At 55.5% G+C, this 89,128-nt stretch carries 88 protein-coding genes and 2 tRNA genes (1 of these 90 running past the window's edge); 45 read left to right on the top strand and 45 right to left on the bottom strand.

Features of this window, described 5'->3' with window-relative positions; translation table 11 throughout:
- Positions 1–168: 168 nt before the first annotated feature.
- A complete protein-coding gene (locus IM290_RS03180; protein ID WP_017693937.1) occupies positions 169–972 on the bottom strand; it encodes a DeoR family transcriptional regulator in 804 nt (267 codons plus the stop codon).
- 239 nt (positions 973–1,211) lie between these two features.
- Here IM290_RS03180 and kbaZ point away from each other — a divergent pair, with 239 nt between their 5' ends.
- From kbaZ to IM290_RS03125, 11 genes are all read left to right on the top strand, one after another.
- A complete protein-coding gene (kbaZ, locus tag IM290_RS03175) occupies positions 1,212–2,519 on the top strand; it encodes a tagatose-bisphosphate aldolase subunit KbaZ (protein ID WP_193041859.1) in 1,308 nt (435 codons plus the stop codon).
- Positions 2,520–2,538: 19 nt separating this feature from the next.
- The gene (gene agaV / locus IM290_RS03170; protein ID WP_003861728.1) at positions 2,539–3,012 is read left to right on the top strand and encodes a PTS N-acetylgalactosamine transporter subunit IIB; all 474 of its coding nucleotides are present in this window, start codon (positions 2,539–2,541) and stop codon (positions 3,010–3,012) included.
- Between the two features lie 10 nt (positions 3,013–3,022).
- On the top strand, positions 3,023–3,802 hold the full coding sequence (gene agaW, locus IM290_RS03165; RefSeq protein WP_003861730.1) for a PTS N-acetylgalactosamine transporter subunit IIC: 780 nt from the start codon (positions 3,023–3,025) through the stop codon (positions 3,800–3,802).
- The gene (gene agaE / locus IM290_RS03160) at positions 3,792–4,670 is read left to right on the top strand and encodes a PTS N-acetylgalactosamine transporter subunit IID (protein ID WP_017693933.1); all 879 of its coding nucleotides are present in this window, start codon (positions 3,792–3,794) and stop codon (positions 4,668–4,670) included. Before agaW ends, agaE begins: the two co-directional genes overlap by 11 nt.
- A gap of 17 nt (positions 4,671–4,687) precedes the next feature.
- On the top strand, positions 4,688–5,122 hold the full coding sequence (agaF, locus tag IM290_RS03155; RefSeq protein ID WP_032104425.1) for a PTS galactosamine/N-acetylgalactosamine transporter subunit IIA: 435 nt from the start codon (positions 4,688–4,690) through the stop codon (positions 5,120–5,122).
- Positions 5,119–6,252 (top strand): N-acetylglucosamine-6-phosphate deacetylase, encoded by a 1,134-nt coding sequence (gene nagA / locus IM290_RS03150; RefSeq protein WP_017382442.1) that lies wholly within the window; start codon positions 5,119–5,121, stop codon positions 6,250–6,252. The genes agaF and nagA overlap by 4 nt, the downstream gene beginning before the upstream one ends.
- A gap of 246 nt (positions 6,253–6,498) precedes the next feature.
- Entirely contained in the window at positions 6,499–7,644 is a 1,146-nt protein-coding gene (locus IM290_RS03145) for an SIS domain-containing protein (RefSeq protein WP_032104421.1), read from the top strand.
- A gap of 12 nt (positions 7,645–7,656) precedes the next feature.
- Entirely contained in the window at positions 7,657–8,529 is an 873-nt protein-coding gene (kbaY, locus tag IM290_RS03140) for a tagatose-bisphosphate aldolase subunit KbaY (protein ID WP_032669107.1), read from the top strand.
- Between the two features lie 117 nt (positions 8,530–8,646).
- Complete coding sequence (gene malX, locus IM290_RS03135) at positions 8,647–10,218, top strand: maltose/glucose-specific PTS transporter subunit IIBC (protein ID WP_017382443.1); 1,572 nt, start codon at positions 8,647–8,649, stop codon at positions 10,216–10,218.
- Positions 10,219–10,230: 12 nt separating this feature from the next.
- Entirely contained in the window at positions 10,231–11,403 is a 1,173-nt protein-coding gene (locus IM290_RS03130) for a MalY/PatB family protein (protein WP_193041858.1), read from the top strand.
- A 16-nt stretch (positions 11,404–11,419) separates the two neighbouring features.
- On the top strand, positions 11,420–13,309 hold the full coding sequence (locus IM290_RS03125) for an enterotoxin (protein WP_193041857.1): 1,890 nt from the start codon (positions 11,420–11,422) through the stop codon (positions 13,307–13,309).
- Between the two features lie 20 nt (positions 13,310–13,329).
- On the opposite strand, the gene IM290_RS03120 is transcribed toward IM290_RS03125, so the two are convergent.
- Both IM290_RS03120 and rsmI read right to left on the bottom strand, forming a co-directional pair.
- The gene (locus IM290_RS03120; protein WP_193041856.1) at positions 13,330–14,310 is read right to left on the bottom strand and encodes a Fic family protein; all 981 of its coding nucleotides are present in this window, start codon (positions 14,308–14,310) and stop codon (positions 13,330–13,332) included.
- Between the two features lie 5 nt (positions 14,311–14,315).
- On the bottom strand, positions 14,316–15,179 hold the full coding sequence (rsmI, locus tag IM290_RS03115; protein ID WP_193041855.1) for a 16S rRNA (cytidine(1402)-2'-O)-methyltransferase: 864 nt from the start codon (positions 15,177–15,179) through the stop codon (positions 14,316–14,318).
- A gap of 61 nt (positions 15,180–15,240) precedes the next feature.
- Here rsmI and IM290_RS03110 point away from each other — a divergent pair, with 61 nt between their 5' ends.
- The 4 genes from IM290_RS03110 to dolP are packed head-to-tail and all read left to right on the top strand — an operon-like array spanning position 15,241 to position 18,929.
- The gene (locus tag IM290_RS03110; protein WP_063135406.1) at positions 15,241–17,379 is read left to right on the top strand and encodes a penicillin-binding protein activator; all 2,139 of its coding nucleotides are present in this window, start codon (positions 15,241–15,243) and stop codon (positions 17,377–17,379) included.
- Entirely contained in the window at positions 17,337–17,732 is a 396-nt protein-coding gene (locus tag IM290_RS03105; protein WP_017382447.1) for a YraN family protein, read from the top strand. Before IM290_RS03110 ends, IM290_RS03105 begins: the two co-directional genes overlap by 43 nt.
- A 21-nt stretch (positions 17,733–17,753) precedes the next feature.
- Positions 17,754–18,344 carry a DnaA initiator-associating protein DiaA gene (gene diaA / locus IM290_RS03100; RefSeq protein ID WP_003861754.1) on the top strand — a complete coding sequence of 197 codons (591 nt, stop codon included), beginning with the start codon at positions 17,754–17,756 and terminating at the stop codon, positions 18,342–18,344.
- Between the two features lie 9 nt (positions 18,345–18,353).
- Positions 18,354–18,929, top strand: a complete 576-nt coding sequence (gene dolP, locus IM290_RS03095) for a division/outer membrane stress-associated lipid-binding lipoprotein (protein WP_006812102.1) — start codon at positions 18,354–18,356, stop codon at positions 18,927–18,929.
- A 49-nt stretch (positions 18,930–18,978) separates the two neighbouring features.
- Here dolP and IM290_RS03090 read toward each other — a convergent pair whose 3' ends face one another.
- Positions 18,979–20,016, bottom strand: coding sequence for a permease (locus IM290_RS03090; protein ID WP_017693924.1), 1,038 nt, complete (start codon positions 20,014–20,016; stop codon positions 18,979–18,981).
- 40 nt (positions 20,017–20,056) lie between these two features.
- Positions 20,057–20,701, bottom strand: coding sequence for an NAD(P)H-binding protein (locus tag IM290_RS03085; RefSeq protein WP_193041854.1), 645 nt, complete (start codon positions 20,699–20,701; stop codon positions 20,057–20,059).
- A 128-nt stretch (positions 20,702–20,829) separates the two neighbouring features.
- Here IM290_RS03085 and IM290_RS03080 point away from each other — a divergent pair, with 128 nt between their 5' ends.
- Positions 20,830–21,348, top strand: a complete 519-nt coding sequence (locus tag IM290_RS03080; RefSeq protein WP_015571965.1) for a type 1 glutamine amidotransferase domain-containing protein — start codon at positions 20,830–20,832, stop codon at positions 21,346–21,348.
- Here the strand turns inward: IM290_RS03080 and IM290_RS03075 are convergent.
- A complete protein-coding gene (locus IM290_RS03075; RefSeq protein WP_015571966.1) occupies positions 21,328–21,762 on the bottom strand; it encodes a YhbP family protein in 435 nt (144 codons plus the stop codon). The genes IM290_RS03080 and IM290_RS03075 overlap by 21 nt on opposite strands.
- A 14-nt stretch (positions 21,763–21,776) precedes the next feature.
- On the opposite strand from IM290_RS03075, the gene IM290_RS03070 reads away from it, so the two are divergent.
- On the top strand, positions 21,777–22,106 hold the full coding sequence (locus IM290_RS03070; protein ID WP_003861768.1) for a GIY-YIG nuclease family protein: 330 nt from the start codon (positions 21,777–21,779) through the stop codon (positions 22,104–22,106).
- Here IM290_RS03070 and IM290_RS03065 read toward each other — a convergent pair.
- Positions 22,093–22,596 (bottom strand): GNAT family N-acetyltransferase, encoded by a 504-nt coding sequence (locus IM290_RS03065; RefSeq protein WP_015571968.1) that lies wholly within the window; start codon positions 22,594–22,596, stop codon positions 22,093–22,095. The two genes, IM290_RS03070 and IM290_RS03065, sit on opposite strands and share 14 nt — an antisense overlap.
- Entirely contained in the window at positions 22,590–23,114 is a 525-nt protein-coding gene (locus IM290_RS03060; RefSeq protein WP_063405147.1) for an SCP2 domain-containing protein, read from the bottom strand. Before IM290_RS03060 ends, IM290_RS03065 begins: the two co-directional genes overlap by 7 nt.
- 221 nt (positions 23,115–23,335) lie before the next feature.
- Here IM290_RS03060 and IM290_RS03055 point away from each other — a divergent pair, with 221 nt between their 5' ends.
- The 3 genes from IM290_RS03055 (at position 23,336) to IM290_RS03045 (ending at position 26,303) form a co-directional block, all read left to right on the top strand.
- Complete coding sequence (locus IM290_RS03055; protein WP_193041853.1) at positions 23,336–24,331, top strand: peptidase U32 family protein; 996 nt, start codon at positions 23,336–23,338, stop codon at positions 24,329–24,331.
- A gap of 7 nt (positions 24,332–24,338) precedes the next feature.
- Positions 24,339–25,217: a U32 family peptidase gene (locus IM290_RS03050; RefSeq protein WP_023295495.1), complete on the top strand. Its 879-nt coding sequence runs from the start codon at positions 24,339–24,341 to the stop codon at positions 25,215–25,217.
- 78 nt (positions 25,218–25,295) lie between these two features.
- The gene (locus IM290_RS03045; RefSeq protein ID WP_006812112.1) at positions 25,296–26,303 is read left to right on the top strand and encodes an LLM class flavin-dependent oxidoreductase; all 1,008 of its coding nucleotides are present in this window, start codon (positions 25,296–25,298) and stop codon (positions 26,301–26,303) included.
- 88 nt (positions 26,304–26,391) lie between these two features.
- Here the strand turns inward: IM290_RS03045 and mtr are convergent, their stop codons facing one another.
- The 12 genes from mtr to IM290_RS02985 form a co-directional block, all read right to left on the bottom strand.
- A complete protein-coding gene (gene mtr / locus IM290_RS03040) occupies positions 26,392–27,636 on the bottom strand; it encodes a tryptophan permease (protein WP_006812114.1) in 1,245 nt (414 codons plus the stop codon).
- A gap of 141 nt (positions 27,637–27,777) precedes the next feature.
- The gene (locus IM290_RS03035) at positions 27,778–29,673 is read right to left on the bottom strand and encodes a DEAD/DEAH family ATP-dependent RNA helicase (RefSeq protein WP_193041852.1); all 1,896 of its coding nucleotides are present in this window, start codon (positions 29,671–29,673) and stop codon (positions 27,778–27,780) included.
- Positions 29,666–29,746, bottom strand: a complete 81-nt coding sequence (gene yrbN, locus IM290_RS03030; RefSeq protein ID WP_097397692.1) for a protein YrbN — start codon at positions 29,744–29,746, stop codon at positions 29,666–29,668. Before yrbN ends, IM290_RS03035 begins: the two co-directional genes overlap by 8 nt.
- A gap of 107 nt (positions 29,747–29,853) precedes the next feature.
- Entirely contained in the window at positions 29,854–30,738 is an 885-nt protein-coding gene (nlpI, locus tag IM290_RS03025; protein ID WP_017693920.1) for a lipoprotein NlpI, read from the bottom strand.
- Positions 30,739–30,847: 109 nt separating this feature from the next.
- Positions 30,848–32,986: a polyribonucleotide nucleotidyltransferase gene (pnp, locus tag IM290_RS03020; protein WP_017693919.1), complete on the bottom strand. Its 2,139-nt coding sequence runs from the start codon at positions 32,984–32,986 to the stop codon at positions 30,848–30,850.
- Between the two features lie 242 nt (positions 32,987–33,228).
- Positions 33,229–33,498, bottom strand: a complete 270-nt coding sequence (gene rpsO, locus IM290_RS03015; RefSeq protein WP_003861789.1) for a 30S ribosomal protein S15 — start codon at positions 33,496–33,498, stop codon at positions 33,229–33,231.
- 154 nt (positions 33,499–33,652) lie between these two features.
- Entirely contained in the window at positions 33,653–34,603 is a 951-nt protein-coding gene (gene truB / locus IM290_RS03010) for a tRNA pseudouridine(55) synthase TruB (RefSeq protein WP_193041851.1), read from the bottom strand.
- Positions 34,603–35,007, bottom strand: a complete 405-nt coding sequence (rbfA, locus tag IM290_RS03005; RefSeq protein ID WP_003861793.1) for a 30S ribosome-binding factor RbfA — start codon at positions 35,005–35,007, stop codon at positions 34,603–34,605. The genes truB and rbfA overlap by 1 nt, the downstream gene beginning before the upstream one ends.
- Before the next feature lie 106 nt (positions 35,008–35,113).
- Complete coding sequence (gene infB / locus IM290_RS03000) at positions 35,114–37,801, bottom strand: translation initiation factor IF-2 (protein WP_006812117.1); 2,688 nt, start codon at positions 37,799–37,801, stop codon at positions 35,114–35,116.
- A gap of 24 nt (positions 37,802–37,825) precedes the next feature.
- Positions 37,826–39,328, bottom strand: coding sequence for a transcription termination factor NusA (nusA, locus tag IM290_RS02995; RefSeq protein WP_003861798.1), 1,503 nt, complete (start codon positions 39,326–39,328; stop codon positions 37,826–37,828).
- 28 nt (positions 39,329–39,356) lie between these two features.
- Complete coding sequence (gene rimP / locus IM290_RS02990) at positions 39,357–39,809, bottom strand: ribosome maturation factor RimP (RefSeq protein ID WP_014833432.1); 453 nt, start codon at positions 39,807–39,809, stop codon at positions 39,357–39,359.
- A 207-nt stretch (positions 39,810–40,016) separates the two neighbouring features.
- Positions 40,017–40,093 (bottom strand) — tRNA-Met (locus IM290_RS02985).
- A 286-nt stretch (positions 40,094–40,379) separates the two neighbouring features.
- Here IM290_RS02985 and argG point away from each other — a divergent pair.
- Positions 40,380–41,726, top strand: coding sequence for an argininosuccinate synthase (argG, locus tag IM290_RS02980; protein ID WP_015571974.1), 1,347 nt, complete (start codon positions 40,380–40,382; stop codon positions 41,724–41,726).
- A gap of 187 nt (positions 41,727–41,913) precedes the next feature.
- Here the strand turns inward: argG and IM290_RS02975 are convergent.
- From IM290_RS02975 to rlmE, 6 genes are all read right to left on the bottom strand, one after another.
- Positions 41,914–42,000: transfer RNA gene (locus IM290_RS02975), tRNA-Leu, on the bottom strand.
- A 9-nt stretch (positions 42,001–42,009) separates the two neighbouring features.
- Positions 42,010–42,342: a preprotein translocase subunit SecG gene (gene secG, locus IM290_RS02970; protein WP_003861803.1), complete on the bottom strand. Its 333-nt coding sequence runs from the start codon at positions 42,340–42,342 to the stop codon at positions 42,010–42,012.
- Positions 42,343–42,564: 222 nt separating this feature from the next.
- Positions 42,565–43,902: a phosphoglucosamine mutase gene (glmM, locus tag IM290_RS02965; protein ID WP_017693917.1), complete on the bottom strand. Its 1,338-nt coding sequence runs from the start codon at positions 43,900–43,902 to the stop codon at positions 42,565–42,567.
- Positions 43,895–44,743 (bottom strand): dihydropteroate synthase, encoded by an 849-nt coding sequence (gene folP / locus IM290_RS02960; protein WP_003861807.1) that lies wholly within the window; start codon positions 44,741–44,743, stop codon positions 43,895–43,897. Before folP ends, glmM begins: the two co-directional genes overlap by 8 nt.
- 98 nt (positions 44,744–44,841) lie before the next feature.
- The gene (gene ftsH, locus IM290_RS02955) at positions 44,842–46,776 is read right to left on the bottom strand and encodes an ATP-dependent zinc metalloprotease FtsH (RefSeq protein ID WP_003861810.1); all 1,935 of its coding nucleotides are present in this window, start codon (positions 46,774–46,776) and stop codon (positions 44,842–44,844) included.
- A 102-nt stretch (positions 46,777–46,878) separates the two neighbouring features.
- Positions 46,879–47,505 (bottom strand): 23S rRNA (uridine(2552)-2'-O)-methyltransferase RlmE, encoded by a 627-nt coding sequence (gene rlmE / locus IM290_RS02950; RefSeq protein ID WP_003861812.1) that lies wholly within the window; start codon positions 47,503–47,505, stop codon positions 46,879–46,881.
- A 127-nt stretch (positions 47,506–47,632) separates the two neighbouring features.
- On the opposite strand from rlmE, the gene yhbY reads away from it, so the two are divergent.
- A complete protein-coding gene (gene yhbY / locus IM290_RS02945) occupies positions 47,633–47,926 on the top strand; it encodes a ribosome assembly RNA-binding protein YhbY (RefSeq protein ID WP_003861814.1) in 294 nt (97 codons plus the stop codon).
- 151 nt (positions 47,927–48,077) lie between these two features.
- On the opposite strand, the gene greA is transcribed toward yhbY, so the two are convergent.
- Positions 48,078–48,554 (bottom strand): transcription elongation factor GreA, encoded by a 477-nt coding sequence (gene greA / locus IM290_RS02940; RefSeq protein ID WP_006812122.1) that lies wholly within the window; start codon positions 48,552–48,554, stop codon positions 48,078–48,080.
- Between the two features lie 228 nt (positions 48,555–48,782).
- Between greA and dacB the strand changes: the two genes are divergently transcribed.
- Genes dacB through pmrB form a run of 3 tightly spaced genes read left to right on the top strand, consistent with a single transcriptional unit; the run spans position 48,783 to position 51,921 of the window.
- Positions 48,783–50,216, top strand: coding sequence for a serine-type D-Ala-D-Ala carboxypeptidase (gene dacB, locus IM290_RS02935; protein ID WP_003861817.1), 1,434 nt, complete (start codon positions 48,783–48,785; stop codon positions 50,214–50,216).
- Between the two features lie 2 nt (positions 50,217–50,218).
- The gene (gene pmrA, locus IM290_RS02930; protein WP_015571977.1) at positions 50,219–50,881 is read left to right on the top strand and encodes a two-component system response regulator PmrA; all 663 of its coding nucleotides are present in this window, start codon (positions 50,219–50,221) and stop codon (positions 50,879–50,881) included.
- Complete coding sequence (pmrB, locus tag IM290_RS02925; RefSeq protein WP_193041850.1) at positions 50,878–51,921, top strand: two-component system sensor histidine kinase PmrB; 1,044 nt, start codon at positions 50,878–50,880, stop codon at positions 51,919–51,921. Before pmrA ends, pmrB begins: the two co-directional genes overlap by 4 nt.
- 33 nt (positions 51,922–51,954) lie before the next feature.
- Here pmrB and cgtA read toward each other — a convergent pair whose 3' ends face one another.
- The 4 genes from cgtA to rplU all read right to left on the bottom strand — a co-directional run bounded on the left by cgtA (position 51,955) and on the right by rplU (position 54,795).
- Positions 51,955–53,130, bottom strand: coding sequence for an Obg family GTPase CgtA (gene cgtA / locus IM290_RS02920; protein WP_006812124.1), 1,176 nt, complete (start codon positions 53,128–53,130; stop codon positions 51,955–51,957).
- Positions 53,131–53,145: 15 nt separating this feature from the next.
- A complete protein-coding gene (locus IM290_RS02915) occupies positions 53,146–54,111 on the bottom strand; it encodes a DMT family transporter (protein ID WP_015571979.1) in 966 nt (321 codons plus the stop codon).
- 95 nt (positions 54,112–54,206) lie between these two features.
- Positions 54,207–54,464 (bottom strand): 50S ribosomal protein L27, encoded by a 258-nt coding sequence (rpmA, locus tag IM290_RS02910; protein ID WP_003861831.1) that lies wholly within the window; start codon positions 54,462–54,464, stop codon positions 54,207–54,209.
- Between the two features lie 19 nt (positions 54,465–54,483).
- On the bottom strand, positions 54,484–54,795 hold the full coding sequence (gene rplU / locus IM290_RS02905) for a 50S ribosomal protein L21 (protein ID WP_003025032.1): 312 nt from the start codon (positions 54,793–54,795) through the stop codon (positions 54,484–54,486).
- Positions 54,796–55,052: 257 nt separating this feature from the next.
- Between rplU and ispB the strand changes: the two genes are divergently transcribed.
- Together ispB and sfsB are read left to right on the top strand one after the other, a co-directional pair.
- The gene (gene ispB / locus IM290_RS02900; RefSeq protein WP_006812126.1) at positions 55,053–56,024 is read left to right on the top strand and encodes an octaprenyl diphosphate synthase; all 972 of its coding nucleotides are present in this window, start codon (positions 55,053–55,055) and stop codon (positions 56,022–56,024) included.
- 229 nt (positions 56,025–56,253) lie between these two features.
- Positions 56,254–56,541, top strand: coding sequence for a DNA-binding transcriptional regulator SfsB (sfsB, locus tag IM290_RS02895; protein WP_047732362.1), 288 nt, complete (start codon positions 56,254–56,256; stop codon positions 56,539–56,541).
- 63 nt (positions 56,542–56,604) lie between these two features.
- Here the strand turns inward: sfsB and murA are convergent, their stop codons facing one another.
- The 7 genes from murA to mlaF all read right to left on the bottom strand — a co-directional run bounded on the left by murA (position 56,605) and on the right by mlaF (position 61,398).
- Positions 56,605–57,864, bottom strand: coding sequence for a UDP-N-acetylglucosamine 1-carboxyvinyltransferase (gene murA / locus IM290_RS02890; protein WP_193041849.1), 1,260 nt, complete (start codon positions 57,862–57,864; stop codon positions 56,605–56,607).
- Between the two features lie 50 nt (positions 57,865–57,914).
- Complete coding sequence (gene ibaG, locus IM290_RS02885; protein ID WP_003861840.1) at positions 57,915–58,169, bottom strand: BolA family iron metabolism protein IbaG; 255 nt, start codon at positions 58,167–58,169, stop codon at positions 57,915–57,917.
- A gap of 126 nt (positions 58,170–58,295) precedes the next feature.
- Positions 58,296–58,589 carry a lipid asymmetry maintenance protein MlaB gene (mlaB, locus tag IM290_RS02880; protein WP_003861843.1) on the bottom strand — a complete coding sequence of 98 codons (294 nt, stop codon included), beginning with the start codon at positions 58,587–58,589 and terminating at the stop codon, positions 58,296–58,298.
- Positions 58,589–59,224: a phospholipid-binding protein MlaC gene (gene mlaC, locus IM290_RS02875; RefSeq protein ID WP_006812130.1), complete on the bottom strand. Its 636-nt coding sequence runs from the start codon at positions 59,222–59,224 to the stop codon at positions 58,589–58,591. Before mlaC ends, mlaB begins: the two co-directional genes overlap by 1 nt.
- Positions 59,225–59,242: 18 nt before the next feature.
- A complete protein-coding gene (gene mlaD, locus IM290_RS02870) occupies positions 59,243–59,791 on the bottom strand; it encodes an outer membrane lipid asymmetry maintenance protein MlaD (RefSeq protein ID WP_006812131.1) in 549 nt (182 codons plus the stop codon).
- Between the two features lie 4 nt (positions 59,792–59,795).
- Complete coding sequence (gene mlaE / locus IM290_RS02865; RefSeq protein ID WP_003861848.1) at positions 59,796–60,578, bottom strand: lipid asymmetry maintenance ABC transporter permease subunit MlaE; 783 nt, start codon at positions 60,576–60,578, stop codon at positions 59,796–59,798.
- 7 nt (positions 60,579–60,585) lie between these two features.
- On the bottom strand, positions 60,586–61,398 hold the full coding sequence (gene mlaF, locus IM290_RS02860) for a phospholipid ABC transporter ATP-binding protein MlaF (RefSeq protein WP_193041848.1): 813 nt from the start codon (positions 61,396–61,398) through the stop codon (positions 60,586–60,588).
- A gap of 227 nt (positions 61,399–61,625) precedes the next feature.
- Between mlaF and IM290_RS02855 the strand changes: the two genes are divergently transcribed.
- From IM290_RS02855 to npr, 11 genes are all read left to right on the top strand, one after another.
- Positions 61,626–62,603: a calcium/sodium antiporter gene (locus IM290_RS02855; protein ID WP_003861852.1), complete on the top strand. Its 978-nt coding sequence runs from the start codon at positions 61,626–61,628 to the stop codon at positions 62,601–62,603.
- Between the two features lie 13 nt (positions 62,604–62,616).
- The gene (gene kdsD, locus IM290_RS02850; protein WP_003861853.1) at positions 62,617–63,603 is read left to right on the top strand and encodes an arabinose-5-phosphate isomerase KdsD; all 987 of its coding nucleotides are present in this window, start codon (positions 62,617–62,619) and stop codon (positions 63,601–63,603) included.
- Between the two features lie 14 nt (positions 63,604–63,617).
- The gene (kdsC, locus tag IM290_RS02845) at positions 63,618–64,184 is read left to right on the top strand and encodes a 3-deoxy-manno-octulosonate-8-phosphatase KdsC (RefSeq protein ID WP_193041847.1); all 567 of its coding nucleotides are present in this window, start codon (positions 63,618–63,620) and stop codon (positions 64,182–64,184) included.
- Positions 64,181–64,756, top strand: a complete 576-nt coding sequence (gene lptC, locus IM290_RS02840; protein WP_015571983.1) for an LPS export ABC transporter periplasmic protein LptC — start codon at positions 64,181–64,183, stop codon at positions 64,754–64,756. The genes kdsC and lptC overlap by 4 nt, the downstream gene beginning before the upstream one ends.
- Positions 64,725–65,279 (top strand): lipopolysaccharide ABC transporter substrate-binding protein LptA, encoded by a 555-nt coding sequence (gene lptA, locus IM290_RS02835; RefSeq protein ID WP_006812136.1) that lies wholly within the window; start codon positions 64,725–64,727, stop codon positions 65,277–65,279. The genes lptC and lptA overlap by 32 nt, the downstream gene beginning before the upstream one ends.
- Positions 65,280–65,285: 6 nt before the next feature.
- Positions 65,286–66,011, top strand: coding sequence for an LPS export ABC transporter ATP-binding protein (lptB, locus tag IM290_RS02830; RefSeq protein ID WP_023304493.1), 726 nt, complete (start codon positions 65,286–65,288; stop codon positions 66,009–66,011).
- 47 nt (positions 66,012–66,058) lie between these two features.
- On the top strand, positions 66,059–67,492 hold the full coding sequence (gene rpoN / locus IM290_RS02825) for an RNA polymerase factor sigma-54 (RefSeq protein ID WP_193041846.1): 1,434 nt from the start codon (positions 66,059–66,061) through the stop codon (positions 67,490–67,492).
- Between the two features lie 22 nt (positions 67,493–67,514).
- Positions 67,515–67,802 carry a ribosome hibernation promoting factor gene (hpf, locus tag IM290_RS02820; protein ID WP_003861866.1) on the top strand — a complete coding sequence of 96 codons (288 nt, stop codon included), beginning with the start codon at positions 67,515–67,517 and terminating at the stop codon, positions 67,800–67,802.
- A gap of 82 nt (positions 67,803–67,884) precedes the next feature.
- Positions 67,885–68,376, top strand: coding sequence for a PTS IIA-like nitrogen regulatory protein PtsN (ptsN, locus tag IM290_RS02815; RefSeq protein WP_003861869.1), 492 nt, complete (start codon positions 67,885–67,887; stop codon positions 68,374–68,376).
- 45 nt (positions 68,377–68,421) lie between these two features.
- Entirely contained in the window at positions 68,422–69,276 is an 855-nt protein-coding gene (gene rapZ / locus IM290_RS02810; RefSeq protein WP_003861870.1) for an RNase adapter RapZ, read from the top strand.
- Positions 69,273–69,545, top strand: coding sequence for a PTS phosphocarrier protein NPr (npr, locus tag IM290_RS02805; RefSeq protein WP_003861872.1), 273 nt, complete (start codon positions 69,273–69,275; stop codon positions 69,543–69,545). Before rapZ ends, npr begins: the two co-directional genes overlap by 4 nt.
- A 39-nt stretch (positions 69,546–69,584) precedes the next feature.
- Here the strand turns inward: npr and mtgA are convergent, their stop codons facing one another.
- The 5 genes from mtgA to lptF form a co-directional block, all read right to left on the bottom strand.
- Positions 69,585–70,310, bottom strand: coding sequence for a monofunctional biosynthetic peptidoglycan transglycosylase (gene mtgA / locus IM290_RS02800; RefSeq protein ID WP_193041845.1), 726 nt, complete (start codon positions 70,308–70,310; stop codon positions 69,585–69,587).
- Positions 70,307–70,960, bottom strand: coding sequence for an isoprenoid biosynthesis glyoxalase ElbB (gene elbB, locus IM290_RS02795; protein WP_032672055.1), 654 nt, complete (start codon positions 70,958–70,960; stop codon positions 70,307–70,309). The genes mtgA and elbB overlap by 4 nt, the downstream gene beginning before the upstream one ends.
- A 232-nt stretch (positions 70,961–71,192) precedes the next feature.
- Positions 71,193–73,526, bottom strand: a complete 2,334-nt coding sequence (gene arcB, locus IM290_RS02790) for an aerobic respiration two-component sensor histidine kinase ArcB (RefSeq protein WP_017382727.1) — start codon at positions 73,524–73,526, stop codon at positions 71,193–71,195.
- A 137-nt stretch (positions 73,527–73,663) separates the two neighbouring features.
- Positions 73,664–74,746, bottom strand: a complete 1,083-nt coding sequence (gene lptG, locus IM290_RS02785; protein ID WP_001147540.1) for an LPS export ABC transporter permease LptG — start codon at positions 74,744–74,746, stop codon at positions 73,664–73,666.
- Positions 74,746–75,846 (bottom strand): LPS export ABC transporter permease LptF, encoded by a 1,101-nt coding sequence (lptF, locus tag IM290_RS02780; protein ID WP_003861881.1) that lies wholly within the window; start codon positions 75,844–75,846, stop codon positions 74,746–74,748. Before lptF ends, lptG begins: the two co-directional genes overlap by 1 nt.
- A 265-nt stretch (positions 75,847–76,111) precedes the next feature.
- Here lptF and pepA point away from each other — a divergent pair, with 265 nt between their 5' ends.
- The 5 genes from pepA to IM290_RS02755 all read left to right on the top strand — a co-directional run bounded on the left by pepA (position 76,112) and on the right by IM290_RS02755 (position 82,769).
- Positions 76,112–77,623: a leucyl aminopeptidase gene (gene pepA, locus IM290_RS02775; protein WP_003861882.1), complete on the top strand. Its 1,512-nt coding sequence runs from the start codon at positions 76,112–76,114 to the stop codon at positions 77,621–77,623.
- A gap of 117 nt (positions 77,624–77,740) precedes the next feature.
- On the top strand, positions 77,741–78,184 hold the full coding sequence (gene holC / locus IM290_RS02770; RefSeq protein ID WP_003861884.1) for a DNA polymerase III subunit chi: 444 nt from the start codon (positions 77,741–77,743) through the stop codon (positions 78,182–78,184).
- The gene (locus tag IM290_RS02765) at positions 78,184–81,039 is read left to right on the top strand and encodes a valine--tRNA ligase (protein WP_193041844.1); all 2,856 of its coding nucleotides are present in this window, start codon (positions 78,184–78,186) and stop codon (positions 81,037–81,039) included. The genes holC and IM290_RS02765 overlap by 1 nt, the downstream gene beginning before the upstream one ends.
- A 123-nt stretch (positions 81,040–81,162) precedes the next feature.
- Positions 81,163–81,666: a GNAT family N-acetyltransferase gene (locus IM290_RS02760; protein WP_193041843.1), complete on the top strand. Its 504-nt coding sequence runs from the start codon at positions 81,163–81,165 to the stop codon at positions 81,664–81,666.
- Between the two features lie 83 nt (positions 81,667–81,749).
- Positions 81,750–82,769, top strand: coding sequence for an NAD(P)-dependent alcohol dehydrogenase (locus tag IM290_RS02755; RefSeq protein ID WP_017382725.1), 1,020 nt, complete (start codon positions 81,750–81,752; stop codon positions 82,767–82,769).
- A 92-nt stretch (positions 82,770–82,861) separates the two neighbouring features.
- Here the strand turns inward: IM290_RS02755 and IM290_RS02750 are convergent, their stop codons facing one another.
- Positions 82,862–84,508 carry a dihydroxyacetone kinase subunit DhaK gene (locus IM290_RS02750; protein ID WP_193041842.1) on the bottom strand — a complete coding sequence of 549 codons (1,647 nt, stop codon included), beginning with the start codon at positions 84,506–84,508 and terminating at the stop codon, positions 82,862–82,864.
- 137 nt (positions 84,509–84,645) lie between these two features.
- Between IM290_RS02750 and IM290_RS02745 the strand changes: the two genes are divergently transcribed.
- Positions 84,646–86,148: a helicase HerA-like C-terminal domain-containing protein gene (locus IM290_RS02745; RefSeq protein ID WP_193041841.1), complete on the top strand. Its 1,503-nt coding sequence runs from the start codon at positions 84,646–84,648 to the stop codon at positions 86,146–86,148.
- On the opposite strand, the gene IM290_RS02740 is transcribed toward IM290_RS02745, so the two are convergent.
- The gene (locus IM290_RS02740) at positions 86,128–87,069 is read right to left on the bottom strand and encodes a TIGR01212 family radical SAM protein (RefSeq protein ID WP_123249619.1); all 942 of its coding nucleotides are present in this window, start codon (positions 87,067–87,069) and stop codon (positions 86,128–86,130) included. The genes IM290_RS02745 and IM290_RS02740 overlap by 21 nt on opposite strands.
- A 687-nt stretch (positions 87,070–87,756) precedes the next feature.
- Between IM290_RS02740 and gltB the strand changes: the two genes are divergently transcribed.
- On the top strand, positions 87,757–89,128 hold the 5' portion of the coding sequence (gene gltB / locus IM290_RS02735) for a glutamate synthase large subunit (protein ID WP_193041840.1). The gene runs 3,089 nt beyond the window's last position; only the first 1,372 of its 4,461 coding nucleotides appear in the window; the start codon lies at positions 87,757–87,759; its stop codon lies off the right edge, out of view.

Genomic DNA, 89,128 nt, shown 5'->3' with positions numbered 1-89,128 from the left:
CCTGCGCCTCGCCCCGGCCTCCAGGAAACGCCTCAGCGATTTACAGCCGGACCGAGGCATCGCTGAAAGCCCTCAGTTATTCTGAGGCAACGTTATCGCTTTTGCTTTCAAATTACTGGGGAACCCTCTCCCTATGGGGAGAGGGTTAGGGTGAGGGGAAAAGCCTCTTTAGACCAGCACCACATCGATCCCGCTTTTGCGTAATCCTTCAAGGCTTTCCGCCGGAATGCCTTCATCAACGATAATCATGTCGATCCGCTGAGTATCAATGATTTTATGCAGGCTTGAACGATTAAACTTGCTGGAGTCAGTGACAACGATAATACGCTCCGCCACCTCGCACATTTTGCGGTTCAGACGGGCTTCATCCTCGTTGTGCGTACTTACCCCCCGGTCGAGATCGATGGCATCGACGCCCAGGAACAGCAGGTCAAAATGGTAATTCTGTAAGGACTGCTCCGCCTGGTCGCCGTAGAAGGACTGCGACTGACGGCGCAAGTGCCCGCCGGTCATCAGCAGCTCCACGCCCTCCGCTTCCAGCAGCGCGTTTGCCACGTTCATCCCGTTGGTCATGGCAATGACATCGGTGTGCTGGCGCAGCATGCGGGCAATTTCAAAGGTTGTGGTGCCGGAGTCCAGAATAATGCGGTGACCCGGCTTCACCAGTTCAGCCGCCGCCTGCGCGATGCTGCGCTTCACTGCCGTATTAAGGGAACTTTTGTCCTCAACGGACGGCTCCACGCCGGGGGCATTGCCTTCGCAAATCAGCGCGCCGCCGTAAGCGCGAACGGCAATCCCCTGCTTTTCCAGAAAGGCCAGATCGTTACGGATCGTCACCGTCGACACGCCGAATAAAAGAGAAAGATCGTTAACCTGCACGCTTCCCTGCGCCCGCAACCGCTGAATGATCTGCTCTCGCCTTTCACTGGTGCCGGTGATGCGCTTCTCTGCGGATGAATCGGTGCTGCTCATACGAGCTCCTTAGTAAATACACTTTCGTTTCATTTCGTTTTGCTTATTAACGCCTTTCTTTTGAGGGAATGCAAGCCCTGTATGGTGTGCGGACGCAAGCTTAATCGCCGCTGAAACCTTTCATTATGTTTCTTTTGTGAAACAGATCGGAAAACTATTATCTTTCGTTTTATTTTTACCTCACCATAATGCAGTATCAAATGAAACAAAACGAAAGATGAATACCAACACCATCCGAAATGGAGAGGAAAGTGAAACATCTGACAGAAATGGTGGAACAACATAAACGGGGGAATACAAACGGGATTTATGCCGTCTGTTCCGCACATCCACTGGTACTTGAAGCTGCACTACGTTACGCCCATTCACAACAGACGCCCCTGCTGATAGAAGCCACCTCAAACCAGGTGGATCAGTTTGGCGGTTATACCGGTATGACGCCCGCCGATTTTTATGGGTTTGTCTGCAAGCTGGCGGGATCTCTTGGTTTCCCCACCTTGCAGCTGATCCTTGGCGGCGATCATTTAGGTCCAAACCGCTGGCAAAACCTGCCGGCTTCGCAGGCGATGGCGAACGCCGACGATCTGATCAGAAGCTACGTGGCGGCCGGATTTAAAAAAATTCACCTCGATTGCAGCATGTCCTGCGAAGACGACCCGGTTCCGTTAACCGATGCAATCGTTGCCGGGCGTGCCGCTCGGCTGGCTAAAATTGCCGAAACCACCTGTCTCGAGCAATTTGGCGTAGCCGATCTGGTCTACGTTATCGGCACGGAAGTTCCGGTTCCCGGTGGGGCACACGAGACGCTGACCGAGCTTGAGGTCACCACGCCAGAGGCGGCACGCGCCACGCTTGAGGCACACCGCCACGCATTCGAGAAGGAAGGGTTAAGCGACATCTGGCCGCGCATTATTGGCCTGGTGGTTCAGCCTGGCGTTGAGTTCGACCATGCGCAGGTTTGTGACTATCAACCGCATAAAGCCGTCGCGCTGAGCGAGATGGTTGAAGCCTACGACACGCTTGTATTTGAAGCACACTCTACCGATTACCAGACGCCGCAGGCGCTGCGCCAGTTGGTGAAAGATCACTTCGCCATTCTGAAAGTCGGCCCTGCGCTAACCTTCGCGCTGCGCGAAGCGCTGTTCTCACTGTCAGCAATTGAAGAAGAGCTGCTGCCGGCAAAAGCCTGCTCAGGGCTGCGTCACGTCCTGGAAAACGTGATGCTCGATCGCCCGGAATACTGGCAAAGCCACTATCACGGCGACGGCAATGCCCGTCGCCTGGCGCGCGGTTACAGCTATTCCGACCGCGTGCGCTATTACTGGCCAGACAGCCAGATTGACGACGCCTTTGAGCGGCTGGTACGCAACCTGGCGGATGAACCGATCCCGCTGCCGCTGATCAGCCAGTATCTGCCGTTGCAGTACAGCAAAGTTCGCGATGGCGCTCTCAGGTCCACACCACGGGAACTCATCCTCGACCACATTCAGGACATACTCCAGCAGTACCATGCCGCCTGCGAAGGCGTAACGACTCAACACGCATAATTAAAAAGAGGAAAACGCTATGCCAAACATTGTCTTATGCCGCATTGATGAACGCCTGATCCACGGTCAGGTGGGCGTACAGTGGGTGGGGTTTGCGGGGGCGAACCTGGTGCTGGTGGCAAATGACGAGGTTGCAGACGATCCGGTTCAGCAAAACCTGATGGAGATGGTGCTTGCGGAAGGCATCGCCGTGCGTTTCTGGTCCCTGCAAAAAGTGATCGACAACATTCATCGCGCCGCCGACCGGCAGAAAATTCTGCTGGTCTGTAAAACACCGGCTGATTTTTTAACGCTGGTCGAGGGCGGCGTGCCCATCACCCGTATTAACGTCGGAAATATGCATTACGCCAGTGGCAAACAGCAAATTGCCAAAACGGTATCTGTAGACGCGAACGATATCGCCGCGTTTAACGGCCTGAAGGCGGCCGGAGTGGAATGCTTCGTTCAGGGCGTTCCAACAGAGACTGCTTTGGATCTCTTTAAACTGCTCTGAGGGATTCACAATGGAAATCAGTCTGTTGCAGGCTTTCGCGCTGGGGCTTCTCGCCTTTATAGCGGGCCTGGATATGTTTAACGGCTTAACACACATGCACCGTCCGGTGGTGCTCGGGCCACTGGTTGGCCTGATTCTGGGCGATTTGCACACCGGAATTCTGACCGGCGGTACGTTAGAACTGGTCTGGATGGGACTCGCGCCGCTGGCGGGCGCGCAGCCGCCAAACGTGATTATCGGCACCATCGTTGGCACCACATTTGCCATTACTACAGGCGTGAAGCCGGATGTCGCCGTTGGGGTCGCCGTGCCGTTTGCCGTGGCGGTTCAGATGGGGATCACCTTCCTCTTCTCGGTGATGTCCGGCGTGATGTCCCGTTGCGATCGCATGGCGGCTAACGCAGACACCCGTGGTATTGAACGGGTCAACTATCTGGCACTGCTGGCGCTCGGCGTCTTCTACTTCCTGTGTGCATTTCTGCCCATCTACTTCGGGGCTGAACATGCGAAAACCGCCATTGACGTGCTGCCGGAACGTCTGATCGACGGTCTCGGCGTCGCGGGCGGCATCATGCCAGCGATCGGCTTCGCCGTGCTGCTGAAGATCATGATGAAAAACGTTTACATCCCTTACTTCATTATCGGCTTTGTCGCCGCGGCCTGGCTGAAACTCCCGGTGCTGGCGATTGCCGCGGCTGCGCTGGCGATGGCGCTGATCGACCTGCTGCGCAAATCGCCTGAACCCACGGCGCCTGCGGCCCAGAAAGAGGAATTTGAAGATGGCATCTAATCACACCACCCTGCCGGGCGTGTCTGAAAGTGAAGAGACACTGCTGACCGGCGTGAATGAAAACGTCTACGAAGACCAGAGTATTGGCGCTGAGCTAACGAAAAAGGATATTAACCGTGTCGCCTGGCGTTCCATGCTGCTACAGGCCTCGTTTAACTACGAGCGTATGCAGGCCTCCGGCTGGCTGTATGGGCTACTGCCCGCGCTAAAAAAGATCCACACCAATAAGCGGGACCTGGCGCGCGCCATGAAAGGCCATATGGGCTTCTTTAACACCCACCCGTTCCTGGTGACCTTCGTCATCGGCATTATTCTGGCAATGGAGCGTTCCAAGCAGGATGTGAACAGCATCCAGAGCACTAAAATTGCCGTCGGCGCACCGCTCGGTGGCATTGGTGACGCCATGTTCTGGCTGACCCTGCTGCCCATCTGCGGGGGGATTGGCGCCAGCCTGGCGCTACAGGGATCCATTCTTGGCGCGGTGGTCTTTATCGTGCTGTTTAACGTGGTGCATCTCGGCCTGCGTTTTGGTCTGGCGCACTATGCCTACCGAATGGGTGTCGCCGCGATCCCGCTGATCAAGGCCAACACCAAAAAGGTTGGTCATGCTGCGTCCATTGTCGGGATGACAGTGATTGGTGCGCTGGTGGCAACCTATGTGCGCCTGAATACCACACTCGAGATTAAAGCCGGGGATGCGGTCGTCAAACTGCAAACCGATGTGATCGACAAACTGATGCCCGCCTTTCTGCCGCTGGTCTACACCCTGACCATGTTCTGGCTGGTACGCCGTGGCTGGAGCCCGCTGCGCCTGATTGGTATCACCGTGGTGCTGGGCGTTGTCGGTAAATTCTGTCACTTCCTGTAAAAAGCAAAGAGGTTGCGATGTTAGGCATTATTTTGACGGGTCACGGCGGTTTTGCCAGCGGGCTGGAACAGGCGATGAAGCAAATCCTCGGCGAACAGCCGCAGTTTATCGCCATCGATTTTCCGGAAAGCTCCACCACTGCGCGGCTGACCGGGCAGCTTGAGCAGGCAGTGAATGAACTGGATGCAGAGCACGATATTGTGTTTCTCACCGATCTTCTCGGCGGTACGCCGTTTCGTGTGGCCTCTACCCTCGCAATGCAGCGCCCCGGCAGCGAAGTGATCACCGGCACCAATCTCCAGCTTTTGCTGGAGATGGTTCTGGAGCGCGACGGGTTAAGCAGTGAAGCCTTTCGTTTGCAGGCGCTGGAGTGCGGCCATCGCGGCCTGACCAGCCTGGTGGATGAACTTGCACGCTGTCGCGAGGAAGCGCCCGCCGAGGAAGGGATATGAGCCAGCTGCTGCGCGCGCGTCGTCTGCTTACCGGGCAGGGCTGGCTGGATGACCATCAGCTGCGTATGGATAGAGGCGTCATCACCGCCATCGAGCCGATTCCGGCAGGGGTTAATACCCGCGAGGCAGACCTGCTTTGCCCGGCATACATTGATATCCACGTCCACGGCGGCGCGGGTGTGGATGTGATGGATGATGCGCCCGACGTGCTGGACCGGTTAGCCATGCACAAAGCGCGTGAAGGCGTGGGGGCGTTTCTGCCTACCACCGTCACCGCTCCGCTGGAGGCGATCCATGGCGCGTTACGGCGCATTGCCCGGCGCTGTCATGCCGGTGGCCCCGGCGCGCAGATCCTGGGCAGCTATCTGGAAGGCCCGTACTTTACACCGCAGAACAAAGGGGCGCACCCGCCAGAACTGTTTCGCGAACTGGATCTCGCGGAACTTGATGAGCTGATTGCGGTTTCGCAGAACACGCTGCGGGTGGTGGCGCTTGCTCCGGAAAAAGTGGATGCCCTGAAGGCGATCCATCACCTCAAGCAAAAAGGGATACGCGTCATGCTGGGCCACAGTGCCGCTACATACGCGCAAACCCTCGCCGCATTTGATGCAGGCGCAGCCGGGCTGGTGCACTGCTACAACGGCATGACGGGGTTACACCACCGGGAGCCCGGCATGGTTGGCGCCGGGCTTACGGACCCACGCGCGTGGCTGGAGCTTATTGCCGACGGGCATCACGTTCATCCTGGAGCCATGCGGCTATGTTGTTGCTGCGCGAAGGATCGTACGGTACTGATTACCGATGCCATGCAGGCGGCGGGTATGCCTGATGGGCGCTATACGTTGTGTGGTGAAAATGTCGAGATGCAGGGCGGCGTTGTCCGCACGGCCTCAGGCGGGCTGGCGGGCAGCACGCTCGCGCTGGATGCCGCCGTGCGAAATATGGTGGAGCATACGGGGATCGCCCCAGAAAACGCAATCCATATGGCCTCGCTGCATCCTGCTCGTCTGCTCGGTATGGATCACCTGCTGGGAACGTTAGCGCCAGGCAAACGCGCCAATGTTCTTGCGCTGGATGCGGGTTTACACCTCCGGCAGATCTGGATCCAGGGTCAGGCTCTTTCCCTGTAGCCCCTTCACAGTGTGCCCTGTTGGCCTTACGGAAGACGATCGTAAGGCCTTTCTTTTCCTTTCCTTGATTTTCGCCTTTCCTTTCGCGATCACACTTTTCGTTTTATTTCTTTTTCGCCATTGAACTTTCGATTTCTTTTCTATAAATTTTATTTAACTGCTAAAGTGAACAAGTGAAACGAAACGAAAGATAGCGACACATTTGCCAGCGTCTGATGTGGAATTCACACGACTAAGGACTGAGTTATGCCACAAACCACTATCGCCACCACCGGCACCTGGACCGAAAAAGAGATCCGCCAGCAGCCAGCCAGCTGGCTTCGCTCGCTCAACAATATTGATAATCTGCGCGCGTCGATCGACAGTTTTCTGACGCCACTGTTGCGCAAGCCCGATCTGCGGATCGTTCTGACCGGCGCGGGTACGTCTGCTTTTATCGGCGACATCATTGCGCCATGGCTTGCCAGCCACACGGGGAAAAACATCACCGCGATACCTACGACCGATCTGGTCACCAACCCGATGGATTATTTCAGCCCTTCGCACCCGCTGCTGCTGGTCTCTTTCGCCCGTTCTGGCAATAGCCCGGAGAGCGTCGCCGCCGTTGAGCTGGCGAATCAGTTTGTACCGGAGTGCTACCACCTGTCGATCACCTGTAATGAAGCAGGCAGCCTGTACCAGAATGCCGTCGACAGCGATAACGCCTGCGCCCTGCTCATGCCAGCCGAAACGCACGATCGCGGGTTCGCGATGACAAGCAGTATCACCACCATGATGGCGAGCTGCCTGGCGGTATTCGCACCGGAAACGATCAACAGCAAAACGTTCCGCGACGTGTCCGATCGCTGTCAGGCGATCCTCACGTCGCTTGGCGATTTCAGTCCCGGCGTCTTTGGTAACGAACCGTGGAAACGCATTGTTTATCTGGGCAGCGGTGGATTACAGGGCGCCGCACGGGAGTCTGCGCTGAAGGTGCTGGAGCTGACCGCCGGCAAGCTGGCGGCATTCTACGATTCGCCAACAGGTTTCCGTCACGGGCCTAAGTCGCTGGTGGACAACGAAACGCTGGTCGTCGTGTTTGTCTCCAGCCATCCGTACACACGTCAGTACGATCTGGATCTGCTCGCCGAATTGCGACGCGATCGTCAGGCCATGCGCGTGGTAGCCATTGCAGCCGAAACGGATCCGGTCATTGAAGCTGGCCCGCATATCCTGCTGCCGCCTTCCCGTTCATTTAACGATATGGAGCAGGCGTTCTGCTTCCTGATGTACGCCCAGGTCTTCGCACTGACCCAGTCTCTGCACGTTGGCAATACGCCGGATACGCCATCCGCCAGCGGTACGGTTAACCGTGTGGTCCAGGGCGTCGTTATTCATCCGTGGCAGGCTTAAGAGGACAGGCTCATGAGTATTATTTCTACCAAATATCTTTTGCAGGACGCACAGGCGAAGGGCTATGCCGTTCCGGCCTTTAACATCCATAACGCCGAGACGATCCAGGCGATCCTCGAAGTCTGTAGCGAAATGCGATCGCCGGTGATCCTCGCGGGTACGCCGGGGACGTTTAAACATATTGCGCTGGAAGAGATCTACGCCTTGTGCAGCGCATATTCCCTTACTTATGACATGCCGCTGGCGCTACACCTCGATCACCACGAATCGCTGGACGACATTCGCCGCAAAGTCCATGCCGGCGTACGTAGCGCAATGATCGACGGTAGCCATTACCCCTTCGAACAAAACGTCAAGCTGGTGAAATCGGTCGTCGATTTCTGCCACCTCAACGACTGTAGCGTCGAGGCCGAACTGGGCCGACTGGGTGGGGTGGAAGATGACATGAGCGTCGACGCCGAAAGCGCGTTCCTGACCGACCCGCAGGAAGCAAAACGCTTTGTCGAACTGACAGGCGTAGACAGCCTCGCCGTTGCCATCGGTACCGCGCACGGTCTCTATACCAAACGGCCAAAAATCGACTTCCAGCGGCTGGCCGAGATCCGCGAGGTAGTGACAGTGCCGCTGGTGCTGCACGGTGCGAGTGATGTGCCGGATGAGGATGTGCGCCGCACCATTGAGCTGGGCGTCTGCAAAGTTAACGTCGCAACAGAGCTGAAAATCGCCTTCTCTGACGCAGTCAAAGCCTGGTTTGCCGAGAACCCACAGGGCAACGATCCGCGCTTCTACATGCGCGTCGGCATGGATGCCATGAAAGAGGTGGTCAGAAGCAAAATCACCGTTTGCGGCTCGGCGAACCGGCTGCTGCTTGCGGCTGAAGCCTGAACCCATCGCGCATAACGTTAGTACCTAAAAAAATAACTATAAGCCTCGCAAATATGAAGGCGCGTCCTTAAGCCGGACAGCGCCTTCCATTATCCTAAAAAACCGAGGAGTCCCTACATGACACAGGAAAAGTCGTTTAAATCGAAAGCGTGGGAGTTTTTCCAGAGCCTGGGAAAGACGTTTATGTTCCCGGTCTCACTGTTGGCCTTTATGGGGTTGTTGTTAGGTATCGGTAGTTCTGTCACCAGCCCTTCCACCATCAAAAGTTTTCCCTTTCTGGGCGGCGAGTTAACGCAGCTCACCTTTGGTTTTATCGCCATGGTCGGCGGCTTTGCTTTTACCTATCTGCCGCTGATGTTTGCCATGGCGATCCCGATGGGCCTTGCCAGACGTAATAAAGCGGTGGGCGCTTTTGCCGGATTCGTTGGCTACATGCTGATGAACATGAGCATCAACTACTACCTGACCGCCACCCACCAGCTTGCGGATGCCGCCACCATGAGACAGGTGGGACAATCCATTGTGCTTGGCATTCAAACGCTGGAGATGGGCGTGCTCGGCGGCATTGTGGTAGGGGTGATCACCTACTTCCTGCACGAACGTTTCCAGGACACGGTGCTGCACGACGCGTTTGCCTTCTTTAGCGGCATTCGTTTTGTGCCCATCATTACCGCCCTCACCCTGTCGCTGGTCGGCTTGTTTATCCCCCTGCTGTGGGAATATGTGGCAATGGGCATTGCCGGGATTGGTCATATCATCCAGAGCACCAGCGTCTTTGGGCCATTCCTGTATGGCGTGGGCGTACTGCTGCTCAAACCTTTTGGCCTGCACCACATCCTGCTGGCGATGGTGCGCTTCACCCCGGCGGGCGGCATTGAGATGGTTAACGGCCAGGAAGTGGCCGGTGCGCTGAACATTTTCTACGCCGAGCTGAAAGCTGGCCTGCCGTTTAGCCCGCACGTTACGGCATTTTTATCGCAAGGGTTTATGCCGACATTTATCTTCGGCCTGCCTGCCGTGGCTTACGCTATCTACCGCACCGCGCGCCCGGAAAACCGTCCGGTGATTAAAGGGCTGCTGCTTTCAGGCGTGCTGGTTTCAGTTGTCACGGGTATTTCAGAGCCGATTGAGTTCCTGTTCCTGTTTATTGCCCCTGTGCTTTACGCGTTTCATATCGTTATGTCTGGCCTGGCGCTGATGGTGATGGCGCTGCTCGGCGTCACCATCGGCAACACCGACGGCGGCATTCTGGATCTGCTGATCTTCGGCGTCATGCAGGGGATGTCGACCAAATGGTATCTGCTGTTCCCGGTGGGTATTGCCTGGTTTGCTATCTACTTCTTCGTCTTCCGCTGGTACATCCTCAGGCACGATATTAAAACGCCGGGCCGTGAGGTTGACGCGCAGGGTGCGCTCCAGGCGGTGGAAGCCAATACCCGGGCACGTGGAAAATCGAAATACGATCATGGGCTTATTCTTCGCGCGCTTGGCGGTAAAGAGAATATTGAGTCGCTCGACAACTGCATTACCCGCTTACGTCTGGTGGTGAAAGATATGGGGCTTATCGACCAGCAGGCGCTGAAGGCCGCGGGCGCCTTGTCAGTAGTAGTGCTTGATGCCCACAGCGTTCAGGTGATCATCGGCCCGCAGGTGCAGAGCGTCAAATCCGGCATTGAAGCCTTAATCTAACAGGGGGTTGTTGTGTTTGATTTCGATAAAATCATCGAGCGTAAAAGCGATAAATGCCGTAAATGGGATCATACGTTTGTGTGCTCGCGTTTCGGTGATGTCCCGGAGGGATTTATCCCGCTGTGGATAGCAGATATGGATTTCACCTCGCCACCCGCCGTGATTGAAGGCTTCCAGCGCATCGTGGAGCATGGCACCTTCGGTTACACCTGGTGCTTCGACGAATTCTACGATGCGGTCATCGCCTTCCAGCGCACCCGTCATCAGGTTGAGGTACGTAAGTCATGGATCACCCTGACCTACGGCACCGTTTCCACGCTGCACTATACGGTTCAGGCGTTCTGCAAACCCGGCGACTGCGTGATGATGAACACCCCGGTGTATGACCCGTTTGCGATGGCGACACAGCGACAGGGAGTGCAAGTACTTGCAAACCCGCTAAGTGTGGAAAATAACCGCTATCACCTTGATTTTAATCGGGTGGAAGAGCAGCTCCGAACACACCGCCCCACCCTGTGGTTCTTCTGCTCGCCGCATAACCCCTCCGGCAGGATCTGGCGCGCGGATGAGATACGCAAGGTATCCGATCTCTGTAAACGCTACGGCACGATTCTGGTGGTCGATGAGGTTCACGCAGAACATATTCTCGATGGCAATTTCGTGAGCTGTCTGACCTCCGGCTGCGCCGAGCTGGACAACCTGATTGTGCTGACCTCCCCCAATAAAGCCTTCAACCTTGGCGGGCTAAAAACATCCTACTCAATGATTCCAGACGATTCGCTGCGCCAGCGTTTCCGCCAGCAGCTGGAGAAGAACTCCATTACCTCGCCCAATATCTTCGGCGTGTGGGGAATTATTCTGGCTTATCAGCAAGGTCTGCCATGGCTCGACGCGCTGAATGGTTATCTGCGCGGCAATGCCCGCTACCTTGCGGATGCCATCCAGACCCATTTCCCTGCATGGAAGATGATGAACCCGGAGTCGTCGTATCTCGCCTGGATAGACGTCAGTGCGGACGATCGCAGTGCGACGGCGCTAACTCAACATTTCGCAAAACAGGCTGGCGTGGTCATTGAAGATGGCAGCCACTACGTACAAAACGGCGAAAACTACCTGCGTATTAACTTCGGCACCCAGCGCTACTGGCTGGAACAGTCCATCAACCGAATGCTGAAGCATTACTGATAAGGATCTTACCCCGATGAAAAAAATGCTCACTCTCTCGCTGCTGGCTCTCTGTTTTTCTCATGGTGCGGCAGCAGCAAACTACGCGCTCAGTAACGACAATATTGCCCTTTCGTTTGATGATGCAAACGCAACGGTAGTGGTAACGGACAGCAAAGCTAACCATCCGCTCACGCCCCAGGAGTTGTTCTTTCTGACGCTACCGGATGAAACAAAAATCCACACCGCTGATTTCAAAATCAAGCACGTCGAAAAGCAGGACAATGCGATAGTCATCGACTTTACGCATCCGGATTTTAACGTAACGGTGAAACTGAACCTGGTGAAGGGAAAATACGCCAGCATCGGCTACACCATCGCCGCCGTCGGGCAGCCCCGGGACGTAGCGAAAATTACCTTCTTCCCGACGAAGAAGCAGTCTCAGGCACCTTACGTTGACGGGGCGATTAACAGCTCGCCAATCGTGGCCGACTCGTTCTTCATCCTGCCAGACAAACCGATTGTGAATACTTACGCTTATGAAGCCACCACGAACCTCAACGTGGAGCTGAAAACGCCAATTCTGCCTGAGACACCGGTTAGTTTTACCACCTGGTTCGGCACTTTCCCGGAAACTAATCAGCTGCGCCGCAGCGTAAACCAGTTTATCGATGCCGTGCGTCCACGGCCTTATAAGCCTTACCTGCACTACAACAGCTGGATGGACATCGGCTTCTTTACCCCTTACTCCGAGCAGGATGTCATTGGGCGGATGGACGAATGGAATAAAGAATTTATTGCCGGACGCGGGGTGGCGCTGGACGCGTTCCTGCTGGACGATGGCTGGGACGATCGCACCGGACGCTGGCTGTTTGGCCCGGCATTCAGCAACGGTTTTGGCAAAGTCAGGGAAAAAGCCGACAGCCTGAATAGCTCGGTTGGGCTGTGGCTTTCTCCGTGGGGCGGATACAACAAGCCGCGCGATATTCGCGTCTCGCATGCAAAAGAGTATGGTTTCGAAACCGTAGACGGCAAGCTGGCGCTGTCGGGGCCGAACTACTTTAAAAACTTTAACGATCAGATCATCAAGCTGATCAAAAACGAGCACATTACCTCGTTCAAGCTCGACGGAATGGGTAACGCCAATTCGCATATCAAGGGCAGCCCATTTGCATCGGATTTTGACGCGTCCATTGCCCTGCTGCACAACATGCGCAGCGCAAATCCAAACCTGTTTATCAACCTGACCACCGGCACCGACGCCAGCCCGTCCTGGCTGTTCTATGCTGATTCAATCTGGCGTCAGGGCGATGATATCAACCTGTACGGCCCCGGCACGCCAGTGCAGCAGTGGATGACCTACCGCGATGCCGAAACCTGGCGATCCATCGTGCGTAAAGGTCCGCTGTTCCCGCTGAACTCACTGATGTACCACGGGATCGTCAGCGCAGAGAACGCTTACTATGGACTCGAGAAAGTGCAAACAGACAGCGATTTTGCCGATCAGGTCTGGAGCTACTTTGCAACCGGAACTCAGCTTCAGGAGCTGTACATTACGCCGTCCATGCTGAATAAGGCGAAGTGGGATACCCTGGCGCAGGCGGCGAAATGGTCGCGTGAGAATGCCAGCGTGCTGGTGGATACTCACTGGATTGGCGGGGACCCAACTTCGCTTGAGGTTTACGGCTGGGCCTCATGGAGTAAAGACAAAGCGATTTTTGGCTTACGCAACCCATCGGATAAGCCGCAACGTTACTTCCTGGATTTAACCAAAGATTTTGAGATCCCGGCAGGAGAGCGTTCGCAGTTTACCCTGAAAGCCGTGTACGGCAGTAATTCGACCGTACCAGAGGAGTATAAAAACGCTGTGGTGATTACGCTGCAACCGCTGGAAACGCTGGTGTTTGAGGCGATGCCGGGGAAATAAAAAAAAGTACAGCTGGCAGGTTAAGCCATGACCTGCCAGCTTCCCCCTTTCCTTGCCCCCAGGCGTTTTAATTTACCTTTTGTTTGCAAAGAACGGAGATAACGTTCCGCGGTGCGGGAAGTCACGCCCAATACAGAGGCCAACATCACCGCAGTCATTTGCGGTTGAACGGTAAGCAGTTCAAGGATAGTGTGTTCCTTTTCCGACAACTTTTCCGACATTTTTTCCGACATGGCGGATGTCATATTGATGCCTTCCCGCAAAGCTTCGGCCAAATTTTGCAACATAAACGCCACGAATGCCGTGCAATCACTGGCCCGATCACATTGTCCTAAAATCTGATAATAGCGCGCTTGCTGGAAGTGAATGAGTGTTTCAACGGGCAGCCATGCAAGTTCTGCACGCCACTGGCTTAAGATCAACGTTTGCCACAGCCGCCCCATGCGGCCATTTCCATCCGAAAAGGGATGAATAAATTCAAACTCGTAGTGAAATACCGAACTGGCAATCAGCGGGTGAAGATCGGTTTGCTTAAGCCAGGAAAGAAGATCGCCGATGAGGCGGTTCATCTGTGAGGCTGGCGGAGCCATGTGAACTAACTGGTTTCCACGGTACACCCCTACGTCCCCATTTCTGAGCTTTCCGGGATGATCGACCAGACCCATCATTAATAATCGGTGTGCACTGAGTAAGTCATTGAGCTTCCAGGGCTTCCATTCGGGCAATTTCTCATATGCCAGGATAGCATTGCGTACTTCCTGAATATCTTTTTCAGGTGCAAGCACGCGTTTGCCATCCATAATTGCCGTCACCTGCCCTGTCGTCAGCGAGTTGTGCTCAATGGCTAGCGATGCCTGAATGGTTCGAATACGGTTCTCTTTACGCAGGAGTGGCGAAGTTCTGCCTGAATGTGCAGCCCAATGTCCCAATAGTTCACCAATCTCAACCACCTGATTGAGGATAAAGGGTGTGATGGTGAAAGGAGGCTGATAGCGGCTCATTTGGCTTACTCCCCCTGCTGCTCCAGCGCATATTTATACAGCGCATTTTTCTTCACGCCGTGGATCTCCGCCGCCAGCGCCGCCGCTTTTTTCAGTGGGAGTTCAGTCTGTAGCAGAGCCAGCGTACGCAGCGCATCGGCAGGCAGAGCGTCTTCCTGCGCTTTGTGGCCTTCAACAATCAGCACCATTTCGCCCTTGCGGCGGTTTTCATCCTCTTTCACCCACGCCAGCAGTTCGCCAACCGGCGCACCGTGAATGGTTTCCCACGTTTTGGTCAGCTCGCGCGCCAGCACCACATAGCGGGCTTCGCCCCAGACGGTCACCATATCTTCCAGGCTTTCCAGCAGACGGTGGGTTGATTCGTAGAAGATCAACGTACGCGGTTCAGCTTCCAGATCCTTTAACACATCGCGACGGCCTTTGGATTTAGCAGGCAGGAAGCCTTCGTAGCAGAAACGATCGGACGGCAGACCCGCAGCGCTTAACGCCGCAATCGCCGCGCACGGCCCCGGCAGCGGCACAACGCGGATGCCTGCTTCCCGGCAGGTGCGTACCAGATGGTAGCCCGGATCGTTGATCAGCGGCGTTCCCGCATCGGAGACCAGCGCGATGTTCTGCCCTTCTTTAAGCTTCGCCACCAGCGTTTCGGCTTTTTGTTGCTCATTGTGATCGTGCAGGGCAAACAAACGGGCGTTGATGGCAAAGTGTTGTAGCAGTAAACCGGTATGACGGGTGTCTTCAGCCGCAATTAAATCAACAGCTTGCAATACGGTGAGCGCACGTTGGGTAATATCAGACAAATTCCCGATAGGAGTAGGTACAATATAAAGCTGGCCTTGAGAATTATCTGCCGTTTCGTGTTGTTTCATTGTTTCGTCCGTATTGCCGATTTAATATTGAGCATTGCGTAAAAAAATCACTGGATACAGTATGGTACCGTTAACGTTTCTTCGAAAAAAAGCCGCGCACAGCGTGCCCCTCCTGCTGGCAGCCCTGATCTTTACCGGCTGCGGCACCCAGGCACCTGACCAGAGCACTGCTCATATGCAGGGATCCGCTCAGGCTGATTCTGGCTTTTATCTGCAACAAATGTCGCAGAGTACAAATGATACCAGGATCAACTGGCAATTACTCGCCATTCGTGCACTGCTGAAAGAAGGGAAAACCCAGCAGGCCGCCGAGCTGTTCAGCCAGCTGCCGCAGGATCTTAACGACACTCAGCGCCATGAGCAGACGCTGCTGTCGGCAGAACTGAAGGTCGCGCAAAAAGATTACGACGGCGCGAAGAAGATCCTCGGCACCATCGATCTCAGCACGCTGGATAAAAACCAGCAGGCCCGTTTCTGGCAGGCCGGTATCACCGCTGAGCAGGGTCGCCCTTCCCTGACGCTACTCCGCGCGCTGATTGCCCAGGAGCCTCTGCTCGCGGGTGCGGACAAGCAAAAAAATATTGACGCAACCTGGCAGGCGCTCGCCTCCATGACCCAGGATCAAGCCAAGGCGCTGGTAATCAACGCCGATGAAAATGTCCTGCAAGGCTGGCTGGATCTGCAACAGATGTGGTTCAACAACCGCAGCGATCCGAACATGCTGAAAGCCGGCATTACCGACTGGCAAAAGCGTTACCCGCAAAACCCGGGAGCGAAAATGCTGCCAACGCAGCTGGTGAACGTGCAAAACTTTAAGCCCGCCTCCACCAGCAAAATTGCCCTGCTGCTGCCGTTAAACGGTCAGGCAGCGGTGTTTGGTCGCGCCATTCAGCAAGGTTTTGAAGCCGCGAAAAACGGCACCACCGCCGTCAGCGGCAGCGCGGTTCCGGCGCAGGCTGCACAGGCGGCGAATGTGAATGACGTTGTCAGCCCGTCCGCCGCCGAAACCAGCGACCTGACCACCGCGCAAACCCCTGCGCAGGGCACCATGCAGAATCCGGTTACCGCCCCAACGACGCAGCCTGCTACCCCAGCGCCTGCGGCAACACAGGCCCCGGCTGAAGCACCGGTGCCCGCGACGGCAGAACAACCTCAGCCGCAAACCGCGCAGCCGGAACAGCAGCCAGCAACCCAGCCGCAGGCTGTGGCCACCACCAGCGCTAATCCTGGTGCAGAGTTGAAAATCTACGACACCAGCGCCCAGCCGCTTGACCAGGTGCTGGCGCAGGTTCAGCAGGACGGGGCCAGCATCGTTGTCGGCCCGCTGTTGAAAAACAACGTGGAAGCGCTGATGAAGAGCAACACCACGCTGAACGTGCTGGCGCTTAACCAGCCTGAGCAGGTTCAGAACCGCGCCAATATCTGTTACTTCGCCCTCTCTCCGGAGGATGAAGCCCGCGATGCGGCCCGCCATATTCACGAGCAGGGCAAGCAGGCGCCGCTGCTGCTGATCCCACGCAGCACGCTGGGCGATCGCGTTGCCAACGCGTTTGCGCAAGAGTGGCAGACCCTTGGCGGTGGCGTGGTGTTGCAGCAGAAATTTGGCTCAGCTTCCGAACTGAGAGCGGGCGTGAACGGCGGGGCAGGTATTGCCCTCAACGGTAGCCCGGTATCCGCCAGCCTGCCGCAGCAGCAGAGCGTCACCATCGGCGGTCTGACGATCCCGGCACCACCTACCGACGCGCAAATCAGCGGCGGCGGTAAAGTGGATTCGGCGTACATCGTCGCTACGCCGGAAGAGATCGCCTTTATCAAACCGATGATCGCCATGCGTAACGGCAGCCAGAGCGGTGCAACGCTCTACGCCAGCTCACGCAGCGCACAGGGTACCGCAGGCCCGGATTTCCGTCTGGAAATGGAAGGACTGCAATACAGCGAGATCCCCATGCTGGCAGGCAGCAACCCGCAGTTGATGCAGCAGGCGCTGGGCGCGGTGCGCAATGACTATTCCCTGGCGCGTCTGTACGCGATGGGCGTCGATGCCTGGGCGCTGGCAAACCACTTCACCCAGATGCGTCAGGTACCGGGCTTCGAGCTTAACGGGAATACCGGCGATCTGACCGCCGATCAGGATTGTGTGATTAACAGGAAGTTATCATGGCTCAAATACCAGCAGGGGCAGATTGTCCCGGCCAGTTAAGCCGTAAACAGACCGGCGACGCGTGGGAGTTAAAGGCGCGTCGCTGGCTTGAAGGCAAAGGACTGCGCTTTGTCGCCGCCAACGTTCGCGGGCGCGGCGGCGAGATTGACCTGATCATGAAAGACGGTCAGACCATCGTGTTTGTTGAAGTTCGCTTCCGACAGTCGTCCCGTTTTGGCGGTGCTGCCGCCAGCGTGACGCTCGCCAAACAACAAAAATTATTACAGACTGCCCACTTGTGGCTTGCCCGCCATAATGGGAGTTTTGATACTGTGGATTGCCGTTTCGATGTGGTAGCCTTCACCGGAAATGCGATCGACTGGCTTAAAAACGCGTTTGGCGAAGACGCATAAATAAGATTTTAAAGGGATACCGTGCTCGAACGAATTAAAGTGTGCTTCACAGAAAGCATTCAAACGCAGATTGCCGCGGCGGAAGCCCTTCCGGACGCGATCTCGCGTGCAGCGATGACGCTGGTTCAGTCGCTGCTCAACGGCAACAAAATCCTCTGTTGTGGCAATGGCACGTCCGCCGCCAACGCACAGCATTTTGCTGCCAGCATGATCAATCGCTTCGAAACCGAGCGCCCGAGTTTACCTGCCATTGCACTAAACACCGATAACGTGGTCTTAACTGCGATTGCCAACGATCGTCTGCATGACGAAATCTACGCCAAGCAGGTGCGCGCCTTAGGCCATGCCGGAGACGTGCTGCTGGCGATCTCCACGCGCGGTAACAGCCGGGATATCGTTAAAGCGGTTGAAGCGGCAGTGACCCGGGATATGACGATTGTCGCCCTGACCGGTTACGACGGCGGTGAGCTGGCTGGCCTGCTGGGGCCGCAGGATGTGGAGATCCGCATTCCTTCGCACCGTAGCGCCCGCATCCAGGAGATGCATATGCTCACGGTGAACTGCTTATGCGATCTGATCGATAACACGCTTTTCCCTCACCAGGATGATTAAGGAGTTCTCATGAAGGTTTTATCGGCCCTTGCAGTCGTGATGTCTGCATTACTGCTTCAGGGATGCATCGCTGCCGCTGTAGTCGGCACCGCAGCGGTCGGCACCAAAGCAGCGACCGATCCGCGCACCGTTGGGACGCAGGTGGATGACGGTACGCTTGAGCTGCGCGTAAACAGTGCGCTGTCGAAAGACGAGCAGATCAAGAAGGAAGCACGCATCAACGTGACGGCTTATCAGGGCAAAGTGCTGCTGGCAGGCCAGGCACCAAATCCTGAACTCGCCTCGCGCGCCAAACAGATTGCGATGGGTGTGGAAGGTACGGCGGAAGTGTTTAACGAGATCCGCCAGGGCCAGCCGATTGGTCTCGGCACCGCGTCATCTGATACCTGGATCACCACCAAAGTGCGTTCCCAGCTGCTGGGTACCGACCAGGTGAAATCCTCAAACGTGAAAGTGACCACGGAGAACGGCGAAGTGTTCCTGCTGGGTCTGGTGACGGAACGTGAAGGGAAAGCGGCGGCGGATATCGCCAGCCGGGTGAGCGGCGTGAAACACGTCACCACCGCCTTTACTTACATTAAGTAATTACCACCTGACTACAGGCCCGGTAAGCGCTAGCGCCACCGGGCTTTTTTCACACAAGCGCCATACTCCCCACAATAACTCCGCTCAACGCCACCAGCCCCGCAGTCAGCCACAGCGCTTTCGCCGGGAATGACTTACGCAGCATGATAAGCGACGGCAGGCTCACCGCCGGCAGCGTGATGAGCAGCGCCAGCGCCGGTGCGGTCCCCATACCAGCCATCATCATGGTCTGAATAATCGGGATCTCCGCCGCGGTTGGGATCACAAACAGGCACCCGGCCACCGCCATCGCAATCACCCACATCAGCGTGTTGTCGATAGCGCCATCCGCATGCGGGAACAGCCAGACGCGCGCCGCCCCCAGCACCAGTACGGCCAGGATATAGACCGGAATGGTGCTCCAGAAAAGCTGCCACAGCGCTTTGCCCCAGCGAGCAAAGAAATTGCCCTGCGGCTCGCTGACGTCCAGCTCAACGGAGGCAGGCCCGGCCTCGTTGTCTTTCACCAGGTGCTGCACCAGCGTAGCGACAAGCACCACCGTCAGCAGGCCAGCCGCCAGACGGATAAACGCGAAATGCCAGCCGAGAACGAAGCCCATAAATACCAACGTTGCCGGGTTCAGCAGGGGGTTACCCATCCAGAAGGCAAGCGCGCCGCCCATCGACACGCGCTGTCGGCGCATACCCGCCGCCACCGGTGCGGCGCAGCAGGAGCACATCATGCCCGGCAGGGAGAAAATCGTCCCCAGCAGCGTGCCCTGCAAGCGCGGCTGTCCCAGGGTTTTCACCAGCCAGTTACGCGGGATAAGTACCTGAATCAGCGAGCCCAGCAATACGCCCAATACCGCCGCTTTCCAGACGGCAAGAAAATAGACCATGGCGTAATCCCACGCCGCGCGTAGCGGGCTGGAATCGGCCTGCGCGAGAATCGATTTACCGATGCTGTGGGTGTCGGCGGCGGTGAAGGCTTTACCGTAGTACGGCTGCCATTTCACATACCAGAGGCCAATGATGACCACGAGAAAGAAGAGTGCGGGCTTCCACCACTGAACAGGTGTTGCCGCCTGAGATGAAGACTGACCAGTCATACCATTCCCCGGAAGGTGTTATTTAATAAGCCGGGGAAGTTTACGCCTCGCCCTGCGCGATTTCACGCAGTTTTGCCGAAGGGATAATATTAACCCCCTCCTGCGACGGAGCCAGCGCCTCTTTTAGCATCGCCAGCGCGACATCCCGCGCCTCGATGGACTTCCAGTTACCCGGCAGAATGCGAAACAGCGGAGCGAAAATAGACTCGTTAAAACGACGTTCGTCACGGTGCCCCATCAGCATGGAAGGCCGCGCGATGGTCAGGCGCTCCCATTTCTGCGCGATTAACGCCTCTTCCATTTTGCCCTTCACCTGGTTGTAAAAAAACGGCGAGCCTGCGTTCGCGCCGTGCGCGCTGACTACCAGGAAATGTTTTGCGCCCAGCTTTTTCGCCGTCAGAGCGGTATCCACTACCAGTGTGTAATCCGCATGGACAAAAGCTCCTTTACTGCCCGCTTCCCGTCGGGTGGTGCCAAGGCAGCAAAAGGCGATATCAATGGGATCCTGCACCTGCGCCAGCGCGTCGGTGAGCTGTGGATCGTGCGGGTTATAGACGCCGGTGATATCCAACAGCGGGCGACGCGTCGGGGCGGCGATATAATTGATATGCCGATCCTGGATCAGCAGCCGCAGCAGATGTCCACCCACCAGCCCGGTTGCGCCGGTAATCAGTACCTGACTCATCTTATCCCCTTTACAGAATTGTCCGTTTGCGTTCTGGGCCTGCTCTACCACACTTAAAAGTCTGTTACCGGTAAGTATTTACCACAAACGGGAAAAAAACAGTCTGAAGCGAAAACAACGGAGGAAGCATGGGTAAAAAAATTGCAGTCTTGATTACCGACGAGTTTGAAGATTCAGAATTTACGTCGCCAGCAGAGGCATTCCGCAAGGCGGGCCACGAGGTGGTCACCATCGAGAAAGAAGCGGGTAAAACCGTGAAGGGCCATAAGGGCGAAGCCAGCGTGACCATTGACGAATCCATTGATAACGTCAGCCCGTCGGATTTCGACGCCCTGCTGTTACCGGGCGGTCATTCACCGGATTCCCTGCGCGGAGACGAGCGTTTCGTCACCTTTACCCGTGACTTCGTCGGCACCGGTAAACCGGTATTTGCCATTTGCCACGGTCCGCAGCTGCTGATCAGCGCCGAGGTGGTACGCGGGCGTAAGCTCACCGCGGTGAAGCCGATCGTTATCGATCTGAAAAACGCGGGAGCCGAGTTCTACGATCAGGAAGTGGTGAACGATAACGATCAGCTGATCACCAGCCGTACACCGGACGATCTGCCGGCGTTTAACCGTGAAGCGCTACGCCTGCTCGGCGCGTAACCAGTGCAGCTTCTTGCCAAAGCCCAGGGTGTTGTCGGTAAATTTCAGCTCATCAAGGCGGATTTCCCACACCGGGGCTTTTAGCGCCGCGGCCACCGGGAAGCGGCGCGTATAGCGTTTACGTTGCGCGTCGCTCTCCTCACCTTCCAGGCGACGAATTTCGCCTTTAAACTGGACCCCGCGGATCAGCGCAACGGTTTTAGGCTGACCGTTTACCGTGCCCGCCACTTTTGCCCGCTGGCCCGTCATCTGCGCATGCCGCGTTTTATCTTCGCTCATCACGTAAAAGGCCACGCGCTCGGGATCGTAGTAATAAAAGGCATTTGCGCACCACATCTCCTCGTCTTTACAGACGCACCAGGTCACGACATGCTGCTTTGCCAGCCAGCGGTTAATGGCGGCCAGTGTTTCCATTTTCGCTCTCTCTCATGCTATGGTGCGTTCACCTTAACATACTGAATCTGTTTACCGTGTGCTGGTTTCTCTATCTTGTCCGAACCGCTGATAACGCACTCTACACCGGGATCACTACCGATGTGGCACGGCGTTTTTTACAACATCAAACGGGGAAAGGGGCGAAGGCACTGCGGGGGAAAGGTGAACTTCAGTTAGCGTTTTCAGCCGCCGTGGGCGACCGATCCCTGGCGCTCAGGCTGGAATACCGCATCAAGCAGCTGACGAAGCGCCAGAAAGAGCGTCTCGTCAACGGGGACGGCTCTTTCGAGGCGCTACGCGAAAGCCTGCTTAAAAACGATTGAAATGATCGTGATACTCCACCAGACCGGTAACGCCGTCGAGCGCATCATCCGCCAGAGGATGCACCAGGAAAGATGTTTCCGTGCCCGGCCAGTGGCAGCGCAGATCGTATCTGGACGCTGGCTTAAAACCTAAACGTTCGTAGAACGCCGGATCGCCCAGAACGACGACCGCGGCATAGCCAAATTCATTCAGTGAATCCAGCCCTTCATAGACCAGCTGGCGCGCCAGGCCCTGGCCACGGTAGTTTTCATCCACCGCCAGCGGCGCCATGCCGACCCACTGTAACTCTTCACCCTGCACAATCACCGGGCTGAAGGCCACGTAGCCGACCACCTGCCCTTCATCGTCGGTGGCAACCAGGCCCAGCGTAATCAGGCCATCTTCGCGAAGATCGTGAACCAGTTGGGCTTCGGCGTCGCCTGCAAAAGAGCGGCGTAACAACGCATCGATACCCGGCGCATCAATCCCAATTTCGACTCGAATCAGCATGGCTCACCTACTGAAGTGTGTTTACTGTCCGGCGGGGTTTTTAGCCCGGCCTCAACGAAATCTGCCATTTGCATCAACATCATACGCAGCGCTTTCGGCATCTGCTCCAGCTCAATGGCATCCATTAAATTTTTGACGTACAGACCGAGCTCCGTGTCGCCTTCAATCACCAGACGACGCTGGAAGAAGAGCGTGTCCGGATCCTGTTTGCGCGCGGCAATCATCAGCAGATCGCTGGCATCCGCGCTAAAGCTGACATCCACCTCGGCGGTTTCACGGACGATCAGCCGATCGTTCTCAACGGAAGTAAACCAGCGCAACCCGATATCGCGCACTTCAATCTTTAACCAGCGGCCTTCCAGAAACTCCAGCTCACCGTCCTGTAGCGCCTGGCGGAACTGCCAGCTCAGTACCTGTTCCAGCACCTGGCGTTTAAGCGCGAACGGCGCCAGTTTTACCGGCACGCTCAGCATTGATGGACCAAATTGTACGAGACGTGAACGCAGTTTATCCAGCACGAGCTTTACTCCCTGATAGCTATAGTCCTGCTATTTTGCCATATCCCGACAAGAAGATAGCGGCGTAAATCAACAAACCGTTGTCCGGTATACCTCATTATTGGTGCCATCAATACGCCATTAGCTGCCTTAAATCAAAAATTGTCGCGTATGGGTTAATTAAAATCCCAGCTCGTTAACATTTTTTACGATCCCTGCGATCGACAACATCGGGATAAATTATGGAGCTGCTCTGCCCTGCCGGAAACCTTCCGGCGCTTAAGGCGGCCATCGAAAATGGGGCCGATGCGGTCTATATCGGGCTGAAAGATGATACCAACGCCCGCCATTTTGCGGGTCTTAACTTTACGGAGAAAAAGCTTCAGGAAGCCGTTAACTTCATTCACCAGCACCGGCGCAAACTGCACATCGCCATCAATACCTTTGCCCATCCTGATGGCTATGCCCGCTGGCAGCACGCCGTGGATATGGCGGCCCAGCTGGGCGCCGATGCGCTGATCCTGGCCGACCTCGCCATGCTTGAGTATGCGGCAGAACGTTATCCGCATATTGAGCGCCACGTCTCTGTTCAGGCATCGGCCACCAATGAAGAGGCCGTGCGTTTTTATCATCGACACTTTGACGTAGCCCGCGTGGTGCTGCCGCGCGTGCTTTCTATTCATCAGGTTAAGCAACTGGCGCGCGTCACGCCAGTGCCGCTGGAGGTTTTTGCCTTCGGCAGCCTGTGCATCATGGCCGAAGGCCGCTGCTATCTTTCTTCCTATCTCACCGGGGAATCGCCAAATACCGTCGGCGCCTGCTCGCCTGCCCGCTTCGTTCGCTGGCAGCAAACGCCGCAGGGACTGGAGTCACGCCTGAATGACGTGTTAATTGACCGCTATCAGGACGGTGAAAACGCGGGGTATCCGACACTGTGTAAGGGCCGCTATCTGGTGGACGGCGAGCGCTACCACGCGCTGGAGGAGCCCACAAGCCTCAACACGCTGGAATTGCTGCCGGAACTGCTGGCCGCCAATATTGCCTCGGTGAAAATCGAAGGCCGCCAGCGCAGCCCGGCCTACGTGAGCCAGGTGGCGAAGGTGTGGCGTCAGGCCATCGACCGCTGCATGGCGGACCCGCAAAACTATGCTCCACAAGCGGCCTGGATGGAGACGCTCGGCGCGATGTCTGAAGGCACCCAAACTACGCTCGGCGCGTACCACCGTAAATGGCAGTGAGATAATCATGAAATATTCATTAGGGCCGGTGCTTTACTACTGGCCAAAAGAGACGCTGGAAGATTTTTACCAGCAGGCGGCTAACAGCAGCGCCGATGTGATTTACCTCGGCGAAGCGGTGTGCAGCAAGCGCCGCGCCACCAAAGTGGGCGACTGGCTGGATATGGCGAAAAACCTGGCCGGCAGCGGCAAGCAGGTGGTGCTCTCGACGCTGGCGCTGGTGCAGGCGTCCTCTGAACTGGGCGAGCTGAAGCGCTACGTCGAAAACGGTGAGTTCCTGCTGGAGGCGAGCGACCTGGGCGTGGTAAACCTGTGTGCCGAGCGTAAGCTGCCGTTTGTCGCCGGACATGCGCTGAACTGCTATAACGCGGTGACCCTGCGCCTGTTGCTCAAACAGGGGATGACCCGCTGGTGCATGCCAGTAGAGCTCTCCCGCGACTGGCTGGCCAACCTGCTCACACAGTGCGAAGAGCTGGGCATTCGCAACAAGTTTGAAGTGGAAGTCCTGAGCTATGGGCATCTGCCGCTGGCCTACTCTGCCCGCTGCTTCACCGCACGTTCCGAAGATCGCCCGAAAGACGAGTGCGAAACCTGCTGCATTAAGTACCCGAACGGCCGCAGTATGCTGTCGCAGGAGAACCAGCAGGTGTTTGTCCTCAACGGCATTCAGACCATGAGCGGTTACGTCTATAACCTCGGCAACGAACTGGCGTCAATGCACGGGCTGGTGGATATGGTGCGTCTTTCGCCGCTTGATACCGGCGTTTTCGCGATGCTGGACGCCTTCCGCGCCAACGAAAACGGCGCCTCACCGCTGCCGTTGACGGCAAACAGCGACTGCAACGGTTACTGGAGACGTCTCGCCGGGCTGGAATTGCAGGCGTAAAAAAGGCTCACTTTGTTAACAACGGTTATCATTTTTTAATGCAGTATTAAAGATTGACCGTCGACAAAGTGAGCTGTTATGACTGACAAAACCATTCCGTTTTCGGTGCTGGATCTGGCGCCGATCCCACAAGGCTCCTCGGCCAGAGAAGCCTTCACGCACTCTCTCGATCTTGCTCAGCTTGCCGAAAAGCGCGGCTATCACCGCTACTGGCTGGCGGAGCACCACAATATGGTGGGCATCGCCAGCGCCGCCACCTCGGTGCTGATTGGCTATCTGGCGGCGAATACCACCACTCTGCACCTGGGCTCCGGCGGTGTGATGCTGCCGAACCACGCCCCGCTGGTGATTGCCGAGCAGTTCGGGACGCTGAATACCCTTTATCCGGGCCGTATTGATCTAGGGCTTGGCCGCGCGCCGGGCAGCGACCAGCCGACCATGCGCGCCCTGCGTCGCCATATGAGCGGCGATATCGATAACTTCCCGCGCGATGTGGCCGAGCTGGTGGACTGGTTTGACGCGCGGGATCCGAACCCACACGTGCGACCTGTGCCGGGGTACGGGGAAAAGATCCCGGTATGGCTGTTAGGCTCAAGCCTGTACAGCGCACAGCTCGCCGCTCAGCTGGGGCTGCCGTTCGCGTTCGCTTCCCACTTCGCACCGGATATGCTGCATCAGGCACTGCATCTTTATCGTACGCACTTCAAACCGTCTGAACGTCTGGAGAAGCCGTATGCGATGGTGTGTATCAATATCATTGCCGCCGACAGCAACCGCGACGCGGAATTCCTGTTTACCTCTATGCAGCAGGCGTTTGTGAAGCTGCGTCGCGGTGAGACGGGCCAGCTGCCGCCGCCGGTAGAGAACATGCATCAGCTGTGGTCGGCCTCCGAGCAGTATGGCGTGCAGCAGGCTCTGAGTATGTCGCTGGTGGGTGATAAGGCGAAAGTGCGTCACGGGCTGGAGGCGGTGCTGCGTGAAACGCAGGCGGATGAGATTATGGTCAACGGCCAGATTTTCGATCACCAGGCGCGTTTGCATTCGTTTGATTTGGCGATGCAGGTGAAAGAAGAGTTGGTGGGGTAGCCATTGTTTCGCCCGGTGGCGCTTCGCTTACCGGGCCTACGGGATCGCGTAGGCCGGATAAGGCGTAGCCGCCATCCGGCACAAAAACTTACTGATATACCGGCAACAGATTAAAACTCGACAGCACGTGGACCACCGCGTTGCCGATACCAAATACCAGAATCAGCGCAATCATCGGTTTTCCGCCCCAGACGCGGAATTTCGGGCTGCCGAAGCGCTTACGTGATTTGCGCGCCAGAAGCGCCGGTACAATCGCCGCCCAGATGGTGGCCGCCAGTCCCGCATAGCCGATGGCGTACAGGAAACCGTTTGGCCACAGCAGGCCGCCCACAATCGGCGGCAGGAAGGTCAACAGCGCGGTTTTGAAGCGCCCCATAGCAGAGTCATCAAAACCAAACAGATCCGCCAGGTAGTCAAACAGGCCCAGCGTCACGCCGAGGAATGAGCTCGCCACCGCAAAGTTCGAGAAGACCACCAGAAGCAGATCCAGACTGCGGCTGTTCAGCACGCCGCTCAGCGCCTGTACCAGCACATCAATGTTACCGCCCTTCTGCGCAATGCCGATAAATTCCGGACGCGGGATGTTACCCATCGTCCCCAGAAGCCAGATCACATACAGCCCCAGCGCCAGCAGCGTGCCGTAAACCAGGCATTTCACGATGGTGCGCGGATCCTTGCCGTAGTATTTCATCAGGCTCGGTACGTTGCCGTGGTAGCCGAACGACGCCAGACAGAATGGCAGCGTCATCAGCAGGTACGGCGTGTAGGAGGTGTTCACTTCCGCAACGTTAAACAGCGTGGCCGGCGTGACGTGCCCCAGCAGGCTGCCGAAGGTCAGAAAGAAGGTGATGACCTTTGCGCCCAGCACGATCGCCGTCATGCGGCTGACCGCTTTGGTGCTCATCCAGACGATAAATGCCACGCCCAGCGCGAAGCAGAGACCCGCCAGACGCGCCGGAACGTTCAGCGACATCTCTGAGAAGGTGTGATGCAGAATCGACCCGCTCGCTGAAATGTACGCGTAGGTCAGGATATAGAGTACAAACGCGATGGACAGCCCGTTCACCAGGTTCCAGCCTTTGCCCAACAGATCCCGGGTGATGGTGTCGAAGCTGGAGCCAATGCGGTAGTTCAGGTTTGCTTCAAGGATCATCAGCCCGGAATGGAGCATGCAGAACCAGGTGAAAACCAGCGCCGCCAGCGACCAGAAGAACCACGCACCGGACATGACCACAGGCAGGGAAAACATCCCGGCACCAATGATGGTTCCGCCGATGATCACCACGCCGCCAAGCAGCGAAGGTGACGTTTGGGTGGTGGTTAGTGTTGCCATGCGGCCTTATCTCCAGTGAAAAATGTGGTTCTGCTTTTAGTGTGTTGCACTGTACCAGTACAAGAGTACAAAAGGAATAAAAAAAGCCCCGATAGCAACTATCGGGGCTGTATATTTTACTTTACGTCAGAAGCGAAAGGCTTACGCGTCACCGAAACGACGACGGCTGGCGCCTTCTTCACGGCGTGGACCACGGTTTTCGCGGCGCTCACCGGAGAAACGACGGCCTTCACTACCGCGACTTTCGCTGCGACCGCCTTCACGACGCTCGCCACCGAAACCGCGACCACCGCCACGACGTTCGCCGCCACGGTCAGGACGTGGCTGTGCATCGCCCAGCAGCTGCATGTTCATCGGCTTGTTCAGGATGCGGGTGCGAGTAAAGTGTTGCAGTACTTCGCCCGGCATGCCTTTTGGCAGCTCGATGGTGGAGTGGGAACCGAACAGCTTGATGTTACCGATGTAACGGCTGCTGATGTCGCCTTCGTTAGCGATCGCGCCAACGATGTGACGAACTTCAACACCATCATCACGACCCACTTCAATGCGATACAGTTCCATTTCGCCAGCGTCACGACGCTCGCGACGTGGATGGTCTTCACCACCACGCTCTGGACGGTCACCGCGTGGACCACGGTCGTTACGGTCGCCACGACGTTCGAAACGATCGTCACGGTCACGGAACTCACGCTTAGGACGCATCGGCGCATCAGGCGGCACGATCAGGCTACGTTCGCCCTGCGCCATTTTCAGCAGTGCTGCGGCCAGGGTTTCCATGTCCAGCTCTTCGCCTTCAGCGACAGGCTGGATCTGGGACAGCAGCGCACGGTACTGATCCAGATCGCTGCTTTCCAGCTGCTGCTGTACTTTCGCGGCGAATTTTTCCAGGCGGCGTTTGCCCAGCAGTTCTGCGTTTGGCAGCTCGGCTTCTGGAATGGTCAGCTTCATGGTGCGTTCAATGTTACGCAGCAGACGACGCTCGCGGTTCTCAACGAACAGCAGCGCACGACCCGCGCGACCCGCACGACCGGTACGGCCGATACGGTGAACGTAAGACTCGGAGTCCATTGGGATATCGTAGTTTACAACCAGGCTGATACGCTCAACGTCCAGGCCACGTGCTGCCACGTCGGTTGCAATCAGGATATCCAGACGACCGTCTTTCAGACGCTCCAGAGTCTGCTCACGCAGGGCCTGGTTCATGTCGCCGTTCAGCGCTGCGCTGTTGTAGCCGCTACGCTCCAGGGCTTCAGCCACTTCCAGGGTCGCGTTTTTGGTACGAACGAAGATGATCGCCGCATCAAAATCTTCTGCTTCCAGGAAACGCACCAGCGCTTCGTTTTTGCGCATGCCGTACACAGACCAGTAGCTCTGGCTGATGTCCGGGCGAGTGGTCACGCTGGACTGAATACGCACTTCCTGCGGCTCTTTCATGAAGCGGCGGGTAATGCGACGGATCGCTTCTGGCATAGTTGCAGAGAACAGAGCGGTCTGATGACCTTCCGGGATCTGCGCCATGATGGTTTCTACGTCTTCGATGAAGCCCATACGCAGCATTTCATCGGCTTCGTCCAGTACCAGACCGCTCAGCTTAGAGAGGTCCAGGGTACCGCGCTTCAGGTGATCCAGCAGACGGCCCGGCGTACCGACAACAATCTGTGGACCCTGGCGCAGGGCGCGTAACTGCACGTCATAACGCTGGCCGCCGTACAGGGCTACCACGTTTACGCCGCGCATATGTTTAGAGAATTCCGTCATGGCTTCAGCAACCTGAACAGCCAGTTCACGGGTTGGAGCCAGGACGAGGATCTGCGGCGCGCGCAGGTCCGGATCAATGTTGTTCAGCAGCGGCAGCGAGAATGCTGCGGTTTTACCGCTACCAGTCTGGGCCATGCCCAGCACGTCACGACCAGAAAGCAGGTGTGGGATACACTCAGCCTGGATCGGAGATGGTTTTTCGTAACCCAGATCGTTAAGGGCTTCAAGGATAGGAGCCTTCAGGCCCAGATCTGCAAAAGTGGTTTCGAATTCAGCCATGTAGTACAAGTGCCTCGATATTAATGGCGGCCAGTCTACTTAGCTCATCGTGAAAATGATTAGCAATTTTCATTGAAAAGTGTGAACCGGCTCAAATTAGGTGTATTGACGAACAACAACGCCCTCACCAGTGAAGGTGATGGCAATCAAAAGATTACGGGCTGATGTTTATGTCGTCAGCTATTGCTGGTCCGATTCTGCCAGGTCGTCTTGCTCCTGGCCCAAGAGCGATAATTCCAACAATGCATAACGGTGCTCAACGAAGTTATGTACGTTGTTAGCAACCGCTAATTTGAACAGTGCCGTAGCGCTGTCCATATCCCCCAGACTTAGGTAGTACTTACCTAAATAGAAGTTGGTTTCACTGAGATGCTCAGCGAGCGAGGTGTTATCCGTTGCGTCCGCCTTGAGGCGTTCCATCAGCGTTGCTTCGCTAATGTTGCCCAGGTAGAACTCGACAATGTTCCATCCCCACTGTTCCTTGTCCGATTTATCGAAGCGCTGTTTCAGTGCTTCTTTGGCCTGCTTCTCATCGAGCTTCTGCTCAACGATGTAAAGCCACAGGCTGCGGAAAGGATCATTAGGATCGTCTTGATAAAACGCCAGCAGATCATCTTGCGCTAACTTATCACGACCGCCGTAATACAATGCGATACCGCGATTCAAGTGCGCGTAGTTGTAAGTTGGATCAAGCTCAAGTACAGAATCAAACGCTTCATAGGCAGCATCAAAATTGCCTGCCTGCGTTAAATAAATGCCTAAGTAATTGAATACTTCAGGCATATCAGGTCGAATCGCCAGCGCTTGTGAAAAATCATTTCGCGCCAGTGCCCTCAGACCGAGACTATCATACAACACTCCGCGCTCATATAAAAGCTGTGCGCGTTCGTCATCGGTTAAAGCCCGACTGGCAAGTATTTGTTCCATGCGTGCCAGAATGACTTCCTGCTGCAAAGTCGGTTGCAATGGCACTGCAAGGACTTCGCTCTTACGCCAGGCAGAGTTGCTGCATCCTGCCAGCGTTAAAGCTGTCGCAACGAAACACCAGCGCAAAAAAGGCTTCATTTCCCACTCCCGAAGACAACTATTGATGAACGTCCTGTCCCCCGGCGGCTTAACAAGGCGTCCTGCCTGATAATAAGCCCTCCGCCTGCGCGGAGGGCAAATGGCAACCTTACTCGCCTTGCTGTTCAGCAGCCGGGGCTTCCGGTGCCGCAGCAGGCTGAGACTGCTCGGTTGCTTCTTTAATGCTCAGACGGATACGGCCCTGGCGGTCAACTTCCAGAACTTTCACCGGTACTTCCTGACCCATTTGCAGGTAATCGGTCACTTTCTCAACGCGCTTGTCAGCGATCTGAGAGATGTGTACCAGACCTTCTTTACCGCCACCGATGGCAACGAATGCGCCAAAGTCAACGATACGGGTCACTTTACCATTGTAGATACGGCCCACTTCGATTTCTGCCGTGATCTCTTCGATACGACGGATAGCGTATTTCGCTTTCTCGCCGTCGGTTGCTGCGATTTTCACAGTACCGTCATCTTCGATTTCGATGGTGGTGCCCGTTTCTTCGGTCAGTGCACGGATAACAGAACCGCCCTTACCGATAACATCTTTGATCTTGTCTGGATTGATCTTGATGGTGTGGATACGTGGAGCGAACTGAGAAATGTCGCCACGCGGCGCATTAATCGCCTGTTCCATCACGCCCAGGATGTGCAGACGCGCACCTTTAGCCTGGTTCAGAGCAACCTGCATGATCTCTTTGGTGATACCTTCAATTTTGATATCCATCTGCAAGGCAGAGATACCGTCACGGGAACCCGCTACTTTGAAGTCCATATCGCCCAGGTGGTCTTCGTCGCCCAGAATGTCAGACAGAACAACGTAGTTGTCGCCCTCTTTCACCAGACCCATTGCGATACCTGCAACGGCGGCTTTAATTGGCACGCCTGCATCCATCAGCGCCAGAGAGGCACCACACACGGAAGCCATAGAAGAGGAACCGTTGGATTCGGTGATTTCAGACACCACACGTACGGTGTACGGGAATTTGTCTGCTTCTGGCATCACTGCCAGCACGCCGCGCTTCGCCAGACGACCGTGACCAATTTCACGACGCTTCGGTGAGCCAACCATACCGGTTTCGCCCACAGAGTACGGAGGGAAGTTGTAGTGGAACAGGAAGCTGTCAGTACGCTCGCCCATCAGTTCGTCGATGATCTGTGCGTCACGTGCGGTACCCAGGGTCGCGGTTACCAGCGCCTGCGTTTCACCACGGGTGAACAGCGCAGAACCGTGAGTACGTGGCAGTACGCCAGTACGCACGTCCAGACCACGGATCATGTCTTTTTCACGGCCATCGATACGCGGCTCGCCTGCCAGGACGCGGCTACGAACAACGTTTTTCTCGATGGCGTGCAGGATTTCGCCAATCTCGTTAGCGTCCAGCGTTTCGTCTTCGGCAACCAGGGTCGCGGTCACTTCAGATTTGATCACATCAACCTGAGCATAGCGCTCCTGTTTGTCGGTGATGCGGTATGCGTCGCTCAGACGAGATTCTGCCAGTGCAGCAACGCGTGCGTTCAGCGCCTCGTTCACCGCTTCTGGCTGCCAGTCCCAACGTGGTTTACCGGCTTCTTTCACCAGGTCGTTGATGTTCTGGATAACGATCTGCTGCTGCTCGTGGCCAAATACCACAGCGCCCAGCATCTGATCTTCGCTCAGCAGTTCAGCTTCGGATTCAACCATCAGAACCGCTGCTTCAGTACCGGCAACAACCAGGTCCAGCTTACTCTCTTTCAGCTCTTCCTGAGTTGGGTTCAGTACGTACTGGTCGTTGATGTAGCCAACGCGCGCGGAACCGATTGGGCCATTGAATGGAATACCAGACAGTGACAGGGCCGCAGATGCGCCGATCATAGCAACGATGTCCGGGTTAACCTGTGGGTTAACGGAAACAACGGTCGCAATAACCTGAACTTCGTTTACGAAGCCTTCCGGGAACAGCGGACGAACCGGGCGGTCAATCAGACGCGCGATCAGGGTTTCGCCTTCGCTTGGACGGCCTTCACGACGGAAGAAGCCACCTGGGATTTTACCGGCAGCGTAGGTACGCTCCTGGTAGTTAACGGTCAGTGGGAAGAAGTCCTGACCTGGTTTAGCTTTTTTCTGGCCAACTACGGTAACGAATACAGCGGTGTCATCCATGCTTACCATAACGGCAGCAGTAGCCTGACGCGCCATCATGCCGGTTTCCAGCGTGACGGTATGCTGACCATACTGGAATTTACGAACGATCGGATTCAGCAAAATTCTGTCCTTTCTTAAATGTTTGAAAGCACACCTCAGGTGTGCTGACGATTTAACCCGACCTTCTTCGCATCCTCGCGACTAATGACAACCGACACCCCCATGGGTGAAGCCTCTCATTAGCCGCGCGAACCTCTGCAATGAAGATCATTTATAGCAACAATACAATAGTTTCCATTGAATTGCTGCCGTCTGGTTGAAAAAAGGGGCCATCAGGCCCCCTTTTCTGAAACTCGCAAGAATTAGCGACGCAGGCCCAGACGCTCGATCAGCGCGGTGTAGCGTGCAACATCTTTACGCTTCAGGTAGTCGAGCAGTTTACGACGCTGAGAAACCATACGCAGCAGACCACGACGGCTGTGGTGATCTTTTTTGTGCTCTGCAAAGTGACCTTGCAGGTGGTTAATCTGTGCAGTCAGCAGTGCAACCTGAACTTCGGTAGAACCGCTGTCGTTAGTACCACGACCAAACTCAGAAACGATTTTAGCTTTAGCTTCAACGCTTAGAGACATTTTCAAACTCCAAAGTATAAAGAATGTAAGGATGCCGATCTCTAATTCAGCTATCCCATGTACGCCCCGCAGATTGTTAAACAATTTACCAGGCGTTAAGCGGCGATATTCTACTCGTCTCCCCTGCTTATCGCAAGGTGAGGCGTTATCACCGTCACGCTTCGACCGGATATTCGACGACCAGACGACGCGGCGCCACACGCCCTTCGCCATCCATTTCGCCCATACCGATGAATTTCCCTTCGTCACCTTCCGTCACGCGTACCAGGCCCTCAAGCGGCGCCCCCGATGTGCGAACCGGGTTTCCGTTCTTAAAGTAAACGGACGATGTTAAAGGAAGATTAACAACCGGGAAGTCCACTGCCGGACTGTCCATTGGCATCAGCAGCGGGTCCAGCAGATCGGCTGGCGCAACGCCCTGCGCTTGCGCCTGCTCAACCAGGGCGTGCAGATGCTCAATCGTCACCATGCGTTCGACCGGATATTTGCTGACCGCCAGACGACGCAAGTAAATCACATGCGCGCCGCAGCCCAGCTTTTCACCGAGGTCATCAATGATGGTGCGGATATAGGTCCCTTTCGAACAGTGTACTTCCAGCTCGAGTTCATCACCTTCGTGGCGAATGAACAGCAGCTCATACACGGTAATCGGACGAGCTTCACGCGGAACCTCAATGCCCTGACGCGCATATTCGTAGAGCTTTTTGCCCTGATATTTCAGCGCCGAATACATCGACGGCACCTGTAGCGTATCACCACGGAAGCTGTCCAGCGCCGCATCAAGTTCCTCTGCGCTGAAGGTCACCGGGCGCTCTTCCACCACCAGGCCATCTGCATCAGAGGTATCCGTGCGCTGGCCCAGTTTGGCAATCACGCGGTAGCGCTTATCCGAATCCAGCAGGTACTGGGAAAACTTTGTCGCTTCCCCCAGGCAGATCGGCAGCATGCCGGTTGCCAGCGGATCCAGCGCGCCAGTGTGTCCTGCACGGTTGGCGTTATAAATACGCTTCACTTTTTGCAGCACGTCGTTGCTGGATGCGCCCTGTGGTTTATCCAGCAACAGCACGCCATGCACGTCACGACCGCGACGACGAGGACGACTCATCAGTCCTCCTTGCTGTCGTCCGCCGGGTTAACACGACGCTCATCGTCATGTTTCACCACGCTGGTCACCAGGTTGGACATACGCATACCTTCAACCAGCGAGTTGTCGTAGAAGAAAGTCAGCTCTGGCACGATACGCAGGCGCATTGCTTTGCCAAGCAGAGAGCGGATGAAACCAGAGGCTTCCTGCAACGCTTTAATGCCGTTCTTCACGGCGTCTTCATCCTGGTCATTCAGGAAAGTAACAAACACTTTGGCGTACGCCAGGTCGCGGGACATTTCCACGCCCGACACGGTGGTCATCATACCCACGCGTGGATCTTTGATTTCACGTTGCAGAATGAGAGCGATCTCTTTCTGCATCTCCTGCGCGACGCGCTGTGGGCGACCAAATTCTTTCGCCATAATAAATTCTCCAGACAAAAAAGGGGCTTAAGCCCCTTTTTAAAATTACTGCCGGGTGGCGCTTCGCTTACCCGGCCTACGCTAATTAATCTTCAGTTGACGAAGATTACGCGATGGTACGCTGAATTTCGATGATCTCGAACACTTCGATCATATCGCCAACGCGAACGTCGTTGTAGTTCTTCACGCCGATACCACATTCCATGCCGTTACGGACTTCGTTAACGTCATCTTTGAAGCGGCGCAGGGATTCCAGCTCACCTTCGTAGATAACCACGTTGTCACGCAGTACGCGGATTGGGTTGTGACGCTTGATGGTCCCTTCGGTAACCATACAGCCCGCGATCGCACCGAATTTCGGTGATTTGAACACGTCACGTACTTCAGCCAGACCGATGATCTGCTGTTTCAGCTCAGGAGACAGCATGCCGCTCATCGCTGCTTTCACTTCGTCAATCAGGTTATAGATGACGGAGTAGTAACGCAGATCCAGGCTTTCAGCATCAATCACTTTACGCGCAGATGCGTCAGCACGAACGTTGAAGCCAACCAGGATCGCGTTGGACGCTGCTGCCAGGGTTGCGTCGGTTTCGGTGATACCACCTACGCCAGAACCGATGATCTTCACTTTCACTTCGTCGGTAGACAGTTTCAGCAAGGAGTCGGAGATCGCTTCCACAGAACCCTGAACGTCCGCTTTCAGAACGATGTTCACTTCGTGAACTTCGCCTTCGGTCATGTTGGCGAACATGTTCTCGAGTTTAGATTTCTGCTGACGAGCCAGCTTCACTTCACGGAATTTACCCTGACGATACAGAGCGACTTCACGCGCTTTCTTCTCGTCACGTACCACGGTGACTTCGTCACCGGCAGCCGGAACACCGGACAGGCCGAGAATTTCCACTGGAATGGACGGACCCGCTTCCAGCACTTCCTGACCCAGTTCGTTACGCATCGCACGAACGCGACCGTATTCGAAACCACACAGAACGATGTCGCCCTTGTGCAGAGTACCTTCGCGAACCAGAACGGTTGCAACCGGACCACGACCTTTATCCAGGAAGGATTCAATGACCGCGCCGCTCGCCATACCTTTACGAACCGCTTTCAGCTCCAGAACTTCAGCCTGAAGCAGGATAGCGTTCAGCAGGTCGTCGATACCGGTACCTGCTTTTGCTGATACAGGGATGAACTGCGCTTCACCGCCCCACTCTTCCGGCATAACGCCGTACTGGGACAGTTCGTTCTTCACGCGATCCATATCGGCTTCTGGCTTATCGATTTTGTTAACTGCGACAACCAGAGGCACCTGCGCCGCTTTCGCGTGCTGGATAGCTTCAATGGTCTGTGGCATCACGCCATCGTCGGCAGCAACAACCAGAACAACGATATCCGTTGCCTGAGCACCACGAGCACGCATTGAGGTAAACGCTGCGTGGCCTGGGGTATCCAGGAAGGTGATCATGCCGTTTTCGGTTTCTACGTGGTAAGCACCGATGTGCTGGGTAATACCACCCGCTTCGCCGGAGGCAACCTTAGTAGAACGAATGTAGTCAAGCAGAGAGGTTTTACCGTGGTCAACGTGACCCATGATGGTCACGACCGGTGCGCGCGGTTCAGCCGCTGCGCCCGTATCACGGTCGCTCATTACTGCTTCTTCCAGCTCGTTTTCACGACGCAGGATAACTTTGTGGCCCATCTCTTCAGCAACCAGCTGTGCGGTTTCCTGGTCGATGACCTGGTTGATGGTGGCCATTGCGCCCAGTTTCATCATCGCTTTGATGACCTGAGAGCCTTTCACCGCCATCTTGTTAGCCAGTTCGCCAACGGTGATGGTTTCGCCGATCACAACGTCACGGTTAACGGCCTGAGCAGGCTTCTGGAAGCCCTGCTGGAGAGCGGAACCTTTACGCTTGCCGCCTTTACCGCCGCGAACCGCTGCACGCGCTTCTTCACGGTCAGCTTTTGATTCAGCGTGTTTGTTACCTTTTTTCGCAGGACGCGCAGCTTTTGCACTGCGAGTACGGCCACGACCACCTTCAACTTCGCGGTCGTTGTCGTCTTCTGCCTGACGCGCATGCTGAGACGTGGTGACGTGATAATCGCTGGTATCTTCAGTTGGTTCAGCGGTATTCACACCGTTCTTCTCGTTTTCTTCTGCCATGCGACGCGCTTCTTCGGCGACGCGGCGAGCTTCTTCTTCAAGCTTGCGGCGGGCTTCTTCTTCCGCTTTACGCTTCAGCTCGGCAGCTTCATTTTCACGGCGGGCTTTTTCAGCCTGGGCAGTTTTGGTCATTTCGTCGGTCTGTTGATTGCTCACTTTGTCTTTTTCCGCAGCGTCACGCTTCGCTTTTTCACCGGCGTCGCGTTTCGCTTTTTCTGCGGCCTCACGTTCAGCTTTTAATTCTGCTTCACGTTTGGCAGTGGCTTCTGCCTCACGCTGAGCTTGTTCTTCCGCTTCACGCTGTGCCTGCTCTTCCGCGGCAAGGCGTTCTGCCTCTTGCGGATCACGTTTTACAAAGGTGCGCGTCTTGCGGACTTCAATTTGTACCGACTTGCTTTTGCCACCGGTACCAGGGATGTTCAACGTGCTACGCGTTTTACGCTGTAGCGTTAACTTGTCAGGCGTAGAGCCGTGTTCACGGTTCAGGTGCGCTAACAAGGTTTGTTTTTCTTGCGCGGTCACCGAGTCATCAGCGGACTTCGGGATCCCTGCATCAGCAAATTGCTGTACCAGGCGGTCCACGGAGGTCTGAATCTCAGCAGCCAGCGATTTTACAGTTACATCAGTCATGCTGTTCCTTCCTGCTACAGTTTATTACGCTTCGTCGCCGAACCAGCAAATATTACGTGCGGCCATGATGAGTTCGCCGGCTTTCTCGTCGGTTAAACCTTCGATATCGGCCAGGTCATCAACGCCTTGCTCAGCGAGATCTTCCAGCGTACAAACACCACGGGCAGCCAGCTTGAACGCAATCGCACGATCAAGACCTTCCAGATTCAGCAGGTCATCAGCCGGCTTCTTATCGCCAAGGCTTTCTTCCTGAGCCAGCGCCAGGGTGGTCAGTGCGTTTTTAGCGCGTTCACGCAGGGCTTCAACGGTTGGTTCATCCAGACCGTCAATTTCCAGCAGCTCTTTCATTGGCACGTAGGCCAGTTCTTCCAGCGTAGAGAAACCTTCTTCAACCAGCACAGTGGCGAAGTCTTCGTCAATGTCCAGGTATTTGGTGAAGGTATCGATCGCCGCGTGGGCTTCAGCCTGATGCTTGGCCTGAAGGTCATCAACGGTCATCACGTTGAGTTCCCAGCCGCTCAGCTGTGACGCCAGACGTACGTTCTGACCGTTACGGCCAATCGCCTGCGCCAGGTTGCCCGCTTCTACAGCGATATCCATGGTGTGTTTGTCTTCGTCAACAACGATAGACGCCACATCAGCCGGTGCCATTGCGTTGATCACGAACTGCGCCGGGTTATCGTCCCACAGAACGATATCAATGCGCTCGCCGCCCAGTTCGGTAGAAACCGCCTGAACACGTGCGCCACGCATACCGACGCAAGCACCGACCGGGTCGATACGCTTGTCGTTGGTTTTCACCGCAATTTTCGCACGGGAACCCGGATCGCGGGCCGCCGCTTTGATCTCGATAACTTCTTCGCCGATTTCCGGCACTTCGATACGGAACAGTTCAACCAGCATTTCTGGTTTAGAACGCGTCACGAACAGCTGTGCACCACGCGCTTCAGGACGTACGGCATACAGCACACCACGAATACGGTCGCCTGGGCGGAAGTTTTCACGCGGCAGCATGTCTTCACGCAGGATCACGGCTTCAGCGTTACCCGGCAGCCCTTCGGATTTGATCTCCAGAGAGATGTTGTCGCGGTTCACTTTCTTCACCACGCCGGTGATGATTTCGCCTTCCTGATCGCGGAACTGATCGACAACCAGCGCGCGCTCGGCTTCGCGAACTTTCTGCACGATAACCTGCTTCGCGGTCTGGGTGGTGATACGGTCGAAGGTAACAGATTCAATCTGATCTTCAACGTAGTCACCCACGTTCAGACTTTCGTCTTCAAAACGTGCCGCTTCCAGGGTGATCTCTTTGGTCGGTTGGGTCACTTCTTCAACGATTACCCAACGACGGAATGTATCGAAGTCACCGCTTTTACGATCGATTTCTACGCGAACATCGATCTCTTGTTCGTATTTTTTCTTGGTTGCTGTAGCCAGTGCACTTTCCAGCGCTTCGAAAATCTTCTCACGCGGCAGTGATTTCTCGTTGGAGACGGCTTCAACAACAGCCAAAATTTCTTTGTTCATCGCGGGCTTTTCACCTCAATCCAGACTGTTAAAAGTGGGGAACCAGGTTCGCCTTCTGGATATTACTCAGCGCGAACACTTCATCTTTGCCTTCGACTGTCACCGTGATCATTTCACCATCAACGGCTTTGATAATTCCCTGCCATTTACGGCGGTTCTGTACGGCCATACGCAGAACGAGAGCCACTTCTTCACCGGTAAAGCGCACGTAGTGCTCGGCCGTGAACATCGGACGATCGAGGCCAGGTGAGGAAACTTCCAGGTTGTACGCAACGGTAATCGGATCTTCAACATCAAGAACCGCACTCACCTGGTGGCTGACATCAGCACAATCATCAACATTGATGCCATCTTCACTATCAATATAGATGCGCAGTGTGGATGTACGGCCGCGAACGAATTCGATGCCGACCAGTTCGTAGCCCAGTGCTTCGACCGGCGCAGTAATCATCTCTGTTAATTTTTGCTCTAATGTGGACAAGCCCACCCCCAAGACATAAAAAAAGGGCGTAAAGCCCAGTTATTCTGTAGTCAGATAACAAAAAACCCCGATAAATCGGGGCTTTAGATAACTGAACCCTATAGCCACAACTGTGGCCTGGAGCACTCTCCGAAAGCATTTTTTCAAATCCAGCTACGAAGGCTCTAAGTCTTCACAGTATATTTGAAAAAGAACTTTATAGGAAAGTGGTTGCGGGGGCCGGATTTGAACCGACGACCTTCGGGTTATGAGCCCGACGAGCTACCAGGCTGCTCCACCCCGCGCCTGAAACGTGGCAAATTCTACGCGTTTTGGACAGAATTTGCAAATAATGCTGGGATTTGGTACCGAAGACGGGACGTAAAATCGGCGTTCAGTATATTGATAGTTGACCCCACCTGTCAACCCAACTTCAGCCAGGGCAATAAAAGGGAAATTTTTACAAAAAACGCACACGTCTCTTTCGGTCGTCGATAAAAGATGATTAAATGAATACTCACTTATTTTGCATAAACATGCATCGAGAGCGAAAGCGGTCTCTAATCAGTCAATCAAGCAGGGTTTTATTATATGACGACGATTCTCAAGCATCTCCCGGTAGGACAACGTATTGGCATCGCTTTTTCTGGCGGCCTGGATACCAGCGCTGCACTGCTGTGGATGCGCCAGAAGGGAGCGGTTCCTTATGCATATACTGCGAACCTGGGTCAGCCGGACGAGGAAGATTATGACGCGATCCCTCGTCGTGCCATGGAATATGGCGCAGAGAACGCACGTCTGATCGACTGCCGTAAGCAGCTGGTTGCCGAAGGGATTGCCGCGATCCAGTGCGGTGCTTTCCATAATACGACCGGCGGCCTGACCTATTTCAATACCACCCCGCTGGGTCGTGCCGTCACCGGCACTATGCTGGTCGCCGCCATGAAAGAAGATGGCGTGAACATCTGGGGGGACGGTAGCACCTATAAAGGCAACGATATTGAACGTTTCTATCGTTATGGCCTGCTGACCAACGCCGAGTTGCAGATCTACAAACCGTGGCTGGATACCGACTTCATCGACGAGCTGGGTGGCCGTCATGAAATGTCTGAGTTTATGATTGCCTGCGGCTTTGACTACAAGATGTCCGTTGAGAAAGCCTACTCAACCGACTCCAACATGCTGGGTGCGACGCACGAAGCGAAAGACCTGGAATTCCTGAACTCCAGCGTAAAAATTGTTAACCCGATCATGGGCGTGAAGTTCTGGGATGAGAACGTGAAGATCCCGGCGGAAGAAGTGACCGTGCGTTTCGAACGTGGTCATCCGGTTGCCCTGAACGGTAAAACCTTCTCCGACGATGTTGAACTGATGCTGGAAGCAAACCGCATCGGCGGTCGTCACGGTCTGGGTATGAGCGATCAGATCGAAAACCGTATCATTGAAGCGAAAAGCCGTGGCATTTACGAAGCGCCGGGGATGGCGCTGCTGCACATCGCTTACGAGCGTCTGCTGACCGGTATTCACAACGAAGACACCATCGAGCAGTATCACTCTCATGGCCGTCAGCTGGGCAAACTGCTGTATCAGGGTCGCTGGTTTGATCCACAGGCGCTGATGCTGCGTGACGCCCTGCAACGTTGGGTGGCAAGCGCAATCACCGGCGAAGTGACGCTGGAACTGCGTCGCGGCAATGATTACTCCATCCTCAATACCGTGTCTGACAACCTGACCTATAAAGCAGAGCGTCTGACCATGGAGAAAGGTGAGTCAGTGTTCTCTCCGGACGATCGTATTGGCCAGCTGACCATGCGTAACCTGGACATCACCGATACCCGTGAGAAGCTGTTCAACTATGTTGAGAATGGCCTGCTCTCCGCCAGTTCCGGTAATGGCCTCCCTCAGGTTGAGAACCTGGAACACAGCGATAAGAAATAATCGACAGCAAGTCATGCAAAAGGCGCCCATTGGGCGCCTTTTTTGTGGTCTTCGTAGGCCCGGTAAGCGCAGCGCCACCGGGCAAAACGGCGGGTGGCGCTGCGCTTACCCGCCCTACAAAAGATCGGATACACAGAATGTACAGACGAAAAAAAAGACGTCTTGCGACGTCTTTCTTCTGGAATATTGGTACCGAGGATGGGACTCGAACCCACAAGCCCGTTAGGGCACTACCACCTCAAGGTAGCGTGTCTACCAATTCCACCACCTCGGTACGGAATACTTACTGCGGGATATCGCTGGTTGGCTTAGCCGGTGCAGCTGGCTGAGTTTGCTCAGTTTTTGCTGGCGCGCTCAGATTTTCCCACTCGCTTCCTTTACTGGTCTTGTTGCTGTTGATATTGCCCAGCACCAGACTGATGATGAAGAACAGCGTAGCCAGAATCGCCGTCGTACGGGTCATGAAGTTCGCAGAACCACTTGAACCGAACAGCGTACCGGAAGCGCCTGCTCCGAAGGAGGCTCCCATATCAGCGCCTTTACCTTGCTGTAGCATAATCAGCGCTACGAGAGCGATGGCTACAATAAGGAAGATAACTAAAAGAGCTTCGTACATAATCAACCTGTTCCTTGCGGATTTGCCGCATACCAATGCTTCGACCAATTAGCAGGATTTTGTTTCCCACTGAAGCGGGTGTGAATACTAACCAAAGCGAATCACCTTCGCAAGGGCATTTTCGAGGCATTGTATCAACTGCGGAAAAAAACAGCAAAAAGCCATTCATTGCTTAAAACAAAGGCGGCAAACGCCGCCTTTTTAAACACTTATTCTGAAAGATTATGCAGCTTTGACTGCATCTGCAATGCGGTGCGCAAATTCGGTTACCTGCGCTTCGTCTTCGCCTTCCACCATCACGCGGATCAGCGGCTCGGTACCCGACTTACGCAGCAGGACGCGCCCACGGCTGCCAAGAGTCGCTTCCACGTCTGCCATCACCGCTTTCACGTTATCATTTTCCAGCGGGTCGCCTTTACCCGCGGTGAAACGCACATTGACCAGAATCTGCGGGAACATTTTCATGCCGCTGCACAGATCGTGCAGGCTCATATGGTTACGCGCCATCGCGGCAACAACCTGAAGTGCCGCCACAATACCGTCACCGGTGGTGGTTTTATCGAGCAGGATCACGTGGCCGGAGTTTTCCGCGCCAATACGCCAGCCTTTCTCCTGGAGTTTTTCCAGCACGTAGCGGTCACCCACTTTCGCACGAACAAACGGGATGCCCAGCTGTTTCAACGCCAGTTCCAGGCCCATATTGCTCATCAGCGTGCCCACCGCGCCACCGCGCAGTTGCCCCTGACGCAGGCCTTCACGGGCAATGATGTAGAGGATCTGATCGCCATCAACCTTATTACCTTCGTGGTCAACCATGATCACACGGTCACCATCGCCATCCAGGGCAATACCCAGATCGGCCTTTTCAGCCAGCACACGCGCCTGCAAGGCACGCACGTCTGTCGCGCCGACTTCTTCGTTGATGTTCAGACCGTCCGGCTCGCAGCCGATAGTGATCACTTTGGCACCCAGCTCGCGGAACACATTCGGCGCAATGTGGTAAGTCGCACCGTTGGCACAGTCCACCACAATTTTGAGGTGTGCCAGGCTCAGCTCATTCGGGAAAGTGCCTTTGCAGAATTCAATGTAGCGGCCTGCGGCATCGACAATACGGTTTGCTTTACCCAGCTCAGCGGAGTCAACACAGGTGATCTCTTTTTCCATTTCCGCTTCAATCGCCTCTTCCACGTCATCCGGCAGTTTGGTGCCGTCGATGGAGAAGAATTTGATACCGTTGTCATAGAACGGATTATGGGAAGCGGAAATGACGATGCCCGCTTCAGCACGGAAGGTGCGGGTCAGATAGGCAACAGCAGGGGTCGGCATTGGCCCCGTAAAGGAAGCTGAAAGCCCCGCCGCCGCCAGCCCGGCTTCCAGCGCGGACTCCAGCATATAACCCGAAATACGGGTATCTTTCCCAATAATGATCTTACGGGAGCCATGACGCGCCAGCACTTTCCCCGCTGCCCAGCCCAGCTTCAGGACAAAGTCAGGGGTAATTGGCGCATCGCCTACGCGCCCACGGATGCCATCGGTACCAAAATATTTACGATTACTCATAGCGTTTGTTTTCCTTCGCTGCCAGTGTGGCTTCCACCACACGCATGGCTTCTACTGTTTCTTTTACGTCATGGACGCGAATGATGTGTGCACCTTGCATCGCGGCAATCACCGCGCAGGCCAGACTGCCGCTCAGACGTTCGCTCGGCCCGACATTCAACAACTGACCAATCATCGATTTTCTCGACATTCCCACCAGCAGTGGCAGGCCGAACTGATGAAACTCTGATAAGCGCGCAAGCAACGCGTAATTGTGTGAGAGATTTTTACCGAAACCGAAGCCCGGGTCGAGCAGCAATTTCTCTTTTGCGATACCCGCACGTTCACAGCGTTCGATATGCTCAATAAAGAAGCGGGTGACGTCGGCAAACACATCTTCATATTTTGGCGCCTCCTGCATTGTCTTAGGCTGACCCTGCATATGCATCAGACACACCGGTAGCCCGGTTTCTGCGGCGGCTTCAATCGCGCCCGGCTCGGTCAGCGAGCGGATATCATTGATAATGTGAGCGCCCACTCTCGCCACTTCACGGATCACTTCGGGTTTGGAGGTATCAACGGAGATCCACACTTCAAAGCGCCGGGCGATAGCCTCCACCACCGGCACCACGCGCGCCAGCTCTTCTTCCACCGAAACCTCCGCCGCGCCAGGCCGCGTTGACTCCCCTCCAACGTCAATGATGGTGGCACCCGCGTTAATCATCAAATTCGCGTGTTTAACCGCGTCGATAAGCGAATTATGCGTGCCGCCGTCAGAGAAGGAATCAGGCGTGACATTCAGGATCCCCATCACATGGGGATGTGAAAGGTCGAGATGCGAGTCCTGGGCGAATAGTTTCATGGTGAAGTCCCTGGGATTAATGTGGTTAAACAGATAAGAAAAACCCCGGAGCAAGCTCCAGGGTTTGAGATACAGACAAACGCTTCAACAGCAGTGACTTACTTGTCGCCCAACTGCTCTGACATGGTGTTGCCCGGGTTTGGCGTACGCGGTTCATCGACCGGACGCGGCGCACGCGGGGTGCCATTGTTGTCAGAATTGTTAGACGCGCCTGGGTCTTCCCAGCCTGCCGGCGGACGCACTTCGCGGCGCGCCATCAGGTCGTCAATCTGCGGTGCATCGATGGTCTCATATTTCATGAGCGCATCTTTCATCGAATGCAGGATGTCCATATTGTCGTTCAGGATCTGACGGGCGCGAGCGTAGTTACGTTCAATCAGCGCTTTCACTTCCTGGTCGATGATACGTGCCGTTTCATCGGACATATGTTTCGCTTTTGCCACAGAGCGGCCCAGGAATACTTCGCCCTCTTCCTCTGCATACAGCAGCGGACCGAGTTTGTCGGAGAAGCCCCACTGAGTCACCATGTTACGCGCCAGGTTTGTCGCCACTTTAATATCGTTCGACGCACCGGTGGAAACATGTTCCGCACCGTAGATAATCTCTTCAGCCAGACGACCGCCGTACAGGGTTGAAATCTGGCTTTCCAGCTTCTGACGGCTGGCGCTGATCGCGTCGCCTTCAGGCAGGAAGAAGGTCACACCCAGCGCACGACCGCGCGGAATAATCGTCACCTTGTGTACGGGATCGTGTTCCGGCACCAGACGACCGATAATCGCGTGGCCCGCTTCGTGATATGCCGTGGACTCTTTCTGCGCTTCCGTCATCACCATGGAGCGACGTTCCGCCCCCATCATGATTTTGTCTTTCGCTTTCTCGAATTCCACCATGGACACCACGCGCTTGTTACCGCGAGCGGCAAACAGTGCTGCTTCGTTGACCAGGTTAGCCAGATCCGCACCGGAGAAGCCTGGAGTACCACGCGCAATGATTGCCGCGTCGATATCTGGCGCCAGCGGTACGCGTCGCATATGCACTTTCAGAATCTGTTCACGACCGCGAACATCCGGCAGACCGACCACAACCTGACGGTCAAAACGGCCTGGACGCAGCAGCGCAGGGTCGAGTACGTCCGGACGGTTAGTTGCCGCGATAACGATGATACCTTCGTTACCTTCGAAGCCGTCCATCTCAACCAGCATCTGGTTCAGCGTCTGCTCACGTTCATCGTGACCACCACCCAGGCCTGCGCCACGCTGGCGGCCTACGGCGTCGATTTCATCGATGAAGATGATGCACGGTGCTGCCTTCTTAGCCTGCTCGAACATGTCACGCACACGAGATGCACCGACACCCACGAACATTTCAACGAAGTCAGAACCTGAAATAGTAAAGAACGGCACCTTCGCTTCACCCGCGATGGCTTTTGCCAGCAGGGTTTTACCGGTACCCGGAGGGCCGACCATCAGGACGCCTTTCGGGATCTTACCGCCCAGTTTCTGGAAACGGCTCGGCTCGCGCAGGTATTCAACCAGTTCACCCACCTCTTCTTTTGCTTCGTCACAACCTGCTACGTCAGCAAACGTGGTCTTGATCTGGTCTTCCGTCAGCATACGCGCCTTGCTCTTACCGAACGACATGGCACCTTTGCCACCACCGCCCTGCATCTGGCGCATAAAGAAGATCCAGACGCCGATAAGAAGCAGCATCGGGAACCAGGAAATGAAGATAGAAGCCAGCAGGCTTGGTTCTTCCGGCGGCTCGCCTACCACTTTGACGTTTTTGGTCAGAAGGTTATCAAGCAGCTTAGGATCGTTCACCGGGATGTAAGTCGTGTAACGGTTACTATCTTTCTTGGTAACGTTGATCTCACGTCCGTTGATACGCGCTTCGCGAACCTGGTCCTGATTGACCTCTTGCAGGAAGGTAGAATAATCCACCTTGCGGCCATTCGACTCGCTGGGCCCAAAGCTCTGGAATACTGACATCAGCACAACGGCAATGACCAGCCAGAGTATTAGGTTTTTCGCCATGTCACTCAAGGGATTAACCTCATATTACAACTGTGTTAAAAACAGCGTCAGGATACTCTATATCCAGTTTCATTCAAACTTTCGCCTGAAATCTACCGGTTATCATTTTCGCCCGGTCGCTACAATATACACTTCACGGGAACGGGCCCGGGAAGAGTCCGGCTTACGAACTTTGACCTTCGCAAACAGGGAGCGAATTTCCTTAAGATACTCCTCGAAACCTTCGCCCTGAAACACCTTCACAACAAAACTACCACCAGGCGCTAGTACATCACGACACATTTCTAACGCTAGTTCCACCAGATACATGGCGCGGGGGATATCCACCGCCGGTGTTCCACACATATTTGGCGCCATATCCGACATGACAACCTGGACCTTACTGTCACCTACACGATCAAGTAGTGCTTTAAGCACTAATTCATCACGAAAGTCGCCCTGAAGGAAGTCGACACCGACGATGGGATCCATTGGTAAAAGATCGCATGCGATGATTCGGCCCGTTCCGCCGATCTGCGTAACCGCATACTGGGACCATCCGCCAGGTGCCGCACCGAGGTCGACCACCGTCATTCCCGGTTTAAAAAGTTTGTCACTTTGCTGTATTTCATCAAGTTTAAACCAGGCGCGGGAACGCAACCCCTTTTTCTGCGCCTGTTGAACATATTTATCGCTAAAGTGTTCCTGAAGCCAGCGGCTGGAGCTGGCAGAACGCTTCTTACCTGTCATTTAACATTTCCGTCCTGGTTCATCGTTGCTTGCCTGTGACGTAAATTTCTACGCAGCTATTTGGCGATATTAGGGAGATGGCGGTAGAATGAACCGTTTTCAATCCCAACGTAAGCAAAAATATACGATGAATCTGAGTACTAAACAAAAACAGCACCTTAAAGGTCTGGCACATCCGCTCAAGCCTGTAGTGATGCTTGGCAACAATGGTTTGACCGAAGGGGTGCTTGCCGAGATTGAACAAGCGCTGGAACACCACGAGCTGATCAAGGTGAAAATCGCCTCTGAAGACAGAGACACTAAAAACCTGATCGTGGAAGCCATCGTGCGCGAAACCGGCGCCTGTAATGTACAGGTCATCGGTAAAACGCTGGTGCTCTATCGCCCATCAAAAGAGCGCAAAATCTCGCTGCCACGTTAAGGATATCCTGAATCGAACACATTTTCTGTGTGAAACGAGGGATTTCTTTCAGCAGGCGAGCAAAATGCCATGCTCCTTGAGTTGATAAAAGGCCGCTATGCGGCCTTTTTCTTTTCTTTACAATGTATCAACATCTTAGTAGAGAAGCGAATTACAGGTATTCAACCTTAATAATTTCGTATTCCACTTCACCACCAGGGGTGCGGATGGTGACCACATCGTCCTGCTCTTTGCCAATCAGGCCACGAGCAATCGGCGAGTTCACCGAAATCAGGTTCTGTTTGAAGTCCGCTTCATCATCACCCACGATGCGATAGGTCTGCTCTTCGTCGTTGTCCAGATTCAGGACGCTGACGGTAGAGCCGAAGATCACACGGCCATTATTTGGCATTTTGGTGATATCGATAACCTGCGCGTTAGACAGTTTCGCCTCGATATCTTTAATGCGCCCCTCACAGAAACCCTGCTGCTCACGCGCCGCGTGGTATTCAGCATTCTCTTTCAGGTCGCCATGCTCACGCGCTTCCGCGATAGCGGCGATGATTTCAGGGCGACGCACGGATTTGAGAAAATCCAGCTCTTCGCGCAGTTTTTCGGCACCACGTAAGGTCATCGGAATAGCTTGCATTTGTTATACCTCTTAAACATTCCTGTTGGGAGCAGTGTTCCCTGCTCCAGCCCACCTGAACAGGCCAGAAGCAAAAAGAAAACCGACCCGGGAGCAACGCCCCAGGTCAGCAGCAATTTTTCAATTTGATACGCATTTTACCGCGAAGTTCACTATGGGTCATCGTTTACTTTACAGTGCCATGCACCGTAGTATGACGGTTTGTTTTCGGGTTGTTAGCGCGAGATTATGCGATTTTCCAGTTTTATCATCGGATTGACTACCAGTATAACGTTCACCGTTCAGGCCGCGAATGTTGATGAGTACATTAATCAACTGCCCGCCGGCGCGAACCTTGCCCTGATGGTGCAGAAGGTTGGCGCGCAGGCTCCCGAGATTGACTATCACAGTCAACAGATGGCGCTGCCTGCCAGTACCCAGAAGGTGATCACTGCCCTCGCCGCCCTGCTCCAGCTCGGGCCTGACTTCCGTTTTACTACCACCCTTGAAACCAGAGGTAACGTTGAGGGTGGCGAACTGAAAGGCGATCTTATCGCCCGTTTTGGTGGCGATCCCACCTTTAAGCGCCAGGATGTCCGCAATATGGTGGCGGTACTGAAAAAATCCGGCGTAACAAAAATTGATGGCAACGTGCTGATCGACACCTCCATTTTCGCCAGCCACGATAAAGCGCCTGGCTGGCCGTGGAACGACATGACGCAGTGCTTTAGCGCCCCGCCAGCCGCCGCCATCGTTGACCGTAACTGCTTCTCCGTATCGCTTTACAGCGCGCCAAAACCAAATGACTTAGCTTTTATCCGCGTGGCCTCATACTACCCGGTCACGATGTTCAGCCAGGTGCGGACGCTGGCGAAAGGCTCCCCGGAGGCGCAGTATTGCGAGCTGGACGTGGTACCGGGCGATCTCAATCGCTATACGCTCACCGGCTGCCTGACCCAGCGGGCCGATCCCCTCCCGCTGGCCTTCGCCATTCAGGATGGCGCGGGCTATGCCGGTGCCATTTTTAAAGATGAACTGAAGCAGGCGGGCATAACCTACACCGGAACGCTGCTGCGCCAGACGCAGGTGAATGAGCCAGGCACGGTGATCGCCAGCAAACAGTCCGCGCCACTGCATGATTTGCTTAAGATTATGCTGAAAAAGTCGGATAACATGATTGCCGACACGGTGTTCCGCATGATTGGGCACGCGCGCTTTGGTGTGCCGGGCACCTGGCGGGCCGGTTCTGATGCCGTACGTCAGATCCTGCGCCAGCAGGCGGGTATCGATCTGGGCAATACGATCGCCGTTGATGGTTCCGGTTTATCGCGTCATAACCTGATCTCGCCGGCCACCATGATGCAGGTGTTGCAGTACATTGCTCAGCATGACGCTGAGCTAAACTTTATTACGATGCTGCCGCTTGCCGGACACGACGGCTCTCTTCAGTACCGCGCGGGCCTTCACGCTGCGGGCGTGGATGGCAAAGTGTCAGCCAAAACGGGTTCCCTGCAAGGCGTTTACAACCTTGCCGGTTTTATCACGACCGCCAGCGGACAACGCATGGCATTTGTGCAGTATCTTTCCGGCTATGCCGTCGAACCGGCTGACCAGCGCAATCGCCGTATTCCACTGGTGCGTTTCGAAAGCAGGCTCTATAAGGACATCTACCAGAATAACTAGCGATGAAGCTACTGATAGTTGAAGACGATCTGTTATTGCAGGAAGGGTTAGCGCTGGCGCTGGGGAATGAAGGCTACGCCCTGGATTGTGCCACCACGGCCGCTGAAGCAGATGCCCTGATCCAGAGCGGTGAATACAGCCTGGTGATCCTGGATTTAGGGCTGCCGGATAAAGACGGCGCGACGCTGCTCTGCCAGTGGCGTCGTCGCGGGGTGGAGAATCCCGTATTGATTCTCACCGCCCGCGATGCCATTGAAGACAGAATTAACGGGCTGGATTCTGGCGCTGACGATTATCTGGTAAAACCCTTCGCCCTTGCCGAGTTACAGGCTCGCGTACGGGCGTTGATCCGCCGCTATCAGGGCCACAGCGACAACCTGCTGACGGACGGAGATATCACCCTCAATCTGCAAACTCAGCAGGTACTGCGCCAGTCTCAGCCTGTGGAAGTGACGCCAAAAGAGTTCGCTCTGCTGACGCGCCTGATCATGCGCAGCGGGCAGACCGTGCACCGTGAAACGCTGCAACAGGACATCTACTCCTGGCAGGACGATCCAGGATCAAACACGCTTGAAGTTCACATTCATAATCTGCGCCGCAAGCTCGGTAAAGATCGCATCAAAACCGTACGCGGCGTGGGTTACCGTCTGGAGAGCCAGAAATGAACAGTATGCGCCGGCGATTAATGGTGTTGCTGGCGGTTATTCTGCTATTTTTTCAACTCATTAGCGTTGTCTGGCTGTGGCATGAGAGCCGCGAGCAGATCGGTTTTCTGGTGAACGAAACGTTGTCCGCTAAAGCACGCAACAACCATGTCGAAAAAGAGATCCGCGAAGCCATTGCCTCCCTGCTGGTCCCTTCTCTGGTGATGGTCGGTTTTACCCTGCTCTTCTCATTCTGGGCAGTCACCTGGATCACCCGACCACTCAACAAACTTCGCGCCAGCCTTGCGAACCGTTCGGCGGATAATCTGACTCCCCTGCCGATGTATTCCGATATGGAAGAGATAGGCGCTGTGACCACATCGCTCAATCAACTCCTCGCCCGGCTGGACCACACTATTCAACAGGAACGCCTGTTTACCGCCGATGCGGCACACGAGTTACGTACGCCGCTTGCGGGGATCAGGCTCCATCTGGAACTGATGGCTCAGTCCGGTTCCCCGCAGGCCACGCCACTGATAAGCCGTATCGATCAGTTGATGCACACGGTGGAACAGCTGCTGATGCTGGCGCGTGCCGGGCAGGCAATGGCCAGCGGCCATTACGATACCGTGAACTGGACAGAGACGATCATTGCTCCGCTCAGCCTGGAGCATGAAGCCAAAGAGCATACGGTAATATGGCCGGCCCACAGCGCGATGACGGTACAGGGGGACGCCGTCCTGTTACGTCTGATGCTAAGGAACCTTCTGGAGAATGCCGCCCGCTACAGCCCGGCAGGCACAACCATTGAAGTGGCATTAACAGCGACGGAGGGCGGTACCCGGGTGAGCGTAATCGATCAGGGGCCGGGTATTGATGAGGCGCACCGCCAGTCGATCACCGAACCTTTCCGACGTCTCGACCAGCGCTACGGCGGCAGCGGCCTTGGGCTGAGCATCGTACAGCGTATCGTACAGCTCCATCATGGCCATTTAACGCTGGAGAACGGCGCTGAGGGCGGCCTCATCGCCAGCTGTTGGTTACCGGCGAAAATAGGATAAAAAAAAGCCCCGTTAAGGGGCTTTATACAGGGGTTAGTGCTTGTAGATGAACTCGACGCCTTCTTCGTCGTCTTCATCCCAGTCATCGTCCCAGTCTTCATCATCTTCTTCCGCTTCCAGCTCTTCGAGCTGCTGGCGGTGGTAGTCATCCCACATGAATTCGACTTTTTCAGGCTGTTTCGCCTCTTCTGCCTGAACAACCGGATTCTCGATGATAAAGGTCATCACATCCCAGCAGAGATCTTTCACGCCAACCTGGCTGGCGGCAGAGATCAGATAGTACTTATCTTCCCAACCCATCGCGTCGGCAATCGCTTTAGCTTTCGCTTCAGCTTCCGCTTTGTCCATCAGGTCGATCTTGTTGAATACCAGCCAGCGCGGTTTTTGCGCCAGTTTTTCACTGTATTTCTCCAGCTCGCCGATAATAATACGGGCGTTTTCAACCGGATCGGAACCGTCGATTGGATCGATGTCGATGAGGTGCAACAGTACGCGACAACGCTCAAGGTGCTTCAGGAAGCGAATACCCAGACCGGCGCCTTCTGCTGCCCCTTCAATCAGACCCGGGATGTCAGCGACCACAAAGCTCTTCTCGTTATCCATACGGACAACGCCCAGGCTCGGCACCAGCGTCGTAAACGGATAATCCGCTACTTTGGGTTTCGCCGCAGAGACCGCACGGATAAACGTCGATTTACCGGCGTTTGGCATACCCAGCATCCCCACATCCGCCAGCAGCATCAGTTCCAGTTGCAGGTCGCGCTTATCACCCGGGGTACCCATGGTTTTCTGACGCGGGGTACGGTTAACGGAAGATTTGAAACGGCTGTTACCCAGACCATGCCAGCCGCCTTTCGCCACCATCAGGCGCTGACCGTGTTTGGTCATATCACCCATGGTTTCGCCCGTGCCCTGATCGATGACACGCGTACCCACCGGCACTTTGATCGTCACGTCTTTACCGCGTTTACCGGTACAGTCGCGGCTCTGGCCGTTCTGGCCACGCTCGGCGCGGAAAGATTTTTCGAAACGGTAGTCGATCAGCGTGTTGAGGTTTTCATCCGCCTCCAGCCACACGTCGCCACCGTCCCCACCGTCACCGCCGTCAGGACCGCCACGAGGAATATATTTTTCACGGCGGAAGCTTACACAACCGTTACCGCCATCACCTGCCACGACCAGAATCGTCGCTTCATCAACAAACTTCATTTTACTCTCCGTAACTCATTCGCCTGAGCGGGGGACTATTACAACCGCTTCATTTTTGCGCCAACGCCCCCAGAGACGATGACCAATGGCGGAATACATCGCGCCCGCAACCACGACAAACGCACCGAGATAACCCAACAGGTTGAGCATCGGCTTGACGAAGACATCGGGCCAGGCCATTGATAACAAATCTGAAAATAACAGCGTAAACAGCGGGGTAAGCGTGATTAAGGCGCTCACCTGTGCTGCCTGCCAGCGCGCCATGGCTTCAGCCAGCGCGCCATAACCGACCAGCGTATTCAGCCCACAAAAAATGAGGCACGCCAGTTGCCAGTCGCTGAGCTGGGTAATTACACCCGGCTTCGCTAACGGCAATAATGCCAGTGTACACAAAGTGTACAGCAAAAAGAGGATCTGCTGTGAGGCAAGACGGCGCAATAACACCTTTTGCGCGACGCCATAACTCACCCAGACCGTTGCTGCACCCACCCCAAAAATGACACCCCAGGTGTAATCCGTCAGGCGGGTAAAAATCTCGATCAGGCTGGTGTTAAAGAACATCACCAGCCCGCAAAGCAGCATGCTTGCCCCGATGATCTGCGTACCGCGCATCTTCTCCTTGAGGATGAATACGCTGGCGACCATCATGCCGACCGGTGAAAGCTGACCAATCACCTGCGACGCTGTAGGGCTAAGATATTGCAGGGAAGAGCTGAACAGAATGAAGTTACCGAACAGACCGCCCGTCGCGATAGCCAGTAACACCAGCCAACGCGGTTTTCGGAAGATGCGCAGCGGTGGCAGCTTACCTTTGACGGCCAGAATGGCGCCCAGGCCTATGCTTGCCATCAGGAAGCGATAAAACACCACCGTCGGTGGCTCCATGACTTCCAGTACCTGCTTCATTGCAATTGGCAGCGCACCCCAGCACATTGCGGTAGTGAGCGCCAAAAGAATACCCATGCCGGCCTGCTGCTTCATGCCCGTTTTCCCTACAGAAAATTTTCCGGGTTTCCAATGTAAAAAGCCCCGCAACACGTTGCGGGGCTTTAATCCGTTACCGGACCGAGAAAACCTTACTCAGCAACGATGCTGATGTATTTACGGTTGTTCGGGCCTTTAACTTCAAATTTCACTTTACCGTCTGCTTTAGCAAACAGAGTGTGGTCACGACCGCAACCTACGTTGGTACCCGCGTGGAACTTGGTGCCACGCTGACGAACGATGATGCTACCCGCCAGAACGGATTCGCCACCGAAACGCTTAACGCCCAGGCGTTTAGCTTCTGAATCGCGACCGTTACGTGTGGAGCCGCCAGCCTTTTTATGTGCCATTTAAATCTCTCCTCAGGTCTTAGGCGCTGATGCCAGTAATTTTCACATCAGTGAACCACTGACGGTGGCCCTGCTGCTTACGATAGTGTTTACGACGACGAAACTTAACGATTTTAACTTTCTCGCCACGACCGTGAGCAACAACTTCAGCTTTGATAACGCCGCCATCAACGAAAGGAACGCCGATTTTGACTTCTTCACCGTTTGCGATCATCAGAACTTCAGCGAACTCAACAGATTCGCCAGTTGCGATGTCCAGCTTTTCCAGGCGAACGGTCTGACCTTCGCTTACTCGGTGTTGTTTACCACCACTTTGGAAAACCGCGTACATATAAACTCCGCTTCCGCGCACATCCTCGTATGATTCAGAGTGCGCTATAAATATTCACAATAGGGCGCGAATATTACGCAAAACGCGAGCCTTTGACAAGTGCTACCATCAATACATGAAGAAAAAAAACACAACACGTACGGTAACGTTTATCTGAGCCGTTTTTTCAGTACAATCAGCAATACTATTTATAAACCGAAACCCTTTGTGTACCCATCTCGTGTGGGATAAACAGGATAAAAAGCCCGGCTTTTGCGATGAATTTAGAAAAAATCAATGAGTTAACCGCGCAAGATATGGCGGGTGTGAATGCAGCAATCCTGGAGCAACTCAACTCTGACGTTCAGCTGATCAATCAGTTGGGCTATTACATCGTCAGCGGCGGCGGTAAACGTATTCGTCCGATGATTGCCATTCTGGCCGCACGCGCGGTTGGCTATCAGGGAAATGCCCACGTCACGATCGCGGCGCTGATCGAATTTATCCACACCGCCACCCTGCTTCACGACGATGTTGTGGATGAATCAGACATGCGTCGTGGAAAAGCCACCGCCAACGCCGCGTTTGGTAATGCGGCAAGCGTTCTGGTAGGCGATTTTATCTATACCCGCGCCTTCCAGATGATGACCAGCCTTGGCTCGCTGAAGGTGCTGGAAGTGATGTCAGAAGCCGTGAACGTTATCGCTGAAGGTGAAGTCCTACAGCTGATGAACGTCAACGACCCGGACATCACCGAAGAAAACTATATGCGGGTGATTTACAGCAAGACCGCACGTCTGTTCGAAGCCGCCGCGCAATGCTCCGGCATTCTGGCAGGCTGTAGCGAAGCTCAGGAAAAGGGCCTTCAGGACTATGGCCGTTACCTCGGCACCGCGTTCCAGCTGATTGATGATTTGCTGGACTACAGCGCGGATGGCGAAACGCTCGGTAAAAACGTCGGCGATGACCTGAACGAAGGCAAGCCAACGCTGCCGCTGCTCCACGCGATGCGCAATGGCACACCAGAGCAGGCGAAAATGATCCGGGAGGCTATCGAGCAGGGAAATGGACGCCATCTTCTGGAACCGGTACTGGAAACAATGGCTATCTGCGGCTCCCTGGAATGGACGCGTCAGCGCGCTGAAGAAGAAGCGGACAAAGCCATCGCCGCCATTCAGGTCATTCCCGACAGCCCATGGCGTGATGCGCTAATCGGCCTCGCGCACATCGCCGTCCAGCGCGACCGTTAATCCCCTCCTCATCTCCCTGCGCTCTCGCAGGGAGATTCCAGTACGCACCAATAAATTACATTTCCGCGTAAGCCCATCGGGTTACAGGCCGCATGTATAAAGCCGTGCCTTATTCTGAATATTGCTTCTCGTAACATGAACTTTTTAGAACGCATGTTCGAAGTGAGTATAGTAATGCTGTCTTTTCACACGAAACGACGTGGACGATAACGAACACAAGGACAGCATTATGGATACAAAATTCATCGACTGGCATTCTGCTGACATTATTGCGGCACTGCGTAAAAAAGGAACATCGCTGGCTGCCGAATCACGTCGTCATGGGCTGAGCTCGTCGACGCTGGCAAACGCACTGACCCGCCCATGGCCGAAGGGGGAACTGATTATCGCGACGGCGCTGGATACGCATCCGTGGGTGATATGGCCGTCACGCTACCACGATCCCATTACCCATGAATTTATCGACAGAACGCGCATGATGCGCCAGAGCAAAACGAAGAAAGGGCATCAGGACTGATGCACCAGGATTGACAGGAACAGCAATCCCCCGGCCTGTTATGGCAGGGGGGTGCCGGAACGATTACTCGCCCTTCACACGCTCGATATTTGCACCCAGCGCGCGCAGTTTGTCCTCAATACGCTCGTAACCACGATCGATGTGGTAGATACGATCGACAACGGTAGTCCCTTCCGCAATACAACCTGCCAGTACGAGGCTCGCAGACGCGCGCAGATCGGTCGCCATCACCTGCGCACCGGACAGTTTTTCAACGCCGTGGCAAATTACCGTGTTGCTTTCAATCTCAGCATGCGCACCCATACGGATCAGTTCCGGTACGTGCATGAAACGGTTTTCGAAGATAGTTTCCGTGATGAAGCCCGTGCCTTCGGCCACCAGGTTCAACAGCGTGAACTGTGCCTGCATATCCGTCGGGAATGCCGGATGTGGCGCAGTACGCACGTTAACGGCTTTAGGACGCTGCCCGTGCATATCGAGGCTGATCCAGTCTTCACCGATTTCAATGTCCGCACCCGCATCGCGCAGTTTCGCCAGCACCGCATCCAGGGTATCCGGCTGGGCGTTACGGCAGACAATCTTACCGCCAGAAATGGCCGCGGCCACCAGGAAAGTACCGGTTTCGATACGGTCTGGCAGTACGCGATACACACCGCCACCCAAACGTTCAACGCCTTCGATGGTGATACGGTCTGTGCCCTGCCCGCTGATCTTCGCCCCCAGCGCGACCAGGAAGTTCGCGGTATCCACGATCTCCGGCTCACGGGCGGCGTTTTCGATGATGGTAGAGCCTTCTGCCAGCGTAGCAGCCGACATGATGGTGACCGTTGCGCCCACGCTCACTTTGTCCATGACAATGTGCGCGCCTTTCAGACGACCATTGACGGATGCTTTAACGTAACCCTCTTCCAGCTTGATCTCCGCGCCGAGTTTTTCCAGGCCGAAGATATGCAGGTCAACGGGACGCGCGCCGATAGCGCATCCGCCCGGCAGTGAAACCTGTCCCTGACCGAAACGCGCCACCAGCGGACCAAGCGCCCAGATGGAAGCACGCATGGTTTTCACCAGCTCATATGGCGCTGAGAAGTTGTTCACGTTGCTGGCATCGATCCAGACGGAACCGTTACGCTCCACTTTGGTGCCCAACTGGCCGAGCAACTTCATGGTCGTGTCGATATCTTTCAGCTTCGGTACGTTCTGGATCTCTACCGGCTCTTCTGCGAGCAGCGCAGCGAAAAGAATGGGCAGCGCGGCGTTTTTAGCGCCAGAAATTGTGACTTCGCCCTGGAGACGCGTGGGTCCCTGTACACGAAATTTATCCATCGTTTGCTCTCTTATAAATTCAACCGTGCTGCGGGCGTTTCGCCCTCAGCTCAAAAACCGTTTAGTTTGCGATCGCGTGCCCACTCCTGTGGGGTGAACGCTTTAATCGACAGGGCGTGGATGCGGTTATCCGCAATGTATTCCATCAGCGGCGCGTACACAGCCTGCTGTTTCTTCACGCGACTCATTCCGTCAAACATCTCACCCACAGCAATAACCTGGAAGTGACTGCCATCGCCAGAGACGTGGGCTTCCTGAAGGGAGAGTGCATTCATCAGCACAGTCTGGATTTCATTATTTTCCATGGGGTCTACATCATCTGATAGTGAAAACAAGCTCAACATCTTAGAGCAAAGTGGCGCGGTCTTAAACAAGCAAAAAGCCCCGACGCGTAAACTGTCGGGGCTTTCAGAAGTAACGTACTGAAAAAATTAGCGAGGTAATACGTCTTCGGGCAAATTGTAAAGCTGTGCAAGGGTAATCACGTTATCGCTTACCCCCGTCAGGGTAACGCTGCTCCCCTGCTTTTTGCCCGTGGCCACCAGGTGCGCCAGCAGGGCGATACCGGCGGTATCTACCCGCGTAACGCCATGGAGATCAATCAGCGTCACGCCCTGCATCGCGTTATGGCGAGCGTCCCACAGCGGGTTAAGCAGATCCTGATCCAGCTCTCCCGTCAGCGTCAACGTCTCGCCGTCACGCGCCCAGCTAAGCTGCTGTGACATTACTTCTTCTCGTCCAGGGTAATTTTCTGACGAGAGATGGACTGAAGCTGAGCCGTCAGGCCATCGATGCCTTTAGTGCGCAGCAGATCGCTCCACTCGTTCTGTTTAGTGGTGATCATGCTGACGCCTTCAGCGATCATGTCGTACGCCTGCCAGTTTCCGGTCTGGCTGTTTTTACGCCACTGGAAGTCCAGACGAACCGGTGGACGACCGTTTGGATCGATAATCGTCACGCGAATAGGAATGATAGTGGCATCGCCCAGCGGCTGTTCAGGGGCAATCTGATAGGTCTGCCCGTGGTACATCGCCAGCGCCTGGCCGTAAGCCTGTTTCAGGTATTCACGGAACGCCGCAAAGTAAGCCTCGCGCTGTGCCGGGGTCGCGTCTTTGTAGTAACGGCCCAGCACCAGTGCGCCCGCATACTTGATCTGCACATACGGCAGCAATTCCTGATCCACCACATCACGCAGATAATCAGGGTTAGAACGGATTTTTGGCTGTTCGTTTTTAAGACGGTCGAAGGTTTTCTTCGCGGCCTCATCCATCAGTTTGTACGGGTTACTCTGATCCGCAGCGTGCGCCGCGGTAAGAGGGGCAATGACCAGCATGGCAACCATTAACAGTCGTTTAAACATGAATGACTTCTCCTGAAATTAATTCGTCGCGCCTGGCGTCGGTTCGACGTTGGTGTGGTCTTCACTCTGCGCAGGGGCATCGTCAGACTTTTTATCATCCCCTTTACTGTTGTAAAGGAACTGACCAATCATATCTTCCAGCACCATCGCTGACTTGGTATCCTGGATTACGCTACCGTCTTTAAGGATAGTCGTTCCCAGCTCAGGATCTTCAAAACCAACGTTAAGGGCCAGATATTGCTCCCCCAGCAGGCCAGAGGTGCGGATAGAAAGCGAGCTGGTGTCCGGAATGTGGTTATAGCGCTCTTCGATATCCATCGCGACGCGCGGCAGATAGGTTTTCTCATCAAGCGTAATGTCAGCGACACGTCCGATAACGACGCCACCAATACGCACCGGTGAGCGCGCTTTCAGGCCGCCGATGTTATCGAAAGTCGCGTAGACACGATACGTCGGCTCGGCGCGAACAGAGGTGATGTCCGCCGCTCGCAGGCAGATGAACAGCGCGGCCAGCAGCGCCAGAAGCAGAAACACGCCAACCCAAATTTCATTTTTTCTCGTTTGCATGAACTCAATTCCCAAACATCAGTGCGGTGAGCACAAAATCCAGACCTAAAACGGCCAGCGACGAATGTACGACAGTACGCGTCGTTGCACGGCTAATGCCCGCCGACGTCGGAATGGCATCGTAACCATTAAACAACGCAATCCAGGTAACCGTCACAGCGAAAACCACGCTCTTGATCAGACAGTTCACCAGATCCATCCGCAGATCGATGGCGTCCTGCATGGCAGACCAGAAGAATCCGGCATCAATGCCTTTCCAGTTAACGCCAACCAGCGCGCCTCCCCAGATACCTACCGCCACAAAGAGGATAGTCAGTAACGGCAAGGAGATAACCCCGGCCCAGAAGCGCGGCGAGATTACCCGGCGCAGCGGATCGACTGCCATCATCTCCATACTGGAGAGCTGCTCGGTGGCGCGCATCAGGCCAATTTCCGCCGTCAACGCTGACCCTGCACGCCCGGCGAACAGCAGCGCGGCAACCACCGGCCCGAGTTCACGCAGCAGCGAGAGCGCCACCAGCATGCCAAGGCTGGTTTCCGCGCTGTAGGTTGTCAGCACCAGATACCCCTGCAACCCCAGCACCATGCCAATAAACAGACCCGACACGATGATGATAAGCATCGACAGCACGCCGACGTTATAAAGCTGCCGCACCAGTAACGGCGCATGCTTGCGGAACTCCGGTTTGCCGACCAGCGCGTTGAACAACATTAATCCGGCACGCCCGAACGTACTGATGGTTTTTAGGCCACGGTGTCCAAGACCCGCCAACGCATTTAACAGCATGAGTGGCTTAACTCCCTATTCCGAGTAAATCGTCATGATAGTCGCCCGCCGGATAGCGGAAAGGCACCGGCCCATCTGCGATACCGTCCAGGAACTGCCGCACGCGCGGATCGCCATTCTCCTGCAACGCCTGCGCGCTGCCGTGGGCGACGATCTTTTTGTCAGCCACAATATAGGCGTAATCAGCGATACTCAGCACTTCCGGCACGTCGTGGGAAACCACCACGCAGGTGACGCCAAGGGCGCTGTTCAGCTCCGAAATTAACTTCACCAGCACGCCCATGGTGATGGGGTCCTGCCCGACGAACGGTTCATCGAACATGATTAAATCGGGTTCCAGGGCAATAGCACGCGCCAGCGCGGCGCGGCGCGCCATCCCACCCGATAGTTCGGACGGCATGAGTTTCGCAGCCCCCCGCAGCCCCACGGCTTCAAGCTTCATCATCACCGTACTGAGCAACAGCTCAGGAGGAAGATGGGTGTGCTCACGCAACGGATAGGCCACGTTGTCAAAAACGTTCATATCCGTGAACAGCGCGCCCGACTGAAAGAGCATGCTCATTCGTTTGCGAACCGTGTAGAGGCGCGAGCGAGACATCGCCGGGACGTTTTCGCCGTCGAAGAGAATTTCGCCGCTGTCAGGGGGAATTTGCCCGCCGATAAGACGCAGCAACGTGGTTTTACCGATCCCTGACGGCCCCATGATGGCGGTGATTTTACCGCGCGGCACGGTCAGCGAAATATCATCAAATATTAACCGGTTGCCGCGAGAAAAACTGACGCCCCGGACATCGACTATATTCGCCATCGTTTGGCTCATTTATGGTTCCTTACTTACCTTGCTTCACGGCTGGCATGAAGCGTAAATCAGCCCTAAACCCCGCATTTTTACAGAATATTCACTATTGGGGTTAGCGAAAGCTGGCATTTGTTTTACTTTTCCGGCGCATAAAGTCAAAATTAGGAATTCGTTACGTCTCAGACTTCATCTGGCGCCAACATTCGTGCGCAGTGGACCAGCGAGTATACCTGAAGAAAGGACTTTTGATGCTTTTAGCAACAGCACTGTTAATAATTGGTTTACTGTTGGTGGTCTACAGTGCTGACCGTTTGGTCTTTGCCGCATCCATTCTCTGTCGACTCATTGGCATGCCGCCCATCATTATCGGCATGACGGTGGTCAGTGTAGGCACATCGCTTCCTGAAATCATCGTTTCTGTCTCAGCCTCGCTGCATGGGCAGGTCGACCTCGCTATCGGCACCGCGATTGGCTCTAACATCGTCAATATCTTACTGATTTTAGGCTTAGCCGCATTACTGCATCCATTTCGCGTGCATTCTGATGTTTTGCGCCGGGAATTGCCGTTAATGTTAGTCGTCAGTCTGCTGGCAGGCTACGTACTTTATGACGGGGTGCTGAGCGTCGGTGACGGTATATTCCTGCTCGCCCTGGCCGTGATCTGGTTGCTTTACAGCGTGAAGATCGCACGTCTGGCGGAAAAACAGGGTAACGATAGCCTCACGCGTGAGCATCTCGCCGAGCTACCCCGGGAAGGGACCTTACCCGTCGCCCTGCTGTGGTTGGGCGTCGCGCTAATCATCATGCCAATGGCCACGCGGATGGTGGTCGATAACGCGACGGTGCTGGCGAACGCGTTTGCGATGAGCGAACTGACAATCGGTCTGACGGTAATCGCCATCGGCACCAGCCTGCCAGAGCTGGCCACCGCCATCGCCGGGGCGCGTAAAGGGGAAGATGATATCGCCATCGGCAATATCATTGGCTCGAATATTTTCAATATCGCAATCGTGACAGGGCTGCCGGCGCTAATCTCGCCGGGGCCGTTTAACCCTATGGTTTTCACGCGCGATTACGGTGTGATGCTGCTGGTCAGCGTGATTTTCGCCCTGCTCTGCTGGCGGCGAAAAGAGCAGATCGGCAAAGGCGCAGGCGCGCTGCTGACGGGTGGATTTATCGTATGGCTGGCGATGCTGTACTGGCTTTCGCCTCTTCTCTCTGGGTAAACGGAAACGCATTATGTCGCAAATAGAATTGCAGCCGGGTTTTGACTTTCAGAAAGCAGGCAAAGACGTTTTGGAGATTGAACGTGAAGGTCTGGCGCAGTTAGATCAGTACATTAATCAGGATTTTAGTCTGGCCTGTGAGAAGATGTTCTACTGTGCCGGCAAAGTCGTGGTGATGGGGATGGGCAAATCCGGCCATATCGGACGCAAAATGGCGGCGACCTTTGCCAGTACCGGCACGTCGTCATTCTTCGTTCATCCCGGTGAAGCCGCGCACGGTGACCTCGGCATGGTTACGCCGCAGGACGTGGTTATTGCGCTGTCCAACTCCGGGGAATCGAATGAAATCCTGGCGTTGATCCCGGTGCTGAAGCGTCTGCACGTACCGCTGATTTGCATGACCAGCCGACCGGAAAGCAGCATGGCGCGTGCGGCGGATATTCACCTGTGCGTGAAAGTGCCTAAAGAAGCCTGTCCGCTGGGGCTGGCGCCGACCTCCAGCACAACCGCCGCGCTGGTGATGGGCGATGCCCTTGCCGTTGCGCTGCTGGAAGCCCGCGGTTTTACGCCTGAAGATTTTGCCCTGTCTCATCCCGGCGGCGCGCTCGGGCGCAAACTGCTGCTGCGGGTTAACGATATTATGCACACCGGAGATGAGATCCCGCACGTGAGCAAAGAGGCCTCTTTGCGCGACGCGTTACTGGAGATCACCCGTAAAAACCTGGGCATGACGGTTATCTGCGACGATCTAATGAAGATTCAGGGCATTTTCACCGACGGCGACCTGCGCCGGGTATTCGATATGGGTGTGGATGTCCGAACGCTGGGCATTGCTGATGTGATGACGCCAGGCGGGATCCGCGTCCGTCCGGGCACGCTGGCGGTAGATGTGCTGAACCTGATGCAGTCCCGTCATATTACCTCAGTGATGGTTGCCGATGGCGACCAACTGCTGGGTGTGGTACATATGCATGATCTGCTGCGCGCTGGCGTAGTGTAATGAAGGATAAGACAATGAGTAATGCGGGTGCATCCCTTGCAACCTGTTATGGCCCGGTGAGCGCCCACATGATGGCAAAGGCGGAAAATATCCGCCTGTTGATCCTCGATGTGGATGGTGTGCTCTCCGACGGTCTGATTTATATGGGCAATAACGGCGAAGAGCTGAAAGCCTTTAACGTTCGCGACGGTTACGGTATCCGCTGTGCGCTCACGTCCGGAATTGAAGTTGCAATCATCACCGGGCGGAAAGCTAAACTGGTAGAAGATCGGTGTGAAACGCTGGGCATTACCCATCTCTATCAGGGGCAGTCTGATAAGATGGTAGCTTTCCGGGATCTGCTGGGAAAACTGGCGATTGCACCAGAGAATGTGGCATACGTCGGGGATGATTTAATCGACTGGCCAGTGATGGCGGAGGTGGGTCTGAGCATCGCCGTGGCTGACGCGCACCCGCTGCTGATCCCGCGTGCTGATTACGTTACCCATATTCAGGGTGGCCGCGGCGCCGTCCGTGAAGTCTGCGATCTGCTTCTGCTGGCGCAGGGCAAGCTTGATGAGGCGAAAGGGCAATCGATATGAGTAAAACCAGACGTTGGGTTATCATTCTGCTTGCGCTTGTCGCCCTGGTACTGATTGGCGTCAACCTCGCTGACCGCGATGATACGCAAGCGGAAGTGGTTAACACGAGCGACCCGACCTATAAAAGCGATCACAGCGACACCGTGGTCTATAGCCCGGAAGGCGCACTGAACTATCGCCTCGTTGCTCAGCATGTAGAATATTTTTCAGATGACGGTACCTCGTGGTTTACCCAACCGGTCATGACCACCTTTGATACGGACAAAGTGCCGACGTGGTCTATCAAGTCTGACCGGGCAAAACTGACAAATGACCGTATGCTTTACCTGTATGGTCACGTTGAAGTCAACGCCCTGACCGCTGACGCGCAACTGCGAAAAATTACGACGGATAACGCCCAGATCAACCTGGTCACCCAGGATGTCACGTCGCAGGATTTAGTCACCCTGTATGGCACAACATTTAATTCCAGCGGTTTAAGAATGCGCGGGAACTTACGCAGCAAAAACGCCGAGCTGATTGAAAAGGTTAGAACCTCCTATGAAATTCAAAACAAACAAACTCAGCCTTAAAGTTGTTATCGCCAGCGCGCTGCTGGCGGCCAGTCTTCCCGCGCTTGCTGTGACTGGCGACACCGAACAGCCGATTCATATTGAATCCGATACCCAGTCTCTGGATATGCAGGGTAACGTCGTCACCTTTACCGGCAACGTCGTCATGACCCAGGGCACCATTAAAATCAACGCCGACAAAGTGGTCGTTACTCGTCCGGGCGGCGAGCAGGGCAAAGAGATTATCGATGGTTATGGCAACCCGGCCACCTTCTACCAGATGCAGGACAACGGCAAGCCGGTGAAAGGCCATGCCTCGCATATGCATTATGAACTGGCGAAGGATCTGGTCATCCTGACCGGTAATGCTTACCTGGAACAGCTGGACAGCAATATCAAAGGCGACAAGATCACCTATCTGGTGAAAGAGCAGAAAATGCAGGCCTCCAGCGAAAAAGGCAAACGCGTCACGACCGTGCTTGTGCCTTCGCAGTTGCAGGACAAGAACAACGGTCAGGCTCCGGCACAGAAAAAGAGTAACTAATTCGTTATGGCAACTTTAACTGCAAAAAACCTCGCGAAAGCGTATAAGGGCCGCCGCGTCGTCGAAGATGTCAGTCTGACCGTCAACTCCGGCGAAATCGTGGGTTTGCTTGGCCCTAACGGGGCGGGTAAAACTACGACCTTCTACATGGTGGTGGGCATCGTCCCGCGTGACGCCGGCAACATCATCATCGATGATGAAGATATCAGCCTGCTGCCGCTGCATGCCCGCGCGCGTCGTGGCATCGGCTATTTGCCGCAGGAAGCGTCTATTTTCCGCCGCTTAAGCGTGTTCGACAACCTGATGGCCGTGCTCCAGATCCGTGACGATCTGACCAGCGAGCAGCGCTCTGACCGTGCGAACGAGCTGATGGAAGAGTTTCATATCGAGCATCTGCGTGACAGCCTCGGCCAGGCGCTGTCCGGTGGTGAACGCCGCCGCGTTGAGATTGCGCGCGCGCTGGCAGCAAACCCAAAATTCATCCTGCTGGATGAACCGTTTGCGGGCGTTGACCCCATCTCCGTTATCGATATCAAACGTATCATTGAGCACCTGCGCGACAGCGGGCTTGGCGTACTGATCACGGACCACAACGTTCGTGAAACGCTGGCCGTGTGTGAGCGCGCCTACATAGTGAGCCAGGGCCATCTGATTGCCCACGGTACGCCGCAGCAAATCCTCGAAGATGAGCATGTTAAGCGCGTGTACCTTGGGGAAGACTTCAGACTCTGATAGGGTAGAGGTTAAGTCACGCCGAACCGGAGAAAAACGCTCTGAACATGAAGCAAGGTTTGCAATTACGGCTCAGCCAGCAACTGGCCATGACGCCGCAGCTACAGCAGGCAATCCGTCTGTTGCAGCTGTCCACGTTAGAACTCCAGCAGGAGCTCCAGCAGGCGCTGGACAGCAATCCGCTGCTGGAGCAAACCGATCTTCATGACGAGGTAGACGCCCAGCAGACGCAGGACACAGAAACGCTCGACTCCGTAGATGCGCTTGAACAGAAAGAGATGCCGGACGAACTGCCGCTGGATGCCAGCTGGGACGAAATCTACACCGCGGGTACCCCTTCCGGGACGCGCGCAGACTACCAGGACGATGAACTCCCGGTCTACCAGGGCGAAACCACCCAGTCGCTACAGGACTACCTGATGTGGCAGGTAGAGCTGACCCCTTTCTCCGATACCGATCGCGCCATTGCCACCTCGATTGTCGATGCCGTTGACGACACGGGCTATTTGACCGTGACGCTGGACGAGATTCTTGAAAGCATCGGCGATGACGAGATTGAACTGGAAGAGATCGAAGCCGTCCTGAAACGCGTTCAGCGTTTCGACCCGATAGGTGTCGCCGCGAAAGATCTGCGCGACTGCCTTCTGATCCAGCTTTCGAAGTTTGCCAAAGAGACACCGTGGATTGACGAAGCCCGGCTCATCATCAGCGATCATCTGGATCTGCTGGCGAATCACGACTTCCGCACCCTGATGCGCGTCACACGCCTGAAAGAAGAGGTGCTGAAGGAAGCGGTGAATCTGATCCAGTCGCTCGATCCGCGTCCGGGGCAGTCGATCCAGACCAGCGAACCGGAATATGTCATCCCCGATGTGCTGGTGAGAAAACACAATGGCCGCTGGGTCGTTGAACTGAACGCCGACAGCATTCCTCGCCTGCAAATCAACCAGCAATACGCCTCCATGTGCACCAGCGCCCGTAATGACGCTGATAATCAATACATTCGCAGCAACCTTCAGGAAGCACGCTGGTTGATCAAGAGCCTGGAGAGCCGTAATGACACGCTGCTGCGCGTCAGCCGCTGTATTGTCGAACAGCAGCAGGCGTTCTTTGAGCAGGGCGAAGAGTTTATGAAACCGATGGTGCTGGCAGACATCGCCCAGGCCGTCGAGATGCATGAATCAACCATTTCTCGCGTGACCACGCAGAAGTATCTGCACAGCCCACGCGGTATTTTTGAGCTTAAGTATTTCTTCTCCAGCCACGTGAACACCGAAGGCGGCGGCGAAGCCTCGTCAACGGCTATTCGCGCACTGGTGAAGAAGTTGATCGCCGCGGAGAACCCCGCGAAGCCACTCAGTGACAGTAAGTTAACCACCATGCTGTCCGATCAGGGTATTATGGTGGCACGTCGTACTGTCGCGAAGTATCGAGAGTCTTTATCCATTCCGCCGTCTAACCAGCGTAAACAACTGGTTTGACACAACCGATAAGGAAGACACTATGCAGCTCAATATCACCGGACATAACGTCGAGATTACTGAGGCTTTACGCGATTTTGTAAACACTAAGTTTGCGAAACTCGAGCAGTATTTCGAGAGGATCAACCAGGTCTATGTTGTGTTGAAAGTGGAGAAAGTGACGCATATCTCGGATGCGACCCTGCACGTCAACGGAGGGGAACTCCATGCCAGTGCGGAAGGGCAAGACATGTACGCGGCTATCGACGGCTTGATTGATAAGCTTGCGAGACAGCTCAATAAACATAAAGATAAACTGAAACAACACTAATTGTCCGGGCAGTTAACGGGTGCAGGACGGCCTGTTGTGAAACACAACAGGCCATTTGTACAGTTAGCGCTTAGGTGAAATTATGATAAACAACGATTCCGCTCTTCAACTGAGCAATGTCCTTAACCAGGATTGTACCCGCAGTGGCGTTCACTGCCAGAGCAAAAAACGTGCGCTGGAAATCATCAGTGAGCTGGCCGCAAAACAGCTGGGTCTGCCGCCGCAGATCGTGTTTGAAGCCATTCTGACCCGTGAAAAAATGGGCAGTACCGGCATCGGCAATGGCATTGCGATCCCGCATGGCAAGCTGGAAGAAGATACGCTGCGTGCCGTGGGGGTGTTTGTGCAACTGGAAACGCCTATCGCTTTTGACGCCATCGATAACCAGCCTGTGGATCTGCTCTTCGCGCTGCTGGTTCCTGCCGATCAGACCAAAACCCACCTGCACACGCTGTCGCTGGTTGCCAAACGTCTGGCGGATAAAACCATTTGTCGTCGACTGCGCTCAGCCCAAAGTGATGAAGAGCTTTATCAAATTATCACTGAAGCAGAAGGCAATCAGGATGAGGCATAATCGGGAAAGGGCCTTCAGTACGGCTGCCCTGAGGAGAAACGGAACATGGTGCTGATGATCGTCAGCGGTCGTTCGGGGTCCGGGAAGTCCGTGGCCCTGCGCGCGCTGGAAGACATGGGATTTTACTGTGTAGATAACCTGCCGGTAGTGTTGTTACCCGATCTGGCGCGGACGCTGGCGGACAGGCAAATCTCTGCCGCCGTCAGTATCGACGTGCGTAACATGCCGGAATCGCCGGAAATCTTCGAGCAGGCAATGAACAGCCTGCCGGAATGCTTCTCGCCTCAGCTCTTGTTCCTGGACGCTGACCGCAACACGCTGATCCGTCGCTACAGCGATACACGTCGTTTGCATCCGCTCTCCAGTAAAAATCTTTCGCTGGAAAGCGCCATCGATAAAGAGAGCGATCTGCTTGAGCCGCTGCGTTCCCGCGCCGACCTGATTGTCGACACCTCCGAAATGTCCGTCCACGAGCTGGCGGAAATGCTGCGTACGCGCTTACTCGGCAAGCGCGAGCGCGAACTGACGATGGTGTTTGAATCCTTCGGCTTTAAGCACGGCATACCTATCGATGCGGATTACGTTTTTGATGTGCGTTTCCTGCCGAACCCACACTGGGATCCGAAACTGCGTCCGATGACCGGTCTGGATAAGCCGGTGGCAGCATTCCTCGATCGACACACAGAAGTACACAATTTTATCTACCAGACGCGAAGCTACCTTGAGCTATGGTTACCTATGCTGGAAACAAACAATCGCAGCTACCTGACGGTGGCGATTGGCTGTACCGGCGGTAAACATCGTTCGGTCTACATTGCCGAACAGCTGGCCGATTACTTCCGCTCACGCGGGAAGAACGTTCAGTCCCGTCATCGCACGCTGGAAAAACGCAAAACATGACCGTAAAACAGACCGTCGAAATCACCAACAAGCTGGGCATGCATGCGCGCCCGGCGATGAAGCTGTTTGAACTGATGCAGGGTTTTGATGCTGAGGTGCTGCTGCGCAACGACGAGGGAACCGAGGCAGAAGCCAACAGCGTGATTGCGCTGCTGATGCTGGATTCTGCCAAAGGCCGCCAGATTGAAGTTGAAGCCACCGGCCCGCAAGAAGAGGAAGCGCTGGCGGCAGTGATTGCCCTGTTCAACGCCGGGTTTGACGAAGACTAACGTTCGCCATGTCGGCGGGTAGCGCTGCGCTTACCCGCCCTACATAAGATTATTTCGCTCCATAAACCCTTCCCCACCCAGCTGACGCATCTGGCGCATAATCCACGCCTGGCGGCTTCGCACATAGCCTGACGGGGCGCTGGCCTTAAAACGCAGCGGGTTTGGCAGCACGGCGGCAAGCAGTGCCGCTTCGGACATAGTCAGCCTGCTGGCGGGCTTGCCAAAATAGCGCTGCGATGCCGCTTCGACACCAAACACGCCGTCACCAAATTCCGCAATATTCAGGTAGACGGTTAAAATGCGTTTTTTGCTCCACACCGTCTCGACGCCCAGCGTCAGCCCGGCCTCCAGCCCTTTTCTCACCCAGCTGCGGCCGTCCCATAAGAACAGGTTTTTTACCGTCTGCTGAGAAAGCGTCGATGCGCCGCGGACGCGGTTTTCATGACGTTCATTATGATCCAGCGCCTTCTCAATAGCCGCCACGTCAAAACCCCAGTGCTCCGGGAATTTCTGATCTTCTGCCGCAATGACCGCCTGCCCCATCCACGGCGAGATTGCATCCATGCTGACCCAGTCAGAATGGGCAACATAGCCAAAATCCCCAGAGAGCCAGGCGCTAATCTGCCGCTCTGCCATCACGGCCGAGAACGGGACGGGCAGGATGCTGAACAGCGCAATACCGCCGCCCCAGAACACAGCCAGGACCAGCACAATACGCAGCAGGATCCGTTTTAACCACCCGCCGGGGGAGAATTTACGACTCATTCGGCCAGGACCAGCACTCTGTCCACCAGCTTTTCAATGCCTGCGGCAGCCTCGGCGATGTTCTGCGCCAGCATATACGCTGGCGTGGTGATGATCTTGTTGTCCTCGTCCACCACAATGTCGTCTACCGGACATGGCACGTGTTCGCCGCCCATATCCTCGACAATCTCAGCGGTATCAATGTCGGTTCCGATCGTGAGCCGCAGCGGGAAATCAAAAATCTTCGGCAGCATGGCCGGCGCAATGCAGATAAAGCCCTGCGGCTTACCTGCCGCATGCATCGCCAGCGATAGCGCTTTCAAATCGGGATCGACATGACACGCCGTGCCTTCCGTTGCAAACGTGCTCAGGTTTTTCGCCGCGCCAAAACCGCCCGGCACGATGAGCGCATCAAGTTCAGCGGCATCGGCCTGTGCCAGCGGGTGAATATCGCCGCGCACAATACGCGCCGCTTCAATCAGCACGTTACGGCTTTCCGCCATTGGCTCGCCGTTAAGATGATTAATCACATCTGCCTGGGTTTTATCCGGGGCGAAGCAGATAACGTCTGCTCCCTGGCGCGATAATGCCAGCAGCGTTAATACGGTTTCATGTATCTCTGAACCATCGTAAACACCACATCCGCTCAGCACGACACCAATCTTTTTCATTCTGACGATCCTTCTATGCAACTCGCTGAAGCACATTAAAAATTCTGATTAAAACGCTATGCTTCACACATTTCACTGATTCATGTAACAAACTGTTTAAGATTTGCTATCTTATCTGCGTGCGGCCTCAATTTTCAGGCGGCGTCCATGCGAAAACAACCCATAAAAATCAGGCGCAGCCACGATTTCCCTGGTGTTGGCGCAGTATTCGCGCACCCCGGTATAGCCGGGGTCATTTTTTTCTGGCATCCACCCAGGCTTTCAGCACTGCCACATCGTTTTGCCACTCTTGTTTCATCTCTTCGACCCAATCACCTACGTTATCTTCCCAGGCAGGTAAATCAGGAGACTGAATCTGTTGGCCCAGCTGCTGGAGATGGCGTAACCCGACAGATCCTGCCGCGCCTTTGATTTTATGTCCCTCTTCGACGATGCCCTTCTGGTCACGCGCCGTCAGGTTGGATTCGAGCACGTTTAGATAGCCCGGCATCATTTTTTCGAACACGGCGAGGCCATCGGTGATCAGTTTTGGTCCCACCAGATCGATATACTGCTCCAGCATGGCGGTATCCAGTATCGTTTGGGCTTTAGCGCTATCAACAGACGTCATGGTGCTCTCCTCTTCATCACAGGTATCCCAGAACTTCTTGATCATCGCCGTCAGGGCGGGTACCGCCAGCGGCTTGCTGAGCACATCGTCCATACCGGCCTCGAGATACTCTTTTTTATCTTTCAACACGTTTGCGGTCAACGCCACCAGCGGCGGCAGCTCGTCAGGAGCATATTTGCGCGTCAGCTCGCGGGAGATATCCAGCCCGGTCATGTCCGGTAGCTGAATATCGAGCAGCACCAGGTCATACTCGCCCGGCGTGAACATCTCCAGCGCGGCTTTCCCGGTCATCGCCACATCCACGCTGTTACCGAGTTTTTCCAGTACCGACCGGGCGACAATGACGTTCAGCTCAATATCTTCCACCAGCAGGACGTGCAGGGCTGGCAGCGGCATATCGTCGTTCTCAAACGTATCTTCCACCTCTTCCGCCACGGCAGGCGCGTGGACGGTAAGCGTAAAGGTGGAGCCTTTACCCGGCTGGCTGGCAACGGTGATATCCCCGCCCATACTTTTCGCCAGACGTTTCGACACCGCCAGTCCAATGCCCGTACCGGTCGCCGGTTTACCGCCGTGGCTGTCTTTAACCTGATAATACATGGCGAAGATCTTATCCTGCTCCTCCTGGGGAATGCCGATACCCGAGTCCTCAACTTCAAAGTGCAGCATGTCGCCTTCGTCATAGCGAATGCGCACCGCAACCTGCCCCTTCTGGGTAAACTTCACGGCGTTGCTGATGAGGTTCCACAGGATCTGCCGCAGACGTGTGCCGTCCGTCACCACTTTATGCGGCAACGGCAGCGTTGGCTCCATCACAAAGCTCAACCCTTTTTGCTGAGCCTGTAAACCTGACAGGTTTTCCAGGTCCGCGAGGAAGCCGGTAAAATCAACCGGCTGGTTGTCGAGCTGAACTTTACGGCGTTCCATCTTATCCATGTCGATAATATCATTGAAGATATTGCCCAGCGTGACCGCCGAGACGTGGATCGTTTTCAGGTATTTTTCCTGCTCGCTGGTCAGCTCGGTATCCAGCAGAATGCGGCTCAGCCCCACAATGCCATTCAGCGGGGTGCGCAGTTCATGGCTGATGGTGGAGATGAAGGTGGTTTTATCCCGGCTGGCGCGCTCCAGCGCATCCTGATAGCGCTTACGCTCGGTGATATCACGGCCAAAGCCCATCAGACCATGACGTTTCCCCACCCGGTCGTAATAAGGCACTTTGCGGATCTCAAAGCAGGCTTTGCGCCCGTCAGGATAGTCCAGCCACTGCTCATAGGTCAGCGAAACGTTATGGCGGAAGACCTTTTCATCCGTCTCCATCACTTTTGCTGCCGCCTCTTCGGAATAGACATCCTGAGGTTTCAGGTGGATCAGCTGCTTTTCGCTTTTTCCGGTCAACAGTTCCATGGCCCGGTTACAGCCGGAGAACTCTTTATCTTCATTACGGTAGAACACCAGATCCGGCGACGCATCGAGGAACGAGCGCAGGAAAGAGGATTGCTGTTCAAGCTGGATCTGCGTCACTTCACGCTCTTTCATCTCAACTTTTAGCTGCTCAAGCGTGGTCTGACGCTCGGCTTCCGCCTTCTCACGGTCTGAAATTTCCTGATTCAGCTGGGCAATGTTGTCCTTGAGCTGGACGTTGAGTTTGAGATCGCGCTCGCGCATCTCTTCCAGCTTATCCACCAGTTTCGATAAACGCTGTCGGGACTCTTCCAGCTGCTCAACCACCACGGAGAGAAAATAGACCGCCCATGGGGTAATCAGCAGGCCAAAGAAAATAGAGCGGATCACGTCGATGCTCTCGACCTGACCATGCAGAACCATGGTCACGGCCATTTGCACGACGATGGCCAGAACGACCAGCGCCAGCGCCAGCAGCATGGAAAAACGCACCAGCCCGAGCTTCATCATCAGGTCGACGTAGTACTGGGCCAGCATTCGAATTTGCTTCATAGAGGATCCCTTCACGACTTTATCGCTCAATAATACTCAAATTCACGGCGAGGCGTTGAAGGTTGTGAGAAAAAGTGCGGGGTGAAACAGGAGATTAGCCTCGCCCCCGGGCAACCGGGAGCGAGGAAGAAGGTTTATCAGGAGCGTTTTAGCAGCATCCAGAGGCTGATCAGGAAGAAACTGGCGCTCGGCAACAGTGCGCCGATAATTGGCGGAATGCCATACACCAGCGTCAGCGGACCGAAAATCTGATCGAGGACGTAGAACACAAAACCAAAGCTGATACCGGTTACAACGCGAACCCCCATCGGCACGCTACGCAGCGGTCCAAAGATGAACGATAGCGCCATCAGCATCATCACGGCCACGGACAGCGGCTGGAAGATTTTGCTCCACATGTTGAGCTGGTAACGCCCCGCATCCTGTCCGCTCGATTTCAGATACTTCACGTAATTATGCAGACCGCTGATGGAGAGCGCATCGGGATCGAGCGCTACCACCCCAAGCTTGTCCGGCGTCAGGTTGGTTTTCCAGGTACCGCTAACGGTCTGCGAACCGGTGATCTGTTTCGGGTTCGTCAGGTCAGATTCATCAACCTGGGATAACCGCCAAAGCTTGTTGTTCGCATCAAATTTAGCGGAGGCGGCATAACGCACCGACTGTAAACGACGATCGTTATTGAAGGCATAGATACTCACGCCGCCCAGTTCATCGTCCCCTTTCACGCGTTCGATATAGACAAAGTTCTGACCATCTTTCGCCCATAATCCCTGCTGCGTGGAGAGCAGTGAACCACCGTACATAGCCTGAGCACGGTAGTTACGCGCCATCTGTTCGCCCTGCGGCGCGACCCATTCGCCAATCGCCATGGTCAACAGCACCAGCGGGATCGCGGTTTTCATCACCGACAGCGCAACCTGCATACGGGTAAAACCCGATGCCTGCATCACCACCAGCTCGCTACGCTGAGCCAGCATCCCCAGGCCCAGCAGCGCCCCCAGCAGGGCCGCCATCGGGAAGAAGATCTGCACATCTTTTGGTACGCTGAGCAGGGTATACATCCCGGCGCCCAACGCGTCGTAACTCCCCTGCCCGGCTTTTTTCAGCTGGTCGACAAATTTGATAATGCCCGAGAGCGACACCAGCATGAACAGGGTCATCATGATGGTGGTGAAAATCGTTTTACCGATATAGCGGTCAAGTACGCCAAACGCCTGCATTAGATGGCTCCTTTACGCGTAAACCGGGCACGAAGACGACGCACAGGCACCGTGTCCCACAAGTTGAGTCCGACTGCCAGCAGCAGATACAAACCATTCACGACCCAGGTCCAGATCATCGGGTCAATTTTTCCTTTCCCGCCGTTAGACTTGATTGAGGTTTGCAGCAGGAAGAACACCAGATACAGCAGCATCGCTGGCAGCATCGACAGCACGCGGCCCTGGCGCGGGTTTACCACGCTCAGCGGAACCACCATCAGCGCCATCATAAATACGGTGAAGACCAGCGTGATACGCCAGTGCAGTTCAGCACGCGCACGATCGGTATCGGTATTCATTAAGGTGCGCATATCCATCTGCTCAGTATCCGTGGGATCGAGCGCGACGGCCTGATGGCCAATGATGGCCTGGTAGTTCTGAAAATCGGTAATACGGAAGTCGCGCAGCATAGCCGTGCCTTCGAAACGCGTTCCTTTGTTCAGCGTGACAACCTGAGAGCCGTCTTTACGCTGAGACAGCTGACCGGAGTCCGCCACCACCACAGAAGGCCGGGCGTTACCTTTCGGGCGCAGTTGAGCAAGAAACACGTCATTGAAGCGGTTGCCATCAACGCTTTCGATAAACAGCACGGAGTTACCGTCGGTAGCCTGCTGGAACTGCCCCTGCGCCAGCGCCGCCAGCCCCGGGTTAGCTTTTGCTTCCGCCAGCACCTCATCCTGATGACGAGAGGAGGTCGGCCCCGCCCACATGACGTTAACCGCGGCAACAATGCCCGTAAACAGCGCCAGCACCATGGCTGCTTTTACCAGTACGGCTTTACTGAGGCCGCAGGCATGCATCACGGTGATTTCACTTTCGGTATAGAGCTTACCCAGGGTCATCAGCAGACCAAGGAACAGGCTTAACGGCAGGATAAGCTGCGCCATTTCCGGCACGCCAAGCCCGAGCAGGGAAAGCACCAGATTCGTTGGGATTTCGCCATCAACCGCCGCGCCGAGGATCCTGACCAGCTTCTGACAGAAAAAGATCAGAAGGAGGATAAAGAGGATCGCCAGTTGGCTCTTCAGCGTCTCCCGAACCAGATATCTTATGATTATCACTTTAAATACGCCCGTTAAAACTCGTCTTATGCAGGAATTTAGCTTGTTTCATGGCTTAAACGTCATTTATTCTCTTGAGTCGTCGAAATCATCGCTAAGATTAAAAAACCCGGCGGATTCGCGCTTCATGACATTTATTGACGTGTCGAAACCGTAGTAACGTAAGATTAACACGAAGTCACCACAACGGCGGACATGAGTTACGAAAGGTTTCAATTCTATCCGTAGCCGCCGCCGTTGTCTTTAAGATTCAGGAGCGTAGTGCATGGAGTTCAGTGTAAAAAGCGGTAGCCCGGAGAAACAGCGGAGTGCCTGCATCGTTGTGGGCGTCTTTGAACCACGCCGACTCTCCCCGATCGCCGAGCAACTCGATAAAATCAGCGACGGTTATATCAGCGCCCTGCTGCGCCGTGGCGAACTGGAAGGCAAACCAGGGCAGACCTTGTTGCTGCACCATGTTCCGAACGTCCTGTCCGAGCGTATTCTGCTGATTGGCTGTGGTAAAGAACGTGAGCTTGATGAGCGCCAGTACAAGCAGGTTATTCAGAAAACCATTAATACACTGAATGATACTGGTTCGATGGAAGCCGTCTGCTTCCTGACGGAGCTGCACGTTAAGGGCCGCAACACGTACTGGAAAGTGCGCCAGGCCGTCGAAACCGCAAAAGAGAGCCTCTACAGCTTTGATCAGCTGAAGACCACCAAAAGCGAGCCGCGTCGCCCGCTGCGTAAAATGGTCTTTAACGTGCCGACCCGTCGCGAGCTGACCAGCGGCGAGCGCGCCATTCAGCACGGTCTGGCCATTGCCGCCGGTATTAAAGCGGCAAAAGATCTTGGCAATATGCCGCCAAACATCTGTAACGCCGCGTACCTGGCATCTCAGGCGCGCCAGCTGGCTGACGCTTACAGCAAGAACGTCATCACCCGCGTTATCGGCGAACAGCAGATGAAAGAGCTGGGGATGCACTCTTATCTGGCGGTCGGTAACGGTTCCCAGAACGAATCCCTGATGTCGGTCATTGAGTACAAGGGTAATCCGTCTGAAGATGCGCGTCCCATCGTGCTCGTCGGTAAAGGGCTGACCTTCGACTCCGGCGGTATCTCCATCAAGCCTTCAGAAGGCATGGATGAGATGAAATACGACATGTGCGGCGCGGCGGCGGTTTACGGCGTCATGCGCATGGTCGCGGAACTTCAGTTGCCCATCAACGTGATCGGCGTGCTGGCGGGCTGCGAAAACATGCCTGGCGGCCGCGCTTATCGTCCGGGTGATGTGCTGACCACCATGTCCGGCCAGACCGTTGAGGTGCTGAACACCGACGCCGAAGGCCGTCTGGTGCTGTGCGACGTGCTGACCTACGTTGAGCGCTTCGAACCTGAAGCGGTGATCGACGTGGCAACGCTGACCGGCGCCTGCGTGATTGCGCTGGGCCACCACATCACCGGCCTGATGTCGAACCACAACCCGCTGGCGCATGAGCTGATCGGCGCGTCCGAGCAGGCCGGCGACCGCGCGTGGCGTCTGCCGCTGGGGGACGAGTTCCAGGAACAGCTGGAGTCTAACTTCGCAGACATGGCGAACATCGGCGGTCGTCCTGGCGGAGCAATTACCGCGGGCTGCTTCCTGGCGCGCTTTACCCGCAAGTACAACTGGGCGCACCTGGACATCGCGGGGACCGCATGGCGCTCCGGTAAAGCCAAAGGCGCGACCGGACGTCCGGTGGCGCTGCTGTCGCAGTTCCTGCTCAATCGTGCGGGTTTTAACGGCGACGAGTGATGTAAAACGCCGGGTGGCGGCTACGCCTTACCCGGCCTACACGCCACTCAACCGTAGGCCGGGTAAGCGAAGCGCCACCCGGCTTTGCATTTAAATCCACGACAAGAAGCCCCATATATGAAGAATGCAACGTTCTACCTTCTGGACAATGACACCCATCAGGATGGCCTCAGCGCCGTTGAACAGCTGGTGTGTGAAATTGCCGCAGAACGTTGGCGCGCAGGTAAACGCGTCCTGATTGCCTGTGAAGATGAGCAGCAGGCGATTCGCCTGGATGAAGCGCTATGGGCGCGCCCGCCGGAGAGTTTTGTTCCGCATAACCTGTCGGGCGAAGGTCCACGCGGCGGGGCACCGGTGGAGATTGCCTGGCCGCAAAAACGCAACAGCAGCGCGCGCGACATTCTCATTAGCCTGCGGACAGACTTTGCAGATTTTGCCACCGCTTTCACAGAAGTGGTAGACTTTGTCCCTTACGAAGAATCCTTGAAACAACTGGCGCGCGAACGCTACAAAGCGTACCGCCTGGCCGGTTTTAACCTGAATACGGCAACCTGGAAATAATGGAAAAGACATATAACCCACGCGATATCGAACAGCCGCTTTACGAGCACTGGGAACAGCAGGGCTATTTCAAGCCTAACGGCGACGAAAGCAAAGAGTCCTTCTGCATCATGATCCCGCCGCCGAACGTCACCGGCAGTTTGCATATGGGGCATGCTTTCCAGCAGACCATCATGGATACCATGATCCGCTACCAGCGCATGCAGGGCAAAAATACCCTGTGGCAGGCGGGGACTGACCACGCGGGTATCGCGACCCAGATGGTGGTTGAGCGTAAAATTGCCGCTGAAGAGGGTAAAACCCGCCACGACTACGGTCGCGACGCGTTCATCGACAAAATCTGGCAGTGGAAGGCAGAATCCGGCGGCACCATTACCCGTCAGATGCGCCGTCTCGGCAACTCCGTAGATTGGGAGCGCGAGCGCTTCACCATGGACGAAGGCCTGTCCAACGCCGTGAAAGAAGTCTTTGTGCGCCTGTACAAAGAAGACCTGATTTATCGTGGCAAGCGCCTGGTCAACTGGGACCCGAAACTGCGCACCGCCATCTCTGACCTGGAAGTGGAAAACCGCGAGTCTAAAGGCTCCATGTGGCACATCCGCTATCCGCTGGCCGACGGCGCAAAAACCGCCGACGGTAAAGATTACCTGGTGGTGGCGACCACCCGTCCGGAAACCCTGCTGGGCGATACCGGCGTGGCCGTTAACCCGGAAGATCCGCGTTATAAAGATCTGATCGGCAAATTCGTGGTGCTGCCGCTGGTGAACCGCCGTATTCCGATTGTGGGCGACGAACACGCCGACATGGAAAAAGGCACCGGCTGCGTGAAAATCACCCCGGCGCATGACTTCAACGACTATGAAGTCGGTCGTCGTCATCAACTTCCGATGATCAACATTCTGACCTTCGACGGCGATATCCGCGAAAGCGCAGAAGTGTATGACACCAAAGGCAACGAATCCGACGTTTATTCCAGCGACATCCCGGCTGAGTTCCAGAAGCTGGAGCGCTTTGCCGCGCGTAAAGCCATCGTAGCCGCCGTTGACGCACTCGGCCTGCTGGAAGAGATTAAACCTCACGATCTGACCGTGCCGTACGGCGACCGTGGCGGCGTGGTTATCGAGCCAATGCTGACCGACCAGTGGTACGTGCGTGCCGACGTGCTGGCGAAACCGGCTGTGGAAGCGGTTGAGAACGGCAGCATTCAGTTCGTGCCGAAGCAGTACGAAAACATGTACTTCTCCTGGATGCGCGATATTCAGGACTGGTGTATTTCCCGTCAGCTGTGGTGGGGTCACCGTATCCCGGCGTGGTACGACAACGAAGGCAATGTCTACGTTGGCCGCACCGAAGAGGAAGTGCGTCAGGAAAACAACCTGGGCGCTGACGTTGCCCTGCGCCAGGACGAAGACGTGCTGGATACCTGGTTCTCCTCCGCACTGTGGACCTTCTCCACCCTCGGCTGGCCGGAAAACACCGACGCGCTGCGTCAGTTCCACCCAACCAGCGTGATGGTCTCCGGCTTCGACATCATCTTCTTCTGGATTGCCCGCATGATCATGATGACCATGCACTTCATCAAAGACGAAGACGGCAAGCCGCAGGTTCCGTTCCATACCGTCTACATGACCGGCCTGATCCGCGACGACGAAGGCCAGAAGATGTCCAAATCCAAGGGTAACGTTATCGACCCGCTGGATATGGTGGACGGTATCTCTCTGGAAGAGCTGCTGGAAAAACGTACCGGCAACATGATGCAGCCGCAGCTGGCAGAGAAAATCCGCAAGCGTACCGAGAAGCAGTTCCCGAACGGGATCGAATCTCACGGTACCGACGCCCTGCGCTTCACCCTGGCGGCGCTGGCCTCCACCGGTCGTGACATCAACTGGGATATGAAGCGTCTGGAAGGTTACCGTAACTTCTGTAACAAGCTGTGGAACGCCAGCCGCTTCGTGCTGATGAACACCGAAGATCAGGATTGCGGCTTTAACGGCGGCGAAATGACCCTGTCTCTGGCAGACCGCTGGATCCTGGCGGAATTTAACCAGACGGTGAAAGCATTCCGCGACGCGCTGGACAGCTACCGCTTCGACATCGCGGCAGGCATCCTGTACGAATTCACCTGGAACCAGTTCTGCGACTGGTACCTGGAGCTGGCGAAGCCGGTCATGAACGGCGGTTCTGAAGCGGAACTGCGCGGCACGCGTAATACGCTGATTACCGTTCTGGAAGGTCTGCTGCGCCTTGCGCACCCGATCATTCCGTTCATCACCGAAACCATCTGGCAGCGCGTGAAGGTGATTGCCGGTATTAATGCCGATACCATCATGCTCCAGCCGTTCCCGGCATTCGACGCCGCGAAAGTGGATGAAGCCGCGTCTGCGGATACCGAGTGGCTGAAGCAGGCGATCGTTGCGGTACGTAACATCCGCGCGGAAATGAACATCGCTCCGGGTAAACCACTGGAGCTGCTGCTGCGCGGTTGCAGCGAAGCTGCCGTTCGTCGCGTCACCGAGAACAACACCTTCCTGAAAACCATGGCGCGTCTGGAAAGCATCACCGTGCTGCCTGCCGATGACAAAGGTCCGGTTTCCGTGACCAAAATCATCGACGGCGCGGAGCTGCTGATCCCGATGGCGGGCCTGATCGACAAAGATGCGGAGCTGGCGCGTCTGGCGAAAGAAGTGGCGAAAGTCGACGTGGAAATTGGCAAAATCGAAAGCAAACTGGCGAACGAGGGCTTTGTGGCCCGCGCGCCGGAAGCGGTCATCGCCAAAGAGCGTGAGCGTCTGGTTGCCTTCGCCGATGCGAAGATCAAACTGATCGAGCAGCAGGCGGTTATCGCGGCGCTGTAATGCTTTTACCCCTTACGCTTCAGGGCGTAAGGGGTATCCTTCCTGAAAACTCCTCGCTTGCACTCCCCTTTCTGCGGTGCTATTAACAGCAGTTGTGTGTCAATTTTTGTCATGAGTAATGCTATGAGCGTGATTACCCCCGTCGCGACGACAATGCGTCGGATCACTGAGCAGGACAACCCGGCTATCGCCACCGTTATCCGCACGGTTTCTGCCGAATATGGCCTGACCGCCGACAAAGGCTACACCGTGGCCGACCCAAATCTGGACGAACTTTTTCAGCTGTACAGCCAGCCGGGCCATGCCTACTGGGTCATCGAGCAGGACGGCCAGGTCGTGGGCGGCGGCGGCATTGCCCCGCTGCTTTGCAGCGAGCCGGATATCTGTGAACTCCAGAAAATGTATTTCCTGCCAACGATACGCGGACAAGGCCTGGCGAAAAAGCTGGCGCTGGTTGCCCTGGAACATGCACGCTCACAGGGCTTTAAACGTTGCTACCTTGAAACCACCGCTTTCCTTAAAGAGGCCATTGGCCTGTATGAACATCTCGGCTTTGAGCATATCGATGCGCCACTGGGCTGCACGGGCCACGTGGACTGCGAAGTCAGGATGCTGAAAAGTCTGTAAGTTTTGTTCCTGCCGTCTTCTGTTAAGCGTCTGTAAACTGAATGCTCTACACTCACAGTTCACACCAAAACAGGGGAAATGCGATGTCGAAGATAAAAAGCTACGCCGCACCGCAGGCGGGTGCAGAACTTGAGCTGTACGAGTACGATGCGGGCGAACTAAAAGCGGAAGACGTCGAAGTACAGGTTGATTACTGCGGGATCTGCCACTCAGATCTCTCGATGATCGACAATGAATGGGGCTTCTCCAGCTATCCGCTGGTGGCCGGGCACGAAGTCATTGGCCGCGTCGTGGCGCTCGGCAGCGCCGCGCAGGACAAAGGGCTGAAAGTGGGCCAGCGCGTGGGTATCGGCTGGACGGCACGCAGCTGCGGCCACTGCGACGCCTGTATCAGCGGCAACCAGATAAACTGCCTTGAGGGCGCAACGCCGACCATCCTGAACAAGGGCGGTTTCGCCGATAAGCTGCGCGCCGACTGGCAATGGGTTATCCCGCTGCCGGACAGCATTGATATCGAATCCGCCGGTCCGCTGCTGTGTGGCGGTATCACCGTCTTTAAACCGCTGCTGATGCATCACGTCACCGCCACCAGCCGCGTGGGCGTGATCGGGATTGGCGGTCTGGGCCATATCGCCATCAAGCTGCTGCACGCGATGGGCTGTGAAGTCACGGCGTTTAGCTCTAACCCGGCGAAAGAGCAGGAAGTGCTGGCGATGGGTGCGGATAAAGTGGTGAACAGTCGCGATCCCCAGGCGCTCACCGCTCTGGCAGGCCAGTTTGACCTGATCATCAACACCGTGAACGTCGATCTTGACTGGCAGCCGTACTTTGAAGCCCTGGCCTACGGCGGTAACTTCCACACCGTGGGTGCGGTGATGAAGCCGCTGCCGGTTCCGGCGTTTACCCTGATCGGCGGGGATCGCAGCGTGTCAGGCTCCGCGACCGGTACACCGTACGAGCTGCGCAAGCTGATGAAGTTTGCCGGACGCACAAAAGTGGCACCGACCACCGAACTGTATCCGATGTCAAAAATCAACGAAGCGATCCAGCACGTGCGCGACGGCAAAGCCCGCTACCGCGTGGTGTTGAAAGCGGATTTCTGATGTGAGATTGCCGGGGAATGTGCGGCCTGATGCCCTCACCCCAACCCTCTCCCACAGGGAGAGGGCGCAAACACTAAAAACGGTAACGGTTGTTACCGTTTTGCATCTACCATGGTCTTAAACACTTCCGCCACCGCGACCGCCCCCGGATCCATCACCCCGTCCAGATTCTCTTTATTCACGTACGACGAGCGTCCCGCGCCGGCTTTCGCCATTTTCGCCGTTGCTTCAGCCCCTTGCTGCGCGGCCTGCGCTGCCGCCTGAATATTGCCTTTCTGTAACGCCTCCAGCGCCGGTTGCAGGGCATCGATCAGCGTACGATCGCCGAGATCTGCACCGCCATACTGCTTCATCTGCGCCAGTCCGCTCAGCAATGCTTCAGGTAGCGACTGTCCATCGTGAAGCTTTTGTCCTGCCGCCGTGAAGAAGATCGACATCAACACCCCACTCGATCCGCCCATCACCGTTGCCAGCCGCTCCCCCACCAGCAGGAGTAATGTCGGCACGTCGTTAAGGGGCAGGTTGTTCTCCTCAAGTCGCTGCGCAATATCCCGCGCCCCTTGCGCAAAGGTGGAGCCCGTATCGCCATCGCCTACTTTGGCATCCAGCGCGTTAAGGCGATTTTCCAGCTGGATCAATGTTTTCGTTACCGAGGCGACGGCCTCGCTCACCTGCGGATTGTCCGACGGGGTATATTCCACGCGATCATGAAGGGCGCTATGGGGGACGGTACGCAGGGGCGCGAACGCGACGGGCTTCTGCCAGCCCAGCGTCTCGACCTCGGCGTGAATCGCCTTCTCGAAGAAATCGTTGAGCTTTAACAGCGTTAGCGAAAAGCCTTTCATATCCAGCGCACTCATCAGCGGCGCCGGGCCAATCAGATACGCAATGTTCTCTTTCAACGCCGAATGCGCCAGCTCTTTGGTGAGCAGAGCCATCTCCAGCGCTGACACGCCGCCGAGGTTGTTGATCAGCACCGCAAAGCGCCCGTCACCCGCCTGGGCTTTTAGCGGCGTCACCAGCGTATCGATAATCGCTCTGCTGTTTTGCGTATCCACCACCGATGCCCCCGGCTCGCCGTGAATCCCCAGCCCCAGCTCCACGTGGCCTTGCCTGATGCGCCCTTCTTCATCATCGCTACCCGGCAGGTTACAGGTTTGCATCGCAACCCCCAGGCTCCAGAGGTTATCGCAGGCCTGTTGTGCAATATCCCGCACGTCGTTTAGCGATTTCCCCTGTTCTGCCGCATATCCCGCAATCTTATGCACCAGCGCCGTTCCCGCGATACCACGCGGCTGCTTGTTATCCGGTAGGGCGATATCATCCGCCACGATAACCATCTCGACCTTCAGGCCGTAGCGTTTGGCTTTTTCCGCCGCCAGGCCAAAGTTAAGCCGGTCACCGGTGTAGTTTTTCACAATCAGCAGGCAGCCACGATCGCCCGTCACCGCCACAATGGCATTGAGGACCGCATCCACGCTTGGGGAAGCGAACAGATCGCCACATACCGCTGCGGTAAGCATGCCTTTACCGACGAACCCGGCATGTGCCGGTTCATGGCCGGAGCCGCCACCGGAGATCACCGCCACGCGGCTTTTATCCCAGTCGCCGCGAGCCACCACGCGGATGGCCGGATCGATATCCAGTTTGACGAGATTACCGTGCGGCGCGGAGAGAAGTATGCCTTCAATGGCATCGTTGACAAGCTGTTTGCGGTCGTTAAAAAAGAATCTGGACATAGTTTCCCAAAATTTTGTTTACCGTATGCAAAAGCATAGTCCGCACTGGATAATGCGCCGCAAAGTGAGGAATTTACGCAGACATTTTGCCGTCAGGTTGCCTATACTCCACCCAGGACTACGAGAGGACATGCATCATGAGTACACCATTGTTAATCGCCAGGACGCTGGAAAAAGAGCTGTTTTTACTGCCCGCGATGGCGAACCGTCATGGCCTGATCACCGGCGCGACCGGGACGGGGAAAACCGTTACCCTGCAAAAGCTGGCTGAGTCGTTGTCAGAGACTGGCGTGCCGGTTTTTATGGCTGACGTGAAGGGCGATTTAACCGGGGTGGCTCAGGAAGGTGCAGCGTCAGAAAAACTGCTTGAGCGCCTGAAAAGTATCGGCATCACGGACTGGACGCCGCACGGTAATCCGGTGGTGGCCTGGGATATCTTCGGCGAAAAAGGGCATCCGGTGCGTGCCACCGTCTCCGACCTCGGCCCGCTGCTGCTGGCCCGTCTGCTTAACCTCAACGACGTGCAGTCCGGGGTACTGAACATTATCTTCCGTATCGCCGACGATCAGGGGCTACTGCTGCTCGACTTCAAAGATCTGCGCGCCATCACCCAGTACATTGGCGATAACGCCAAATCCTTCCAGAACCAGTACGGCAATATCAGCAGCGCCTCGGTGGGCGCCATTCAGCGCGGGCTCCTGACGCTGGAGCAACAGGGTGCCGAACACTTCTTCGGCGAGCCAATGCTGGATATCAAAGACTGGATGCGTACCGACAGCAGCGGCAAAGGCATCATCAACATTCTGAGCGCAGAGAAGCTCTACCAGATGCCGAAGCTTTACGCCGCCAGCCTGCTGTGGATGCTCTCTGAACTGTACGAACAACTGCCGGAAGCAGGCGATCTGGAAAAACCCAAACTGGTGTTCTTCTTTGACGAAGCGCATCTGTTGTTTAACGACGCGCCGCAGGTGCTGCTGGATAAAATTGAACAGGTTATCCGCCTGATCCGCTCCAAAGGCGTCGGGGTCTGGTTTGTGTCGCAAAACCCGTCGGATATTCCGGACAACGTACTGGGGCAGTTGGGTAACCGCGTGCAGCACGCCCTGCGCGCCTTTACCCCGAAAGATCAGAAAGCGGTGAAAGCCGCGGCGCAAACCATGCGCGCCAATCCGGCCTTTGATACCGAAACCGCCATTCAGGCGCTGGGTACCGGTGAAGCGCTGATTTCGTTCCTCGATGCAAAAGGCAGCCCGACAGTTGTCGAGCGTGCGATGGTGATTGCGCCCTGCTCGCGCATGGGGCCGGTAACGGACGATGAACGCAACGGCCTGATTAATCACTCCCCGGTGTACGGGAAGTATGAAGACGAGATGGATCGCGAATCCGCGTTCGAGATGCTGCAAAAAGGGGTGCAGGCGACTGCCGAATCGCAGGATGCCCCTGCCGCAAAAGGGCAATCTGTTGCCGTGGACGACGGCATTCTCGGCGGGCTGAAAGATATTCTGTTCGGTAGCACCGGGCCACGCGGCGGCAAACGCGATGGCGTGGTTCAGACCATGGCAAAAAGCGCGACGCGTCAGATTACCAACCAGATAGTACGCGGCATGCTGGGAAGTCTGCTAGGCGGCCGTCGCCGGTAGCGGGGGAACCCACGGGCGGCCAAGCGCCGACCCCTGTACGCCGTTCTCCTGTAGATAGCGGTCGATTTCCAGCATCCCCATCCAGCGGTTCTCACACCAGAGCGGTGCCAGAAGCGTTGGGCGGCGGGCGCTGGCCGAGATGCGGTGGTAAACAATCTCCGGAGGCGTGTGGCGAATCATCTCCCCCGCCGTCACCGTATAGTCGTCGAGTTCGATACCACTTAACCGCCCCGCTTCCCAGGCTTTCGCCATTATGCTGCCCTTCACGATATGCAGCGGATGCAGCTTAATGCCATCCACGCCGGTCTCGACGACTTTTTCCAGCGTTTCCAGCCCGTGCTGCTGCCCTTCTCCTGGCAAGCCGACAATCAGATGCGAGCAGACTTTTAATCCACGCTCACGGGCGAGACGCGTGGTGCGCTGGTAGCAGGCGAAATCATGCCCGCGATTGATACGGTGCAGGGTTTTGTCATGCGCGGTCTGCAAGCCCAGCTCCAGCCAGATCTCGTAGCCCTTCTCTTTGTACTCACTAAGTAAATCCAGCACGGCCTCCGGCACGCAGTCCGGACGCGTCCCCACGCACAGCCCGACAATGTTCGCTTGAGCAACCGCCTGCTGATACATCGAGCGCAGCACCTGCACCTCAGCCCACGTGCTGGTGTAGGCCTGGAAATAGGCCAGATACTGCTTCGCGCGATTCACCAGACTCGCCTGATGGGCGAGCTGTTCAGCGATAGATTTATGCTGCTGGGCCTCGTCAGCAAACGAGGCCACGTTACAGAAAGTGCAGCCACCACGCCCGATGGTGCCATCGCGGTTCGGGCAGCTAAAGCCGCCGTGCAGCGTCAGTTTGTGAACCTTTTGCCCATAGCGCTGCAAAAGATCCCCACCAAACATATTGACTAATTTCTGTAACTGCATAATCTGATAGGCCGTCCCGAAGAAAGGGGACAAGCCTGCCATTTTTAGCCTCTGTCGGCGATGACCTGGATCAATCGCCCTGGACGGCCTTTATCTGCTTGAATAAATAATCACGATTACCGAGATTTCATTCACCCTGTACGTAATTACTTTTCCTTATGTTCTGATGGTTTTTTTCATTTATAGCGCCAGGACTGAAAAACAGTGATTTTATGCGGGTTTGAATGCAACACCAGATTAATATTCTGCTATAAATCTGCATTTCAGCACGCTGCATCGATAATACCGCTTTCATATAGTGAGTCAGATCACACTCCCCTGCACCTCCCCGGTGCTTTAAGTGGTTGTAAAAATAGTTAAATACATATTAAAAACAAAAAGATAACTACGCTTTAGCACATTTTTGTATAAATAAGATTGCCATTTGACCTGTGTACCAATTCCCGATAAGTTGGAAATCCGCTGGAAGCTTTCTGGATGAGCGGCCTGCTCATCATATTTATGCAGTAATTGAGATTCCCTTTGAAGCAAGTCCTCAAACTTGTTTACCTGCGCGAAAGGATGAAAAAGAGGGCGAATGCGAGGTCCGCGTATGAAACGCTAACCCCGTCGCCATGCTCTTTCTGCGCCTGTGCGCCACGGTAAAGTTCAGTGGGAAGCCCGACGAGCCTGGGGAGGTTCACTGATATGTTGTACGATAAATCCCTTGAGAAGGATAACTGTGGTTTCGGCCTGATCGCCCACATAGAAGGCGAACCTAGCCACAAGGTAGTGCGTACTGCTATTCACGCACTGGCCCGTATGCAGCACCGTGGCGCCATCCTTGCCGATGGTAAAACCGGCGACGGTTGCGGCCTGCTGCTGCAAAAACCGGATCGTTTCTTCCGTATCGTAGCGGAAGAGCGCGGCTGGCGTTTAGCCAAAAACTACGCTGTCGGTATGCTGTTCCTGAATCAGGATCCTGAAAAAGCTGCCGCCTCACGCCGCATCGTTGAAGAAGAACTTCAGCGTGAAACCCTGTCGATCGTCGGCTGGCGCGATGTGCCAACCAACGAAGGGGTGCTCGGTGAAATCGCCCTCTCCTCGCTGCCTCGTATTGAACAGATTTTTGTCAACGCGCCTGCGGGCTGGCGTCCGCGTGATATGGAACGCCGTCTGTTTATCGCCCGCCGCCGCATTGAAAAACGTCTTCAGGATGATAAAGAGTTCTACGTCTGTAGCCTCTCTAACCTTGTGAACATCTATAAAGGTCTGTGTATGCCGGCTGACCTGCCGCGCTTCTACCTGGACCTGGCGGACCTGCGTCTGGAATCGGCCATTTGCCTGTTCCACCAGCGCTTCTCCACCAACACCGTTCCACGCTGGCCGCTGGCGCAGCCGTTCCGCTACCTGGCGCATAACGGCGAGATCAACACCATCACCGGCAACCGCCAGTGGGCCCGCGCCCGTACCTATAAATTCCAGACGCCGCTGATCCCGGACCTGCACGATGCCGCGCCGTTCGTGAACGAAACCGGCTCGGACTCCAGCTCCATGGATAACATGCTGGAACTGCTGCTGGCGGGCGGGATGGACATCGTGCGCGCCATGCGTCTGCTCGTGCCACCGGCCTGGCAGAACAACCCGGATATGGACCCTGAGCTGCGCGCGTTCTTCGACTTTAACTCCATGCACATGGAGCCGTGGGACGGCCCGGCGGGCATCGTTATGTCCGACGGTCGTTTTGCCGCCTGTAACCTGGACCGTAATGGTCTGCGTCCGGCGCGCTACGTTATTACCAAAGACAAGCTCATCACCTGTGCCTCTGAAGTCGGGATCTGGGATTACCAGCCAGACGAAGTGGTCGAGAAAGGCCGCGTCGGACCGGGCGAGCTGATGGTGATCGACACCCGCGGTGGGCGTATTCTACATTCCGCCGAAACCGACAACGATCTGAAGAGCCGCCATCCGTACAAAGAGTGGATGGAGAAAAACGTGCGTCGTCTGGTGCCGTTTGAAGATCTGTCGGACGAAGAAGTGGGCAGCCGCGAGCTGGACGATGACACCCTCGCGAGCTTCC

It is taken from the genome of Enterobacter cloacae complex sp. S1 (genome assembly GCF_014930525.1).
Lineage (GTDB): Bacteria > Pseudomonadota > Gammaproteobacteria > Enterobacterales > Enterobacteriaceae > Enterobacter > Enterobacter hormaechei_C.
Note: the sequence above shows the minus strand (reverse complement) of the source record. Positions and strands in the feature narration are given on the sequence as shown.

Excerpts from the sequence above, each read along its gene's own strand:
- IM290_RS03180 (WP_017693937.1), bottom strand. The coding sequence starts at position 972 with ATGAGCAGCACCGATTCATCCGCAGAGAAGCGCATCACCGGCACCAGT.
- kbaZ (WP_193041859.1), top strand. The coding sequence starts at position 1,212 with ATGGAGAGGAAAGTGAAACATCTGACAGAAATGGTGGAACAACATAAA.
- agaV (WP_003861728.1), top strand. The coding sequence starts at position 2,539 with ATGCCAAACATTGTCTTATGCCGCATTGATGAACGCCTGATCCACGGT.
- agaW (WP_003861730.1), top strand. The coding sequence starts at position 3,023 with ATGGAAATCAGTCTGTTGCAGGCTTTCGCGCTGGGGCTTCTCGCCTTT.
- agaE (WP_017693933.1), top strand. The coding sequence starts at position 3,792 with ATGGCATCTAATCACACCACCCTGCCGGGCGTGTCTGAAAGTGAAGAG.
- agaF (WP_032104425.1), top strand. The coding sequence starts at position 4,688 with ATGTTAGGCATTATTTTGACGGGTCACGGCGGTTTTGCCAGCGGGCTG.
- nagA (WP_017382442.1), top strand. The coding sequence starts at position 5,119 with ATGAGCCAGCTGCTGCGCGCGCGTCGTCTGCTTACCGGGCAGGGCTGG.
- IM290_RS03145 (WP_032104421.1), top strand. The coding sequence starts at position 6,499 with ATGCCACAAACCACTATCGCCACCACCGGCACCTGGACCGAAAAAGAG.
- kbaY (WP_032669107.1), top strand. The coding sequence starts at position 7,657 with ATGAGTATTATTTCTACCAAATATCTTTTGCAGGACGCACAGGCGAAG.
- malX (WP_017382443.1), top strand. The coding sequence starts at position 8,647 with ATGACACAGGAAAAGTCGTTTAAATCGAAAGCGTGGGAGTTTTTCCAG.
- IM290_RS03125 (WP_193041857.1), top strand. The coding sequence starts at position 11,420 with ATGAAAAAAATGCTCACTCTCTCGCTGCTGGCTCTCTGTTTTTCTCAT.
- IM290_RS03120 (WP_193041856.1), bottom strand. The coding sequence starts at position 14,310 with ATGAGCCGCTATCAGCCTCCTTTCACCATCACACCCTTTATCCTCAAT.
- rsmI (WP_193041855.1), bottom strand. The coding sequence starts at position 15,179 with ATGAAACAACACGAAACGGCAGATAATTCTCAAGGCCAGCTTTATATT.
- IM290_RS03110 (WP_063135406.1), top strand. The coding sequence starts at position 15,241 with ATGGTACCGTTAACGTTTCTTCGAAAAAAAGCCGCGCACAGCGTGCCC.
- IM290_RS03105 (WP_017382447.1), top strand. The coding sequence starts at position 17,337 with ATGGCTCAAATACCAGCAGGGGCAGATTGTCCCGGCCAGTTAAGCCGT.
- dolP (WP_006812102.1), top strand. The coding sequence starts at position 18,354 with ATGAAGGTTTTATCGGCCCTTGCAGTCGTGATGTCTGCATTACTGCTT.
- IM290_RS03090 (WP_017693924.1), bottom strand. The coding sequence starts at position 20,016 with ATGACTGGTCAGTCTTCATCTCAGGCGGCAACACCTGTTCAGTGGTGG.
- IM290_RS03085 (WP_193041854.1), bottom strand. The coding sequence starts at position 20,701 with ATGAGTCAGGTACTGATTACCGGCGCAACCGGGCTGGTGGGTGGACAT.
- IM290_RS03080 (WP_015571965.1), top strand. The coding sequence starts at position 20,830 with ATGGGTAAAAAAATTGCAGTCTTGATTACCGACGAGTTTGAAGATTCA.
- IM290_RS03075 (WP_015571966.1), bottom strand. The coding sequence starts at position 21,762 with ATGGAAACACTGGCCGCCATTAACCGCTGGCTGGCAAAGCAGCATGTC.
- IM290_RS03070 (WP_003861768.1), top strand. The coding sequence starts at position 21,777 with ATGCTATGGTGCGTTCACCTTAACATACTGAATCTGTTTACCGTGTGC.
- IM290_RS03065 (WP_015571968.1), bottom strand. The coding sequence starts at position 22,596 with ATGCTGATTCGAGTCGAAATTGGGATTGATGCGCCGGGTATCGATGCG.
- IM290_RS03055 (WP_193041853.1), top strand. The coding sequence starts at position 23,336 with ATGGAGCTGCTCTGCCCTGCCGGAAACCTTCCGGCGCTTAAGGCGGCC.
- IM290_RS03050 (WP_023295495.1), top strand. The coding sequence starts at position 24,339 with ATGAAATATTCATTAGGGCCGGTGCTTTACTACTGGCCAAAAGAGACG.
- IM290_RS03045 (WP_006812112.1), top strand. The coding sequence starts at position 25,296 with ATGACTGACAAAACCATTCCGTTTTCGGTGCTGGATCTGGCGCCGATC.
- mtr (WP_006812114.1), bottom strand. The coding sequence starts at position 27,636 with ATGGCAACACTAACCACCACCCAAACGTCACCTTCGCTGCTTGGCGGC.
- IM290_RS03035 (WP_193041852.1), bottom strand. The coding sequence starts at position 29,673 with ATGGCTGAATTCGAAACCACTTTTGCAGATCTGGGCCTGAAGGCTCCT.
- yrbN (WP_097397692.1), bottom strand. The coding sequence starts at position 29,746 with ATGAAAATTGCTAATCATTTTCACGATGAGCTAAGTAGACTGGCCGCC.
- nlpI (WP_017693920.1), bottom strand. The coding sequence starts at position 30,738 with ATGAAGCCTTTTTTGCGCTGGTGTTTCGTTGCGACAGCTTTAACGCTG.
- rpsO (WP_003861789.1), bottom strand. The coding sequence starts at position 33,498 with ATGTCTCTAAGCGTTGAAGCTAAAGCTAAAATCGTTTCTGAGTTTGGT.
- truB (WP_193041851.1), bottom strand. The coding sequence starts at position 34,603 with ATGAGTCGTCCTCGTCGTCGCGGTCGTGACGTGCATGGCGTGCTGTTG.
- rbfA (WP_003861793.1), bottom strand. The coding sequence starts at position 35,007 with ATGGCGAAAGAATTTGGTCGCCCACAGCGCGTCGCGCAGGAGATGCAG.
- infB (WP_006812117.1), bottom strand. The coding sequence starts at position 37,801 with ATGACTGATGTAACTGTAAAATCGCTGGCTGCTGAGATTCAGACCTCC.
- nusA (WP_003861798.1), bottom strand. The coding sequence starts at position 39,328 with ATGAACAAAGAAATTTTGGCTGTTGTTGAAGCCGTCTCCAACGAGAAA.
- argG (WP_015571974.1), top strand. The coding sequence starts at position 40,380 with ATGACGACGATTCTCAAGCATCTCCCGGTAGGACAACGTATTGGCATC.
- secG (WP_003861803.1), bottom strand. The coding sequence starts at position 42,342 with ATGTACGAAGCTCTTTTAGTTATCTTCCTTATTGTAGCCATCGCTCTC.
- glmM (WP_017693917.1), bottom strand. The coding sequence starts at position 43,902 with ATGAGTAATCGTAAATATTTTGGTACCGATGGCATCCGTGGGCGCGTA.
- folP (WP_003861807.1), bottom strand. The coding sequence starts at position 44,743 with ATGAAACTATTCGCCCAGGACTCGCATCTCGACCTTTCACATCCCCAT.
- ftsH (WP_003861810.1), bottom strand. The coding sequence starts at position 46,776 with ATGGCGAAAAACCTAATACTCTGGCTGGTCATTGCCGTTGTGCTGATG.
- rlmE (WP_003861812.1), bottom strand. The coding sequence starts at position 47,505 with ATGACAGGTAAGAAGCGTTCTGCCAGCTCCAGCCGCTGGCTTCAGGAA.
- yhbY (WP_003861814.1), top strand. The coding sequence starts at position 47,633 with ATGAATCTGAGTACTAAACAAAAACAGCACCTTAAAGGTCTGGCACAT.
- greA (WP_006812122.1), bottom strand. The coding sequence starts at position 48,554 with ATGCAAGCTATTCCGATGACCTTACGTGGTGCCGAAAAACTGCGCGAA.
- dacB (WP_003861817.1), top strand. The coding sequence starts at position 48,783 with ATGCGATTTTCCAGTTTTATCATCGGATTGACTACCAGTATAACGTTC.
- pmrA (WP_015571977.1), top strand. The coding sequence starts at position 50,219 with ATGAAGCTACTGATAGTTGAAGACGATCTGTTATTGCAGGAAGGGTTA.
- pmrB (WP_193041850.1), top strand. The coding sequence starts at position 50,878 with ATGAACAGTATGCGCCGGCGATTAATGGTGTTGCTGGCGGTTATTCTG.
- cgtA (WP_006812124.1), bottom strand. The coding sequence starts at position 53,130 with ATGAAGTTTGTTGATGAAGCGACGATTCTGGTCGTGGCAGGTGATGGC.
- IM290_RS02915 (WP_015571979.1), bottom strand. The coding sequence starts at position 54,111 with ATGAAGCAGCAGGCCGGCATGGGTATTCTTTTGGCGCTCACTACCGCA.
- rpmA (WP_003861831.1), bottom strand. The coding sequence starts at position 54,464 with ATGGCACATAAAAAGGCTGGCGGCTCCACACGTAACGGTCGCGATTCA.
- rplU (WP_003025032.1), bottom strand. The coding sequence starts at position 54,795 with ATGTACGCGGTTTTCCAAAGTGGTGGTAAACAACACCGAGTAAGCGAA.
- ispB (WP_006812126.1), top strand. The coding sequence starts at position 55,053 with ATGAATTTAGAAAAAATCAATGAGTTAACCGCGCAAGATATGGCGGGT.
- sfsB (WP_047732362.1), top strand. The coding sequence starts at position 56,254 with ATGGATACAAAATTCATCGACTGGCATTCTGCTGACATTATTGCGGCA.
- murA (WP_193041849.1), bottom strand. The coding sequence starts at position 57,864 with ATGGATAAATTTCGTGTACAGGGACCCACGCGTCTCCAGGGCGAAGTC.
- ibaG (WP_003861840.1), bottom strand. The coding sequence starts at position 58,169 with ATGGAAAATAATGAAATCCAGACTGTGCTGATGAATGCACTCTCCCTT.
- mlaB (WP_003861843.1), bottom strand. The coding sequence starts at position 58,589 with ATGTCACAGCAGCTTAGCTGGGCGCGTGACGGCGAGACGTTGACGCTG.
- mlaC (WP_006812130.1), bottom strand. The coding sequence starts at position 59,224 with ATGTTTAAACGACTGTTAATGGTTGCCATGCTGGTCATTGCCCCTCTT.
- mlaD (WP_006812131.1), bottom strand. The coding sequence starts at position 59,791 with ATGCAAACGAGAAAAAATGAAATTTGGGTTGGCGTGTTTCTGCTTCTG.
- mlaE (WP_003861848.1), bottom strand. The coding sequence starts at position 60,578 with ATGCTGTTAAATGCGTTGGCGGGTCTTGGACACCGTGGCCTAAAAACC.
- mlaF (WP_193041848.1), bottom strand. The coding sequence starts at position 61,398 with ATGAGCCAAACGATGGCGAATATAGTCGATGTCCGGGGCGTCAGTTTT.
- IM290_RS02855 (WP_003861852.1), top strand. The coding sequence starts at position 61,626 with ATGCTTTTAGCAACAGCACTGTTAATAATTGGTTTACTGTTGGTGGTC.
- kdsD (WP_003861853.1), top strand. The coding sequence starts at position 62,617 with ATGTCGCAAATAGAATTGCAGCCGGGTTTTGACTTTCAGAAAGCAGGC.
- kdsC (WP_193041847.1), top strand. The coding sequence starts at position 63,618 with ATGAGTAATGCGGGTGCATCCCTTGCAACCTGTTATGGCCCGGTGAGC.
- lptC (WP_015571983.1), top strand. The coding sequence starts at position 64,181 with ATGAGTAAAACCAGACGTTGGGTTATCATTCTGCTTGCGCTTGTCGCC.
- lptA (WP_006812136.1), top strand. The coding sequence starts at position 64,725 with ATGAAATTCAAAACAAACAAACTCAGCCTTAAAGTTGTTATCGCCAGC.
- lptB (WP_023304493.1), top strand. The coding sequence starts at position 65,286 with ATGGCAACTTTAACTGCAAAAAACCTCGCGAAAGCGTATAAGGGCCGC.
- rpoN (WP_193041846.1), top strand. The coding sequence starts at position 66,059 with ATGAAGCAAGGTTTGCAATTACGGCTCAGCCAGCAACTGGCCATGACG.
- hpf (WP_003861866.1), top strand. The coding sequence starts at position 67,515 with ATGCAGCTCAATATCACCGGACATAACGTCGAGATTACTGAGGCTTTA.
- ptsN (WP_003861869.1), top strand. The coding sequence starts at position 67,885 with ATGATAAACAACGATTCCGCTCTTCAACTGAGCAATGTCCTTAACCAG.
- rapZ (WP_003861870.1), top strand. The coding sequence starts at position 68,422 with ATGGTGCTGATGATCGTCAGCGGTCGTTCGGGGTCCGGGAAGTCCGTG.
- npr (WP_003861872.1), top strand. The coding sequence starts at position 69,273 with ATGACCGTAAAACAGACCGTCGAAATCACCAACAAGCTGGGCATGCAT.
- mtgA (WP_193041845.1), bottom strand. The coding sequence starts at position 70,310 with ATGAGTCGTAAATTCTCCCCCGGCGGGTGGTTAAAACGGATCCTGCTG.
- elbB (WP_032672055.1), bottom strand. The coding sequence starts at position 70,960 with ATGAAAAAGATTGGTGTCGTGCTGAGCGGATGTGGTGTTTACGATGGT.
- arcB (WP_017382727.1), bottom strand. The coding sequence starts at position 73,526 with ATGAAGCAAATTCGAATGCTGGCCCAGTACTACGTCGACCTGATGATG.
- lptG (WP_001147540.1), bottom strand. The coding sequence starts at position 74,746 with ATGCAGGCGTTTGGCGTACTTGACCGCTATATCGGTAAAACGATTTTC.
- pepA (WP_003861882.1), top strand. The coding sequence starts at position 76,112 with ATGGAGTTCAGTGTAAAAAGCGGTAGCCCGGAGAAACAGCGGAGTGCC.
- holC (WP_003861884.1), top strand. The coding sequence starts at position 77,741 with ATGAAGAATGCAACGTTCTACCTTCTGGACAATGACACCCATCAGGAT.
- IM290_RS02765 (WP_193041844.1), top strand. The coding sequence starts at position 78,184 with ATGGAAAAGACATATAACCCACGCGATATCGAACAGCCGCTTTACGAG.
- IM290_RS02760 (WP_193041843.1), top strand. The coding sequence starts at position 81,163 with ATGAGCGTGATTACCCCCGTCGCGACGACAATGCGTCGGATCACTGAG.
- IM290_RS02755 (WP_017382725.1), top strand. The coding sequence starts at position 81,750 with ATGTCGAAGATAAAAAGCTACGCCGCACCGCAGGCGGGTGCAGAACTT.
- IM290_RS02750 (WP_193041842.1), bottom strand. The coding sequence starts at position 84,508 with ATGTCCAGATTCTTTTTTAACGACCGCAAACAGCTTGTCAACGATGCC.
- IM290_RS02745 (WP_193041841.1), top strand. The coding sequence starts at position 84,646 with ATGAGTACACCATTGTTAATCGCCAGGACGCTGGAAAAAGAGCTGTTT.
- IM290_RS02740 (WP_123249619.1), bottom strand. The coding sequence starts at position 87,069 with ATGCAGTTACAGAAATTAGTCAATATGTTTGGTGGGGATCTTTTGCAG.